At 56.9% G+C, this 93,340-nt stretch carries 91 protein-coding genes, 1 other RNA gene, 1 pseudogene and 1 other annotated feature; of the genes and pseudogenes, 43 read left to right on the forward strand and 50 right to left on the reverse strand.

Annotated features, from left to right (window positions below; genetic code table 11):
* Positions 1-243 precede the first annotated feature (243 nt).
* Both IM265_RS00005 and IM265_RS00010 read left to right on the forward strand, forming a co-directional pair.
* A complete protein-coding gene (locus IM265_RS00005; protein ID WP_047368376.1) occupies positions 244-906 on the forward strand; it encodes a winged helix-turn-helix transcriptional regulator in 663 nt (220 codons plus the stop codon).
* A gap of 87 nt (positions 907-993) precedes the next feature.
* Complete coding sequence (locus IM265_RS00010) at positions 994-1,632, forward strand: helix-turn-helix domain-containing protein (protein WP_080461416.1); 639 nt, start codon at positions 994-996, stop codon at positions 1,630-1,632.
* 15 nt (positions 1,633-1,647) lie between these two features.
* Here the strand turns inward: IM265_RS00010 and IM265_RS00015 are convergent, their stop codons facing one another.
* Genes IM265_RS00015 through IM265_RS00040 form a run of 6 tightly spaced genes read right to left on the reverse strand, consistent with a single transcriptional unit; the run spans position 1,648 to position 7,655 of the window.
* A complete protein-coding gene (locus IM265_RS00015) occupies positions 1,648-2,289 on the reverse strand; it encodes a LuxR C-terminal-related transcriptional regulator (protein ID WP_063942598.1) in 642 nt (213 codons plus the stop codon).
* 41 nt (positions 2,290-2,330) lie between these two features.
* On the reverse strand, positions 2,331-2,843 hold the full coding sequence (locus tag IM265_RS00020; protein ID WP_048960400.1) for a fimbrial protein: 513 nt from the start codon (positions 2,841-2,843) through the stop codon (positions 2,331-2,333).
* Between the two features lie 11 nt (positions 2,844-2,854).
* Positions 2,855-3,802, reverse strand: coding sequence for a fimbrial protein (locus IM265_RS00025; RefSeq protein ID WP_193031210.1), 948 nt, complete (start codon positions 3,800-3,802; stop codon positions 2,855-2,857).
* A gap of 1 nt (position 3,803) precedes the next feature.
* Positions 3,804-6,347, reverse strand: coding sequence for a fimbria/pilus outer membrane usher protein (locus tag IM265_RS00030; protein ID WP_193031208.1), 2,544 nt, complete (start codon positions 6,345-6,347; stop codon positions 3,804-3,806).
* A gap of 42 nt (positions 6,348-6,389) precedes the next feature.
* Positions 6,390-7,067, reverse strand: coding sequence for a molecular chaperone (locus tag IM265_RS00035; protein ID WP_048960405.1), 678 nt, complete (start codon positions 7,065-7,067; stop codon positions 6,390-6,392).
* Between the two features lie 57 nt (positions 7,068-7,124).
* Positions 7,125-7,655: a fimbrial protein gene (locus tag IM265_RS00040; RefSeq protein ID WP_193031207.1), complete on the reverse strand. Its 531-nt coding sequence runs from the start codon at positions 7,653-7,655 to the stop codon at positions 7,125-7,127.
* A 422-nt stretch (positions 7,656-8,077) separates the two neighbouring features.
* On the opposite strand from IM265_RS00040, the gene IM265_RS00045 reads away from it, so the two are divergent.
* Entirely contained in the window at positions 8,078-8,737 is a 660-nt protein-coding gene (locus IM265_RS00045; RefSeq protein ID WP_063942603.1) for a winged helix-turn-helix transcriptional regulator, read from the forward strand.
* A 77-nt stretch (positions 8,738-8,814) separates the two neighbouring features.
* Entirely contained in the window at positions 8,815-9,444 is a 630-nt protein-coding gene (locus IM265_RS00050) for a helix-turn-helix domain-containing protein (protein WP_126300201.1), read from the forward strand.
* Positions 9,445-9,494: 50 nt separating this feature from the next.
* Here the strand turns inward: IM265_RS00050 and IM265_RS00055 are convergent, their stop codons facing one another.
* The 3 genes from IM265_RS00055 to IM265_RS00065 form a co-directional block, all read right to left on the reverse strand.
* A complete protein-coding gene (locus IM265_RS00055; protein ID WP_003857766.1) occupies positions 9,495-9,689 on the reverse strand; it encodes a YdiH family protein in 195 nt (64 codons plus the stop codon).
* Between the two features lie 85 nt (positions 9,690-9,774).
* Positions 9,775-10,185, reverse strand: a complete 411-nt coding sequence (gene menI / locus IM265_RS00060; RefSeq protein WP_028012841.1) for a 1,4-dihydroxy-2-naphthoyl-CoA hydrolase — start codon at positions 10,183-10,185, stop codon at positions 9,775-9,777.
* The gene (locus IM265_RS00065) at positions 10,182-13,238 is read right to left on the reverse strand and encodes an FAD-binding and (Fe-S)-binding domain-containing protein (protein ID WP_126345705.1); all 3,057 of its coding nucleotides are present in this window, start codon (positions 13,236-13,238) and stop codon (positions 10,182-10,184) included. Before IM265_RS00065 ends, menI begins: the two co-directional genes overlap by 4 nt.
* A 198-nt stretch (positions 13,239-13,436) precedes the next feature.
* Between IM265_RS00065 and ydiK the strand changes: the two genes are divergently transcribed.
* Entirely contained in the window at positions 13,437-14,552 is a 1,116-nt protein-coding gene (ydiK, locus tag IM265_RS00070) for an AI-2E family transporter YdiK (protein ID WP_100170429.1), read from the forward strand.
* Positions 14,553-14,761: 209 nt separating this feature from the next.
* Positions 14,762-14,869, forward strand: an RNA gene (rprA, locus tag IM265_RS00075) — antisense sRNA RprA.
* Between the two features lie 5 nt (positions 14,870-14,874).
* On the opposite strand, the gene IM265_RS00080 is transcribed toward rprA, so the two are convergent.
* The 3 genes from IM265_RS00080 to ppsA all read right to left on the reverse strand — a co-directional run bounded on the left by IM265_RS00080 (position 14,875) and on the right by ppsA (position 21,267).
* A complete protein-coding gene (locus tag IM265_RS00080; protein ID WP_193031205.1) occupies positions 14,875-17,250 on the reverse strand; it encodes a glycoside hydrolase family 3 N-terminal domain-containing protein in 2,376 nt (791 codons plus the stop codon).
* A gap of 3 nt (positions 17,251-17,253) precedes the next feature.
* Positions 17,254-18,654: an MFS transporter gene (locus IM265_RS00085; RefSeq protein ID WP_163332439.1), complete on the reverse strand. Its 1,401-nt coding sequence runs from the start codon at positions 18,652-18,654 to the stop codon at positions 17,254-17,256.
* 234 nt (positions 18,655-18,888) lie between these two features.
* A complete protein-coding gene (gene ppsA, locus IM265_RS00090) occupies positions 18,889-21,267 on the reverse strand; it encodes a phosphoenolpyruvate synthase (protein ID WP_028012836.1) in 2,379 nt (792 codons plus the stop codon).
* 335 nt (positions 21,268-21,602) lie between these two features.
* Between ppsA and IM265_RS00095 the strand changes: the two genes are divergently transcribed.
* From IM265_RS00095 to IM265_RS00130, 8 genes are all read left to right on the forward strand, one after another.
* Positions 21,603-22,436 (forward strand): pyruvate, water dikinase regulatory protein, encoded by an 834-nt coding sequence (locus tag IM265_RS00095; protein ID WP_028012835.1) that lies wholly within the window; start codon positions 21,603-21,605, stop codon positions 22,434-22,436.
* 152 nt (positions 22,437-22,588) lie between these two features.
* The gene (aroH, locus tag IM265_RS00100; RefSeq protein ID WP_028012834.1) at positions 22,589-23,635 is read left to right on the forward strand and encodes a 3-deoxy-7-phosphoheptulonate synthase AroH; all 1,047 of its coding nucleotides are present in this window, start codon (positions 22,589-22,591) and stop codon (positions 23,633-23,635) included.
* Between the two features lie 212 nt (positions 23,636-23,847).
* Positions 23,848-24,036, forward strand: a complete 189-nt coding sequence (gene hemP / locus IM265_RS00105; protein ID WP_193031202.1) for a hemin uptake protein HemP — start codon at positions 23,848-23,850, stop codon at positions 24,034-24,036.
* Between the two features lie 72 nt (positions 24,037-24,108).
* Entirely contained in the window at positions 24,109-26,091 is a 1,983-nt protein-coding gene (locus tag IM265_RS00110; RefSeq protein WP_193031200.1) for a TonB-dependent hemoglobin/transferrin/lactoferrin family receptor, read from the forward strand.
* A 35-nt stretch (positions 26,092-26,126) separates the two neighbouring features.
* Entirely contained in the window at positions 26,127-27,155 is a 1,029-nt protein-coding gene (gene chuS / locus IM265_RS00115; protein ID WP_045630149.1) for a hematinate-forming heme oxygenase ChuS, read from the forward strand.
* The gene (locus IM265_RS00120; RefSeq protein ID WP_028012830.1) at positions 27,152-27,973 is read left to right on the forward strand and encodes a hemin ABC transporter substrate-binding protein; all 822 of its coding nucleotides are present in this window, start codon (positions 27,152-27,154) and stop codon (positions 27,971-27,973) included. The genes chuS and IM265_RS00120 overlap by 4 nt, the downstream gene beginning before the upstream one ends.
* The gene (locus IM265_RS00125) at positions 27,973-28,965 is read left to right on the forward strand and encodes an iron ABC transporter permease (RefSeq protein ID WP_045261574.1); all 993 of its coding nucleotides are present in this window, start codon (positions 27,973-27,975) and stop codon (positions 28,963-28,965) included. Before IM265_RS00120 ends, IM265_RS00125 begins: the two co-directional genes overlap by 1 nt.
* The gene (locus IM265_RS00130) at positions 28,958-29,737 is read left to right on the forward strand and encodes a heme ABC transporter ATP-binding protein (protein ID WP_193031198.1); all 780 of its coding nucleotides are present in this window, start codon (positions 28,958-28,960) and stop codon (positions 29,735-29,737) included. The genes IM265_RS00125 and IM265_RS00130 overlap by 8 nt, the downstream gene beginning before the upstream one ends.
* On the opposite strand, the gene IM265_RS00135 is transcribed toward IM265_RS00130, so the two are convergent.
* Positions 29,704-30,627: a LysR family transcriptional regulator gene (locus IM265_RS00135; protein ID WP_032644866.1), complete on the reverse strand. Its 924-nt coding sequence runs from the start codon at positions 30,625-30,627 to the stop codon at positions 29,704-29,706. The two genes, IM265_RS00130 and IM265_RS00135, sit on opposite strands and share 34 nt — an antisense overlap.
* Positions 30,628-30,767: 140 nt before the next feature.
* Between IM265_RS00135 and IM265_RS00140 the strand changes: the two genes are divergently transcribed.
* Genes IM265_RS00140 through IM265_RS00160 form a run of 5 tightly spaced genes read left to right on the forward strand, consistent with a single transcriptional unit; the run spans position 30,768 to position 35,542 of the window.
* On the forward strand, positions 30,768-31,475 hold the full coding sequence (locus IM265_RS00140; protein ID WP_049000745.1) for a CoA transferase subunit A: 708 nt from the start codon (positions 30,768-30,770) through the stop codon (positions 31,473-31,475).
* 2 nt (positions 31,476-31,477) lie between these two features.
* Positions 31,478-32,134: a CoA transferase subunit B gene (locus tag IM265_RS00145; protein WP_041910432.1), complete on the forward strand. Its 657-nt coding sequence runs from the start codon at positions 31,478-31,480 to the stop codon at positions 32,132-32,134.
* 9 nt (positions 32,135-32,143) lie between these two features.
* A complete protein-coding gene (locus IM265_RS00150; protein WP_193031196.1) occupies positions 32,144-33,325 on the forward strand; it encodes an acetyl-CoA C-acetyltransferase in 1,182 nt (393 codons plus the stop codon).
* 41 nt (positions 33,326-33,366) lie between these two features.
* Complete coding sequence (locus IM265_RS00155) at positions 33,367-34,761, forward strand: GntP family permease (protein WP_202815537.1); 1,395 nt, start codon at positions 33,367-33,369, stop codon at positions 34,759-34,761.
* Positions 34,762-34,771: 10 nt separating this feature from the next.
* The gene (locus IM265_RS00160) at positions 34,772-35,542 is read left to right on the forward strand and encodes a 3-hydroxybutyrate dehydrogenase (RefSeq protein ID WP_193031194.1); all 771 of its coding nucleotides are present in this window, start codon (positions 34,772-34,774) and stop codon (positions 35,540-35,542) included.
* A 43-nt stretch (positions 35,543-35,585) separates the two neighbouring features.
* Here the strand turns inward: IM265_RS00160 and selO are convergent, their stop codons facing one another.
* From selO to thrS, 14 genes are all read right to left on the reverse strand, one after another.
* Positions 35,586-37,028, reverse strand: a complete 1,443-nt coding sequence (gene selO / locus IM265_RS00165; protein WP_193031184.1) for a protein adenylyltransferase SelO — start codon at positions 37,026-37,028, stop codon at positions 35,586-35,588.
* 61 nt (positions 37,029-37,089) lie between these two features.
* A complete protein-coding gene (locus IM265_RS00170; protein WP_028012821.1) occupies positions 37,090-37,806 on the reverse strand; it encodes an EAL domain-containing protein in 717 nt (238 codons plus the stop codon).
* 291 nt (positions 37,807-38,097) lie between these two features.
* Positions 38,098-38,562: a C40 family peptidase gene (locus tag IM265_RS00175; protein ID WP_028012820.1), complete on the reverse strand. Its 465-nt coding sequence runs from the start codon at positions 38,560-38,562 to the stop codon at positions 38,098-38,100.
* A gap of 74 nt (positions 38,563-38,636) precedes the next feature.
* Positions 38,637-39,392, reverse strand: coding sequence for a vitamin B12 ABC transporter ATP-binding protein BtuD (btuD, locus tag IM265_RS00180; RefSeq protein ID WP_047368358.1), 756 nt, complete (start codon positions 39,390-39,392; stop codon positions 38,637-38,639).
* Positions 39,392-39,943: a glutathione peroxidase gene (locus IM265_RS00185; RefSeq protein ID WP_041910445.1), complete on the reverse strand. Its 552-nt coding sequence runs from the start codon at positions 39,941-39,943 to the stop codon at positions 39,392-39,394. Before IM265_RS00185 ends, btuD begins: the two co-directional genes overlap by 1 nt.
* Before the next feature lie 22 nt (positions 39,944-39,965).
* The gene (btuC, locus tag IM265_RS00190) at positions 39,966-40,946 is read right to left on the reverse strand and encodes a vitamin B12 ABC transporter permease BtuC (RefSeq protein WP_193031182.1); all 981 of its coding nucleotides are present in this window, start codon (positions 40,944-40,946) and stop codon (positions 39,966-39,968) included.
* A gap of 102 nt (positions 40,947-41,048) precedes the next feature.
* Positions 41,049-41,348, reverse strand: a complete 300-nt coding sequence (gene ihfA, locus IM265_RS00195) for an integration host factor subunit alpha (protein WP_003857805.1) — start codon at positions 41,346-41,348, stop codon at positions 41,049-41,051.
* A 4-nt stretch (positions 41,349-41,352) separates the two neighbouring features.
* Positions 41,353-43,740 carry a phenylalanine--tRNA ligase subunit beta gene (gene pheT, locus IM265_RS00200; protein WP_059356917.1) on the reverse strand — a complete coding sequence of 796 codons (2,388 nt, stop codon included), beginning with the start codon at positions 43,738-43,740 and terminating at the stop codon, positions 41,353-41,355.
* 15 nt (positions 43,741-43,755) lie between these two features.
* Positions 43,756-44,739 (reverse strand): phenylalanine--tRNA ligase subunit alpha, encoded by a 984-nt coding sequence (gene pheS, locus IM265_RS00205; RefSeq protein ID WP_010426091.1) that lies wholly within the window; start codon positions 44,737-44,739, stop codon positions 43,756-43,758.
* Positions 44,740-44,801: 62 nt separating this feature from the next.
* Positions 44,802-44,926: a sequence feature (Phe leader region), on the reverse strand.
* Positions 44,877-44,921 carry a pheST operon leader peptide PheM gene (gene pheM, locus IM265_RS00210; RefSeq protein WP_001386830.1) on the reverse strand — a complete coding sequence of 15 codons (45 nt, stop codon included), beginning with the start codon at positions 44,919-44,921 and terminating at the stop codon, positions 44,877-44,879. Its footprint overlaps the feature before it by 45 nt.
* Positions 44,927-45,043: 117 nt before the next feature.
* Positions 45,044-45,400, reverse strand: a complete 357-nt coding sequence (gene rplT / locus IM265_RS00215) for a 50S ribosomal protein L20 (RefSeq protein WP_000124850.1) — start codon at positions 45,398-45,400, stop codon at positions 45,044-45,046.
* 50 nt (positions 45,401-45,450) lie between these two features.
* Positions 45,451-45,648, reverse strand: a complete 198-nt coding sequence (gene rpmI / locus IM265_RS00220; RefSeq protein WP_003030583.1) for a 50S ribosomal protein L35 — start codon at positions 45,646-45,648, stop codon at positions 45,451-45,453.
* A 97-nt stretch (positions 45,649-45,745) separates the two neighbouring features.
* Entirely contained in the window at positions 45,746-46,288 is a 543-nt protein-coding gene (gene infC / locus IM265_RS00225) for a translation initiation factor IF-3 (protein ID WP_023616141.1), read from the reverse strand.
* A gap of 3 nt (positions 46,289-46,291) precedes the next feature.
* A complete protein-coding gene (gene thrS, locus IM265_RS00230; RefSeq protein ID WP_028012814.1) occupies positions 46,292-48,220 on the reverse strand; it encodes a threonine--tRNA ligase in 1,929 nt (642 codons plus the stop codon).
* Between the two features lie 322 nt (positions 48,221-48,542).
* Between thrS and yncL the strand changes: the two genes are divergently transcribed.
* Positions 48,543-48,635, forward strand: a complete 93-nt coding sequence (gene yncL, locus IM265_RS00235) for a stress response membrane protein YncL (RefSeq protein ID WP_071787459.1) — start codon at positions 48,543-48,545, stop codon at positions 48,633-48,635.
* A gap of 97 nt (positions 48,636-48,732) precedes the next feature.
* Positions 48,733-48,840: a small membrane protein YniD gene (gene yniD, locus IM265_RS00240; protein WP_088205299.1), complete on the forward strand. Its 108-nt coding sequence runs from the start codon at positions 48,733-48,735 to the stop codon at positions 48,838-48,840.
* A 101-nt stretch (positions 48,841-48,941) separates the two neighbouring features.
* Here the strand turns inward: yniD and IM265_RS00245 are convergent, their stop codons facing one another.
* Entirely contained in the window at positions 48,942-49,700 is a 759-nt protein-coding gene (locus IM265_RS00245; protein WP_028012813.1) for a YdiY family protein, read from the reverse strand.
* A 296-nt stretch (positions 49,701-49,996) separates the two neighbouring features.
* Between IM265_RS00245 and pfkB the strand changes: the two genes are divergently transcribed.
* From pfkB to IM265_RS00260, 3 genes are all read left to right on the forward strand, one after another.
* Positions 49,997-50,929 carry a 6-phosphofructokinase II gene (gene pfkB, locus IM265_RS00250; protein WP_041910452.1) on the forward strand — a complete coding sequence of 311 codons (933 nt, stop codon included), beginning with the start codon at positions 49,997-49,999 and terminating at the stop codon, positions 50,927-50,929.
* A 103-nt stretch (positions 50,930-51,032) separates the two neighbouring features.
* Complete coding sequence (gene ghoS / locus IM265_RS00255) at positions 51,033-51,323, forward strand: type V toxin-antitoxin system endoribonuclease antitoxin GhoS (protein ID WP_028012811.1); 291 nt, start codon at positions 51,033-51,035, stop codon at positions 51,321-51,323.
* A gap of 105 nt (positions 51,324-51,428) precedes the next feature.
* Entirely contained in the window at positions 51,429-52,289 is an 861-nt protein-coding gene (locus IM265_RS00260; RefSeq protein ID WP_041910453.1) for a fructosamine kinase family protein, read from the forward strand.
* Positions 52,290-52,325: 36 nt separating this feature from the next.
* Here IM265_RS00260 and IM265_RS00265 read toward each other — a convergent pair whose 3' ends face one another.
* Positions 52,326-52,862: a YniB family protein gene (locus IM265_RS00265; RefSeq protein WP_045261585.1), complete on the reverse strand. Its 537-nt coding sequence runs from the start codon at positions 52,860-52,862 to the stop codon at positions 52,326-52,328.
* Positions 52,863-53,009: 147 nt separating this feature from the next.
* Between IM265_RS00265 and hxpB the strand changes: the two genes are divergently transcribed.
* The 4 genes from hxpB to IM265_RS00285 all read left to right on the forward strand — a co-directional run bounded on the left by hxpB (position 53,010) and on the right by IM265_RS00285 (position 56,776).
* Positions 53,010-53,681, forward strand: coding sequence for a hexitol phosphatase HxpB (gene hxpB / locus IM265_RS00270; protein WP_193031180.1), 672 nt, complete (start codon positions 53,010-53,012; stop codon positions 53,679-53,681).
* A 127-nt stretch (positions 53,682-53,808) separates the two neighbouring features.
* Entirely contained in the window at positions 53,809-54,570 is a 762-nt protein-coding gene (kduD, locus tag IM265_RS00275; RefSeq protein WP_041910455.1) for a 2-dehydro-3-deoxy-D-gluconate 5-dehydrogenase KduD, read from the forward strand.
* Positions 54,571-54,664: 94 nt separating this feature from the next.
* A complete protein-coding gene (locus tag IM265_RS00280; protein ID WP_032644865.1) occupies positions 54,665-55,255 on the forward strand; it encodes a metal-dependent hydrolase in 591 nt (196 codons plus the stop codon).
* 129 nt (positions 55,256-55,384) lie between these two features.
* Positions 55,385-56,776 carry an L-cystine transporter gene (locus IM265_RS00285; protein WP_049000720.1) on the forward strand — a complete coding sequence of 464 codons (1,392 nt, stop codon included), beginning with the start codon at positions 55,385-55,387 and terminating at the stop codon, positions 56,774-56,776.
* A gap of 48 nt (positions 56,777-56,824) precedes the next feature.
* Here the strand turns inward: IM265_RS00285 and cedA are convergent, their stop codons facing one another.
* Positions 56,825-57,100 (reverse strand): cell division activator CedA, encoded by a 276-nt coding sequence (cedA, locus tag IM265_RS00290; protein ID WP_223239595.1) that lies wholly within the window; start codon positions 57,098-57,100, stop codon positions 56,825-56,827.
* Between the two features lie 168 nt (positions 57,101-57,268).
* Between cedA and katE the strand changes: the two genes are divergently transcribed.
* The gene (gene katE / locus IM265_RS00295) at positions 57,269-59,518 is read left to right on the forward strand and encodes a catalase HPII (RefSeq protein ID WP_069732413.1); all 2,250 of its coding nucleotides are present in this window, start codon (positions 57,269-57,271) and stop codon (positions 59,516-59,518) included.
* A 123-nt stretch (positions 59,519-59,641) separates the two neighbouring features.
* Here the strand turns inward: katE and chbG are convergent, their stop codons facing one another.
* From chbG to osmE, 7 genes are all read right to left on the reverse strand, one after another.
* Entirely contained in the window at positions 59,642-60,391 is a 750-nt protein-coding gene (gene chbG, locus IM265_RS00300) for a chitin disaccharide deacetylase (protein ID WP_193031178.1), read from the reverse strand.
* Between the two features lie 11 nt (positions 60,392-60,402).
* The gene (locus IM265_RS00305; protein WP_193031176.1) at positions 60,403-61,758 is read right to left on the reverse strand and encodes a 6-phospho-beta-glucosidase; all 1,356 of its coding nucleotides are present in this window, start codon (positions 61,756-61,758) and stop codon (positions 60,403-60,405) included.
* Between the two features lie 109 nt (positions 61,759-61,867).
* Positions 61,868-62,710 carry a transcriptional regulator ChbR gene (chbR, locus tag IM265_RS00310; RefSeq protein WP_028012801.1) on the reverse strand — a complete coding sequence of 281 codons (843 nt, stop codon included), beginning with the start codon at positions 62,708-62,710 and terminating at the stop codon, positions 61,868-61,870.
* A 5-nt stretch (positions 62,711-62,715) separates the two neighbouring features.
* Positions 62,716-63,063: a PTS N,N'-diacetylchitobiose transporter subunit IIA gene (gene chbA, locus IM265_RS00315; protein ID WP_028012800.1), complete on the reverse strand. Its 348-nt coding sequence runs from the start codon at positions 63,061-63,063 to the stop codon at positions 62,716-62,718.
* A 47-nt stretch (positions 63,064-63,110) separates the two neighbouring features.
* Complete coding sequence (gene chbC / locus IM265_RS00320; RefSeq protein ID WP_028012799.1) at positions 63,111-64,469, reverse strand: PTS N,N'-diacetylchitobiose transporter subunit IIC; 1,359 nt, start codon at positions 64,467-64,469, stop codon at positions 63,111-63,113.
* Between the two features lie 80 nt (positions 64,470-64,549).
* Entirely contained in the window at positions 64,550-64,867 is a 318-nt protein-coding gene (gene chbB, locus IM265_RS00325; RefSeq protein ID WP_014883474.1) for a PTS N,N'-diacetylchitobiose transporter subunit IIB, read from the reverse strand.
* 281 nt (positions 64,868-65,148) lie between these two features.
* Positions 65,149-65,493, reverse strand: coding sequence for an osmotically-inducible lipoprotein OsmE (osmE, locus tag IM265_RS00330; protein ID WP_003857836.1), 345 nt, complete (start codon positions 65,491-65,493; stop codon positions 65,149-65,151).
* A gap of 232 nt (positions 65,494-65,725) precedes the next feature.
* Between osmE and nadE the strand changes: the two genes are divergently transcribed.
* Positions 65,726-66,550, forward strand: coding sequence for an ammonia-dependent NAD(+) synthetase (nadE, locus tag IM265_RS00335; protein ID WP_028012798.1), 825 nt, complete (start codon positions 65,726-65,728; stop codon positions 66,548-66,550).
* Positions 66,551-66,730: 180 nt separating this feature from the next.
* Positions 66,731-67,609, forward strand: coding sequence for an excinuclease Cho (gene cho, locus IM265_RS00340; RefSeq protein ID WP_088205593.1), 879 nt, complete (start codon positions 66,731-66,733; stop codon positions 67,607-67,609).
* Here cho and ves read toward each other — a convergent pair.
* From ves to IM265_RS00375, 7 genes are all read right to left on the reverse strand, one after another.
* The gene (gene ves, locus IM265_RS00345) at positions 67,587-68,144 is read right to left on the reverse strand and encodes an environmental stress-induced protein Ves (RefSeq protein WP_045261590.1); all 558 of its coding nucleotides are present in this window, start codon (positions 68,142-68,144) and stop codon (positions 67,587-67,589) included. The genes cho and ves overlap by 23 nt on opposite strands.
* Positions 68,145-68,441: 297 nt before the next feature.
* A complete protein-coding gene (gene spy / locus IM265_RS00350) occupies positions 68,442-68,936 on the reverse strand; it encodes an ATP-independent periplasmic protein-refolding chaperone Spy (RefSeq protein WP_028012795.1) in 495 nt (164 codons plus the stop codon).
* A 337-nt stretch (positions 68,937-69,273) separates the two neighbouring features.
* Positions 69,274-70,239 (reverse strand): succinylglutamate desuccinylase, encoded by a 966-nt coding sequence (astE, locus tag IM265_RS00355; RefSeq protein ID WP_126345718.1) that lies wholly within the window; start codon positions 70,237-70,239, stop codon positions 69,274-69,276.
* A gap of 10 nt (positions 70,240-70,249) precedes the next feature.
* The gene (astB, locus tag IM265_RS00360) at positions 70,250-71,575 is read right to left on the reverse strand and encodes an N-succinylarginine dihydrolase (RefSeq protein ID WP_045630133.1); all 1,326 of its coding nucleotides are present in this window, start codon (positions 71,573-71,575) and stop codon (positions 70,250-70,252) included.
* Positions 71,562-73,049 (reverse strand): succinylglutamate-semialdehyde dehydrogenase, encoded by a 1,488-nt coding sequence (astD, locus tag IM265_RS00365; RefSeq protein WP_193031172.1) that lies wholly within the window; start codon positions 73,047-73,049, stop codon positions 71,562-71,564. The genes astB and astD overlap by 14 nt, the downstream gene beginning before the upstream one ends.
* Positions 73,046-74,080: an arginine N-succinyltransferase gene (astA, locus tag IM265_RS00370; protein WP_193031170.1), complete on the reverse strand. Its 1,035-nt coding sequence runs from the start codon at positions 74,078-74,080 to the stop codon at positions 73,046-73,048. The genes astD and astA overlap by 4 nt, the downstream gene beginning before the upstream one ends.
* Entirely contained in the window at positions 74,077-75,297 is a 1,221-nt protein-coding gene (locus tag IM265_RS00375) for an aspartate aminotransferase family protein (protein WP_028012790.1), read from the reverse strand. Before IM265_RS00375 ends, astA begins: the two co-directional genes overlap by 4 nt.
* A 433-nt stretch (positions 75,298-75,730) precedes the next feature.
* Here IM265_RS00375 and xthA point away from each other — a divergent pair, with 433 nt between their 5' ends.
* The 6 genes from xthA (at position 75,731) to IM265_RS00405 (ending at position 81,906) form a co-directional block, all read left to right on the forward strand.
* Positions 75,731-76,537 carry an exodeoxyribonuclease III gene (xthA, locus tag IM265_RS00380; RefSeq protein WP_032644863.1) on the forward strand — a complete coding sequence of 269 codons (807 nt, stop codon included), beginning with the start codon at positions 75,731-75,733 and terminating at the stop codon, positions 76,535-76,537.
* A gap of 6 nt (positions 76,538-76,543) precedes the next feature.
* Positions 76,544-77,227, forward strand: a complete 684-nt coding sequence (locus IM265_RS00385) for a TVP38/TMEM64 family protein (protein ID WP_193031168.1) — start codon at positions 76,544-76,546, stop codon at positions 77,225-77,227.
* Positions 77,228-77,242: 15 nt separating this feature from the next.
* Positions 77,243-78,403, forward strand: coding sequence for an ABC transporter substrate-binding protein (locus IM265_RS00390; protein WP_370551782.1), 1,161 nt, complete (start codon positions 77,243-77,245; stop codon positions 78,401-78,403).
* Positions 78,376-79,905 carry a thiamine ABC transporter permease gene (locus IM265_RS00395; RefSeq protein WP_045261597.1) on the forward strand — a complete coding sequence of 510 codons (1,530 nt, stop codon included), beginning with the start codon at positions 78,376-78,378 and terminating at the stop codon, positions 79,903-79,905. Before IM265_RS00390 ends, IM265_RS00395 begins: the two co-directional genes overlap by 28 nt.
* Positions 79,905-80,525 (forward strand): ATP-binding cassette domain-containing protein, encoded by a 621-nt coding sequence (locus IM265_RS00400; protein WP_193031164.1) that lies wholly within the window; start codon positions 79,905-79,907, stop codon positions 80,523-80,525. The genes IM265_RS00395 and IM265_RS00400 overlap by 1 nt, the downstream gene beginning before the upstream one ends.
* A gap of 73 nt (positions 80,526-80,598) precedes the next feature.
* Complete coding sequence (locus tag IM265_RS00405) at positions 80,599-81,906, forward strand: sulfurtransferase (protein WP_193031162.1); 1,308 nt, start codon at positions 80,599-80,601, stop codon at positions 81,904-81,906.
* On the opposite strand, the gene IM265_RS00410 is transcribed toward IM265_RS00405, so the two are convergent.
* Positions 81,903-82,520, reverse strand: coding sequence for a CDP-alcohol phosphatidyltransferase family protein (locus IM265_RS00410; RefSeq protein WP_193031160.1), 618 nt, complete (start codon positions 82,518-82,520; stop codon positions 81,903-81,905). The two genes, IM265_RS00405 and IM265_RS00410, sit on opposite strands and share 4 nt — an antisense overlap.
* Entirely contained in the window at positions 82,513-83,082 is a 570-nt protein-coding gene (locus IM265_RS00415; RefSeq protein WP_193031158.1) for a carboxymuconolactone decarboxylase family protein, read from the reverse strand. Before IM265_RS00415 ends, IM265_RS00410 begins: the two co-directional genes overlap by 8 nt.
* Positions 83,083-83,157: 75 nt before the next feature.
* Here IM265_RS00415 and IM265_RS00420 point away from each other — a divergent pair, with 75 nt between their 5' ends.
* On the forward strand, positions 83,158-83,574 hold the full coding sequence (locus IM265_RS00420) for a pyrimidine (deoxy)nucleoside triphosphate diphosphatase (protein ID WP_193031157.1): 417 nt from the start codon (positions 83,158-83,160) through the stop codon (positions 83,572-83,574).
* Here the strand turns inward: IM265_RS00420 and IM265_RS00425 are convergent.
* Positions 83,534-83,806: a YnjH family protein gene (locus IM265_RS00425; RefSeq protein ID WP_028012780.1), complete on the reverse strand. Its 273-nt coding sequence runs from the start codon at positions 83,804-83,806 to the stop codon at positions 83,534-83,536. The genes IM265_RS00420 and IM265_RS00425 overlap by 41 nt on opposite strands.
* Before the next feature lie 227 nt (positions 83,807-84,033).
* Here IM265_RS00425 and gdhA point away from each other — a divergent pair, with 227 nt between their 5' ends.
* Complete coding sequence (gene gdhA / locus IM265_RS00430) at positions 84,034-85,377, forward strand: NADP-specific glutamate dehydrogenase (RefSeq protein WP_028012779.1); 1,344 nt, start codon at positions 84,034-84,036, stop codon at positions 85,375-85,377.
* Positions 85,378-85,436: 59 nt separating this feature from the next.
* Here the strand turns inward: gdhA and IM265_RS00435 are convergent, their stop codons facing one another.
* The 3 genes from IM265_RS00435 to IM265_RS00445 form a co-directional block, all read right to left on the reverse strand.
* The gene (locus tag IM265_RS00435) at positions 85,437-87,344 is read right to left on the reverse strand and encodes a DNA topoisomerase III (RefSeq protein WP_045261603.1); all 1,908 of its coding nucleotides are present in this window, start codon (positions 87,342-87,344) and stop codon (positions 85,437-85,439) included.
* 4 nt (positions 87,345-87,348) lie between these two features.
* Positions 87,349-88,392, reverse strand: a complete 1,044-nt coding sequence (gene selD / locus IM265_RS00440) for a selenide, water dikinase SelD (RefSeq protein ID WP_193031155.1) — start codon at positions 88,390-88,392, stop codon at positions 87,349-87,351.
* A gap of 116 nt (positions 88,393-88,508) precedes the next feature.
* Positions 88,509-89,060: an NAD(P)H nitroreductase gene (locus tag IM265_RS00445; RefSeq protein WP_045261605.1), complete on the reverse strand. Its 552-nt coding sequence runs from the start codon at positions 89,058-89,060 to the stop codon at positions 88,509-88,511.
* A gap of 167 nt (positions 89,061-89,227) precedes the next feature.
* On the opposite strand from IM265_RS00445, the gene sppA reads away from it, so the two are divergent.
* From sppA to IM265_RS00465, 4 genes and pseudogenes are all read left to right on the forward strand, one after another.
* The gene (gene sppA / locus IM265_RS00450) at positions 89,228-91,084 is read left to right on the forward strand and encodes a signal peptide peptidase SppA (protein WP_063153844.1); all 1,857 of its coding nucleotides are present in this window, start codon (positions 89,228-89,230) and stop codon (positions 91,082-91,084) included.
* Positions 91,085-91,147: 63 nt separating this feature from the next.
* Positions 91,148-92,164: an asparaginase gene (gene ansA / locus IM265_RS00455; RefSeq protein WP_028012774.1), complete on the forward strand. Its 1,017-nt coding sequence runs from the start codon at positions 91,148-91,150 to the stop codon at positions 92,162-92,164.
* 9 nt (positions 92,165-92,173) lie between these two features.
* Entirely contained in the window at positions 92,174-92,815 is a 642-nt protein-coding gene (pncA, locus tag IM265_RS00460) for a bifunctional nicotinamidase/pyrazinamidase (RefSeq protein WP_045630119.1), read from the forward strand.
* A 172-nt stretch (positions 92,816-92,987) separates the two neighbouring features.
* A pseudogene (locus tag IM265_RS00465) lies at positions 92,988-93,340 on the forward strand (chitinase); the annotation flags it as partial.

Here is a 93,340-nt window from a genome sequence, read left to right on the forward strand (position 1 = left end):
CTGAAGCGAAATTTACAGAAGATTAATTTTTTCGACAATTGGTTTTTAGCCCAACAGTAGACTTTAATCTTAACTATTCTTTAACACGTAAAACTTGTTTAATTGGTCTATTTCAAATTATTAAATATTTGTTAATGGTCGAGTCCATTATGAAATCAACCTATTATTTATTTATACTCCCCTCGGATAGATAATCTCTGACGCATCTTTTGACAAACATAAAGAGCGTCTGGAGGGATTAATATGAATACTAAAATGTCAACGGGAGAAATCACTGAGGTTACTCCTGCACATGCATTTAAGCCCGTTGATGATATCAATAAAATTATTGAACAAATCGCTCCCTTTGCCACGCGTTTTAATGCGAATAAAGGCGAAGTCCTGCGCTATCATTCCGGTAAAAAAAGAACCTGTTACATACTTCATCAAGGTGGTGTCACGCTGAACCGACGAGGGGATGGTATGGTGCTTAACTCTGAACAAGCGACTTTCATTATGGGTATCAGTAATCAGTTCTCACAGACCGAAAACCTGTACGTCAGAGTGAATGAAAATGCTGTGATGAGCCGCCTTTCTCTGGAACGTTTCAATCTGCTGATCGAGAGTTTTGGACTGTGGGAGAGTTTGTGCAAGTTAGTGATTTACACCGCTTCTCGCGTTTACGAGCACTGCACATTGATATCACAGATGTCCTCATATGAGATAATACGGTTCCAGCTGCTTGAACTGATGAACGAATCGGAGCGTATTCGCAGCAATATTACCGCAGCAAATTACATCCAAAGCAGAACGTATCTTTCTCGTAGCGGCATAATGCGGATCCTTGCAGAACTTCGGGATACCGGATGCGTTGAACTTAAACGCGGTATTTTGATTTCTATCAATCACTTACCTTTGAAATACTGAACAAAACGGGCGCTTAGGGAGACTCGGCAGGATCCACGCTATACTGAATCCCATGACTACTGGAAGGTTTGACGGACAGGCGCGCGTATGCTCGATGACTTCTCCACAAAATGGGTATGTGATCCTTCATCAGCGACAACATTGCTGATCGATTATCTTCAACACGGTTCAGATTTGAAAAAAGTGCTTCCACGCCGTCGATTAAATTTTGTGGTTGGCAATGATCGTCTCTGTTATGTATTGCTCAAAGGACGTGTCATGATACACCGTAGCAACCACGATTTAGCGATGGCTACGGTTCAAGGGCCCGCGGTGATCGGCCTCAGCAATTTGTATCAGACCCAGATGCGCGGCTATATCAAGACATTCAATAACTGTGACATCGTCATCCTTAAAATGGATTTTGTTAATGAGACGGTTAAGCGTCATAACCTTTGGGAGCCCCTTGCATATCATCTGATGAGCCTGGCAGGTAAGCTCTTTCACAGTTATGAAGATTTAACGGGCCCTTCCGCTTATGATATTGTCATCGCCCAACTTTATGCGCTCTCAAACGAAGAACCCTCGTTCAGGCTCAGTGTTACTGCTGAAAGTTATATTAGAGATAAAACCCACCTGTCCCGGAGTGGCGTGATGCGTATACTGTCGGCATTAAAAGAAGGGGGCTATATCGACATGCAAAGAGGTGTGTTACTTAATATTATTAAGCTGCCTGAAAAATTTTGATAGAGCATTGCCAGGTTATACATAATCGTTTTCCAGGAAATCGCGAAGCTGGTTGGGTTGGCTCTTTTTCTCCATCAACCTTCTCAGCAATGCGATCAGCTCGTAATCGCTGCGCAGATTAAATTTTTGCATCATCATATATTTATGGGTAAAGACCGTTTTCTCGCTCATCTCCAGCGCGTGCGCGATCTGCACAACCGACAGCCCTCTGTAAAAATTCACCATAATGCGAATTTGTTGCCGGGATAAACCTTTATGCTGGCAGTCGAAACAGTTCCTTTTAGTCCACTTGTAACCCGGTAGTTGCGTCCTGAACCACGCGATAAACAGTTCACCACTGATACGATCAAGCGATGCACGGCGAGAGAGAAAAATGATGTCCTGAAAGCAGGAGGGCGACGCTGAAAATCGCAGCTCATCGTCGACGAAGCCTATCACAATCCCTTTTTTCCGGGCCAGTAACTCGGGAAAACAGGTCAGTGTTTCACCCTGACACAATGACAGAACAATAATATCAGCCTGACTGACGTTTTCATGGGTCAGGTCAAGATTAAAGGTGATGGCGCGATTAAAGTTTTGCTTAAAAAAATTCTCTAAAAAGTTCTGTAGCCCAGCCTGAAAAAACAGATCCGTTTCCTGAATCAGAATATTTAACATAGTTCATACCAACGTCTTTAAGAGATACGTATCACTGTCATTTAGTTGTACTGCATGGTCATCACAACAACGGCACTGATACTTCCGGGCGTAACACCGCCTGGAGCGGATTTGACCCAGGCCTGCATGGGCATCGTGGCAGTGCTGTCTGCCGCAATAGCCTTTGTGATACTGGAGCCCGTCCCTTTAAGCGAGCCGGTCGCGGCGTCACTCATCGCGACGGCAACGCCAGTGGCCGTTCCGCTGTTCATGTAGTAGTCCGCGCCTGCTGCGGGATCCGGGTTACCTGCGAACGTCACCGTGACGCTGCGGGTTCCCAGCGGACAGCTTGTAAAGAGCAGATTGAACGCAACCGGATCGGACGTGGATCCTGGCGTCGCCATATTGGAAGCCTGAATATTGCCGAGGTTAATATCCAGATTCGTATTCCCGCCATTAAATATGCAGGGCGATGCCACGATATTCCCCGTTACGCCGATATTGACCGCATCGCCGGAAAACACCTTCCAGCTCAACAGGGCAAGCAGGAGCGTTTTTTTGTGCGCTATTTTCATCTTCTCACCTGCTACTGGTAGGTTATATTAAGCGTGGCCGAGGCGTTGGCCGTTCCCGACTGAACGGTCCCCAGCGTTTGATAATAACGGGCCGTTAACGGGAGCGTTTCGACTCCACCCGCGGACTGTTTTAATAGCAGGCGACTGTTCATGGCCAGCGGCGTACCGTTATAGATGAGTTGAACGCCCACCCCTTTTGCCGTTCCTGGATTACCCTGCCCCGTCAGGGTCATCACGCTGGTATTGCCGCTATCCGGATTTTGAATGCCGCTCAACGTGACGTTTATATTGGTCCCGGCGCTGCAGTTTAATCCGAGGTTCTGCGTATTTTGCGCGCCTGCCGGCGACGTTCCCACACCGCCAATAAAGGAAGAGGCGGGTATATTTCCAATGGCGAAGGTTAATTGTGGCGTATTAATCGTACACGCCAGGGCATTGATCGTGCCGCTGGTCAACTGCGTTGTCAGGCCATCGCGATAAATAGCGTCGCTGCCCTGAAGGGTTACCACGCCGATGACGCCGGGCGTGAGCGCCCCGGATGAAACCGGCCCGGTCACCACCAGTTCAATTTTTCCGCCATACCAGTCGACGTAGGAGGTTTGCGCGTTGTATGAGAAGGTATTGCTCGGGTTATCAAAATAGTTGTTCGATGAAAATCGAATCCCAATCCCGCTGACGTTGGTATTGTAAACATGATTCCCATAGGTGCTGAGCGTGGCGCCGTTATACCGCATGCTAAAACCCAGCATTAATGGATTGCTGCAGCCGGTCAGATAGGACCCCGTATTTGACGCCGCACCGGAGAATATCACCGTTCCCACAGGCGCATCGCGCTGCACGTTGAGGGTGCCCACCGACAGCGAAGACGTTTGCGGCACGATCGTCGTGCACGTCCCGGCCCAGGCACCATTCCAGCCCGCCAATAAACAGAGCAACAGCAAAAATTTCATCGTTTTCATCTTAATGTTCCCGACGACAAAGGGCGTTAACGAGGGTGACGCCACCATAGGTGGCCTGTTTCGGCAGCGTGAAATCCGCGCGACACTGCTGGCCGGACTGATTTCCCCACGCCACGATCAGCGTCCCCTGCTCGCTCATGCCGGTTAAATAGACTTGTCCGCGATCGCCGACGATAAAACTACTGTGACCGTCTCCGGCGAGCGTCACCATCGCCCCAAATGGAACGAATCGACCGTCGTCCATCAGGGTCATCAGCACCTTGCGCCCCACTTTAGAGAGATAATCTGCCCTGACCACCGCGCCTCGCGTTGGCGTGACCGTGCGCGTATTGATCTCCAGTTCCACGTCGTCAGGCATATTTTCCGGATCGAGCGTAAGGTCGTTTTTGCGGTACACGGAGAGGTTGCTCACCACCGTATAGCCCCGGTGGTCCGTTCGCATACCGGACTGGTTTCGAATATCCACCCCGTGGGCGCCAGGTGCCTTAATCAGGGCATTGGTTTCCCCCAGCGGCTGGGAAAAGGTGATGCCGTCCGCGTGGACCAGGATGCCCCCCTGCAGGCCGTAGTTCAGACGCTCGCTGTTCCTGTCGTAGCCATAGCCCGCCGTCACTTCGCCGTAGGTCCCTTTGTAATCCCCGTTCATGTTGCCGGTATATCCCACGCCGTCCGTGCCGTAGCCCTGCTGCACGTTCCAGTTAAGGGCGTTGTTTTCCAGGGCCACGCCGTTCATGCCCAGGCTGTGCGTAGTGCCGTTATTCTTGCTGGCGTTCATGCCATAGTTCGCCCACGTCTGCGGGAGGAATTTCTCCAGCGGCACGCTGACGTTAAACGCCAGAAGCTGGTCGTGGTCGTACGTTTTACTGCTCCCGGTGCCATAAGAGGCTGCGCTGGCGTTTTTGCTGTATGTCCAGGTCACGCCATAGCTGATGTTATGCCAGTAGTTGTTATACCCGACGCTCCAGGACGCCATTGATTTGCCCGAATTCCAGTAGTCTTCCCGCGCGGCGCTGAGGGTCAGGGACCCCAAATCCCCGCCCAGCGTCTGGCTCATGGTCAATTCGGCGCGGTTACGCCGCCTGTCCTGCAGCGCGGTACTGTCTCCCCAGGAGTCCAGCACTTCCTGCATTCCGTAGTAGCCGCTGGTCGAATAGCGATACCCCGCAATCGAAAAGTTTGTTCCGGTATCAATAAAGTTCTTGCTGTACCGCGCGCGCCAGGACTGGCCGCTGGTTTTGGCCGTGTTATCCGGCGTAGACCAGGCCTGGGTTACGTCGGTGGAGATCGCACCAAAATCCCCCATGTTTTTACCCACACCAACGGCGAGCGACCGGTACTTGCCCGATCCCTGCACGCCGCCGTATAACGTCAGACCCTGCAGGAGACCATAAATCCCGGTCAGTTGCCCGAAAGGCGTCTTTTCCACGCTGCTGTTATAGGCGCGATACTGGCCGCCCGTGATGGCATATTTCAGACGCCCTTCGCGTTGCAGCACCGGCAGAGAGGCGTAAGGCAGGGTGAAATGCTGTTCGCTCCCATCCGCTTCTTTGATTGTCACATCCAGATCCCCGGCACCGCCCGTCGGGTACATGTCTGTTATCTCGAACGCCCCAGGGGCGACGTAGCTCTGGTAGATCTGATAGCCATTCTGGCGCACCACCACTTGCGCATTCGTGCGCGCAATACCGCGAACCACGGGCGCGTAGCCTTTCAGGGAATCCGGCAGCATGTCATCGTCGGACGCCAGCTGGCCGCCGCGAAAAGGGATACTGTCAAATACGTCAGCCGGGGAAGAGCTGTCGCCGAGCGTCAGCTGCGCTTTCAGGGGAATAACGGCCCGCTGCGCATAGGTGTAAACGGTGTCCCATTTATCCTGACCCGACGCATCCCGGGACCAGGTGGTGTAGTTGCGCAGGCGCCAGGGCCCAATGTTGATCCCCGGACGCAGGTTGGCATACTGGCTGTCCGTTCTGCTAGCCCCTCCGGTCTTCGCCCAGGAGTTGGCCCCGCTCAGGCTGTAATTGAGCATGGCGGCATTGATGCCCTCGTCCCACATTTCTGGTGGCCCATAGCCACGCGCCGGTATATCAATAGCCGCCTGCGGAATACTGATAACCAGACGCTGCGCGTTGAACTGGAAATCCGTCGAGGCCAGTGGAATAGCCTTAAGATCGGCACAGTCGCTTTTCTCTGAGACTAGCTTTGGAAAGAGCGCTGTCTTAACGCCCCACTGTTTTAATTGTTCAATGCTCAGGCATGGCTGTAATACGTTATTTCCATCAGGCGTTTTTGCTGCGGCGAAGGTAATATCCCGGGTCTCCATGAGCTGATCGTCAAGAATAATATCAACATGGTACGTCCCCGGTGCCTGAGAGCCTGATTCAAATGCGGATAAATCGGCTTTCCCCATCCCTGGGTTGTCCAGCTCGACCAGTTCGGTATTAAACGTTTCGCTGGCATAAAGCGTGGGAGAAGACCCCGTCATTGCCAGGGCGATGAGTGTCGCCAGGCGTCGAGGACGTACTTTATATTGCTGTATTTTCATTGCTGATAACCTGAGTAATGCGGGTATTACCGTTTGTCAAAATCACAAACTGGCTTGATGCAACGCGCCGGGGCTTCCATAATCGTTGATAACTTTAAACGTCAACGTATTTCCGCTGGTTCCATGAGATAATGGGAACCGGGCCGACGCGCCAGGTAATACATACGAAACATCATCCAGCCTTTTTCCGCCCACAGATATTTCATTAAAATTGATGACATAAGGTGTCGGATTCGTAACCTGAATTTCATTCCCGTTGCGTTGCCACGTTAATTTTCCGGCCTGATCTTCAGGCGTTGACGCGTGAAGATTAGCCGGGCGATAAATCAACTTGATACGCGTTTTCACCGCAATTTGCAGTGCGTTAGCCTGTTTCGTTGCAGAAGGAATGGCTTTTATATTGAGCCAGAATAAACTTTCTTGTTCCTGAGAGAGTGAACCTGTCATAACAATGCGTTCGATATTTTTCTGGCCGCCATCCAGTCGATAAAGCGGAGGCGTAATGATAAAAGGCGCTTTATCTGTTTTTCCCTCCGGCGCATCAATCCACGACTGAATTAAAAAGGGCGCGCTATCGGCATTGTCTACGCTAATGGTTGCTTCTTTTTTTGCACCGTCGAAAATAACACGGGTGCCGCCAATAATGACCCCGGCATTGGCGATTGAAAATGTCAGCGGTAACGCTGCTGCGGCCAGACCGATTGTTGTGATAAAACGCATTGAATACCTCATAAAACAAAGGGGCCGGGTGGCCCCATACTGATTACTGCAAAAGACTTAGTTATAAATTACAGAGAAGTTAGCAACCGAGTTAGCCGGGCCCGAGGTCACTGATGCCGCAGTCGAAATATACTGGGCATAGAAGTTGAGCGTATTATCAGCGGTGCTGCTCAGCGCATAGGTATAGCTGTTGCTACCATGCAGCGGCAGATCGGCCTTATCCGCCGTCATCAGGTTGATGGCCACGCCCGTTGCTGCTCCCACAACGGAGGAATCAATCGCCAGCAGGCTTGCGTTGGTTAAATCTGGCGTGCCGTCAAAACGCACCTTCGCGGAGGTAACGGTCACCGGGCAGTTTTTCAGTACGATATTGAACTGCGTCGCTGCGGTTCGGGAACCCGTTGTCGGGAATTCCGTTTTGTAATAATCGCCGAGGACCACAACCTGATTCTGGGATGCCACATCCACATCGCAGGCATTATCCAAAATATTACCGTTAAAATTAACCGTACCTGCCGCCGCGAAAGCCTGAGTCATTGTCAATGCAGAGCCAGCCGCAAACATGGCAACAATAATTTTCTTTTTCATAAAGCCATTTCCTGTATTACTTTATTTATTACTGATATTCAGGCAAAACAGACGTTCCTCATTCTGCCATTCTTTTTTAGAGGCCATCAGAAACAAAATATCACTCTCATCGTGTCGAGCGTTTCAGATGGGTGTTTCTGTCGACGAGTCAAAATTTATACAACTCTTTTGTGCGAGACAATCCATTTTCAGGTCTAGCTGTAGACTGGGGTTTAACAAAAAATAAACATTTGAATCGTTCACTTTATCGCCAGTCTACTTTTAGACTTTCACCGTTTAACGATAAAATTCATAGCGTTAAGATGCTCAACCCTTCCGGTCTATTATTAGACTTCCGAGTATTATTCCCTGCTTCGCTGCTTTTTAAGATAATTCTCCACGCTGATTGAAAAACGATCGCATCTGTTGAAGTGAGGTATATTATGAACACGCGAATTGCAGCCGTATTAGACAATGAGAAATCGTCAGTGTTGGGATTAAAACCCCTAAGGCACATTGAGCGTTTAATTGATAATGTCCTTCCTGGCGCAGAGAAAATCATTCTTTCGAAAAGCGAAGTCGTACAATATTACCGAAATGACGAACGCCAATGTTTTATGCTGTTACACGGCAGCGTGGCGCTGCACCGCCGCGGCGACGGCATTGTGTTAAATTCAGAATCAGCGCCTTTTATACTGGGTGTCAGCAGTCAGTTTTCATCGGAACATCTTTACGTCAGGGCCCTGGAGACATCCGAATTAGCAAGCGTACCGCTGGAAACGTTTAACAACGTGGTTGCACAGCACGATCTCTGGGAACACTTTTCTAAATTGCTGATCTACACGGCATCGCGGGTGTACGAGCACTGCGCGCAAATATCACAGATGTCCGCCTACGATATCATCCGCTTTCAGCTGGTTGAATTAATGCAGGAGCCTGAGGCAATTCGACAAAACATCACCGCAGCGGCTTACATTAAAAGCCGTACCTACCTTTCCCGCAGCGGAATTATGCGGATTCTGGCAGAACTGCGTACGGGGAAATACATCACCATGGACCGTGGCGTGCTGATAGAAGTTAACCATTTACCCCGGAAGTACTGAAAGCACAATAATATCTGGAGATAGCGCGAGAGAAGAGCGAAACTATAAGCATAAGATTATCTTCCAGGTTTACGGCTATGTCCTCTACAGATAAATCGTCTCGCGGCTCCCCTTACGCCCAGGAACTGATCGCGCATCTGAAGCCTTATTGCACCGTGCGTCGAACGGGCCGCGGTGAACGACTTAACCTTGAGGTTAACGGTCAGGGGCTCTGTTATTTAATCCTGGAGGGGACGATTGCCATCTACCGCAGCAGCGATAGCATGATGCTTTCTACCGCCCGCAGCCCTGCCCTGTTTGGTCTTGCTAACCTGACGGACATCTATTTCAATGATTACCTCGTCACGGTAAGCCCTTGCCTGATTGGCAGTATCCCTACTGAACAGGTGGCTGACATTATCAAAGAAAAAGGGCTATGGGGGCTGCTCTCGAAACAACTGATGTTTGTCTATAGCCGGCTTTATAACAACGTGATGCCGCAGGGCGCACCGACGGCGTATGAGATGATTCGCCAGCAGCTGATAAAGCTGATGGAGGAAGATGAAAGTTATCGCAGCAGCGTAACGGCGGAAAGGTATATTCGGGAGAAAACCCAGCTCTCCCGCAGCGGCGTAATGCGCATTCTGGCGGATTTAAAAACCGGCGGATTTATCGAAATGGAAGAAGGCAGGCTTATTAAAATCAACAAGCTCCCCGCTAAATACTGAATGTCAGACACAAAAAAGGCCGCACTCGCGGCCTGTTCAACAACACTCACTCAATGGACGTGAACGCCCAACCGCCAGGCAAAGTAGATCTCTTCTTTCAGTTCATTCGAAGAGAGCGCCAGCAGATCCGTGAACTCCAGCTCAAGCTGTTTCAGCTTTTTCAGGTACTGCGCCGGAGACAGGTTGCTCTTATCGCGACGTAAATATTCAATTGCCAGCTGTGTTGGGGTTATTTCAGTATCCATGATGTCCTCGCTTATGTACAAATCCTGACCAGTATATCACAACACACTGGCTAGTTTTTGACCAAAGGCAATTCATCTGAAAACTTTACACGACCGCCGTCGTCAGACGCGACGAGCAGCACAGGCGATCCTGCTCGTCGAGAATATCAATCTGCCACACCTGGTGGCGGCTGCCAGCGTGCAGCGCGCGACAGATACCGCGCACGCGCCCGCTGCGCACCGAGCGAATGTGGTTGGCATTCACCTCAAGCCCGACCACCTTCTGTTCGCCTTCGGTGCAAAGATATCCCGCGACGGAGCCCAGGGTTTCCGCCAGTACGACGGAAGCCCCGCCGTGCAACAGGCCAAACGGCTGATGGGTGCGACTATCGACAGGCATCGTCGCCTCCAGATCGTCTTCCCCAATGCGGGTGAACTGGATATCCAGCAGCCCCACCATATTCCCCTCGCCCATGGCGTTTAGCGCCTGCAGCGTGACGGCACGTTTCCAGATCATCCAATTATCTCCAGTAAAGCCTGTAATGGGTGGCGTACGCCGTTACCCTCAACCCGTTTCACCTGGCTGCGGCAGGAGTAGCCCGTCGCCAGGCAGCGGTTTCTTGGCAATCGCTGCATCGCCTGATGCCACGACAGCTCATAGATGCCGAGCGAGTTGGCGTGGTTTTTCACCTCGTGGCCGTAGGTGCCCGCCATACCGCAGCAGCCCACGCTGACGCTCTCCAGCTTCGCGCCGAAACGCGCAAAAATAGACGCCCATTGCGCCGGGGCGCCGGGCAGCGCCGTCACTTCCGTACAGTGTCCGAACAGATACCACGGTTCACCGCCAGCCTCCTGAATGGCCTTCTCTTCCAGGGCTGCCGGCAGCCACTCGTGCACCAGCATGACGTGGAAATCGCCGCGCTTATCACCCAGCGTCTGCTTGTATTCATCGCGATAGCAAAGCACCAGCGCCGGATCGACGCCGACCATCGGCATCCCAAGTTCGGCGATCCGGTTGAGAAAATCAGCGGTTTTTTGCGCCGTTTTCGCAAAGCGGTTCAGGAAGCCTTTAATGTGCTGCGCCTTGCCGTTTGGCGAGAACGGCAGCACTACAGGCTGATAGCCCAGTTTTTCAACCAGGCGGATGAAGTCAGCGACCACCTGCGCGTCGTAGTAGCTGGTGAACGGATCCTGGACCACCAGCACCACCTTCGCTTTTTGCTCAGGAGTAAGCGCTTCGAGCTGTTCCAGGGTCATGTTCGCCGAGCGGTGGCCGACGAGCTGGCGCTGCAGCGACGGCACCGACAACAACGGCAGATCGACCATGCCGATATGCTTTTCGGAAAGCTTGCGCACCAGCGGCTGATTGATAAAGAAGTTAAAGGTCTTCGGCGCGCGCGCCATCAGTGGCGCGTAGCTTTCCACCGTCGCCACCAGATGATCGCGCACCGGGCGCAGATAGCGGGTGTGGTAGAGCTGCAGGAAGCGCGAGCGGAATTCCGGCACGTCGATTTTAATCGGGCACTGGGTAGAGCAGGCTTTACAGGCCAGACAGCCGGACATCGCCTCTTTCACCTCATGGGAGAAATCATACTCGCCCTTATTGGCATGCCAGCTGTTGCGGGTGCGCTCAATCAGCGAGCGCAGGCTGGCCCGTTTTTCCGGCAGCTCCTGCTCCAGCTTCAGGGGATCGACGCCACGGTCCGCCAGCAGACGCAGCCACTCGCGCACCAGCGTCGCACGCCCTTTCGGCGAGTGAATGCGGTTGCTGGTGATTTTCATTGACGGGCACATCGGGCTTTTCACGTCAAAGTTAAAGCACAGGCCGTTGCCGTTACACTCCATCGCGCCGCGCCAGGACGAGCGCACCGCAATCGGGATCTGTCTGTCATACGTACCGCGCTTAACGGCATCCACCTGGAGCATCGGCGCGTCCACCCCTTCAGGCGGGCAGATTTTCCCCGGATTGAGGCGGTTATCCGGGTCGAACGCCGCTTTGACCTTGCGCAGCTCCGCGTAAAGCTGCTCCCCGAAGAACGCCGGGCTGTATTCCGCGCGGAACCCTTTCCCGTGCTCCCCCCACAGCAGACCGCCGTATTTGGCGGTCAAGGCAACGACGTCGTCGGAGATCTGCTTCATCAGGATCTCCTGCTGCGGGTCGCACATGTCCAGCGCCGGACGCACGTGAAGCACCCCGGCATCCACGTGGCCGAACATGCCATAGCTCAGGCCGTGGCTATCCAGCAGGGCGCGAAACTCCACGATATAATCCGCCAGATGCTCGGGCGGCACGCAGGTGTCTTCGGCAAACGGAATCGGCTTCGCCGCCCCTTTCGCATTGCCAAGCAGGCCCACGGCTTTTTTACGCATGGCGTAAATACGCTCGATACCGGCCAGATCGTGACAAAGCTGCCAGCCAATCACGCCGCCTTCGCCATGAGCAATCAGCTCATCCAGGCGCTGGCAGAGCGTCGTCACCTGGCTTTCAATCAGCTCCGCGTCATCACCGGCAAATTCCACGATGTTGAGGCCAAGCATCTCTTTGTCCGGCACGTCGGTAATCAGCTCGCGCACGGAGTGCCAGACGATATCTTCCCGCGCCAGATTCAGCACCTTAGAGTCGACGGTTTCCACCGACAGCGCCTGCGCTTCCACCATAAACGGCGCATTGCGCAGCGCGGAATCGAAGGAGTCATATTTGACGTTCACCAGGCGACGCACCTTCGGCAGGCGGGTGATATCCAGCCGCGCCTCGGTAATAAACGCCAGCGTTCCTTCGGACCCGGTCAGCACGCGGGTTAAATCAAACTGCGTCAGGTCGTCGTTAAACACGTGGCGCAGGTCGTAGCCCGTTAAGAAGCGGTTCAGTTTGGGGAATTTGTCGAGAATAAGCTGGCGGTTGTCGCGGCAGCGCTCCAGCACGGTGCGGTAGATGCGCCCGCTGGCGGTGTTATCTTTACCCAGCGTTTCCGCCAGTTCGACCGGCATCGGCTGGGTATCAAGGATATCGCCGCCTAACAATACTGCCCGCACGCCCAGCACGTGATCGGAGGTTTTACCGTAGACCAGCGACCCCTGCCCGGAGGCATCGGTGTTGATCATCCCCCCGATGGTTGCTCGGTTGCTGGTGGAGAGTTCAGGGGCAAAAAAGTAGCCGTAAGGCTTGAGGTACTGATTAAGCTGATCTTTGATAACGCCCGCCTCAACCCGCACCCATCCCTCTTCGGGGTTGATCTCAATGATGCGGTTCATATAGCGCGACATATCAATAATGATGCCCTGGTTCAGCGCCTGACCGTTGGTTCCGGTGCCACCGCCGCGCGGCGTGAAGACCAGAGAGGCAAACCGCTCCTGCGTTGCCAGCCGGGCGATAAGCGCCACGTCGGCCGTGGAACGAGGGAAAACGACCGCATCGGGAAGAAGCTGGTAGATACTGTTATCGGTTGCCATCGTCAGCCTGTCGGCATAGTTCGTGGCGGTATCACCTGTAAAACCCTGTTGCTCCAGTGCCTGCAAAAAATTAAGCACCAGCTGAACGACGCCAGGTGCCTGAGAAATCTGTGGGATCATTACTGTCGACCCTAATTAGAGTTGTGGGAATCGTTTGCGTGTATCTTAAAAGTTTTATCACATTTTTTTCTTATAATCTCTGCTGAATTACAGGCAGAATTCGCCTGTCAAAAACCGCTGCGATCGCTAATGATAAGAGAGACGCGGTTTTCCATTCCCGCCAGTGGTACTGGCGTTCTTTTAAGGAAAGTTTCATTTATGGTCAATCTTCGCCAGCCCAGGGATGTTGCGCAAATTCTGCTGTCGGTGCTGTTCCTGGCCCTCATGATTATTGCGTGTCTGTGGATTGTTCAACCCTTTATTCTCGGCTTTGCCTGGGCTGCGACCGTTGTCGTCGCCACGTGGCCTTTGCTGCTGCGCTTGCAGAAACTGCTGTTTGGCCGCCGCGGGCTGGCCGTGCTGGTGATGACGCTGCTGCTGTTCCTGCTGTTTATTATTCCAGTTGCGCTGCTGGTAAACAGCCTTGTCGACTCCAGCGGCCCGGTGATCCGCGCCGTGACAAGCGGCGACCTGACTCTGCCGGACCTCGGCTGGCTGAACAGCATTCCGGTCGTGGGCGCTAAGCTTTACAGCGGCTGGCATAGCCTGCTGGAGATGGGCGGCAGCGCGCTGATGGCGAAAGTGCGTCCGTATATTGGCACCACCACCACCTGGTTTGTCGGTCAGGCCGCACATATCGGCCGCTTTATGATGCACTGTACCCTGATGCTGGTCTTCAGCGCCCTGCTTTACTGGCGCGGTGAGCAGGTGGCTTTAGGCGTTCGTCACTTTGCCACCCGCCTGGCGGGAAAACGGGGTGACGCCGCGGTGCTGCTGGCCGCGCAGGCCGTGCGCGCGGTCGCCCTGGGCGTCGTGGTGACGGCGCTGGTGCAGGCGGTGCTGGGCGGTATCGGCCTGGCGATTTCCGGCGTACCGTACGCCACCGTCTTTACCGTAGTCATGCTGATGACCTGCCTTGCGCAACTGGGGCCGCTGCTGGTGCTGGTTCCGAGCATTATCTGGCTTTACTGGACGGGTGATACCACGTGGGGAACGGTTCTGCTGGTCTGGAGCTGCGTGGTTGGCACCATGGATAACGTGATTCGCCCCATCCTCATCCGCATGGGCGCAGACCTGCCGCTGATCCTGATCCTCTCCGGGGTTATCGGCGGGTTGATTGCTTTCGGGATGATCGGTCTGTTCATTGGCCCGGTGCTGCTCGCCGTTACCTGGCGTCTGTTCTCCGCCTGGGTTCATGAAGTGCCGCCGCCTGGAACCGACCCGGACGTGATTCTGAGCGAGCTGGACGAGCTGGAAGAAAAGAATACCCATTAAGTCTTGTTGCCGGGTGGCGCTTACGCTTACCCGGCCTACATTATCCCGCACAATACTTTAACACTGCTAAAGTATTTATTCGTTGCACACTGGTCAGATCCGCCATTTCAGCACTAAGTCCGCTATTATTCTCAAGAAATCTTTACGTCTCTTTAACTATTGAGACGAATCCGATCGACGCTGAAAGATGACATGCCTACTATTAGCTCAAGGTTATAAATCAACACCTTGATTTATAAGCATGGAAATCCCCTGAGTGAAACAACGAATTGCTGTGTGTAGTCTTTGCCCATCTCCCACGATGGGCTTTTTTTTATCCTGACTACGCGCGCTTAACCTCACAGGTACTGAGCATCCGCCACTCTGCTGGCAGCACCCGCGTTTCCCCCGTCACATTGACCGTCACCGCCTGGCGGATATCCGCCGACGATGCGCCAATCTGCAGTTCAAACTCGCCCGGCTCAACGACGCGCTTGCCGTCACGGCGGGTGAAGTTGAACATCTCAACCGGCAGCGTGAAGGTGAGCGTGGCGGTTTCACCCGGCGAGAGCGTGACGCGCTGGAAGGCCTTAAGCTCCTGTAGCGGGCGCACCTGGGTGGCGACCTTGTCCCGCACGTAGACCTGCACCACCTCGCTGCCGCTGCGCTCGCCGGTATTGGTGATATCCACGCTCAGCGTCACCTCACCGTCGACCGGCACGCTGCTTTCAGCGACGCGGGAAGTGCCCCAGCTAAACTGCGTCCAGCCGAGGCCGAAACCAAACGGGTAACGCGCACCGAAATGGAACGCGAACGGCGTGCCGCCGCTTTTCAGCTTGTGGTTATAGTAGAACGGCATCGCCCCGGCGCTTTTCGGCACGCTGACCACCAGCCGGCCCTGCGGCTCCGCGCGACCGCTTAACACATCGGCAATCGCCCAGCCCCCTTCCTGTCCCGGCGCCCAGGCCATCATCAGCGCGGCAATCTTCTCCTCCAGCCCCTGAAGGTTGTACGGACGCCCGCCGGTCATCACGACGATCACCGGTTTGCCCGTCGCCACCAGCGCCTCCAGCAGCTGTTGTTGCACGCCCGGCAGATTCAGAGAGTCGGTATCGGAGCCTTCCCCTACCGTGCCGCTCTGGAACAGCCCGGCGAGATCGCCCACGCAGGCCACCACCACGTCACTCTCATGTGCGGCGCTGACCGCCTCGGGGATAAGTGCGGTACTTTGCGACACCGGAGACTGCTGCATTTGCTTGCCGCCGCTGTCGCCCGGGAAGACCGGCGCGCCCGCCATCCGTTTTTCGATAATGTGGCACCCTTTCGCGTAGCGCACGTTCGATGCACCCAGGTACTGCTCCAGCGCCGCGCGCGGCGTCGTCACCTGCGAGGTCTCCTCAACCATATCGCTGATGATCAGATGGACCGGGAAGCTATACCCGCTGAGTAACGCCAGCGGATCGTCTGCCGTCGGCCCCACCACCGCCACGCGGGGTTTACCGTTCAGCGGCAGAATGCCGTTGTTTTCCAGCAGCGTGACCGATTTTGCCGCCACCTCCCGCGCCACCTGGCGGGTCATCTCATTTTGCAGATCGATGCCGTTTTCATCGGCATACGGGTTCTCAAACAGGCCGAGACGGAATTTTTCGGTCAGCGTACGCGCCACGATCTCATCGACTTTCGCCATAGAGATCAGCCCGCGCTCTACCGCTTCCGCCAGATGGCGAGCGCAGTCATCTTTCGGCAGCTCGACGTCGAGCCCGGCGTTAAACGCCAGCGCGGCGGACTCCGCTGCGTCGTGGGAAATCCCGTGGTGCTGGTGCAGCAGGCTGACGCCGCCGTAGTCCGCCACAATAATGCCGTCGAAGCCCCACTGTTCGCGCAGGACGGTGGTCAACAGGAAGCTGTCGCTGTGCCCCGGCTGGTTATCAATGTCGTGGTAGGCGGGCATGACCGAACCGGCATTTGCCAGCTTGACCGCCATTTCAAACGGCAGCAGGAAGGTGTCGTTCAGCTCGCTAAAGCCAAGATGCACCGGGGCGTGGTTGCGCGCCCCTTCGCTGAACGAGTGGCCCACGTAATGTTTGAGCGTCGCCAGCAGATCGCGCTTGTCGCCCTGTAACCCTTTCACCCAGGCGGTTGCCATCACGCCCACCAGCCAGGGATCTTCCCCGAAGGTCTCTTCGGTTCGCCCCCAGCGGACGTCGCGGGAAACGTCCAGCACCGGGGCCAGCCCCTGCTGGCAACCGACGGAACGCGCCTCTTTACCGATCTGCTCTGCCGCGCGCTGCACCAGCTCCGGGTCCCAGGTCGAGCCGTAGTTGAGCGAGGACGGGAACAGGGTGGCGTCTTTGCACAGCAGCCCCACCAGGCACTCCTCGTGGAACAACGCCGGAATGCCAAGCCGCGTCTCTTCCATCATCATGCGCTGCAGGCGGTTAGCCGCGCGCACCCCGGTTTTCGCGTCAACGATGTGGGTGCCGAGCGGACGGGTGATCTGCCCGACGCCCAGTTTTAGCCGTTCGCTCAGCGCCGCCTGCTCGCTGACGCCGGCGAATTCGTCGCTCAAATCGCTGCGCTCCCGGTGGTTGCCGTTTTCATCAAGGATCAGCCAGTAGGCGTGCATCTGGGCGAACTTCTCTTCGGGGGTCATGCGCGCCAGTAAATCAGCGACGCGCTCGTGCACGGGACGTCCCGCGTCCTTATAGATAGCAGTCATATTTTACTCCTGTAGTGCGGAAGGGGTTGCCGGGCTGAGCTGCTCCGCGTCGGGTCTTACCTCACGCTTGCTGGCCAGCTCCCGGGCGATGGAATCCACCAGCCTGCTGTTGAGCTTGTAGATGGAAAGCAGCGCCACCATGCAGAGGAACAGCGCGCACGGAATAAGGGTGAACAGCGCGTTGATGGTGGAAAGCACGTGCGGCGCCTGGGCTGCCTGGCCAGGGGCGTAATCCACCATGCCGAGCACCCAGCCGACCACCGCCCCGCCCAGCGCAAGGCCAAACTTGATGGCGAACAGCGCGGTAGAGAAGACCAGCCCGTCCAGACGGCGGCCGCTACGATGCTCTTCGTAGTCGACCACATCAGAGAACATGGTCCACTGGAGCGGCGTGGTGAGGTTTTGAATAAAGCTAAAGACGATGTTAAGGCCAAAGATTAGCCACACCTGCGAAGGCGGCAGGAAGAAAATCAGCGCGCCGAAAATGACGAAGGACATTATCGTCCACTGATAAGCGCGCACGCGGTCAAATTTCCCCAGCAGGCGTTCAGATAATAACGCGCCGCTTAACGAGGCCACCATGCCAGAAACAATAAAGGCAAAAACCAGCTCAGGGCGCAACAGTACATAGTTGACGTAATACATGGTGGCAGAGCCGCGCGTCACCACCGCCGTTAACAGCAAAATATTAAACACAAACACAATGCGCCACTGACTGTTACCGGCCAGCAGTTTTAAATCGGTGAGCATGGAGCCGGAGGTATCATTGCGCGGGGAATAACGCTCACGGGTCATCAGGAAACAGCAAAAGAACAGCACAATTCCCAGCAGCCCCATCAGGCTCATGGCAAAGAAATAGCCTTTCTGCACGTTGCCCTGGCCCAACAATGAGACCAGCGGCAGAGCGATAACCGTTACGATCAACCCGCCAATAAATGACAGGCCAAAGCGCCACGACTGTAGGGAGTGACGCTCGCGCGGATCCAGCGTCAGCGCGCCCGGCATGGCGCAGTAAGGCACGTTAATGGCGGAGTAAATCAGACTTAAAATCGCGTAGGTCGCGCAGGCATAAACAATTTTTGCCGTCGGCCCGACGTCCGGTACGTAGAAGGTAATAAGGCAGCTTACGCCAAAGGGAATAGCAAACCACAGCAGCCAGGGCCGGAAACGGCCGTGACGCGTCTGCGTGCGGTCAACCAGCGCGCCAATACACGGGTCGACAAACGCATCAACCACGCGCACCACTAAAAACATGGTACCCATGATCGCGGCAGGCAAACCAAAAACGTCGGTATAGAAATAAGCAAGAAATAATGTGGCCGTTTGCCAGACCAGCGCGCTGGCCATATCACCTAAGCCATAACCTATTTTATCTTTGGTACGCAATACAGAGGAAAGTGTCATTGTTATTTGCCTTTTTATCAGGTTAAAACGTATTTCAACCAGTTGCGCATCATCTGAAGGGAAATGCGCAGTAAGGCTCAAGTATTAGCAACGCGTTGCGCACTAACAATTGTCTTAATTAACAGACAAATTATGATATTTGGTTTTTTAGATTATTTGTGATGGGGAGCAAATTAGAGGTGAAATAAAAAAGGCGAGGAATAAAATCCTCGCCTTTTTGCGATCGTGTTGCCGTTACTTGTTCAGTTCCGCCAGGCTCAGCCAGGTTTGCACTACCGTGTCCGGGTTCAGGGAGAGGCTGTCAATCCCCTCTTCCATCAGCCAGGCGGCAAAGTCTTCATGGTCGGATGGACCCTGACCGCAAATCCCGACGTATTTACCCTGCTTCTTCGCCGCGCGGATGGACATGGAAAGCAGCGCTTTCACCGCCTCGTTACGCTCGTCGAACAGCTCGGAAACCACGCCGGAGTCGCGGTCCAGGCCCAGCGTCAGCTGAGTCATGTCGTTCGAGCCGATAGAGAAGCCGTCGAAGTGCTCCAGGAACTGCTCGGCCAGCAGGGCGTTGGACGGGATCTCACACATCATGATGATCTTCAGCCCGTTTTCGCCGCGCTTCAGGCCCTGACGCGCCAGCTCGTCCACCACCGCTTTCGCCTGATCCACGGTACGCACGAACGGGATCATGATTTCAACGTTGGTCAGCCCCATGTCGTTGCGCACGCGTTTCACCGCCTCGCACTCCAGCGCGAAGCAGTCGCGGAAGCTATCGGACACGTAGCGTCCGGCCCCGCGGAAGCCCAGCATCGGGTTCTCTTCTTCCGGCTCGTAGCGCTCGCCGCCCACAAGGTTAGCGTATTCGTTAGACTTAAAGTCAGACAGACGCACAATCACGCGTTTCGGGTAGAACGCTGCGCCCAGCGTGGCGATCCCTTCGGTCAGACGGCCGACGTAAAACTCTTTCGGCGAGTCGTAACCTTTCATCATCTCGCGGATTTCGTTCTGCAGCTTCGCGTCCTGGTCGTCAAACTCCAGCAGCGCGCGCGGGTGAACGCCGATCATGCGGTTAATGATGAATTCCAGACGCGCCAGACCCACGCCTTCGTTCGGCAGGCAGGCGAAGTCAAACGCGCGGTCCGGGTTACCGACGTTCATCATGATCTTCAGCGGCAGATCCGGCATGGTATCCACGCTGGAGCTCTTCACGCTGAAGTCAAGGATATCGGCGTAGACGTAGCCGGTGTCGCCTTCGGCACAGGAGACGGTCACGTTCTGCCCGTCCTTCATGCGCTCGGTGGCGTCACCGCAGCCGACAACCGCCGGGATCCCCAGTTCGCGGGCAATGATCGCCGCGTGGCAGGTACGGCCGCCGCGGTTGGTGACGATGGCCGACGCTTTCTTCATGATCGGTTCCCAGTCCGGGTCGGTCATGTCGGTCACCAGCACGTCGCCTGGCTCAATACGGTTCATCTCGCTGATGTCGTGGATCACTTTGACCGGACCGGCACCGATGCGGTGACCGATGGCGCGGCCTTCCGCCACGATTTTACCCTGCGCGTGCAGCGTATAACGCTCCATCACCTGGCCGCGAGAGCGAACGGTTTCCGGGCGCGCCTGAACGATAAACAGCTTGCCGGTGTTCCCGTCTTTCGCCCATTCGATATCCATCGGACGGCCATAGTGTTTCTCAATCTGCACCGCCTGCTTCGCCAGCTCCTGCACTTCGGCGTCGGTCAGGGAGAAGCGGTCGCGCTGCTCCTGCGGCACATCTTCAATCTTAACCTGCTTGCCATGCTCCTGGGTTGGGGCATAAATCATGCGGATTTTTTTCGAGCCCATGGTGCGGCGCACCACCGCCGGACGGCCCGCGGCAAGCGTAGGCTTGTGTACGTAGAATTCGTCAGGGTTCACCGCGCCCTGCACGACCATCTCACCCAGGCCCCACGCGGAGGTGATGAACACCACCTGGTCGAAGCCGGATTCGGTATCAATGGAGAACATCACGCCGGAGGAACCCACGTCCGAGCGCACCATACGCTGCACGCCCGCGGAGAGCGCCACGCCGCGATGGTCATAGCCCTGGTGCACGCGATAGGAGATGGCGCGGTCGTTGAACAGGGAAGCAAATACGTGCTTCACCGCCACCAGCACCGCATCGTAGCCCTGAACGTTCAGGAAGGTTTCCTGCTGTCCGGCAAACGACGCGTCCGGCATGTCTTCTGCGGTCGCGGAAGAACGTACGGCAAAGGAGGCCTGCGCGTCGTCAGCGGAGAGCTGGTTGTACGCGTCATGGATAGCTTTTTCCAGTTCCGGCTGGAAAGGTGTGTCGATGATCCACTGGCGGATCTGCGCCCCGGCTTTGGCAAGCTCGGTGACGTCATCAATATCCGTTTTATCCAGCAGGTCGTAAATGCGCTGGTTTACACCGCTCTGGTCTAAAAACAGGTTAAACGCGTCGGCGGTCGTGGCAAACCCGTTTGGTACGGAGACACCCATACCGGACAGATTTGTAATCATTTCACCCAGGGAGGCATTTTTGCCCCCAACTCTGTCTACATCATTCATGCCGAGTTGGTTATACCAAAGCACCAGCGGTGACGAGCCATTGTTGGACATCGAAACAATCCTTTTGTGATATTTGATCGGAGTAAGTAACACCTGACTACGTATTTATACTGGCATAATTATTTGCGCTAAAAAAACGGTGAATCGTGTAAGCAATTTAAATTTTCAACTTTTCGGATAGTTTCCCACCAGCCAATAAGCTGATGATTCCTCTATATTCAGCCAGAAACCACAAAAATAAAGTCGCTATTTGAAAAATGAAATCCGCTTTTCAGGAAAATCAAAAACATCATTTCATTTTAAATTCAGATAACTTCTTTGCTGTGCAATTAACTTTTTTAATTTATGCTTTCAGACAATTAGGTATGATATTCAGGGTGGGTAAAATGGATAATGCTGTCGATCGTCACGTTTTTTATATTTCTGATGGTACGGCGATCACCGCCGAGGTGCTGGGCCACGCGGTGATGTCGCAATTCCCCGTTTCGATTAACAGCATCACGCTGCCGTTTGTGGAAAATGAGAGCCGTGCCAAAGCGGTGAAAGACCAGATTGACGCCATCTTCCAGCAGACCGGCGTGCGCCCGCTGGTGTTCTACTCCATCGTTATTCCTGAGATTCGCCACATCATTCTGCAAAGTGAAGGCTTTTGCCAGGATATCGTGCAGGCGCTGGTGGCCCCGCTCCAGAGCGAGCTTAAGCTAGACCCGACGCCTATCGCGCACCGCACCCACGGGCTGAACCCCGGCAACCTGACCAAATATGACGCGCGTATTGCCGCCATCGACTACACCCTGGCGCACGACGATGGGATCTCGCTGCGCAACCTCGACCAGGCGCAGGTGATTTTGCTCGGCGTGTCGCGCTGCGGCAAAACGCCGACCAGCCTCTATCTGGCGATGCAGTTCGGCATCCGCGCCGCAAACTACCCCTTTATTGCCGACGATATGGATAACCTGGTGCTGCCCGCTGCGCTCAAGCCGCTGCAGCACAAGCTGTTCGGCCTGACGATTAACCCGGAACGTCTCGCGGCGATCCGCGAAGAGCGCCGCGAGAACAGCCGCTACGCCTCGATGCGTCAGTGCCGCATGGAGGTTTCCGAAGTGGAAGCGCTGTACCGCAAAAACCAGATCCCGTGGCTGAACAGCACGAACTATTCGGTAGAAGAGATCGCCACCAAAATTCTCGACATCATGGGGCTTAATCGCCGCATGTACTAATAAGCTAGTACATTGGCTCGGATTCATGTATCATCCTTTTCAACAGCGGGGCGGTGTCGCCCCGAACTTGAAATCAGCAGGGATTGGTTTAATGTGATGCCCATCACTTCCCGGTAGTCTGCCGATGAAGCAAAAATTTTCTGAGACAAGTCATGAATAAAACCGATGAACTCCGCACGGCGCGCATAGACAGCCTGGTCACCCCGGCTGAACTGGCCGAGCGGCACCCCGTTTCCGCCGCGGTCGCGGAACATGTGACGGCCTCCCGCCGCCGCATTGAAAAAATCCTCAATGGTGAAGACAAGCGTCTTCTGGTGGTGATTGGGCCCTGCTCCATCCACGATCTGGATGCCGCGATGGATTATGCAAAACGACTTCAGGGGCTGCGGGAAAAATACCAGCATCGCCTGGAGATTGTGATGCGCACCTACTTTGAAAAACCGCGTACCGTGGTGGGCTGGAAGGGGCTGATTTCCGACCCTGACCTTAACGGCAGCTATCGCGTAAACCACGGCATCGAGCTGGCGCGCAAGCTGCTGTTGCAGGTCAACGAGCTGGGCGTGCCGACGGCCACCGAGTTTCTCGACATGGTGACCGGGCAGTTTATCGCCGATCTGATCAGCTGGGGCGCGATTGGCGCGCGCACTACCGAAAGCCAAATCCACCGCGAGATGGCCTCAGCCCTCTCCTGTCCGGTCGGCTTCAAAAACGGGACCGACGGCAACACCCGGATTGCGGTCGATGCGATCCGCGCCTCGCGTGCCAGCCATATGTTCCTGTCGCCGGACAAGAACGGCCATATGACCATCTACCAGACCAGCGGTAACCCGTATGGGCATATCATTATGCGTGGCGGGAAGAAGCCTAATTACCATGCACAAGACATCGCTGCCGCCTGTGAAACGCTGGCCGAATTCGACCTGCCGGAACATCTGGTGGTAGATTTCAGCCACGGCAACTGCCAGAAGCAGCATCGCCGCCAGCTTGACGTCTGCGATGAGGTCTGTCAGCAGATCCGCAGCGGCTCGACCGCCGTTGCCGGGATCATGGCCGAAAGCTTTATCAAAGAAGGCACGCAGAAAATCGTTGCCGGACAGCAGATGGTATACGGCCAGTCGATCACCGACCCGTGCCTGAGCTGGGAAGACAGCGAGCTGCTGCTGGAGAAGCTGGCAGCTGCGGTTGATTCTCGCTTCTGATGTTATTGTCGGGTGGCGCTGCGCTTACCCGACCTACGGTTCTCGCCCTTCTTCCTCTCCCCGTGGGAGAGGGTTGGGGTGAGGGCATCAGGCCGCATCGCTTCCCCCTGAATTTGATCCCGTCACACAATTTTCACAAAAACGCTTGCCGTGAATTTGCAGTTTATTGATAATGATTATCATTGTTACATTGATTGTTATTTATAAACATTATGTCACCGACCGATAACAGCGCGGCAACGCCAGTAAAAACACACACAGCGCCATCCCCTGCTTCCACCGATCGTCGCATCGACAGCAAAACGCTGCTGGGTGATGAGGGCCGGGTGATTATCGAGCATGACGGCCAGCAGTATCTGCTGCGCCAGACGAATGCCGGAAAACTGATCCTCACAAAATAAACCAAAACTTTCGCCAGCCACCCAGGTGATCCCCAGGCAGCCAGCGCTTTCGATACTTTATGGAGAGTTGCTATGCTACACCTGCATACCGCACGTTTACGCCCGTCCCTTCTGGCGCTGGCGATTGTCAGCACCCTGCCGGGCGCCGCGTTTGCTGCCGCAGATGAAATAACCGTCACCGCCACAGGCAACGCCCGTAGCGCCTTCGAAGCCCCGATGATGGTGAGCGTGGTTGACGCCACCGCCCCGGAAAAACAGACCGCCAGCTCTGCCGCCGACCTGCTGCGCAACGTGCCCGGTCTGACGCTGGACGGCACCGGCCGCACCAACGGTCAGGACGTTAACCTGCGCGGCTACGACCGCCGCGGCGTTCTGGTGCTGGTCGACGGCGTGCGCCAGGGTACCGACACCGGGCACCTCAACAGCACGTTCCTCGATCCGGCGCTGATTAAACGTATTGAAGTGGTGCGCGGTCCGTCTGCGCTGCTCTACGGCAGCGGCGCGCTGGGTGGCGTCATCTCCTATGACACCGTTGACGCCAAAGATCTGCTGGAACCGGGCAAAAACAGCGGTTATCGCGTGTTTGGTACCGGCGCAACGGGGGACCACAGCCTCGGCCTGGGGGCCAGCGCCTATGGCCGTACCGATACCCTGGACGGCCTGGTATCGTGGTCCAGCCGCGACCGCGGCGATATCCGCCAGAGCGACGGTGCGACGGCGCCGAACGACGAATCCATCAATAACATGCTGGCGAAAGGCAGCTGGAAAATCGACCAGGCCCAGACCCTGAGCGGCGCCCTGCGCTACTACAACAACGCCGCGCAGGAGCCGAAAAACCCGCAAACCTCTGATGCCAATAGCAGCAACCCGATGACCGACCGCTCCACCATCCAGCGCGATGCGCAGGTTGGCTACCACATTGCGCCGGAAGGATACGACTGGCTGAACGCCGATGCGAAGGTTTACTGGTCCGAAGCGCGCATTAATGCCCAGAACATCGACAGCACCGGCGAGTTCCGCAAGCAGACCACCAAAGGCGGCAAGGTGGAAAACCGTACCCGCCTGTTCAGCGACTCTTTTGCCTCTCACCTGCTGACCTACGGCGGAGAATATTATCGTCAGGAGCAGCGTCCGGGCGGGGCCACGACCGGCTTCCCGGAGGCGAAAATCGACTTCAGCTCCGGCTGGCTGCAGGATGAAATCACCCTGCGCGATCTGCCGATCACCTTGCTGGGCGGCACGCGGTATGACAACTACCGCGGCAGCAGCAATGGCTACGATGACGTCAACGCCGATAAATGGTCCTCCCGCGCCGGGTTGACCGTCAGCCCGACCGACTGGCTGATGCTGTTCGGATCTTACGCGCAGGCCTTCCGCGCGCCGACCATGGGTGAGATGTATAATGACGCCAAACACTTCTCCATTGGCCGCTTCTACACCAACTACTGGGTGCCGAACCCGAACCTGCGCCCGGAAACCAACGAAACGCAGGAGTTTGGTTTTGGCCTGCGCTTTGACGATCTGCTGCTTACCAACGACGCGCTGGAGTTTAAGGCCAGCTATTTCGATACCAAAGCCAAAGACTATATCTCCACAACCGTCGATTTTGCCGCCGCGACCACCATGTCGTACAACGTTCCGAACGCCAAAATCTGGGGCTGGGACATGATGGCAAAATACTCGGCCGATCTGTTTAGCCTCGACGTGGCCTATAACCGCACCCGCGGGAAAGATACCGATACCGGGGAATACATCTCCAGCATCAACCCGGATACCGTCACCAGCAAGCTGGACGTTCCGGTGGCGCAAAGCGGTTTCTCCGTGGGCTGGATCGGCACCTTTGCCGATCGCTCAACCCACGTCAGCAGCAGCTACAGCAAGCAGCCGGGCTATGCGGTTAACGATTTCTACGTCAGCTATAAGGGCCAGGAGCAGCTCAAGGGCGTCACCACCACGCTGGTGCTCGGCAACGCCTTCGATAAGGAGTACTGGTCTCCGCAGGGTATTCCGCAGGACGGTCGTAACGGCAAGATTTTCGTAAGCTATCAGTGGTAATTCCCTTCGGGGCCACTCTTCAGAAGGATAAGACAATGCATCACTACGCACGCTGGCTTGAGCTAAAAGAAGAAAATCCGGGTAAGTATGCGCGAGACATCGCAGGGTTAATGAACATCAGCGAAGCGGAGCTGACCTTTTCCCGCGTGGGCCATGACGCCTGGCGATTACGCGGCGAAATCCGCGATATTCTGGGCGCGCTGGAAGCCGTGGGTGAAACCAAGTGCATCTGCCGCAACGAGTATGCCGTTCACGAGCAGGTGGGCAGCTTCACCAACCAACACCTGAACGGCCACGCCGGGCTGGTGCTGAACCCGCGCGCGCTGGATCTGCGCCTGTTCCTCAACCAGTGGGCGAGCGCGTTTCACCTCAGCGAAACCACCGCCCGCGGCGAGCGACAGAGCATTCAGTTCTTCGATCGTCAGGGCGATGCGGTGCTGAAGGTCTACACCACGGACAATACCGACCTCGCCGCCTGGGGAGACGTGCTGACCCGCTTTATCTTTGCCGATAACCCGCCGCTTGAGCTGAGCGCTGGGGATGTCCCGGCTCACGCCGAAAACGCGGATGCCGCGCTCGTGGACAAAGAGTGGCGCGCCATGACCGACGTGCATCAGTTCTTCAGCCTGCTCAAGCGCCACAATCTCAGCCGTCAGCAGGCGTTTCGCCTGGTGGGCGACGACCTGGCCTGTAAGGTGGAGAACAGCGCGCTGGCACAGCTGCTGGAAGCGGCACGCCGGGACGGCAACGAAATCATGGTCTTCGTCGGCAACCGCGGCTGCGTGCAGATCTTCACCGGCGCGGTGGAAAAAGTCGTGCCGATGAAAGGCTGGCTGAACGTCTTTAACCCTGCCTTTACCCTGCATCTGCTGGAGGAGACGATCGCAGAGAGCTGGGTGACGCGCAAGCCCACGGCTGACGGTCACGTCACGAGCCTGGAGCTGTTTGCCGCCGACGGCACGCAAATCGCCCAGCTTTACGGCCAGCGTACCGAAGGTGAGCCGGAGCAGAGCCAGTGGCGCAGCCAGATTGACGCCCTGACGCCAAAAGGGCTGGCCGCATGAAAACATGGTTAGCCCTGCTGAGCGCCCTGCCTCTGGTGGCGTTTGCCGCTGCGCAGGAGAAAATTGTCGCCCTTGGCGGCGACGTGACGGAGATTGTCTACGCGCTTGGCGCGCAGTCTTCGCTGGTCGCGCGCGACAGCACCAGCCAGTGGCCGCAGGCGGCAAATGATCTGCCTGACGTGGGATATTTACGCCAGCTTAACGCCGAAGGCATTTTGTCCATGCGCCCCACGCTGGTGCTGGCCAGCGACCAGGCGCAGCCGTCTCTGGCGTTGAAGCAGGTTGAACAAAGTCACGTCAGGGTAGTAACCGTTCCCGGCCGCAACGACCTGAGCGTCATTGACGAAAAGGTTCGGGTGATTGCCAACGCTACGCACCGTGAAGCCGAGGGGGAAGCCCTGCGCCACACGCTGCGTCAGGCGCTGGCGGCCCTGCCCTCCGCTCCCCTCAACAAGCGGGTGCTGTTTATCCTCAACCACGGGGGAATGACCGCAATGGCCGCCGGGCAGCAGACCGGCGCAGACGCTGCCATCCGTGCCGCCGGGCTGCAGAACGCGATGCAGGGATTCACCCGCTATCAGCCGCTGTCTCAGGAAGGGGTCATTGCCAGCCAGCCCGATCTGGTGGTGATTTCGCAGGACGGCGTGAACGCGCTGGGCGGCGAAGAAAACCTGTGGAAGCTGCCCGGTCTGGCGCAAACCCCGGCGGGACGGAACAGGCAGGTGCTGGCGATTGATGATATGGCGCTGCTGGGCTTCAGCGTGCGAACGCCGGATGCCATCCAGCAGCTGCGCGCCAAAGCGGAGCAACTGCCCTGATGTCCCGGCGGATCGCCTTGTCGTTGTGGATGCTGGCCGCGATCCTGAGCATCATGACGCTCACCGCGACCGGGTTTGGGGCGCTGCACCTGCCGGTCAGCCTGCTGTGGAGCGGCAGCGATGAGGCCATGCGTCAGATCTGGCTTACCATTCGCCTGCCCCGCGTACTGCTGGCGCTGGTGATTGGCGGAGCGCTGGCGCTGGCCGGCTGTGTGATGCAGGGGCTTTTCCGCAACCCGCTGGCAGACCCGGGTCTGCTGGGGATCAGCAGCGGCGCGGCGCTGGCGGTGGCGCTGTGGGTGGTCATTCCCGCCGCGTTACCTGCCCTGCTGATGCTGTATGCCCCGATGCTCGCGGCGTTCCTCGGCGCGCTGGCCGCAACCGTTATTATCTTCCTGCTCAGCCAGCAGCGTCACGGCTCCCTGTCCCGCCTGCTGCTGGTGGGGATCGCCATCAACGCCCTGTGCGGCGCGGCCGTCGGGGTGCTCTCATGGCTCAGCAACGATGCCCAGCTTCGCCAGCTTTCCCTCTGGGGAATGGGCAGCCTCGGGCAGGCGCAGTGGTCCACCCTGCTGGCGGTAACGTCGCTGATGGTGCCCGCGGTGCTGATTATCTGGCGGCTGGCCGCCCCGCTCAATCTGCTGCAGCTGGGCGATGAAGAGGCGCACTATCTCGGGGTGGATGTCGCGATGGTACAGCGGATCCTGCTGCTGTGCAGCGCCCTGCTGGTTGCCGCGGCGGTAGCCGTCAGCGGCGTGATCGGCTTTATTGGCCTTGTGGTGCCGCACCTGATGCGCATGTGGCTGGGGGCCGACCACCGGGCCGTCGTACCCGGCTCGGTGCTGGCCGGTGCGCTGCTGCTGCTGGTTGCCGACACGCTGGCGCGCACCCTGGTCTCTCCGGCGGAGATGCCCGTCGGGTTATTGACCAGCCTTCTCGGCGCGCCGTGGTTCCTGTGGCTTATCTTTCGTCGCGGAGGTACGCATGGCTGAACGCTATTGTGCAGAGAAGATTTTCTTTCACGCCGGGCAGCGGACGCTGATCGACGATGTGTCGCTTACCCTCTCTCAGGGTGAGCTGGTCGCCCTGATTGGCCCCAACGGTGCCGGGAAATCGACGTTATTGCGGCTGCTTACCGGCTATCTCAAGCCCGCAAGCGGACGCTGCACTCTGGCCGGAACGCCGCTTGCGGACTGGCTGCCGGATACCCTCGCGCGCTACCGGGCGGTGATGCGCCAGAATACTCAGCCCGGATTCGACTGGCCGGTGGACGCGGTGGTCGGTATGGGACGCGCACCCTGGACTCGCTCCCCTGAAGCTTCGGTAGTTGAGGAAGTGATGGAGATAACGGGCTGTCTACCGCTGGCGGGCAGACGCTATTCAACGCTCTCCGGCGGCGAGCAGCAGCGGATCCAGCTCGCCCGCGCGCTGGCCCAGCTCTGGTGCGACGGAGCCCCGCGCGGCTGGCTGTTTCTTGATGAGCCCACCTCCGCGCTGGATCTCTACCACCAGCAGCATCTGCTGCGCCTGATGAAATCCCTGACCCGTCGGGGTCATCTCCACGTGTGCGTGGTGCTGCACGATCTCAATCTGGCGGCGCTGTGGGCGGATCGCATTCTGCTGTTGCACAACGGCAGGCTGGTCTCCAGTGGTACACCGGAGGACGTGCTGCAGGCCGGGACGCTGGCGCGCTGGTACGGCGCGCAGGTGCGTGTCGGCAGCCATCCGGATCACCCCGTACCGCAGGTATTTCTCGCCCCGTGAGCGGGCTGGTAAAAATCCTTCAGCGTTTCCAGCAGGGCATGCGCCGCTTTAGAGAGCTGCGTGTGCCCAGGATGGATTGCTCCGATGCACTTTTCAATGGGCGGATTATCCAGCGGTATACAGACCGCGCCCAGCGCAGTCATCTGCGCTTCGCAGAGCGCCGGTACGGCACTGCCGCCCAGCCCGCTGGCGACCATCCGACCTACCGTCACCAGTTGATGACTCTCCAGCGCCACGTCCAGCTTTCTGCCGCTTCGGGCCAGCTCCTCCTCCATCATCAGACGTACCGCCGACGGGCGCTGCAGGGTAATAAAATCCAGCGTCAGTAGCTCTTCCCAGGCCAGCCGCTTTTTGCCCGCCAGCGCGGAGTCCTTCGGCACAATGGCGACAAACCTGTCGAGCCCCAGCGGCGTAAACAGCAGGTTGTGCGTGGGGGCCGGCTCAAAGGCGATCCCCATCTCAACCCGCCCTTCCCGCACCATCTCAATCACCTGCTCGTTAATGACGTCATGCACGGTGACGTTGATCCCGGCGTGGCGATCGCGAAACGCCTTGAGCACCTCCGGTAAAACGTTGGCGGCAAATGACGGCATCGCCGCGACCGAGATTTTGCCGCGCTGCAGGGTAAAGCACTGGTGCATCGCCTCCTCCACATTATCCCAGTCGGCAAGGAGTTGCCGCGCCATCGGCAGAAACGTCTCTCCTTCCTGCGTAAGGGCAACCTTGCGCGTGCTCCGCTGCAGCAGCGGGCCGCCGAGCGCGTCTTCCAGACTTTTAATCGTCAGGCTCAGGGCCGGCTGGGAGAGATTTAAGCGTTCGCTGGCGTGCGCGAAATTGAGAGTGTGAGCTACCGCTAAAAACGCGCGTAACTGTTTGACACTCATTCTCATTTTTCACCCTGTTAACTAATTGAAAGCAATTAGTTAACAGGAAATTAATAAGAAAACCAAATGAGTGGCTCACAAATTCAAAATTAACAAATGAGTCGCCGCCCCTAATGATACCGGCACGGTTAATGGGAGGGATGACTATGGCAGGACTGGATAAGCGCGTCGGCAGCTATGCGCAGGCGCTGGAGGGGCTGACGGACGGAATGACCTTACTGGCGGGCGGCTTCGGCCTGTGCGGCATTCCGGAGAACCTGATTGCGGAGGTCCGGCGCCGTCAGGTGAGAGATTTGACCGTGGTGTCAAACAACTGCGGCGTGGATGGATTCGGCCTGGGGATACTGCTCGAAACGCGGCAGGTTCGCAAAGTGGTGGCCTCTTACGTCGGCGAGAACGCGCTGTTTGAGCAGCAGGTGCTGAGCGGCGAGCTGGAAATTGAGCTTACGCCGCAGGGCACGCTGGCGGAAAAGGTGCGCGCGGGCGGGGCCGGTATTCCGGCGTTTTATACGGCCACCGGCTACGGCACGCCCGTGGCGACCGGCAAGGACGTGCGCCAGTTCGCGGGGAAGCACTACATCCTCGAGGAGGCGATCGTCGGCGATTTCGCGCTGATCAAGGGCTGGAAAGCGGACTGGTACGGCAACGTCATCTATCGCCATACCGCGCAAAACTTTAATCCGCTGATGGCAACGGCGGGCCGGATCACGGTGGTGGAGGTGGAAGAGATTGTTCCGCCGGGTGAACTGCCCCCGTCGGCCATTCACACCCCGGGAATTTACGTCGACAGGCTGATTGTCGGCCAGTTTGAAAAACGCATTGAGCAGCGCACCCTGCGCGCGCAAGGAGTGTGACGATGTTAACCCGTGAACAGATGGCCATGCGCGTCGCCCGCGAGCTGCGCGACGGTTATTACGTCAACCTGGGGATCGGCATCCCTACCCTGGTGGCGAACTACATTCCGGACGGGATGGACGTGATGCTGCAGTCGGAAAACGGCCTGCTGGGGATGGGGGCTTTTCCCGACGAGCAGACCCTTGATCCTGACATGATCAACGCCGGTAAACAGACCGTGACCGCGCGGACCGGCGCGGCCATTTTCGACTCGGCCCAGTCGTTTGCCATGATCCGCGGCGGCCACGTGGACCTGACCGTGCTGGGCGCATTTGAAGTGGACGTGGAGGGCAACATCGCCTCGTGGATGATCCCCGGAAAGATGGTGAAGGGCATGGGCGGCGCGATGGATCTCGTTGCCGGGGCGCAGAACATCATTGTGGTGATGACCCACGCCTCAAAGAGCGGTGAGTCGAAGCTGCTGCCGCGCTGCACGCTGCCGCTCACGGGCGCGGGCTGTATCCGTCGGGTCCTGACCGATCTCGCGCTGCTGGAAATTCAGGACGGCGCGTTCATCCTGCGGGAATACGCCCCGGGCGTCAGTATTGACGAGATCGTGCGTAAAACGGCAGGGAAAATCATTGTGGCGGACGACGTGCGCGAGATGCGCTTCACCTGAGGGGTCAGCATGAAAAAGGTCATGATTGTCGGGGCAACGCGAACCCCCATTGGCAGTTTTCGCGGATCGCTCTCGTCCCTTTCTGCGGTTGAGCTTGGGGCCGTCACGGTACGGCACCTGCTGGAGAACAGTGGTCTCAGCGCCGAACAGGTAGACGAACTGATTTTCGGCCAGGTTCTGACGGCCGGATGCGGGCAAAACCCCGCCCGCCAGACGGCCATCGACGCCGGGTTGCCCGTCAGCACGCCGGCGACCACCGTCAACCTGGTGTGCGGCGCGGGCTTAAAAGCGGTCCAGCTCGCCGCCCAGGCGATCCGCTGCGGCGACGCGGAGGTGGTTATCGCCGGCGGTCAGGAGAGCATGAGCAACGCCCCGTATCTGCTGGACGGCGCACGTGCCGGGCTGCGTTTCGGGCATGCGGGTCTCAAGGACAGCATGATTACCGACGGCCTGTGGGACGCATTCAACGATTACCACATGGGGATCACCGCTGAAAACGTCGCCCGCGAGTATGACATTTCCCGCGAGCAGCAGGACGCCTTCGCCGCCCGCTCGCAGCAAAAAGCGGCGTCCGCCATTGAGTCCGGCCGGCTTGACGCCGAGATAGCGCCGGTGACGGTGAAACAGGGTAAAAAGCCGCCGCTGGTTATTGATCGTGACGAACAGCCCCGACCAGGCACTACCGCAGAGCAGCTTGCGCAGTTGCGTCCCGCCTTTTTGCACGAGGAAGGCACCGTCACGGCGGGGAATGCCTCCACGCTCAACGACGGTGCCGCCGCGGTGCTGCTGATGAGCGAGGAAAAGGCGCGGGAGAGCGGATTGCCTGTCCTTGGCCGCATCGTGAGTTACGCCGTGACGGGCGTTGACCCGTCAGTAATGGGCATGGGCCCGGTCAGCGCCTGCCGGACGGCGCTGGCGCGGGCGGGCTGGACACTCGACGAGGTGGACCTCATTGAAGCCAATGAAGCCTTTGCCGCCCAGGCGCTGGCGGTGGGCCAGCAGCTCGGCTGGGATGAGCACAAGGTCAACGTTAACGGCGGTGCCATCGCCCTGGGCCATCCGATTGGTGCTTCCGGCTGCCGAATCCTCGTGACCCTGCTGTACGAAATGCAGCGCCGTGACGTCAAAAAAGGGCTCGTCACCCTGTGCGTAGGCGGCGGACAAGGCATTGCCCTGACCGTCGAGCGTTAAACCTCTCGTTGGTACCCGAATAATAAGTAAAGTGAGGAGTCATAATGAGTGTGTTAATAGCCCTGGCGGCGCTGGCACTGCTGATGCTGGCGGCCTACCGCGGATACAGCGTTATTTTGTTTGCGCCGATCGCGGCGCTCGGTGCCGTGCTGCTGACCGATCCGGGTGCCGTCGGCCCGACGTTTACCGGCCTGTTTATGGAAAAGATGGTGGGCTTCGTCAAGCTCTACTTCCCGGTGTTCCTGCTGGGTGCAGTGTTTGGCAAGCTGATTGAGCTTTCCGGCTTCTCACGCTCCATCGTCGCCGCCGCAATCCAGATCCTCGGGCGTCGACACGCTATCCCGGTGATTGTCCTGGTGTGCGCGCTGTTAACCTACGGCGGCGTTTCGCTGTTCGTGGTGGCGTTTGCGGTGTACCCGTTTGCCGCCGAGCTGTTTCGCCAGAGCGGTATCCCTAAACGGCTGATCCCGGCCACCGTGGCGCTGGGGGCATTCTCGTTTACCATGGACGCCCTGCCCGGCACGCCGCAGATCCAGAATATCATCCCCACCAGCTTCTTCGGCACGAACGCCTGGGCGGCCCCGTGGCTGGGGCTTATCGGCTCTCTGTTTATTATCGTCTTTGGCCTGCTCTGGCTGGAGCGCCAGCGCCGGAAGGCGCTCAGCAACAACGAGGGTTACGGCACGGATCTGAAAAATGAACCCGAGACGCCGGATAACATTAATCTCCCGCATCCGCTGATTGCTATCTCCCCGCTGCTGGTGGTGGGCATACTGAACCTGCTGTTTACCCGCTGGATCCCCGGCTGGTACGGCGTGAGTCACGAGCTTACCCTGCCCGGCCTGGCGAAACCGATTGTGACCGAGGTGGGCAAGATCACCGCCATCTGGGCCGTGGAGGCGGCGCTGATCGCCGGTATCGTGCTGGTGCTGATTTTTGGCTTTCGCAATATCCGGGGGCGTCTGGCTGAAGGCAGCCGAACGGCGGTGAGCGGAGCCATTCTGGCGGCGATGAATACCGCCTCGGAATACGGTTTCGGCGCGGTTATCGCGGCGCTGCCTGGGTTCCTGGTGTTATCCAAAGCGCTGGCGGCCATTCCGAATCCGCTGCTGAATGAGGCCATCAGCGTGACCGTGCTCGCGGGGATCACCGGTTCGGCGTCCGGCGGTATGAGTATTGCCCTTGCCGCCATGTCCGACTCGTTTGTCGCCGCCGCCCATGCGGCCAATATCCCGCTTGAGGTGCTGCACCGCGTGGCCTCGATGGCGAGCGGCGGGATGGATACCCTTCCCCATAACGGGGCGGTGATTACTCTGCTGGCTATCACCGGCCTGAGCCATCGCCAGGCCTACGGCGGCATTTTCGCTATCACCATCATTAAAAGTCTGGCAGTACTTTTTGTCATTGCCGTGTTCTATCTGACCGGCATTGTGTAAGGAGAGAAAAATGAATCTGAACGGTAAAACCGCCCTGGTCACCGGCTCAACCAGCGGCATTGGTCTGGGGATCGCCTGCGTGCTGGCGAAGGCGGGCGCGCAGCTGATCCTCAACGGCTTCGGCGACAGCGCATCGGCACGGGAAGAGATTGCGCAACTGGGCAAAAAGCCGGGCTATCACGATGCGGATCTGCGGGACGTATTGCAGATTGAGGCCATGATGCGCTACGCCGAATCGCAGTTTGGCGGCGTGGACATTCTTGTGAACAACGCCGGGATCCAGCACGTGGCTCCGGTTGACGCCTTCCCGGTAGAGAAATGGAACGACATTATCGCCATTAATCTTTCCGCGGTGTTTCACACCAGCCGGCTGGCGCTGCCGACCATGCGGGATAAAAACTGGGGGCGCGTCATCAATATCGCCTCCGTTCACGGGCTGGTCGCGTCGAAAGAGAAATCGGCCTACGTTGCGGCCAAGCACGGCGTGGTGGGCTTTACCAAATCCCTGGCGCTGGAAACCGCCCGCACGGGTATTACCGCCAATACGATTTGCCCCGGCTGGGTACTGACCCCGCTGGTGCAGCAGCAAATCGACAAACGTATCGCGGACGGCGTACCGCCGGAGCAGGCTCGCGAACAGCTTCTGGCGGAGAAACAGCCTTCAGGGGAGTTTGTTACCCCGGAACAGCTGGGCGAGCTGGCGCTGTTTTTGTGCAGCGACGGCGCCGTGAACGTTCGCGGCGCTGCGTGGAATATGGATGGCGGCTGGGTTGCTCAGTGATGAACAGGCCGGGTAAGGCAACGTCGCCGCCCGGCTAAAATCGCTAGCTTGAGCAGCTGACCTCCAGCCGCTTGCCCCAGTCGGGCGGGCGGCTGACGTAGTCATCATCCCGGTCGGCAAACGGCGTGCGCAACGCCAGATGCAGCCGGTGTAACTCGTCGTACTCACCCTGCTCTGCCTGCTCAATCGCCCGCTGCGCCAGCCAGTTGCGTAATACCATCGCGGGGTTCGCTGCGTTCATCTGCGCCTGACGGGTAGCGTCGTCTACCTGCTCCTGCTGCAGCCGCGTGCGGTACTGTGCAAACCAGTCGTCAAACGCCTGACGGTCAATAAACTCGTCGCGCAGCGGCGAGGCGGCGCTGTGCTGCTCCGTCTGGCCCAGCATTCGGAAGGTGCGGGTGTAATCGCTTCCCTCACGCGCCATCAGGGCAAACAGGCCGTTGAGGATGTCGTTGTCGCCCTTCTCCTGGGTCATCAGCCCCAGCTTGTTACGCATCAGCGTGCCGTATTCCCGCAGCAAAAGGTCCTGATAGCTGTCGAGCGCATCGTTCAGGGCATCAACGTCGATAAACGGCGATAAGGTTTGTGCAAGCCGCTGGAGGTTCCACAGCCCAACCGCCGGCTGATTATCAAAGCTGTAACGCCCCTGATAGTCGGAATGGTTGCAGATATACCCCGGCTGATAATCGTCCAGGAAACCAAACGGACCGTAATCAAAGGTCAGGCCGAGAATCGACATGTTGTCCGTATTCATGACCCCGTGAGCAAAGCCTACCGTTTGCCAGCGCGCAATCATCGTGGCGGTACGGGCAACCACGTCCCGGAACCAGAGAACGTATTTATCCGCCTCATCCTGCAGATGCGCCCAGTGGTGGCGAATGGCGAAGTCCGCGAGCTGGCGAACCTTGTCCGGCTCGCGGCGATAGTAAAAGTGCTCAAAATGACCAAAGCGGAGATGGCTTTGCGCTATGCGCATCAGCATCGCCCCCTTTTCCACCGTTTCGCGCGTCACCGCCGTGTCGCTGGTGACGATCGACAGCGCGCGGGTGGTGGGAATCCCCAGCGCATGCATCGCTTCGGATGCCAGACTTTCGCGTATCGTTGACCGCAATACCGCGCGCCCGTCGCCCATTCGTGAGTAAGGGGTAAGACCTGCGCCTTTCAGATGCCAGTCAACCGTCTCCCCGTTGGGAAGCCGTTGTTCGCCGAGCAGGATCCCCCTGCCGTCACCCAGCTGCCCCGCCCAGACGCCAAACTGGTGTCCGCTATAGACCTGAGCCAGAGGCTGCATACCGGGGAGAAGCGTTTCACCTCCCCAGACGCCAGCACTGCCTGAACGCTGAAACAGATCGGGCGGAATGGCCAGCTCATCGGCCAGCCGATCGTTATGCCAGATAAGACGTGAATTATGTAACAGTGTTGGTTTGAGTGCGGTGTAAAAGCCAGGCAACTCGTCATGCCAGTGAGCAGTAAAAGACAGGGTCATAAGTCCTCCTGCCTTTAGTGTAGAGGGTTTACCCGGACTTAAACACGGGCGAAAGGCAGGGTTATCGCTGCTGAACGAGCGTCGTGACGTGCTCCGCCGAGACGGCTGGCCAGAGCGCACCCTGCATGGCACCAAAATTGAAGGACAGAACGCGCTGCAGCAAACCGTGGTCGTCAATGCCGGAGACGATCACCGACTGGCAGTGCGGCGTTATTTGCCAGAGGATCGCGCGCATAAAAGGCTCAAAAGAAAGCTCAGAAGCACGCTGCTGGATGAATCCTTTATCAAGAATAACCCGTTTAAATAATCCATCATAGACGGCCTTGAGCGATGCAGCACCAGCACCAAAGTTTGCCAGCACCAGCGGAAAATGGATCGCCATTCTTGCCAGCTGCAGATCGTCCTTTCCGTTATTTAAACCTGGATAGTTCTCATTAACAGTAAACTCAAGAAACGGATAACGCTCAAGAATTGAAACAGCATTCCCATTACTTAATAAAAACTCAACAATTGCTGGTGTAATATTGATCCATGCAATTAACTGATGCTGAATAAAAAACAGTTTACAGGTATCAAGCAATTGCAGTTTTTCGTTAAACAGCGCTAACTCCTCTGCCGCTGAAAGCCGAGGGATAACGAGCTCAGTGGGGATCCTCACATCGGTGCCGACGCCAGTAAAGTTAACCAGTATTTCTAAACCTTTTAGCTCACCTGCGCTATTACGGGCAGGCAGAAGCATCAGTTCAGACTGGTAAGCATTATCTAGCGTAATAATCATTGCACTCGCCCCGCATTAAAGATGAGAGAGGACATCCTGGAGCAATTGCTGACACAATTCCACTGTCTTGATTTTAATAAGTTTAATTTCATTAGTTCCGTATTAATTTTCAGATTTATCCCTGAATCTAAAATAATCTTATCCTGGTTACTGAATAATAGCCAGTTTTAGATAAAACAGACACATAAGGATGTTGCTAATTTAGGTAAATTTAACTTTAATCAGCTTATTTGAGAAAAACGGCATGGTTTAATAGTTACCATGCCGACATAAGAAACGTGTTCGGGCAGTCTAAATACGTCGCGCCTGCCAGAAATTTTTACGCCAGTACACGTTATCGAGAGAAGAGCGCATCACGCCGCGGCTGGTAGAGGCATGAATAAACTGATTGTCTGTATCATATATTCCAACATGCAGGCCGCTTTCTCCCGATCCGGTTTTGAAAAAGACCAGGTCACCGGGAAGGAGATCGTCTTTATCAATTTCAGTGCCTATTTCCGCCTGCTTGCGCGTGTCTCGCGGAAGCTGTAAATCAAACTTGTCACGAAACGTCATCAGGACAAAGCCAGAGCAGTCCACCCCACCGCGGCTCATGCCGCCGTAGCGATAAGGCGTGCCGCGCCAGTTGCTCAGCTGATCGTTAAGGCTGGCAATAACGGTGATAGAATCCGATAGCCGCGGATTAGGCGGCGGTGCACGATGGCTGCTGCATCCCGCAAGAAAGAGTGCCGCCACAAAGAGAAACCAGAATCGCATTTTCAGACGAATCCTCTGCTTTTATTGTTCTTTTGGTAATTTAGCGTGCAATTGTGTTCACAGGCAAGAAACGGTTACTCCTGCCCGGTAGAAATCAGCATCTTATGTCCCTCTATATCCAGCCTGCGGAACGACATGTTGTAGGCGCGGGCAAGATTTGGCGGCGTAAGGACCCTATCCCGCGTACCGCTGGCGATCATCCTGCCGCGCGACAGGAGCCACACGCGATGGGCGTGACGTAACGTATGGTTAAGATCGTGGCTGCTCATCACTACGGCGATACCTTTTCTGCTCAGAGCGCTTAGCAGGCTATCCAGCGCCGCCTGCTGGGCAACATCCAGACCGCTCATCGGTTCATCCAGCAGCAGCATCCTCCCGTGAGGATTGCCCGCGGGATGGATCTGCAGAATGACCGCCGCCAGACGCACCCGCTGCCATTCCCCCCCGGAAAGCTGGCTGGCATGCCGGGACAGTTTATCTTCCAGCCCTAACGCTGCAGCCACTTCCTCCAGCAGTGCCGTATGCTGTTTGTCGTGCAGATGCAGCATCAGATAATGCCAGACCGGCATCGCAAAAGGCGGTACCTGCTGCTGCACCAGGTAGCTGCGCCGGTGGGCCAGCGAGGCGGGTGACCAGTCGACCAAAGCATGTTCCAGCAGCGTAATCTGCCCTGGCCCGGTGGTCAGCCCCGCCATCCGCGCCAGCAGCGTACTTTTACCCGCGCCGTTTGGCCCGACGAGATGCAGGATTTCACCCGAATTGATGTCGCAGGTTACCGGCTCCAGACGCCCCTTCTCGGCGACGTCCGTGAGCTGCATCAGCAGCGACATTATTTCGCCAGCGCCAGCTTAATAGATTCCATGACGATCGGGTCCTCAGGCGTCATATCCGGCGAAAAACGCTGAACGACCTGGCCGTCACGACCAATCAGGAATTTTTCGAAGTTCCACAGAATATCGTCCGGATAGAGCGGCGCGCGGCCTTTGCTGGCCATGCGCTCGTAAAAACCGCTCTCTTCCGGCGCAACGGCCTTCGGCGCGGCGGCAATCAGTTTCGCATACAGCGGATGGCGCTCTTCACCGTTGACGTCAATTTTGCTGAACATCGGGAACGTCACGCCATAAGTGGTGCTGCAGAAGGTTTTGATCTCTTCTTCGCTGCCCGGCTCCTGGCCCAGGAACTGGTTGCACGGGAAGCCCAGCACGGTAAAACCGTCTTTCTCCCAGGCCTTCTGAATATTCTCCAGCTGCTCGTACTGCGGCGTCAGGCCGCATTTCGATGCCACGTTGACGATGAGCAACACCTTGCCTTTGTAGCTTTCCAGCGTGGTGTTATCCCCATCAATGGTGGTCACTTCGGTATTCAGGATATCTGACTGCATAGCATTTCCTCAGGTTGTCGATTTAACGTCCAGCTTTTAATAGTAGCCAGATAAAGACTGGCGCGCCCAGCGTTGCGGTTACCACGCCAACAGGCAATTCTGCGGCCGTCAGGGCGAGACGGGCGATGATGTCGGCCACCAGCAGCGTGGCAGCCCCGGCAACCGCCGAGGCCGGAAGCAAGGTTCGATGATCCGTGAAGCCGCAAAGACGCAGCATGTGCGGAATGACCAGCCCAATAAAGCCAATCGCCCCCGCCAGGGCCACGCTCACGCCTACCAGCCAGCCAATGGCAATGACCAGTACGTTACGCCAGAAACCAATCGGCATGCCGAGCTGGCGGGCAGAGATTTCCCCCAGCGCGAGCCGATTCAGCGGCTGGGCCTGCAGCGCAGCCCCCGCGATGACCGGTACCAGCAGCGCCATTAGCCAGCCCTGGTGCCAGTCAACGCCGCCAAAGCCGCCCATCATCCAGTACATGAGCTGACGCAGGTCAAAGGAGGTCGAGAAGTAGACCGCCCAGGTCATCAGCGCGCTACAGATGATCCCCAGCGCGACGCCGGCAAGCAGCAGCCGGCTGGTCGACAGGTGACGTCTGGCGAAGCGAAGAAGAATGACTGTGATCAGCAGTGCGCCGAGAATGGCGCTCAGGCTAATGCTCCAGCCGGAGAGTCCTCCCCCGCCCAGCATCACCGCCGCAATCAGCCCGACGCCTGCACCGTTCGACACCCCCAGCAGGCCGGGCTCCGCCAGCGGGTTTTCGAACAGCGCCTGCATAATGGTGCCAGACAGCGCCAGCGCGGCGCCGACCAGGATCACCGCGACGGTGCGCGGCAGGCGAATTTGCCAGACGAAGAGCTGCCCGTCAGGCCCCAGCCAGCTTTCAGGCCCGATCCAGCTGTCGCCTGCGCAGAGGCTAATACCCGCGGCAAGAATAAGCAGCAGCACCAGCAGAAGCAGGCGACGCCGATCGGAACGGTGCTGGCGATGAGCATAATCAAGCATGTGTACGGTTTGTTAGCGAGTGATGTAATTGATTTTACGGCGTGTTTGCCGGAGAGCGCAAAGAAAAAAGGCCGCGTGGGCGGCCTTTTTGGTTAGTTCATATTACTCTGCTTTAGGCGTTGCGTTTTCGACGCGGCTCTTTAACTTCTGGCCGGGTCTGAAGGTCACCACGCGGCGGGCTGTAATGGGAATATCTTCCCCCGTCTTCGGGTTACGGCCCGGACGTTGGTTTTTGTCTCGCAAATCAAAATTGCCAAAACCGGAGAGTTTTACCTGCTCACCATTTTCCAGAGCACGACGGATCTCTTCGAAAAACAGCTCTACCAGCTCTTTGGCATCCCGTTTGCTAAGCCCAAGCTTATCAAACAGATATTCTGACATTTCAGCTTTTGTAAGCGCCATAGGTTCAATCCCTCAATGATGCCTGGAATCGCTCTTTTAATGCCTCTACACATTTGGCGACGGTAGCGGCAATCTCCTCTTCTTCGAGTGTACGGCTGGTATCCTGAAGGATAAGGCTGATAGCGAGGCTCTTGAAACCTTCTGCTACGCCCTTGCCGCGGTACACGTCAAATAAGTTTACGCCAACTACCTGATTTACGCCAACTTTCTTACATTCGGCCAAAATATCTGCTGCGGGCACGTTTTCAGCGACCACAACCGCGATATCACGGCGGTTCGCCGGGAAGCGGGAGACGTCCTGCGCCTGAGGAATGACGCGGTCTGCAACCGGGCTCCACTCCAGCTCGAACACGATGGTACGGCCGTTCAGGTCCAGCTTACGCTCCAGCTCCGGGTGGACAACGCCAATGAAACCAACGCGTTTGCCGTCTAAATAAATCGCCGCGCTCTGGCCCGGATGAAGCGCAGGAATCGCTTCCGCGCGGAACTCAATTTCAGATAATTTACCGGTCAGATCCAGAATCGCTTCCAGATCGCCCTTCATATCGTAGAAATCAACCGTACCTTTTGCCAGGTCCCAGTGCTCTTCGTAGCGGTTACCGCTGATGGCACCAGCCAGCATGAGATCCTGACGGATGCCTAAATTTGCCTGATTATCCGGCACAAAGCGCAAACCGCTTTCGAAAATGCGCACGCGGTTTTGCTGGCGGTTCTGGTTGTAAACGATAGTCCCCAGCAGGCCCGTCCACAGGGACAGACGCATCGCGGACATTTCGCTGGAGATTGGGCTTGGCAGGATCAGCGCTTCCTGACCCGGGTGGATCAGCTGCTGCAGCTTAGGATCAACGAAGCTGTAAGTGATCACTTCCTGGTAGCCTTTGTCGTTCAGCATGGTTTTCACACGCTTCAGGGACAGGTCGGCTTCACGGTGGGTGCCCATCACCAGACCCGCCTGCACAGGCTCGTCAGGGATGTTGTTGTAGCCGTAAACACGGGCCACTTCTTCCACCAAATCTTCTTCAATTTCCATGTCGAAACGCCATGACGGCGCAACGGCCTGCCACTCGTCCTGACCTTCGGTCACTTCGCAGCCCAGGCGCGTCAGGATGTCGGTCACCTGCGCGTCGGCAACGTGGTGACCAATCAGGCGATCCAGCTTGCTGCGGCGCAGGGTAATGGTCGCACGCTTCGGCAGAGTCGCTTCGTTGGTGACGTCAATAACCGGGCCCGCTTCGCCGCCGCAGATGTCGATCAGCAGGCGGGTTGCACGCTCCATCGCTTTGTACTGCAGCGCCGGATCAACGCCGCGCTCGTAGCGGTGAGACGCATCGGTGTGCAGGCCGTGACGGCGCGCGCGGCCGGTGATGGAGAGCGGGCTGAAGAACGCACATTCCAGCAGGACGTTTTGCGTTTCGTCGTTGACGCCAGAGTGTTCGCCACCAAAGATACCGCCCATCGCCAGCGCTTTGCTGTGGTCAGCTATCACCAGGGTGTCGGCGTTCAGTTTGGCTTCTGTGCCGTCCAGCAGCACCAGGGTTTCCCCCTCTTTCGCCATGCGCACAACGATGCCGCCGTCGATACGATCTTTATCGAACGCGTGCATCGGCTGGCCCAGCTCCAGCAGAACGTAGTTAGTGACGTCAACCACGGCGTCGATTGAGCGGATACCGCAGCGGCGCAGTTTCTCTTTCATCCAAAGCGGGGTTGGCGCTTTAACGTTAATGCCTTTTACCACGCGACCGAGGTAGCGCGGGCAGGCATCAGCAGCGTCAACCTGAATCGGCAGCACGTCACTGATGGTCGCTTCAACCGGCACAATCTCCGGCGCGTTGAGCTCGGTCTGGTTCAGTACGGCAACGTCGCGCGCCACGCCGATGATACCTAAGCAGTCGGCACGGTTTGGCGTGACGCTGATTTCGATAGTATTGTCATCAAGCTTCAGGTATTCACGGATATCGGTGCCCACTGGCGCATCCAGCGGCAGCTCGATGATGCCGTTGTGGTCGTCGGAAATACCCAGCTCGGAGAAAGAGCACAGCATGCCTTCAGACGGCTCACCGCGCAGCTTGGCCGCTTTGATTTTGAAATCACCCGGCAGTACGGCACCGACGGTCGCCACGGCCACCTTCAGGCCCTGACGGCAGTTTGGCGCACCGCAGACGATGTCCAGCAGACGGTCGCCGCCTACGTTCACTTTTGTCACGCGCAGTTTGTCAGCGTTAGGGTGCTGGCCGCACTCGACTACTTCACCCACCACGACGCCGTTGAAGGCACCGGAAACCGGCTCAACGCCGTCAACTTCCAGGCCCGCCATGGTTATCTGGTTGGAAAGCGCTTCGCTGTCCAGCGTGGTGTTAACCCATTCGCGTAACCACAGTTCACTGAATTTCATTGTTCTGTCCTGCCCTTATTTAAACTGTTTGAGGAAACGCAGATCGTTTTCGAAGAATGCACGTAAGTCGGTCACGCCGTAGCGCAGCATGGTCAAACGCTCCATGCCCATGCCGAAGGCAAAGCCGGAGTATACTTCCGGATCGATACCCACGTTGCGCAGCACGTTTGGATGCACCATGCCGCAGCCCAGCACTTCCAGCCATTTGCCGTTTTTACCCATCACGTCAACTTCCGCAGACGGTTCGGTGAACGGGAAGTAGGACGGACGGAAACGAACCTGCAAATCTTCCTCAAAGAAGTTGTTCAGGAAATCGTGCAGCGTGCCCTTCAGGTTGGTGAAGCTAATGTTTTTATCAACAATCAGACCTTCCATCTGGTGGAACATTGGGGTGTGGGTCTGATCGTAGTCGTTACGATACACGCGGCCCGGCGCGATGATGCGGATTGGTGGTTCCTGATCCTTCATGGTACGGATCTGAACGCCAGAGGTCTGGGTACGCAGCAGACGCGTCGCGTCAAACCAGAAAGTGTCGTGGTCAGCGCGTGCCGGATGATGGCCAGGAATGTTCAGGGCGTCGAAGTTGTGGTAATCATCTTCGATTTCCGGGCCAGTCGCCACGGTAAAGCCGAGCTCACCGAAGAAACTTTCAATACGATCGATAGTACGGGTAACCGGATGCAGACCACCGTTTTCAATACGGCGACCCGGCAGAGAAACGTCGATGGTTTCTGCCGCAAGACGCGCGTTTAGTACCGCGCTCTCCAGCTCGGCCTTACGCGCGTTCAGCGCCTGCTGAACCTGCTCTTTGGCTTCGTTAATCACCGCACCCGCTGCCGGGCGTTCTTCTGGCGGCAGTTCACGCAGGGTTGTCATTTGAAGGGTCAGGTGCCCTTTCTTCCCAAGATATTCGACGCGGACATTGTCTAACGCGGCAACATCTGAGGCCTGATTAATGGCGGCTGTTGCACTGGCAACCAGCTCTGCGAGATGTGACATGATTTTCCTCATTATGTCGGTGCAGACACCGATTTGGTGGAGTTATTCTCTCAAATTCAGGCACAAAAAAAGCCTCCATCGGGAGGCTTATCTGGCGCTGTTTTTCGTTTCATCTTTCACGCGCTAGCCTCCTGGAGTCAGGTGCTAAAGTAAAAGAAGAAGCGGAAAATAGCAGCATTCATGCTTGCGTTACCTTGTTGGGTAAAAACCGGTAAGACCTTATTGAAAAGCCTGCACGGATAAATGTCAATCTTCTGATGGTGTTAAATGAAAAGAGGGAGCCAGGCCCCCTCTCTCAACTGGCTTATGCCAGTGCTGCTTTCGCTTTTTCGACCAGAGCGGTGAACGCTACTTTGTCGAATACTGCGATGTCAGCCAGGATCTTACGGTCGATTTCAACAGAGGCTTTTTTCAGGCCGTTGATGAATTTGCTGTAAGAAATACCGTTCTGACGTGCTGCTGCGTTGATACGCGCAATCCACAGTTGACGGAACTGACGCTTACGCTGACGACGGTCACGGTAAGCGTACTGACCTGCTTTGATAACAGCCTGGAAGGCAACGCGGTATACGCGTGAACGCGCACCGTAGTAGCCTTTAGCTTGTTTCAAAATTTTCTTGTGACGTGCACGTGCAATTACACCACGTTTTACGCGAGCCATATGTGCTCTCCTGTATCTATATTCTTAGTAAAAAATTAAACGTTAACGGCTTATGCGTACGGCAGGCACGCGATAACCAGACCCAGATCGCCTTTAGAAACAAGGCCTTTTGGACGCAGGTGACGTTTACGCTTAGTAGATTTTTTGGTCAGAATATGACGCAGGTTTGCGTGCTTACGCTTAAATCCACCACCACCGGTTTTTTTGAAGCGCTTAGCAGCACCGCGTACGGTCTTAATTTTTGGCATCTTAATAACTTCCACTTCGCATTGTTAAATAAACGAAACATAGGCGAACAAAACCTATGAAACCCGAAGGCTCCACAGATTTTGCTGCTTGAAGGCCTTACTGTTTCTTCTTAGGAGCGAGCACCATGATCATCTGGCGGCCTTCGATCTTCGTAGGGAAGGATTCGACTACTGCCAGTTCACTCAGATCGTCACGGACGCGGTTAAGCACTTCCATACCAATCTGTTGGTGGGCCATCTCACGACCGCGGAAACGCAGCGTGATCTTGGCCTTATCGCCATCTTCCAGAAAGCGAATCAGGCTGCGGAGTTTTACCTGATAATCGCCATCGTCGGTACCAGGACGGAATTTGATTTCCTTAACCTGGATAACTTTTTGCTTCTTCTTCTGTTCCTTAGAAGACTTACTCTTTTCATAAAGGAACTTGCCGTAGTCCATGATACGACAAACTGGCGGTTCGGCGTTAGGGCTGATTTCAACTAAATCTACTCCAGCTTCTTCAGCCTTTTCGATCGCTTCTCTCAGACTCACAATCCCCAGCTGCTCGCCTTCCAGACCTGTTAAGCGAACTTCCTGGGCGCGAATCTCGCCATTGATACGATTCGGACGTGCCGTTTGAACTCGTTTTCCGCCTTTAATACCTTATTCCTCCAGTTGTTGAAGACTGCGGCTGCGAATCTCTTGTTGCAGCTTCTCAATCACTTCACTTACGTCCAGGCTGCCCAGGTCTTTACCACGGCGGGTGCGAACGGCAACTTTGCCTGCTTCCACCTCTTTATCACCACAGACCAACATATACGGGACACGACGTAAAGTGTGCTCGCGGATTTTAAAGCCAATCTTCTCATTTCTCAAGTCTGCTTTTACGCGAATGCCCGCATTTTGTAGTTTCTGCGTCAATTCTTTAACGTAATCTGCCTGAGAATCGGTAATGTTCATCACCACGACCTGCACTGGCGCAAGCCAGGTTGGGAAGAAGCCCGCGAACTCTTCGGTCAGGATGCCGATGAAGCGCTCCAGAGAACCGAGAATAGCACGGTGAATCATGACCGGTACCTGACGCTCGTTGTCTTCGCCAACATAAGAGGCGCTTAAACGCTGCGGCAGGGAGAAGTCCAGCTGTACAGTACCGCACTGCCATGCGCGATCGAGGCAGTCATACAGGGTAAATTCAATTTTCGGACCGTAGAATGCGCCTTCGCCCAGCTGGTATTCGAACGGAATACCGTTCTCTTCCAGCGCTACGGCGAGATCCGCTTCTGCGCGATCCCAGGTCTCATCGCTACCGATACGTTTTTCCGGACGCGTTGAGAGTTTGACCACGATCTTCTCGAAGCCAAAGGTGCTGTACATATCGTAGACCATACGAATACAGGCGTTAACTTCATCACGGACCTGATCTTCAGTACAGAAGATATGCGCATCATCCTGCGTAAAGCCACGCACGCGCATCAGACCGTGCAGCGCACCTGATGGCTCGTTACGGTGGCAGCTACCGAACTCCGCCATACGCAGCGGCAGGTCGCGGTAGGATTTCAGACCCTGGTTGAAGATTTGAACGTGGCCCGGGCAGTTCATTGGCTTGATGCAGTATTCACGGTTCTCGGACGAGGTGGTGAACATCGCATCTTTGTAGTTGTCCCAGTGGCCGGTTTTTTCCCACAGCACACGGTCCATCATGAACGGGCCTTTCACTTCCTGATACTGGTACTCTTTCAGCTTGGAACGTACGAACGTTTCCAGTTCACGGAAGATAGTCCAGCCATCGTTATGCCAGAACACCATACCCGGCGCTTCTTCCTGCATGTGGTACAGGTCAAGCTGCTTACCGATTTTACGGTGGTCACGCTTCGCGGCCTCTTCCAGGCGCTGCAGGTACGCGTTCAGGGCTTTCTTATCCGCCCACGCGGTACCATAGATACGCTGCAACATCTTGTTGTTGCTGTCACCACGCCAGTAGGCGCCGGCGATCTTCATCAGTTTGAAATGATGACAGAAGCGCATGTTCGGCACGTGCGGTCCACGGCACATGTCGACGTATTCTTCGTGATGGTACAAGCCAGGCTTGTCATCATGAGCAATGTTTTCATCGAGAATAGAGACTTTATAGCTCTCGCCACGCTTGACGAAGGTTTCACGCGCTTCGTGCCAGCTGACTTTCTTCTTGATGACGTCATAGTTGGTCTCGGCGAGCTCGTGCATACGTTTTTCGAGCGCGTCGATATCTTCCTGGGTCAGGGTGTGGTCAAGATCAACGTCGTAGTAGAAACCGTTGTCGATAACCGGACCGATCGCCATTTTGGTGTTTGGCCACAGCTGCTTGATAGCATGACCCAACAGGTGTGCGCAGGAGTGACGAATGATCTCCAGACCTTCTTCGTCTTTCGCGGTGATGATTGCAAGCGTCGCATCGTTTTCAATCAGATCGGACGCATCAACCAGCTCACCGTTCACACGGCCGGCGATGGTCGCTTTCGCGAGGCCAGGACCGATGTCCAGGGCGACATCCATAGGGCTAACAGCGTGGTCGAAATGGCGTTGGCTGCCATCAGGAAGAGTAATTACAGGCATTTTATATCCTTATTTGCAGTGATGCCCCACACATAAGAGCATATACAAAGAAAATAATCGTGATTTGACAATAGATTACGACACCATCTGACCAACAATCGTCAAATTGGTTCGTCATCATGCACCTGCCGAATTCAGATTAATGCGGATTTACGGCAAGCGACGTAATGTTAACACTATCAGCAAGGAGATTGCACCCTCTGCAGCCAGAATGATGGGCTGGCACGTAGCGTAAATTTGCAGATTGCATCTCTCCGGCGCTCGCATTTCAGACATGCTGGGCTACTCTTGAACATGCCTTTTATATCAACAGGTGCATACCATGAATGTATCCAGTAGAACGGTTGTGATTTTGAACATCCTTTCCGCAACAGGTTTAGTGTTGATCCTCGCCGAACGATTCCACTGGTTCTGAGCCGACCCCTTGTTGGCATAACTCGATCGCTCCCGGGAAGGCGCATCTTTTGGCCCCGTTTGATAGACTATGCGTATCAACGAACAAGGATTAGGTTATGCCAACAAAACGATTTGCCGTAAAACACTGGAAAATGGTGCTGGTGCTGGTTGCCATCTGCGGTGCAATGCTGTTATTTCGGTGGGCGGCAATGATTTGGGGCTAAGTACAAATAAAAATAAATGCCGTTGCGCGTGATGAGAATTTATTGGCGCGGGTTAACCATAATAATGAAAACGGGCCGACACTTTCATCGGCCCGCTATGATTACATTTTATAGCCCAGCGAAATCGTGGTTCTGCGATCGGTATGATCCGGTGCCGTTTCTGGCGGTGAAGAGTTCCAGGTCACGTTATAGGCCAATTTCAAACCGAAGTGTTCATTGATAGCCACATTCAAAGCGCTTTCGGAGTTCAGCGTCGTATCCTCGGCACCAAACACAGAAACACCCTGCGTAAATTTGGTGTTGTCGGTCATCTGCCAGGCATACGTGCCGGAAGCATAGCCCAGCGGCTGGGTTTCATTTTCGCCATTGGTGTACTCGTCATAGCGGACACCAGGACCGAATTCGAAACGGAGGCTGTGTACCGGACCATTCAGGAACTGACGACCATAACCGGCGGTGAACACATCGCGCTGGCGATAGCCGTTAAAGCGGTCGGTTAACCAACTTGCCTGACCAAAGATGTAGTCATAGTCGGTCATGTTGTAACGGCTACGTCCACCGACCGCGTATTTCTCGGATGAGCGTTCATCGTTAGCGGACGTGTTGCTGGCATTCCCCCACAGCGACCATGCAGTGGTATTGCCGTACCAGGTCAGGGTGCTGTCCGCCGTCAGAGAAGAGCTTTTCGTATTACCCGATTGCGCGAGATACCCGGCGTTCAGGTTACCTTCAAACGGTTTTTTGGCAGTGGAGGGATCGTCCATGACAGTAAAAACGGTGTCATCGGCGGCTGCATTCAGTGATGCAAAAACGCCACCCGCCAGCATCAGTGCTGCGGGTACTGTCTTCAAAAGCTTCATTTTATTTAAGGAGTCCGTACAACAAAAAAAGAGACCACCACGGTCTCGGAAACTTTCTTGAGGATCAATGACAAGGCGTCCAGAGAAAGGTAACAAATTATAAAAAGGCGCAAATAACATAGCAATATTTTCTTATTTCATTTTTTGAATAAGAACGATCTCAAAACGCGTTTTATTTTATATATCCCTCATCGCATTTATGTCAGCATTCATTTTTAAAATCATACTGTTATTTACATTGCCTTCCTGTCGATCGGTGCCAGGCTTAAAAGAACCCATGCTAAAAGGAGGTTATGATGGCTTCTATTTATACGCTGACGCTCTCCCCTTCCCTCGACTCCGCGACCATAACGCCGCAGATTTACCCGGAAGGTAAACTACGCTGTAGCGCACCCGTATTTGAGCCGGGCGGCGGCGGGATTAACGTTGCGCGCGCGATTACCCACCTCGGCGGTAAAGCGACTGCCATCTTTCCGGCCGGTGGTGCCACGGGGGAGCATCTTGTTGCCTTGCTGGCCGATGAACAGGTTGCCGTGGATACCGTTGACGCCAAAGACTGGACCCGGCAGAACCTGCATGTCCACGTTGAGTCCAGCGGGGAGCAGTATCGTTTCGTTATGCCAGGCGCCAGGCTGAGCGACGATGAGTTTCGTCAGCTGGAAGAGAAGGTGCTAACCATTGAAAGCGGCTCGCTGCTGGTCATCAGCGGTAGCCTGCCGCCAGGTGTCAAAACAGAAAAGCTGACAGCACTGGTTGATGCCGTACTTCAGCGCGGCATTCGCTGCATTGTCGACAGTTCAGGCGAAGCCCTGCAGGCGGCATTAGAACCCGGACAGCTTGAGCTCGTTAAGCCTAACCAGAAAGAGCTGAGTGCGCTTGTTAATCGCGAACTTAGCCAGCCGGATGACGTGCGTACTGCCGCAGAAGAACTGGTTCGCAGCGGCAAAGCGCACCGCGTTGTCGTCTCTCTCGGTCCTCAGGGTGCGCTGGCCGTCGACAAGACGGGCTTTGTGCAGGTTGTTCCGCCCCCAATGAAGAGCCAGAGCACCGTCGGCGCAGGCGACAGTATGGTCGGCGCGATGGCGCTGAAGCTGGCGCAGGGCGCATCACTTCTGGAGATGACGCGCTATGGCGTCGCGGCGGGGAGTGCCGCCACCATCAATCAGGGAACGCGCCTGTGTTCGCTTGCCGATACGCAGAAAATCGTCGATTACCTGTCACGAAGCTAACCGATATATCCCCCTCCTGGCGGAGGGGGATATCTGTGGAAGTCGCCAAATATGGCGTATCGACTATGCTAAAAAAACTTTCAGGATAACAACGAGGTGAATTATGAGCAGTGGTGATATCACCCGCTACGTCGTGACCATCAGCCTTCATGAAGCATCGCTGACCGAGCTTAACGAGCTCAACAATGCCTTTACACGGGCGAATTTCCTGCTCACGCTAACGGATGACGAAGGTCATATTCATGATTTAGGCACCCTGGCGTTTGGCCTGATCGCAGCCCTGAGTGAAGAAGAGGTGCATGCGCTGGCCGCCAGCCTGGTGGAAAGCGTGACCGACAAGCCTGCCGACATCACCGTGGAGACGTGGGAACGCTGGCAGAAAAAAGAACAATAAGTGCCCTGCATGAAATTAATCCGCTCAGGTGTGCGTTAGTTCGTATTTTTTTACCGCAGTTATGCGCTAACTTTATGATCTGGCAGACAACATGGGAGAGTCAACATGTGGCAGGCTATCAGTCATCTTTTACATGAGCAATTGGGTGAAGGTGAAATTGAACTGCGTAACGAGCTGCCGGGCGGGGAAATTCACGCCGCGTGGCATTTACGCTACGCAGGACGCGATCTGTTCGTTAAATGCGACGAGCGAGAGCTGCTCCCGATTTTTACCGCTGAAGCCGATCAGCTTGAACTGTTGTCCCGTAGTAAAACGGTGACGGTACCTGAGGTGCTGGCCGTGGGCAGTGACCGGGACTACAGCTTTCTGGTGATGGACTATCTCCCTGCCCGCCCGTTGGACGCCCATAATGCCTTTATTCTCGGGCAACAGTTAGCGCGCCTGCACCAGTGGAGCGACCAGCCCCAGTTTGGTCTCGACTTTGACAACGACCTTTCCACCACGCCGCAGCCCAATGCCTGGCAGCGCCGCTGGTCGACGTTCTTTGCCGAGCAGCGCATCGGATGGCAGCTTGAGCTGGCCGCAGAGAAAGGGCTGGAATTTGGCAACATTGATGCCATCGTCGAGCATGTGCAACAGCGCCTGGCCTCCCACCAGCCTCAGGCGTCTTTGCTGCACGGTGATTTATGGTCCGATAACTGCGCGCTGGGCCCCAACGGCCCGTATATCTTCGACCCGGCCTGCTACTGGGGCGACAGAGAGTGCGATTTGGCCATGTTGCCCCTGCATCCCGAACAACCGCCGCAAATATACGATGGCTATCAGTCTGTCTCCCCCCTGCCGCCGGACTTCCTTGAGCGCCAGCCCGTGTATCAGCTCTATACGCTGATGAACCGAGCCATTCTTTTTGGCGGGCAACATCTGGTCAACGCCCAGCGCGCGCTTGAACGCGTGCTTGCGGCTTAAAGACAAAACGGGTGGTCTTGCCGCCACCCTAATTCGTTACAGAAAACCGAGCAGTGAGAAGAAGAAATATCCCGCCACGATGATGATAACCGGCAGGATATAGAGCGGGAAAATTTGCAGGAAAATGGTGTGACGAGGCACCACAATGCGGGATTCAATCTGCTCCCGGCTCATTCCTTCAGGACCTTTCGCCTTCTCAAGGATAAGCTGATCTTCCACCCCTTCGCGTAAAAAACGGGTCTGGCGACTCATTCGTGCGCCCGATGCCTGCAGCGCCATCGCAATAAAAATCAGCGCATAGATAATCCAGAACCCAACATTCAGCTGCTGGTGAAAGTCCGGCGTTGGCGAGTTGAACCAGAAGACGTTCAGGAACGGGGTATTAAACCGCACCATCTCAATCATGACATGCGCAAAATCAAGCATTACCGCATTAATGCCCGGCTGTTTTTCGCTGTGATCGTACATAAACTTCAGCACGGAGATCAGCGTAGAAATGACGGCGGGAATAAAAATCACCCAGCCTGCAATACGTTTTAAGACAGCAATGCGTCCAGCTTGTTGATACGTCATCAGTTCCTCTTCATAAAGACGCGTGATTTGAGCCTAAGTCTACCTGCTGGACATCAATTTCGCCCGCTCTTTAAAAGCAATATGCTAAATTGCAGACTGTGCTTAGCACTTATCGTCTGTCGAACACCTGGATAAGGAGACGTTGTGATGTCGACACCGCGCCAGATACTTGCCGCTATTTTTGACATGGATGGATTACTGATTGATTCCGAGCCGTTGTGGGATCGCGCCGAGCTGGACGTGATGGCCAGCCTGGGCGTTGATATCAGTCGCCGTAATGAACTTCCCGACACGCTGGGCCTGCGTATTGATATGGTCGTTGACCTGTGGTACGCCCAACAGCCGTGGGTTGGGCCCGATCGCGACGAAGTCACCTCGCGTATTATCAGCCGCGCCATCGCGCTGGTGGAGGAGAACAAGCCGCTTTTACCGGGCGTACATGAGGCTGTCGCGCTGTGCAAATCTCAGGGGCTGAAGGTTGGCCTGGCTTCCGCTTCACCGCTGCATATGCTGGAAAAAGTGCTGATCATGTTTGAGCTGCGCGACAGTTTTGACGCCCTGGCGTCTGCGGAAAAACTGCCCTACAGCAAGCCGCATCCGCAAGTCTATATGGACTGCGCCGCGAAGCTGGGTCTTGATCCGCTTACCTGCGTCGCGCTAGAAGATTCAGTAAACGGCATGGTGGCCTCCAAAGCCGCGCGTATGCGCTCCATTGTGGTGCCCGATGAAGAAAACCGCCACGATCCACGGTATGCTCTTGCCGACGTTAAGCTGAATTCGCTGGCTGAACTGACGCTACAACACTTGCGCGGCGAATAGCGCCCCTCCTACAGGCAGCGTCATGCTGCCTGATAAAAACAAAACACAGTTTCATTTTGTTTGCTTTTCTCATCTCTGCCTCCTATCTTTAACGTCAACACGACGATAACCAGCTTCTGAGGCGCGTATGATACTGGACACCTTTACTCTTTCAGGCAAAGTAGCCCTCATCACCGGGTGCGATACCGGGCTGGGGCAAGGCATGGCTATTGCGCTGGCGCAGGCAGGTTGCGATATCGTTGGGGTAAATCGCAAAGCTCCAGAGAAAACGGCCAGCGCCGTCACCGCCCTGGGAAGACGTTTTGTGGCTATTCGGGCCGATCTGAGCCAGCAGGAAAATCTTCAGTACGTCGTGGACACCGCCGTGGCGGAGATGGGACGAATTGATATTCTGGTGAACAATGCCGGGACGATTCGCCGGGAGGAGGCTCTGACATTCAGCGAAAAAGACTGGGATGACGTTATGAACCTGAATCTCAAGTCGCTCTTTTTCCTCTCTCAGGCGGTCGCTAAGCGATTTATCACCCAGGGCCAGGGCGGCAAAATTATCAATATCGCCTCTATGCTCTCCTTTCAGGGCGGCATTCGCGTGCCGTCGTATACCGCCTCGAAAAGCGGCGTACTGGGGATCACGCGCCTGCTGGCAAATGAGTGGGCGCTACATGGCATCAACGTGAATGCCATCGCGCCGGGCTACATGGCGACGAACAACACGCAGCAGCTGCGCGATAACGAACAGCGTAACGCGGAGATCCTTGACCGCATCCCGGCGGGTCGGTGGGGAGTACCGGATGACCTTCAGGGGCCGGTCGTCTTTTTAGCCTCCCCCGCATCAGATTACGTGAATGGTCACACCTTAGCCGTCGACGGCGGCTGGCTGGCGCGCTGAGGCGCGTTTGTGACAAACAGTTACACCGTCACCTCTTTCGCCCACTGTATAAAAACCCTATACTGTATAAATTGACAGTTTCGTGGGTTTTATCATGACGGCGGAAGGCCACCTGCTTTTTTCAATTGCGTGCGCAGTATTTGCCAAAAACGCAGAACTTACTCCCGTGCTTGCACAGGGAGACTGGTGGCATATTGTCCCTTCCGCCGTTTTAACCTGTCTGCTGCCCGATATTGACCACCCCAAATCCTTCCTCGGACAGCGCCTGAAGTGGGTGTCGAAGCCCATCGCCCGCGCGTTCGGCCACCGCGGGTTTACCCATAGCCTGCTGGCCGTTTTTGGCCTGCTCACGCTTTTCTATTTAAAAGTCCCTGAAAGCTGGATAGTGCCGGGCGATGCCATTCAGGGCATGGTGCTGGGTTATTTAAGCCATATCCTCGCCGATATGCTGACGCCCGCGGGCGTGCCGTTGCTTTGGCCCTGCCGCTGGCGTTTCCGTTTTCCGATCCTTGCGCCGCAGAAAGGGAATCAGCTTGAACGCGTGCTGTGCATGGCGCTGTTCGCCTACGCCGTCTGGATGCCGCAAACCTTGCCCGAAAACAGTGCAGTGCGCTGGTCTTCCCAGATGATCAATTCGCTGCAATTTCAGTTCAATCGTTTTATTCATCACCAGATTGAACAGTAAACCAACAAAATCATTCCATTTGTCATAAACCATTCCATTTGGATATAAGCGCCACATCACACTTCTGCTAACCTTCCGCCAACAGGATCGGGAAAAACCGATCCCACATAATAAATCAGGAGAACGGGGATGAATTTTCCACTCATCGCGAACATAGTCGTGTTCGTCGTATTACTATTGCTTCTCGCGCAGGCGCGCCACAAACAGTGGAGCCTGGCGAAAAAAGTACTGGTCGGTCTGGTCATGGGTGTGGCGTTTGGTCTGGCCTTACACGCCGTCTACGGCTCCGATAGTCCGGTACTGAAAGAGTCCATTCAGTGGTTCAACATTGTCGGTAACGGCTACGTCCAACTGCTGCAGATGATCGTTATGCCGCTGGTGTTCGCCTCTATTCTGAGCGCCGTAGCCCGTCTGCACAACGCCACTCAGCTGGGTAAAATCAGCTTTCTGACCATTGGTACGCTGCTCTTTACCACGCTGATTGCCGCGCTGGTGGGGGTGCTGGTTACCAACCTGTTTGGCCTGACGGCCGAAGGTCTGGTTCAGGGTACCGCTGAAACGGCGCGTCTGACCGCAATTCAAACCAACTACGTGGGTAAAGTGGCTGATCTGACGGTTCCGCAGATGGTCCTCTCCTTCATTCCGAAGAACCCGTTTGCTGACCTGACCGGTGCAAGCCCAACCTCTATCATCAGCGTGGTGATCTTCGCGGCATTCCTGGGCGTGGCTGCGCTTAAGCTGCTGAAAGACGACGCGCCGAAAGGCGAACGCGTACTGACGGCGATTGATACCCTGCAAAGCTGGGTGATGAAGCTGGTCCGTCTGGTCATGCAGCTGACGCCATACGGCGTTCTGGCACTGATGACCAAAGTGGTAGCCGGCTCTAACCTGCAGGACATCATTAAGCTGGGCAGCTTCGTAGTCGCCTCTTATCTGGGCCTGGGCATTATGTTCGTGGTGCACGGTATCCTGCTGGGCGTGAACGGCGTCAGCCCGCTGAAATACTTCCGCAAAGTATGGCCGGTACTGACCTTTGCCTTCACCAGCCGTTCCAGCGCAGCGTCTATTCCGCTGAACGTTGAAGCGCAGACCCGTCGTCTGGGCGTGCCGGAATCTATCGCCAGCTTCTCTGCCTCCTTTGGTGCTACCATCGGTCAGAACGGCTGCGCGGGTCTCTACCCGGCGATGCTGGCGGTGATGGTTGCCCCAACCGTGGGTATCAACCCGCTGGATCCGGTCTGGATCGCCACGCTGGTCGGGATTGTTACCATCAGCTCCGCCGGCGTTGCAGGTGTCGGCGGCGGTGCAACCTTCGCCGCGCTGATTGTGCTGCCCGCGCTGGGCCTGCCCGTCACGCTGGTCGCCCTGCTGATCTCCGTTGAACCGCTGATCGACATGGGCCGTACCGCGCTTAACGTGAGTGGCTCCATGACTGCCGGTACGCTGACCAGCCAGTGGCTGAAGCAGACCGACAAAACCATTCTGGAAAGTGAAGACGACGCCGAGCTGGCGCACCGTTAATCTCGATAGAAATAAAAAAACCGCCTGATGGCGGTTTTTTTATGGCTGTTATTCTTCAACCTCTTCATCCTGGCGGATTTGCGTCGCCCATCGCTGGGCTGACTCCGGCACGGAAAACGCCGGCGACCGGCGGAAATGTTCCCCCATCAGGACAAAAGCCACATATTTACCGCGAAGCAGCCAGACATCACGAAAACCATCCACTTTCAATGCATGGTCAGGCGGCGCGGGCTCAACGCGGGGCACATAGCTAATAACCTGGCGGTTTTGTTGACGAAGAGGTTTCATAAGCGACGGATTCACTAAAGCAAATTCTTGAAGCAGGAAAATTCTATGATAGCCGATCCTGCTGCCTTACGTCGCGCTCCGAGTGGGTGAGATGGCTCCTTTCGTTAATAACGTCATGTGAAAAACGCTTAGTTAGCGAGCTATCTCACGACATTGTTCTATCCTTAATAGGGTTTTTAGCAATGGATAAAGGAGAAGCGTGCAATGTCGAACAAAGATAAATCACATCAATCACCGATTCATGGCACTGAAGAATCTCAACCGGGTATGGACTCTCTCGCCCCTGCTGACGGCTCTCACCGCCCCTCGCCGGGCCCATCAGCCCCTGGCGAACAACCAACCGCGCCGGGAAGCATGAAATCGCCGGACACCGGAAACGAGAAGCTGAAATCGCTTGAGCCACACCGTAAAGGCGGTGAAGGTTTTGCACTCACCACCAATCAGGGCGTGCGCATTGCTGACGATCAAAACTCCCTTCGCGCAGGCACGCGCGGACCGACCCTGCTGGAAGATTTCATCCTGCGGGAAAAAATTACCCATTTTGACCATGAGCGAATTCCGGAACGCATCGTTCACGCGCGCGGTTCTGCGGCGCACGGCTACTTCCAGCCCTATAAAAGCCTGAAAGCGATCACCAAAGCGGATTTCCTCTCCGACCCGGATAAAATCACGCCGGTCTTTGTGCGTTTCTCCACCGTGCAGGGTGGCGCAGGTTCGGCAGACACGGTGCGTGATATCCGCGGCTTTGCCACCAAGTTTTATACCGAAGAGGGTATTTTCGATCTGGTAGGCAATAACACCCCGGTGTTTTTCATTCAGGATGCGCATAAATTTCCTGACTTTGTCCATGCGGTAAAACCGGAGCCCCACTGGGCCATACCCCAGGGACAAAGTGCGCACGATACCTTCTGGGACTATGTCTCCCTGCAGCCTGAAACCTTACACAACGTGATGTGGGCGATGTCCGACCGTGGGATCCCGCGCAGCTATCGCACGATGGAAGGGTTCGGTATTCATACCTTCCGCATGATCAACGCGGAAGGAAAAGCCACGTTTGTGCGCTTCCACTGGAAGCCGGTAGCGGGCAAAGCCTCGCTGGTATGGGACGAGGCGCAGAAGCTCACCGGGCGCGATCCGGACTTCCATCGTCGCGAACTGTGGGAATCCATTGAAGCGGGTGACTTCCCGGAATATGAACTGGGCTTACAGCTGATCCCGGAAGAAGACGAGTTTAAGTTCGATTTCGACCTGCTTGACCCGACAAAACTCATCCCTGAGGAGCTGGTGCCCGTTCAGCTGGTGGGGAAAATGGTGCTTAACCGCAACCCGGATAATTTCTTTGCCGAAAACGAGCAGGCCGCGTTCCACCCGGGCCACATCGTCCCCGGACTGGATTTCACCAACGATCCGCTCTTACAGGGACGTCTGTTCTCGTATACCGATACGCAGATTAGCCGTCTTGGCGGGCCGAACTTCCACGAGATCCCGATTAACCGCCCAACCTGCCCGTACCATAACTTCCAGCGCGACGGGATGCACCGTCAGGATATTGATACCAACCCGGCAAACTATGAGCCGAACTCCATCAACGACAACTGGCCGCGAGAAACCCCGCCGGGGCCGAAACGCGGCGGATTCGAATCGTACCAGGAGCGTATCGACGGCAACAAAATTCGCGAGCGCAGCCCCTCGTTCGGTGAGTATTACGCCCACCCTCGCCTGTTCTGGAACAGCCAGACGCCGATTGAGCAACAGCACATCATCGGCGGCTTTAGCTTCGAACTGAGCAAAGTGGTGCGCACCTACATCCGCGAGCGCGTGGTCGATCAGCTGGCGCACATTGATATTCAGCTTGCCCAGAGCGTGGCGGATAACCTTGGTATCACACTAACGGACGAACAGCGTAACCTTGCGCCACCGAAAGAGGTTAACGGCGTGAAGAAAGATCCATCGCTGAGCCTGTATGCGGTGCCGGGTGGTTCAATTAAGGGCCGCGTAGTCGCCATCCTGCTGAACGACAAAACTCGCGCCAGCGACGTGCTGGGGATTATGCAGGCGCTAAAAACGCAGGGCGTACACGCCAAACTGCTCTATTCCCGCATGGGTGAAGTGACGGCTGATGACGGCTCCGTGCTGCCGGTCGCGGCGACCTTTGCCGGTGCGCCATCGCTGACCGTCGATGCGGTGATCGTGCCGTGCGGGGATATTGCCAGCCTGCTCAACAACGGTGATGCCATCTATTATCTGCTGGAAGCCTATAAGCACCTGAAGCCCATTGCGCTGTCCGGCGACGCACGGCAGTTTAAGGCGCAACTGAAGGTTGCCGAGCAGGGTGAGGACGGCATTGTCGAGGGAGATAGCGTTGACGATGCGTTTATGACGAAGCTGTTTGATTTGCTCGCCGCGCACCGCGTCTGGTCGCGCAGCAGTAAGATCGATCAGATTCCGGCGTAAAAACCATTCCCGGTTGTGCGGCCTGATGCCCTCACCCCGCCCCTCTCCCACGGGAGAGGGAGAAAACAATAAAAACGGTAACCCAGGTTACCGTTTTGCTTTTACCTCGCCACCCGGCACTTCTTACAGATCCCCAAACGTCCCCAACTGATACCCACGCTCGGCAATGGCGTATTTCAGCGACGGCGACGTCAGGACATCCAGCTCCGCCAGGCGCGGCCAGCAGTAGGCGCTCTTACGCACGGTGTTATCGACAAAGGCGGGATGCGCCATGACCTCCAGCGACCGTTCCCCCCGCGCGGCGGAATCATCCAGCACCTTGAGGAACAGCGCTTCGTCGATCTCGTCACCGTAAAAGGCACTGCTGAACCCCTCTGTTGTTGTCACGGCACAGTGCGGCACGCCCTGCACCTCACGATCCACGCGCATCGCCACGCCTTTGCGTTGGGCAAATGCCGCAACAATCGGGAAAATCGCCGGGATCATGTGCACATGATGGTGGCTGTCGATGTGCGACGGCGCCTTGCCAAAAAGATCAACAAAGCGGTTGTACTGGCAGTCCAGCTCACGGGCAATCTCTTCGAGCGGCAGAGCGTCCTGCTCCGCCAGTTCCCAAATCCATTTGCCCAGCAGACCGTCACGCGTCAGGCCCGGCATAGGCGAAAGCGGCATCCCGAGCGTCAGCACAAAATGCATGCCGACACCCAGCTCTGGCACCTCGCGGCTCAGCTGCGCCGCGTGTTCAACCGCTTCACCGTTCACCAGTGCCGTTGTAGAGGTCACTACCCCGCGGCGACAGGCTTCAATAATGCCGTAGTTCTGGCCTTTCGAAAGGCCAAAGTCATCAGCATTAACGATCAGCAGGTTTTCCATTGTGCGTCCTCTCAGTGTTGTTTGAACTTCAGCTTCTCAATCGTGGCGGCAAAGTTCGGCAACCATTTTTCATGCGCCAGGATCATCTCGCTGGCCAACTGCTCCGCATCGCGGTCGGAATGCACCAGCGGGCTGAGGTTCAGCGCCAGAAGCACGTCATTGAGTTCACCGCTTAGCGCCGCGTTGCTCGCTGCCACTTCAAAGCCTTTGATGGTGTGGATCAGGCCCATAACTTTGTCGTCGAAGTGGGTGATACGTGGATGCGGTTTAGCCCCCTCGCGCCCCAGAATGCAGGTCATCTCGACGGCCCAGTCCGCCGGGATATTGTCGATATGGCCGTGATGCGGCACGTTAACATAGTGCTCCGCCTGCTTGTCGTTGTAGATGGCGTTGATCACTTCACACGCTGCATCGGAGTAATAGGCCCCACCGCGCTGCTCAAGCGCTTTCGGTTTGACGTTCAGGTTCGGATCTTTATATAAATCGAACAGCTGCTTCTCAACTTTCTGAACGATTTGCGCACGCGCGCCGCCCTTATAGTACTCGCCCATTTCGATAGCCAGCATCTCTTTCTGCTTGAAGTAGTAAAGCAGGTATGAGCACGGCAGCAGATTCAGCGAGCGGATCAGCCCTTCGCTGAACGGCAGGTCAAAGATGTTTTTCACGGAGGCCGCGGTCAGGCGACCGGAAGCCACGCCGTCGAGCAGTTCGGCAAAGCGCGATTTACCGTTCACGATGACGTCTTTAATGAACACCATGTGGTTCAGGCCGAACAGATCGATTGAGAGATCGTCACTGTCGGTCAGCTCCAGCACGTCGCGGATAAACATCTTCATGCCGATCGGGATATTACAGACGCCGATAAAGCGTTTGAAATTGGTATGACGATAAACCGCCTCGGTCACCATTCCGGCCGGGTTAGTGAAGTTAATCACCCACGCGTTCGGGCAGATCTCTTGCACATCTTTGACGATGTCGAAAATCACCGGAATGGTACGCAGGCCTTTGAACAGGCCGCCCGCGCCGTTGGTCTCCTGCCCCAGGTAGCCGTGGCTCAGCGGAATACGCTCGTCCAGCTCGCGCGCTTTTAGCTGGCCGACGCGCAGCTGAGTGGTAACGAAATCCGCATCTTTCAGCGCCAGGCGACGATCGAGGGATTTATGCACGGTCATCGGCACGCCCGCTTTCTCAACCATGCGCTTGCACAGGTCGAAAATAATATCCAGCTTCTCCTGACCTCCCTCAACGTCCACCAGCCATAATTCGCTGACCGGTAATTCATGATAACGTTTCAGAAAACCTTCGAGTAATTCCGGGGTATAGCTGCTGCCGCCACCAATGGTTACGACTTTTAATTTCTTTTGCATAATATCTCCCTTAGCGTATCAGGTTAATCGCCTGCAAGGTATAGCGTACTCTTCCCGCTATTTGGGCAAGCCATTAAAGCAATATTTATGGCGGGTAATCCGCCGAAAGTTAATTAATTACCGTTAAATTCTTCCGGTAGCTGTTCGGTGTGAATGAGGTCAACTTCTTAAAAGTTTTAATAAACAGGCTGGGACTGCTATATCCTGACTCATAGGCAATATCGGTGACAGAATAGTTGGTAATCTCCAGCTGTTTTTTGGCAAAATTAATGCGGATTTCATTAATTATTTGCACCGGCGTTTTACGATAATAACGCTGCGTCGCGCGGGTCAGATATTCCTGGGATTTCCCCGAGAGGGATACCATATTTTCCAGCGCATTTTCGCTGAACTGGCCTTTATCGTGCATCAGTTCCACGGTGCTGCGCAGCCACTGTGGAACATCATCCGTCACCTGCTGCTCTTCACGGTGATGCCGCAACCGGTTCATCACGTAGAAGGTCACCGTTTCAATAAATTCATCAAACTCATTGTCGCGGAAGTTAAGCGAGGCGATGACCGTTTCAATCCAGGTCATGAACTCGTTTTTCACACGATATACCTGGGACGCCACAAAGCAGAACGGCACCAGCGGCAGATAGTGCTTCTCAAAGAAGCGTCTGCTGACGCCCACGTTCAGAATGCGGGTCGCGCCAAATTCGTAAAAGCTCTGGTGATAGGAACCCATCGGCAGGAAGACAAAATCCCCTCGCTCCAGCAGGACGCGCTTACCGTTGATCTCCTGGTAGTAGCGGCCGGTCAGAACAATCGTGAACTCATAGTAGTCATGCTGGTGCAGACCGCTGGCGCTCTCCGTCTTGTTGTAGATAACCACGTGAAAATTTTTGCCATTAAACAGTTGCTGTTCAAATGCGGTTTTGATTTCCATCGTGCTGACCTCCTGCTGCTCAATCCGACCTAGTGCATTTTCTCGTGAAGCTCAATCAACTCCGCCACCAGCTCACGCGCCAGCATGGACGTCATCAGGTGATCCTGAGCGTGTACCAGCACCAGGCTGACCTTCATCTTCCCTTCGCCCTGGTCGCTTTCAATCAGCTTTGTCTGCACCAGGTGCGCTTCGTTCAGTGCCGTGCGGGACTGCTCCATCATGGTTTTCGCGGCGGCGAAATCGCCCTGCTTGGCCTGCTTCAGTGCGGCATACGCCAGGCTGCGCGCCTGCCCGGAGTTGATAATGAGGCCCATCACCACTTCTTCGAGATCGTTCTCTGCGGCTTCGTCTGCGACGATACTATCCAAATCTAACATGTTTTAGCTCCTTGTGGCTGGCGCGGGCTTCCCCGCGCCGGTCAATCTTAGAATTTCAGTGAGAGGGCAATTTCCTCTTCGCTCTCTTCTTCATCAATGATGGTGGCAGCTTTGTTCGCAATCGCCACGAACGGCATGTACAGCAGGGTGGCAATCCCGAGGTTGAATATCGCCAGCAGGAAGGCCGCGACGCTACCGTTGGTGTTAAAGAAGGCACCCAGACCTGCCGGCATGGTCCACGGAGCAATGTTGGTGATCGGTGGAATAATACCCATGTAGTAAGCCGTCAGGGTGATCGCTGCCAGCAGCGGCTGCACCAGGATGAACGGGATAAACATTACCGGGTTCATGATAATTGGCAGACCGAACAGAATCGGCTCGTTAATCTGGAAGATGCCTGATGGCAGGGCCAGTTTCGCCACCTGACGATAGTCAGCGCGACGAGAGACAATAAAGACCGCGATGATCAGACCCAGGGTCGCCCCGGTACCACCCAGGAAGATATAGGAGTCAAGCATCGGCTTCGCCCACACATGGAAGGTTTTACCTGCCGCCAGCGCCGCGTCAACGGAGCCGTACTGCTGGTAAAGCGCAACGTTTTCCAGTGCCCATGGGGTCATAATTCCGCTGTCCAGCGCGGCCAGTGCCAGTGAACCATGCACGCCGAAGAACCACAGCAGAGAGGTGAAAATCACATACGCCCAACCGACCACACCACCCATCGACGCCAGCGGCGTAGAGATAGAGTCCATGATGATCTGGTGGAAGTTCGTGCCCCAGTGAGAGAGCGCCCAGGCGATAATCCCCATGATGGAGAGGATAATGAAGCCTGGGATCAACGCGGAAAATGAACGAGAAACGGAGGCCGGCACGCTATCCGGCAGGCGGATAACCCAGTTGCGACGGATAATAAAGGTGAACATTTCTGCCACCACCAGGCCGATAACAATACCGGAGATGATGTTGGCTCCGCCCAGCCAGTTTGCGCCAACGGCGTAGGCTTCACCCACGCTGTAAGGCGTGACGGTCATAAACGCGGCAACGGATAATAATCCGGCGGCCAGCGGATCCACTTTCCGCTCTTCAGCCAGCGCCATCCCAATAAAGAAAGGCGCCATCAGCGACATAATACCCAACGTACCGTTATATACGTTGCCGCCGATGGCTTTAAAACCATTAAGGGTTTCAATAGTGGAAGCGTCTAACCGAATTCCTAATGAATAAAAGAAGGAACCTTCACCAAAGCTCAGAAAAACGTTGTTAATTAAAACGAACATGGCCCCGGCCAGCGTTAACGGCATTAATTTAATAAAACCGTTTTTGATGGCATTAACGTGAGGCTGCTTTCCTATTTTAACAGCAAAAGGAAGGAGTACCTTTTCAAGTGAAGCGATGACTTTACTCATAGGAAAATACCCTTAAATGCCGTAACGCATGTTACGGCGTAATTGTGTGTGAAATAACTCTTTGACGGGAAAAATAAAAATTAATTAGCAGCTTTTTTAATGGCTGCCACAGCAGCTTTAAGTACACCTAAACCATCGATCTTGCCGTACAGCCCCGAGTCGATCACCTCGACCGGTTTATTCGGTAGCAGTCGTTGAATTTCGGGCAACATATAGGCAATTTGCGGCCCCAGTAACACCACATCGGCTTTCTGGCCTTTTTCGCCCGCCAGCGTTTCCGGAAACGCTTCAATCACCACAGGAACTTCATACTTTTCAGCCTGCGCGCGCATCTTTGACACCAGAAGCGAGGTTGACATGCCCGCTGAGCAGAACAGGTAGATATGTTTCTTTTCCATCATAATTTCCCTCTTGTATGACTACCTGCCGTCGCGCTATCACTCGACTCGCTGTCCCGGCAGACAGGTAGCTTGCGTACTGTTGTTTATCGTTGAAGTGAGTATACGCAATGGTACAGAGGGGAGATAATTCTGGATAGGCCTAAATTGTCTCTCATTGACCTGGCTTGTTGACTACCTTCACATTTCAGGCAAATAATTCGCGCAAAGAAATAAGATTAACGTATGAATAAAAAAACCGGCCCAGAGGCCGGTTTGTTAACATCTTCAGGCAAGCAGGGTTACTGCGCCTTAGGTGCCTGCGGATCGGTGTCGTATTCAGCACAGGTCTGATAGCCGGAGTTAATCACATGTCCGGTATCATCCAGCGCGACGAAGTAGGTTTCTGCCTTACCATCACGTTGACCCAGGATATAAGTCTGACACGTACCGCGCGCGTGAATCATGGTCACTTCAGAAGAAGGCTTGCCGGCGATCGCAGCCACCTGCGAACGTGTCATCCCTTTTTTAACGTCTTTAACCACGGGCTGGGTAAACTGATCCTTGGTGCGATCGTAAGCCGTACACCCTGCCAGCATCGTCAGTACCGCCGCTGCGCTAAGAATTCCTGCTACGTTCTTGTTCATATTCCGTCCTCTTGTTTATCAGCGTGTTATCTAAGCATGGGATAAAAAGTACTATTGTTCAACTTTGTGATTTACGCCAGACGAATTTCGGAAAATTCTAATAAAACAACGATAAGCTGCTAAATCGCCGCAAATTAACGCACTCGAAACTGTGATCCTTGTCGTTTTCCGCCCAAAGGGTTAGTTTTAACAGTTAACACATTCTGTTTATGTTCTGCATACGGAGGGCATGATGGCTCTGCAACAAGAGATTATTCAGGCGCTGGGCGCTAAGCCTGCGATAGATGCACAGGAAGAGATCCGCCGCAGCGTGGATTTTTTAAAGTCGTACTTAAAAAAGAACGCTTTCCTGAAATCCCTGGTGCTGGGCATCAGCGGCGGGCAGGACTCTACCCTGACGGGTAAACTCTGCCAGATGGCGATTTCAGAGCTTCGTGAAGAGACGGGCGACGAAGCGCTGCAGTTTATCGCCGTGCGTCTGCCTTACGGGGTTCAGGCGGACGAACAGGATTGCCAGGACGCCATCGCGTTCATCCAGCCCGATCGCGTGCTTACCGTCAATATCAAAGCCTCAGTGCTGGCAAGCGAGCAGGCGCTGCGCGAAGCGGGCATTGAATTGAGTGATTTTGTGCGCGGCAACGAGAAAGCGCGCGAGCGCATGAAAGCGCAGTACAGCATCGCCGGGATGACCAAAGGCGTTGTGGTAGGCACCGACCATGCGGCAGAAGCGATCACCGGTTTCTTCACCAAATACGGCGATGGCGGCACCGACATCAACCCGATTTTCCGTCTCAACAAGCGTCAGGGCAAGCAGCTGCTCGCCGCGCTGGGCTGCCCTGAGCACCTGTACAAGAAAGCGCCAACCGCGGATCTGGAAGACGATCGCCCTTCCCTGCCGGATGAAGCGGCCCTTGGCGTCACCTATGACAACATTGATGATTATCTGGAAGGCAAAACGCTGGATGAAGGTACCGCGAAAATTATCGAGGGCTGGTACCTGAAAACCGAGCACAAGCGCCACACGCCAATTACGGTGTTTGACGATTTCTGGAAATAAAAGCAAAACGGTAACCCAGGTTACCGTTTTTTGTGTTTGCGCCCTCTCCCGTGGGAGAGGGTTGGGGTGAGGGCATCAGGCCGCACGTCATGGCCGGGTGAGGCGTAGCCGCTACCCGGCTCTTTTTTAACCACAGCACACCTGCTACACTGTATACCTGAACAGTATATGGAGCAGTATGTGAGCAGGCGTCAATCAGCCCCGCGTCTTGAGTTTGAAGCGGCGGCTATCTATGAATATCCCGAACATCTTCGCCCCTGGCTTGAGGCGCTGCCCAAACAGCCGGGCGTGTACATCTTTCACGGTGAAAGCGAGACCCTGCCGCTCTACATCGGCAAAAGCGTTAACATTCGCAGCCGGGTGTTATCCCACCTGCGCACCCCGGACGAGGCCGCCATGCTGCGCCAGTCGCGACGCATTACCTGGTTCCAGACGGCGGGAGAAATGGGCGCGCTGTTGCTGGAAGCCCGGCTGATAAAAGAGCAGCAGCCGCTCTTCAATAAGCGCCTGCGCCGCAACCGCCAGCTCTGCTCCCTGCAGATCGCCGACGGCAAGCCGCAGGTCGTCTACGCCCGCGAGGTCGATTTCTCCCACGCCCCGAATCTCTTCGGGCTGTTCGCAAACAAGCGTGCCGCCCTGCAGTCTCTGCAGGCGCTCGCGGACGAGCTGCAGCTTTGCTATAGCCTTTTAGGGCTAGAGGGCACCACGCGGGGCCGCGCCTGTTTCCGCTCCGCTCTGAAGCGCTGCGCGGGTGCCTGCTGCGGAAAAGAGAGCGTTGAGGCGCATCACGCCCGGCTCCTCGCGGGACTGGCCGGGATCAGCGTCAACTGCTGGCCGTGGGACGGCGCCGTTGCGCTAAAAGAAGTGGGTGAAACCATGACGCAGTATCACATCGTCAATAACTGGCTCTGGCTGGGGGCGGTCGATGATTTAAGCGACGCGGCAACCCTGCTGCGCACCCCCGCGGGATTCGACCACGACGGCTACAAAATCCTCTGCAAGCCCGTATTAGCGGGCAAGTTCGAGATCATCGCACTCAGTGACCCGGCAGCCAATTAATTTCACTGAACAGCAGGGTGCCCTGAGACTCCAGCAGACGCAGAGTATGGGTCCCCTCCTGCCAGCTGGCGCCCTGATCGGCCGTCAGCAATTTATCACCCAGCTGCCACGCACCGCTTAATACAAACACCACGCCCCCGCGCGAGCCAAAGGTGGTAAAAGTACGATCGGCAACCCGCACCTTCGCCTGACAGCAATCGCGCCGGGTCATGATGTTGAAATCCATCGCCATCCTGCCATCGGAAAGCAGCGCCTTCACCGGCAAATCGCCAGCAAAACTGTAAGGCTGATGCTGTTTAAGGGTATGGCAGAACGCCTGACCGGCATCCAGCGTCACCTCCCCGCCTTCCAGCAGGGTAATGACCCGGTCGACACCGGGAAACGAGGAGAATTCGCCGTTGCTGGCGATGGTCGCGATACTGGCACGCCAGAAAAAATCGCGCGTCGCGGGAGGGATACAGCAAATTTCTCGCGTTTCGCCGGCACCATTGCGCCAGAGGCTGACCGGCATCTTACGAATATCAAAGAACTCCATCACCACTCCTGAATGGCACAACCCGTGCCAGGGCAAGGATATCGCTACCCCTGCAGTCTTGTTTGTTATCGTTAGGTATTCACAGACACAGTATCGGCAGCAGAGCGGGCAGGCCTTAGCGGAACGTTAATAAAAATGCTAACGCCATGACTCTACAGACATTCTCTGAAGCGACTACAGGAGAATACCGCGCTGGCGGCGGCAGGCAAGAGGGCAGAATAGAAAAACCGCCGGTCCTGTCCACAGCGATTTCGCTTTTGTGGACAGGATCCCGGCGGTCTTAAGAGAGTGAACCGATTATTCGGTTGGTGCTGGCATTTTACCTTCCATCGCCGGACGTTCTGTCAGACGCTTCTCAAAATTAGCATTAAACTGTTTTTTCTGTTCAGGGGTCAGAATGTTGTAGATCTTGTTCTGGGTTTCCATGTGCGCCAGCATGCGGGCTTTGTGCTGCTCGGCCATTTTGTCGATCTGCGCTTCGGCTTTCGCCTTATCGAAGCTGTCGCTGGCAATAATGTCATGCATTGCGCGGCGCTCTTCCAGCGGAGGACGCTTCATCTGGTCACGCTGGCTTTTCATGATGTCGCGGATCTGCTGCTTCTGCGCGTCCGTCAGGTTCAAATCTTTGAACATCATCATCTCGTGGTGCATACCCGGCTTGCCTTTATGATGCATCATCATTTTGCCTTCAGCTGGCGCGGCGGTGGTGGTTGCGGTATCTGCGGCGAACGCCATGCTGGTAGCGCCCAGAGCCAGGGTAGAAGCAACAAACAGTGCAGTAAACTTACGCATAATTTATTTCCTTTCTTTCAGTTATTCTTCGGCGCTATGCCGTGTTGACGAGGTTAACTTTACGGGGTTTATCGTCAATTAATCAGAGCAACGGTAAAACAATGAAAGTGTAAAAAACATTTTTTCGCCAAATGTGGAGGAAATAAGGATAAAGCGTGGAGAGTTGCAACAAGAAATATTCAATATAATGATTTTAAAGCTATTTAGCAGAAGTATAACGAAGTGACGGTGAATAATAAAGCAATTCGCCAGGAATATTCCGTAAAAGAAATCAGAGCGCTTTAATCGCTAAGAAAACATTTTTACTTCCCCTCCCGGATGGTGAGAGGGGAAAGGTTCAGGTGAGTTTTTCCAGCATCAGACCGGCCCGCAGGCCAAACGCTACGGAGGGGTTGGGGAACAGCACATATTCGGTGGTTTTCTGCACCTCGTAACGCTCTTCGCCATCTTCCGCCAGCAGAGCCCCTTTGCGAAACGGCGTGAAGTTCAGGGTGTGCGCGGCCATGTGAAGCTTGAAAGCCTCGCTGCGGCGGGTGATCTGCTGTACGACCCGGTACCGCTCAACGGGCTGATGTGCGTGCTCGGTAGCCGTCCCACCGAGCAGCGCCCGAAGCGCGAGCTCCGTTGGCGCAAAGCGCGTGAGATCGTTCTGTCCGAACGGTAGCGCTTTTCCCAGCTCCAGCGTACAGGACAGCGCGCCAAACCGTTCGCAAGTGAAGTGAGTAAAGGTCCCGCCCGGCGACTGATGAAACACCAGCGCCTCCAGCCCGGCATCCCCCAGCCAGCTCAGAAACGCTTCATCCCACGGCTGATTGCGCTGCGGCAGAACGCCGAATCTGACATGGTAAGAGGCGCGGATCGCCGTATGCAGATCCAGATGCCAGCGCGCCGGTCCCGCCGCGGCAAAAAACGTCGTCACGACGTTCTCCAGCCACTGCGCACGCGCCGTTTCGTCACTCTGCGGAAACTGCGACCAGCGCCCGCCGAACATGCGGTTAATGTCGCTGACCAGATACCGTTTGTTTTGCGCCAGCGCAGGCGGATTGCCAAGCACCACCAGCACGCGGCACGCAAGGGATATCTCGCCGCGATACAGCGCGCGCAGCAGCCCATCGACGATCTCAACGGGTGCAGTTTCATTCCCGTGGATCCCCGTGGAAAGCAGCAGCGATAACACGCTGCTGGCCTTCGGCGTCAGCTCAAGCACCCCGCGCCCCAGCCACCGCCAGCGGAATGAGGGGCCCTCCCCCTCACTCTGGTCCGGCGATTCATCGGCCAGGGTCAGCGCCAGTAAATTCTCCATATCCTCTCCTTTAGCGCTGGAACGGGTAAACCGAGCCCAGCTGCAGGATTGACGATAATGCGTCCAGCGCCTCGCGCCCTTCGCGCAGCAGCTGCGGGTCAACCAGATCGGCCTGCGTTAACCGGTCGCGATAGTAGCGGTCCACCCAGTCGTTCAGGGTGTTAAAGAGCGTCTCATTCATCATGACTGCCGGGTTAACGGCCTGTATTTCATTTGGCGTTAACACGACCCGCAGGCGCAGACAGGCGGGACCACCGCCGTTAGCCATGCTTTCGCGCAGGTCAAACACGCGCAGCTCGTCAATCGGGTTATCGGCCTTCACCAGTTCGGTGAGGTAGCGCCACACGCCCCGATGATCCCGGGACTCCTGCGGCAGCACCAGCATCATGCTGCCGTCATCGCGGCTCAGCAGCTGGCTGTTGAACAGATAGGTTTCGACCGCGTCCTGCACGCTGACCGCCTGCGTTGGCACCTGGATCGGCATAAAGCCCGGCACGCGTTCGCGCAGCGTGGCGAGCAGCTTATCCTGATGGGCAAAGGCCTGCTCATGGCAGAACAGCACCTGGCGGTTGGACACGGCAATCACGTCGTTATGGAACACGCCCTGGTCGATCACGTGCGGGTTCTGCTGGGCAAAAATTACCTGGGAAGGATTGACCTGGTTCAGGCGCGCAACCGCCTGGCTGGCCGCAAGCGTCTGACGCGCTGGATAACGGGTTGGCGCGGCGTGGCCGCCCTCTTCCCGCCCGTAGATAAACAGCTGCACGGCGGGATCGCCGTAATCGCCACCCAGCCGGTTATGGTTGGCCGCGCCTTCGTCGCCAAACATCGCCACCTGCGGCAGGGCCTGATGGATCTCAAAATGGGCGTCATGCTTGAAAATAGCGCGCAGCACGCGCTCGGTGGTGTCCGCTTCGGTGGCGCGATGAAACTTATTATTCAGGTTCGCCACCGTCAGGTGGACTTTACCATCCAGCGTATCGGCTGACGGCGCGACGGTGGCCGCGTTTGCCACCCACATTGAAGAGGCAGAGCTTGCCGCAGAGAGCAAATGCGGCGTCTGCGTACCCGCTTTTTCGACGACCTGCTCGTCCGTACCGCTAAATCCTAGCTGGCGCAGCACCGCCACGTTAGGGCGTTCCTGCGGCGGGATCACCGCCTGCGGGAAGCCGGCATCCGCCAGCGCCTTCATTTTTAGCAGCCCCTGCTTCGCCGCCAGCTTCGGGTTGGAGACCTGAAAGCGGTGCTTCGTCGAGGCTTCATTACCAAAGGAGAGACCGGCATAGTGGTGCGTCAGCCCCACCAGCCCGTCAAAGTTGACTTCACGCGCTTTCATGGCCTTCTCCCTTCGTAAAATCGAGCCCCGAATTAAGCGTCGCCGGCAGCGTCAGAGCCGGGGTTTCCAGACTCGCCATCGGCCACGCGCAGTAATCGGCGGCATACCAGGCGCTGGCGCGATGGTTGCCCGAGGCGCCCACGCCGCCGAACGGCGCGGTGCTCGCCGCCCCGGTCAGCGGTTTATTCCAGTTCACGATCCCGGCACGCGCTTCCAGCAGCAGTTGTTCAAACTTCTCGCGATGCGGCGATATCAGCCCGCTCGACAGGCCGTAGCGGGTGTTATTCGCCATCGCAATGGCCGCATCAAAATCGTCGTAACGCCAGACGCACAGCAGCGGGCCAAACACCTCTTCATCCGGCACGCTGCTCGCACCGCTCATCTCAACGATGCCCGGCGTCAGCAGCGAGGTACCCGGCTGAACCTGCTTCGGCTCCAGCAGGGTTTTCGCCCCGCGTGCAACGTGGTCCTGCCAGGCGTTGAGCACGTTCAGCGCGGCCTGTTCGGAGATCAGCCCGCCGATAAACGGCTGCGGGTCGGCATCCCACGTGGCTGGCACCAGCCGCGCGCTCACCTCTACCAGACGTTTCAGGAAGGTATCTCCCTGCTCGCCCCGCTTCACCAGCAGGCGGCGGGCGCAGGTGCAGCGCTGTCCGGCGGTAATAAAGGCGGACTGGATCGTCAGGTGTACCGCAGCGTCGATATCATCAGGATCTTCGACAATCAGCGGGTTGTTGCCGCCCATCTCCAGCGCCAGAATTTTCTCCGGCTGCCCCGCCAGCTGGCGGTGCAGCTGATAGCCCGTTCCGGCGCTGCCGGTAAACAGCAGGCCGTCGATATCGCTCAGCGCGCTCAGCGCCTGGCCGGTTTCCCTCCCGCCCTGCACGAGGTTCAGCACGCCCGGCGGCAGCCCGGCCTGCTCCCATAGCTTCACCACCGCCTCGCCGGTTAACGGCGTAAGCTCGCTCGGTTTGAAGATGACGGTATTGCCCGCCAGCAGCGCGGGCACAATGTGACCATTCGGCAGATGCCCAGGGAAGTTATACGGGCCAAACACCGCCAGCACGCCGTGCGGACGGTGGCGCAGCGTGGCCGCGCCGTCCGGCATCTCGGTATGCTGCTCGCCGGTGCGGGTGTGGTACGCCTTAATCGAAATAGCGATTTTATTGATCATCGCCGTCACTTCGGTCGCCGCTTCCCATCGCGGTTTGCTGGTTTCGGACGCGATGATGCGCGTCAGCTCGGCCTTGTTGGCCTCCAGCAGTCCGGCAAATTTTTCAATAAGCGCCTGGCGCTCGGCGAATGGCCGTTTTGCCCACGCGGGAAACGCGTGTCGTGCGGAACGGCAGGCCTGCTCGACCTGCGCGGCGCTGGCGTCATTTCCCTTCCACAGCACCTCTTTTCCAACTGGATTGGTTTTTACGCGCTGTTCGCCTTCGCCCGTTACCCAGTCACCGTTAATCCATAATGTCATGCTGTTTTCTCCTCAGGGCAGAGACGCACCAGGCGAACCGTATCGCCGGCGTTACATTTCAGGGCATCCAGCTCTGCAGCTGTCAGCACCAGACGTTCACATTTCGGGTTGCTCCACACCAGCATGGCGCGGAAGTTGGCATAATTTTCGTTCGCCACCAGGCATGCCGGCCAGTCACCCGGCGCGGGCTGGCCTTCGGATACCTCAACCAGGCGGCTTTTACGGATGGCGCGCACGCGGTCGATATCGCACTCAAGCGTTGGCCCGCCGTCAAAGATGTCGACATAGTTACGGTAGCGGAAGCCCTCTTTCTCCAGCACCGCGCGGGCAGGCGCGGTTTGCGGATGCACTTCGCCAATTACCGCCTGCGCTTCCGGCGTTAAGAAATGGGTATAGATAGGATGTTTAGGCATCAGCTCCGCGATAAACGCTTTCTGGCCGGTGCCGCAGAGATAGTCCGCCCGGCTGAACTCCATCGAGAAGAAGCGCTCGCCCAGGCTCTCCCAGAAGGGCGAGTAGCCTTTGTCGTCGATCACGCCGCGCATCTCTGCCACCACTTTTTCGTTAAAGCGATCGCGGAAAGCGGCCATAAACATAAAGCGCGATTTGGAGAGCAGATAGCCGTTGCCCTCTTTGCGCCACGCCGGGTCGAGGAACAGCGTACAGAGCTCGCTGGCGCCCGTGTGGTCATTGCAGAGAAACAGCGTGGGCAGCGCGTTATAGACGTTCAGCTCTTTCGAGGCGTGAACCATCGTGCCGACGCGGTAGTTGTACCACGGGTCGTTAAGCCCGACGGCCACTTCAATGGCGCAGATCCCGGCCACGCTCCCCGTTTCGGTGTCTTCCAGCACGAACACGTAACCCTGTTCGCTTTTTGGCAACGTCCCCTGCCAGGTTTGCAGGGCGCGCTCAATGCGCGCCGACAGCGTTTTTTCATCGGCAGGAAGCGAGGTCAGCCCACCTCCCGTCTTACCGGCAAGCTGCATGAGCCCGGCAATATCGCCGCGCTCAACGGGACGGATGACCATCATGATGACACCCCGGATTTCACCTTCTCACACGCCAGCGCAAAACGGTCCAGACCGGTTTGCACCTCTTCCTCGCTGACGATCAGCGCAGGGGCAAAACGCACCACGTTGGCACCGGCAATCAGCACCATCACGCCCGCTTTTGCCGCTTCCTGTGAAATAAGCTTCGCTTTTCCGGCAAACTCAGCCGTGAGCTCGCAGCCGATCAACAGCCCCAGGCCGCGAATTTCTTTAAACAGGCCAAGCTTGCCGTTAATGGCGTTCAGGCGCTCAACGAACCACTCGTGACGCTGCTTAACGCCCTTCAGCACCTCAGGGGTGTTAATGATGTCGAGAACCTGTCCGGCGACGGCGGTCGCCAGCGGGTTGCCGCCGTAGGTAGTGCCGTGGGTGCCCACGGTCATCACGCTGGCGAATTTATCGGTGGTCAGCGTCGCGCCAATCGGGAAGCCGCCGCCCAGCGCTTTGGCGGTAGAGAGAACGTCCGGCGTCACGCCGTAGTGCATATAGGCATACAGCTCGCCGGTGCGGCCCACGCCGGTCTGCACTTCGTCGAAAATCAGGACCGCGTCGTGACGGTCGCACAGCTCGCGCAGCCCCTGCAGGAATGCCTTTTGCGCCGGAAGCACGCCGCCCTCGCCCTGCATTGGTTCGACAATCACCGCGCAGGTGGTGTCGTTAATCAGCTCGCTGGCGGACTGAAGATCGTTATAAATGCCGTGGCGAATATCTGGCGGCAGCGGAGCGAAATCCTGCGAATACGAAGGCTGGCCGCCCGCGCTCACGGTAAAGAGCGTGCGCCCGTGGAAAGCATTTTTAAACGCCACAATCCCGCTCTTGTGCGTCCCAAACTTGTCGTGGGCATATTTGCGCGCCAGCTTCAGCGCCGCTTCGTTGGCCTCCGCGCCGGAGTTACAGAAAAAGACTTTTTCAGCGAAGGTCGCGTCAATCAGCTTTTTCGCCAGGCGCAGTGCGGGCTCGTTGGTAAAGCCGTTGCCGGTATGCCAGAACTTCGCCGCCTGGTCATTCAGCGCCTGACGCAGCGCCGGGTGGGCATGACCCAGCGCATTCACCGCAATCCCCCCGGCAAAGTCGATATACTCTTTACCCTGCTGATCCCACAGGCGTGAGCCTTCCCCGCGAACCGGAATAAAAGCCGCCGGAGCGTAAACCGGCATCATCCATTCATCGAAATTTTCACGCGTAATTGACAGAGACATAGCGACCTCATCCGGTAAATAAAAAGTTATTTGAATGTTAAATAATTGAGTGTTTGCACTGTGAATGTAGATTGCAGCCTTCGTGCCAGCCAGCGATAAAAATGCATAAACGGGGTGAGGTAACAGAATATCAATAGGTTACAATATGGAGTTATTCACTGTTAGTGCATAAAAAGTGAATATTTTTACGACAAGCGGCGCTTTGCCGCATGAAAATCAGAAAGAGTATGCACAGGCCAAATATAATTCTGGAATTGTGATCGCTCGCGAAATTTATCGGCCCTTTACGCCCTGTTTGAGGGCGAAGCGCGTCAGAATGGTGCAAATATTGCACCACCGGCAATATCTGTCGCAGTTATTGGTCGAACCCGGTAACAGTTGACGCAAATTCTGCTACCATCCATGCACTATTCACCTTGCACTGGCAGCGACTATGAAATTTGTCTCTTTTAATATCAACGGCCTGCGCGCCCGCCCTCATCAGCTAGAAGCCATTGTTGAGCAACATCAGCCAGATGTGATCGGCCTGCAGGAGACCAAGGTTCACGACGACATGTTCCCCCTCGAAGAGGTGGCGAAACTCGGCTACAACGTCTTTTACCACGGTCAGAAAGGTCACTATGGCGTCGCGCTGCTCACCAAAGACACGCCGGTTTCCGTGCGCCGCGGCTTCCCCGGCGACGGTGAAGAAGCCCAGCGCCGCATCATCATGGCGGAAGTGCCCTCCGCGCTCGGGAATATTACGGTCATTAACGGCTATTTCCCGCAGGGTGAGAGCCGCGATCACGAGACAAAATTCCCGGCCAAAGCGAAGTTTTATCAGGATCTGCAGAACTATCTGACGACCGAACTGAAAAAAGAGAATCCGGTGCTGATCATGGGCGACATGAACATCAGCCCGACGGATCTGGATATCGGCATCGGCGAAGAGAACCGCAAGCGCTGGCTGCGCACCGGCAAATGTTCTTTCCTGCCGGAAGAGCGTGAGTGGATGGAGCGCCTGCTGGGCTGGGGCCTGGTGGATACCTTCCGCAATGCCAACCCGGAAACGCAGGACCGCTTCTCGTGGTTTGACTACCGCTCGAAGGGCTTTGACGACAACCGCGGCCTGCGTATCGATCTGCTGCTGGCGAGTACACCGCTGGCGGAGCGCTGCATCGAAACCGGGATCGACTACGACATCCGCAGCATGGAAAAACCGTCGGACCACGCGCCGGTATGGGCTAAATTCAAGCTGTAATCGCGCGTGAACATACGAAAAACACTTTTCCTGTGCGCCCTTCTGGGCGCATTTCTTATGACATTTGTCATTCTGCCGCCTGACACGCTCTCTCTGGCAGGAATTAAAACCCACCAGCAGACGCTACTCTCCCATGTCGACCACGCGCCGCTGCGTAGCGCGCTGATCTTCTTTGCGCTTTACGTGGCGGTTTCCGCTCTCTCGATACCCGGCGCGGCGGTTCTGACTCTGCTGGGCGGGGCGTTATTTACGCTGTGGGAAAGCACCGTGCTGGTTTCGTTTGCCTCCACGCTCGGGGCCACGCTGGCGATGCTCGCCAGCCGTTACCTGCTGCGCGACTGGGTGCAGCGGCGGTTTGCCCGACAGATGGCAACGGTAAATGCGGGCATGGCGCGCGACGGCGCGGGCTATCTTTTTGCCCTGCGCCTGATGCCGCTGTTCCCGTTTTTCCTGGTGAATTTACTGATGGGGCTGACCCGCATCACGGTCCGGCGCTACTGGTGGGTCAGCCAGCTCGCCATGCTGCCCGCGACGGTTATCTTTCTGAACGCCGGGCGGGAGCTGGGAAAAGTGGCATCGCTGCGCGATATTTTGTCGCCGGGCGTGATATTCGCCTTTACACTACTGGGGTTATTACCGCTGGTTACGCGCCGGCTGTTTTCCCGCTATCTCCCTGCTGATAAAAAGTGAGGCATTATGCGCCGTGTGCGTTTTTGCACGTTTCTGACCGGTCTGCTGCTGGCAGCCCCCCTCTATGCCGCCGACGGCTGGCAAGCTATTCAACAGCAGGCCAAAGGCCAGACCGTCTGGTTTAACGCCTGGGGCGGCGATCCGGCGGTTAACCGCTACCTTGAGTGGGTCAGCGGTGAGATGCAAACGCACTATGCCATCACCCTAAAAATCGTCCCGCTGGCGGATGCCGCCGATGCGGTCAAACGTATTCAGACAGAAGCCGCCGCAGGGCGTAAGACCAACGGCTCGGTCGACCTCCTGTGGGTGAACGGCGAGAACTTCCGCACGCTAAAAGAGGCGAACCTGCTGCAAACCGGGTGGGCGCAGAGTCTGCCCAACTGGCGCTATGTCGATACCCGTAAACCCGTTACGGAAGATTTTGCGATTCCAACCGACGGGGCGGAATCGCCGTGGGGCGGCGCGCAGCTGACTTTTATTGCCCGCAAAGCCAGCATGCCAATGCCGCCGGAGGATCCGCAGGCGCTGCTGGCGTACGCGCAGCAGCACCCGGGCAAGGTGAGCTATCCTCGCACACCGGATTTTACCGGCACGGCCTTTCTTGAGCAGCTGCTGCTGACGCTTACGGCGCATCCCGAGGCGTTACAAAAAGCGCCTGATGATACGTTTGCCCAGGTTACGGCGCCGCTCTGGGCCTACCTCGATAAACTGCACCCGCTGCTGTGGCGTGAAGGAAAAGACTTCCCTCCCTCACCCGCCCGGATGGATGCCCTGCTTGCCAGCGGAAGTCTGAACCTGTCGCTGACCTTTAACCCGGCGCATGCGCAGCAAAAAGTGGCGAGCGGCGAACTGCCTGCCGACAGCTACAGCTTTGGTTTTCAGGACGGGATGCTCGGCAACGTGCATTTTGTCGCTATTCCGGCTAATGCCAGCGCGAGCGCGGGGGCGAAAATGGTCGCCAATTTCCTGCTGTCGCCGCAGGCGCAGATCCGCAAGGCCGACCCGGCCATTTGGGGGGATCCGAGCGTGCTGGATGCGAAAACGCTGCCCGAAGGTGAAGCGAAACAGCTGCAGGCCCACACGCCTCAGGGGCTGCCGAAGGTGCTCCCGGAGCCGCAGTCCGCGTGGGTGAACGCGCTGGAGCAGGAATGGCTGCGTCGTTACGGCACCCGTTAGGCTGGCTTGTCTGGCTGGCGATGACGGTGATTTATCTGCCGATCCTGCCCGCTGGCACCGTGCTGTTCGCGCCGGCCTTTTCCGTGACGAACTGGCAGCGGCTGCTAAACGATCCTCAGCTGCCGCAGGCAGCCGTTGCTACGCTGGTCTCAACGCTTATCGCTACGCTGGGGGCGTTGTTTATCGCCCTTTCCCTCGTGGCTCTTTTCTGGCCCGGCACCCGCTGGCGGCGCCTCAGCACGCGCCTGCCGTGGCTGCTGGCGATCCCCCACGTGGCCTTCGCCACCAGCGCGCTACTGCTGTTTGCCGAGGGCGGACTGTTTTATCAGGTTTGTACCGTCTGTTCGCCGCCGTTTGACCGCTACGGCGTAGGGCTGGGCCTGACGCTCGCGGTCAAAGAGAGCGCATTCGTGCTGTGGGCCATTTACGCCGTGCTGCCGGAAAAAGGGCTCGCGCAGCAGAAGATCGTCCTGCAAACCTTTGGCTACGGGCGTTTTCAGACGCTCAGCTGGCTGATCCTTCCGGCGATCGCGCCCGTCCTCGGGGCGGTGATGCTGGCGGTGCTGGCGTGGTCGCTGTCGGTTGTGGACGTAGCGATCGTTCTCGGGCCCGGCAACCCGCCCACGCTGGCCGTGCTGGCCTGGCAGTGGCTGAGCCAGGGCGACGCGCAGCAGCAGGTGAAAGGAACGCTGCTGTGCCTGGTGCTCCTTCTTTTGCTGGCCGCGCTTGCCGCGCTGGGGTACGGCCTGTGGAAGGTCTGGCGTCGCGCGATTCCGGACCTGAGCGGGACGCGCCGCAGGTTGCATCTCGTCCTGCCTGAACGCGCATTCAGCGGCTTTTTGCCCGCATGCGGCCTCCTTTGCGCCGCCGTGCTGTTGATGCTGGCGCAGCGGGACGACGTAGGTCCAGTGGGAACCAGCCTCTCTTTCGGTCTGCTTTCGAGCCTTATCGCCCTGATCGTCATTTTTCTCTGGCTGGAATGGGGGCCGCAGCGCGGCGCGGCGTGGGTGTGGCTACCGCTCGCCCTTCCGGCACTGCCGCTCGTCACCGGGCAATACGCGATTGCTTTGCATCTGGGTCTCGACGGAGGCTTTATCGCCGTCCTCTGGAGCCATCTGCTGTGGGTGCTACCGTGGATGCTGCTGGTGCTGCAGCCCGCCTGGCGGCGGATCGATCCCCGGCTTATCCTTACCGCCAGAACGCTCGGCTGGCGGCGGGCAAAAATTTTCTGCCTGCTGAAATGTCCCCTGCTGGTGCGTCCTGCGCTGCTGGCCTTTGCCACCGGCTTTTCCGTCAGCATGGCCCAATATATGCCGACCCTGTGGCTGGGCGCGGGGCGTTTCGCCACGCTGACCACCGAGACCGTCGCGCTCAGCAGCGGAGGCAGCATCCCGGTTCTCGCTAACCGTGCCCTGGGATTACTGCTGGTCACGGGCGTCGTATTCGGTCTTGCTGCGCTGTTATCCCGGCTCGCGGGCCGCTACCGTCAAGGATTACGTTAATGCTCAAGGTCAACGATCTCACCATCGAACCGCTTTTCCGCGAGGTCAATTTTTGCGTACCCCGCGGGGAGATTGTCACCCTGATGGGGCCGTCCGGCAGCGGCAAATCGACCCTCTTTGCCTGGATGGTCGGCGCGCTGTCAGAGGATTTTCAGGCGCGGGGCGAACTGTGGATCGGCGAACGCCGCTGCGACGGTTTGCCCGTCGAATCCCGCGGTCTGGGGATTCTTTTTCAGGACGCGCTGCTGTTCGACCCTTTCAGCGTTGGGCAAAACTTGCTGCTGGCCTTGCCTGAGCGGATCGCGGGACGCGCACGGCGGGAAGTGGTCGAACAGGCGCTGGATTCCGCCGGGCTTGGCGGTCATTACGCCAGCGATCCGGCCACCCTTTCCGGCGGAGAGCGCGCCCGGGTGAGCCTGCTGCGCGCCCTGCTCGCAGAGCCGCAGGCGCTGCTGCTGGACGAACCGTTCAGCCGCCTTGATAAAGCGTTACGCACGACGTTCCGGGCATGGGTATTTGACGCCGTCCGCGCGCGCAATATTCCGGTGGTGCTGGTCACCCATGACGAGGACGATATTCCGCCCGACGGCGAGGTGATGGAGATTTCTCGCTGGCAATAATGTGCTAACGCAATGTTTTCCGTTTCGGGAGAGACGACAATGCCCCCCTCTTTTACTGACGTCAGGTTATTCGATGAAACGTGTTTCTCAACTGACCGCGCTGGCCCTGATCTGCGGCCTCGCCTCTTTTTCCTCTCAGGCTGCTGATATGGCCAACGCAATGACGCTGTCTCAGCTTCAGGCGCAGCACGGCGCGGCAATCGACACCCGCCCCAGCGCCTTCTATAACGGCTGGCCGCAGACCCTCAGCGGTCCTTCCGGGCACGAACCCGCTGCGCTCAACCTGGCAGCCGCCTGGCTTAGCGCCATGAGCGACGAGCAGATTGCACTTTGGGCAAAACAGCATCAGCTTACCCCTGCGACGTCCATCGCGCTGTATGGCGACGAGAACGATAACCAGGCGGTGAAAGCCCGTCTGGAGAAAGCTGGTTACCGCCACGTTTCGCTTCTCAGCGATGCTCTGCAGACGCCCGACCGCCTGCAGCGCCTGCCCCACTTTGAACAGCTGGTTTACCCGCAGTGGATCCACCGGCTTCAGCAGGGCAAACCGGTGACCGCCGCGCCGGCGGGCGAATGGAAAGTCATAGAGGCGGCCTGGGGCGCACCGAAGTTTTACCTGCTTAACCACATTCCCGGCGCGGGCTACATTGACACCAACGAGGTGGAAAGCGAGCCGCTGTGGAACAAAGTCTCCGACGACAGGCTGAAAGCAATGCTGGCAAAGCACGGGATCCGTCACGATACCACCGTCATTCTGTACGGGCGCGACGTTTACGCCGCCGCGCGCGTGGCGCAGATCATGCTCTACGCGGGCGTGAAGGATGTGCGCCTTCTCGATGGCGGCTGGAAGGTGTGGTCAGATGCCGGTCTGCCGGTTGAGCGCGGTACGCCCGGCAAAGTGGCTCCTGCCCCTGATTTTGGCGCGCCGATCCCCGGCCAGCCTCAGCTGATGGTGGATATGGAACAGGCGCGCGGCATGCTGCACCGTCAGGATGCCTCCCTGGTCAGCATTCGTTCGTGGCCGGAGTTTATCGGCGAAACCAGCGGCTACAGCTACATCAAGCCAAAAGGTGAAATTGCCGGTGCCCGCTGGGGTCACGCGGGCAGCGATGCCACCCACATGGAGGATTTCCATAACCCGGATGGCACCATGCGCAGCGCTGACGACATCGCCGCCCAGTGGAAGCGCTGGAATATTCTGCCGGAACAGCAGGTCGCGTTTTACTGCGGCACCGGCTGGCGGGCGTCCGAAACCTTTATGTACGCCCGGGCGATGGGCTGGAAAAATATCGCCGTCTATGACGGCGGCTGGTACGAATGGAGCAGCCACCCGCAGAACCCGGTCACCGCCGGAGAGCGCGGACCAGAGAGTGCTCTCTAACGGGTGAGTGACTTCAGCGTCACGTAGCCGCTCCAGATGCGCGTTGTGGTGGTCAACCAGCACAGCGCGCCGATTATCCACGCGAACAGCGTAAACTGTGCCGGAAACAGGCAGCACAGCACGAACAGCGCGATGGTCTCCGTCCCTTCCGTTAACCCGCCGATATAGTAAAACGACTTATGCGCATAGCCGGGGTTGTCGATCTCGTGCTTCGCCGCCAGCGCGGCAAAGGCGAGAAAACTGCTGCCGGTGCCGATAAACGCAAACAACAGCCAGGCCGCCGCCAGCGCATTCTCTACGGGTGCAGCCAGCGCAAAGCCAAACGGCACCAGCGCATAGAACAGAAAATCGAGGGCGATATCGAGAAACCCTCCCGCATCCGTCAGCCCTCTCCGACGCGCCAGCGCGCCGTCCAGACCATCCAGCAGGCGGTTCAGGACGATGGCGGCCAGCGCCGCCGAATACCAGCCGAGGGCCAGAAACGGCAACGCCAGCAGGCCGATGGCAAACCCGGCAAGCGTTAATCCGTCGGGCGTAACGCCCGGCTTATCCAGCACGGATACCAGACGGTCCAGAGCGGGCTTTACCCGCGGGTGCAGGTGACGGTCAAGCATCAGGCTTCCCTTTAAACGTGGCGCACAGCCCCTGTGCCGGTATATCCAGCGCGGCATTAAACCGGGCCGAGAGATTCTGAAAGGCAATGAGCGCCGTCATTTCAGTGATGGCATCATCCGTAAAGTGGCGTTGCATCGCCGTTTTGATTGCTTCATCCACCCGGGGCGGCGTGGCGGTCACCGCCTCCGCATAGGCCAGCGCCGCGCGTTCCTGTTCACTGAACACGTCAGAATCAGCCCAGCCGCTTACGGCCTGGACTTTATCCAGCGCGCCGCAGCGCTCGGCCAGACGCAGGCTGTTGGCGTCAATACAGAACGCACAGTGGCACAGCTGCGATACGCGCGTCATAAGCAGCGAGCGCAGCACTGGCGTCAGGCGCGCTTTTCTGCGCTCCAGAAACCCCACAAACAAAGCGACCAGCCAGAACAGACGCGGCATGCGTCCCCACCAGCGCGTGGGGTTCAGCACGGCGCCGAAGTGTTTTTGCTGCATGGCGGCAATGGGTTTTACGCTCGCCGGAAGGGTTGGGATGGGCTCTACCCAGGTGGACGTCTCTTTCACCTGATTCTCCTGATGGCTGGACTCTTTGAAAGGGCACGATAATATGGCGTTTTTCGCTATCAAGTATTGACGACCATGCTAAAAACAGTCGATGTCGTTGCGGCCATCATCGAAAAAGACGACAAAATTTTACTGGCACAGCGCCCTGCTCACGCCGACCAGCCGGGAATGTGGGAGTTCGCTGGCGGCAAAGTGGAGGCCGGAGAAACCCAGCCTGAGGCGCTTATCCGCGAGCTGCGTGAAGAGCTGGGTATCGAGGCACAGCCTGAGCAGTACGTGGCGAGCCATCAGCGCGAGGTATCACAGCGCTTAATCAACCTGCACGCCTGGCACGTAACCCGCTTCAGCGGAGAGTTAACGGCGCACTACCACAGCGCGTTGGCGTGGTGTACGCCGGAAGAGGCTTTCAGTTATGAGTTAGCTCCGGCGGATATTCCGCTGCTGGAGGCGTTTATTCTTTTACGCGACGCCAGACCAGCGGATTCGTGCTGATGGTACGTTCATCGCGCTGGCACTGCAGCAGCACGCCATCCGCCTTCACGACGGCCCCTTCAGAATAGTTTTGATCCTGGTAGATACAGCACTGGTTACACGGCTGCGCGCGCTGGCCACTGGAGCTAAACACCTCCGGCGGCACGTTCACTTCTACATCCGGGCGAATGCGGTCAGCCTGCGCGCCTGCGGTCAACATCAATGATAACGCGGCCATCACGTAACGGTTCATAGACTTCTCTTCCTGTTGTGTCCTGATAATGACTATAACGGTAAATCGGGCAGAATCTTTAATTTAGCGCGCCATCGCTTTTTGTTATGACGCGGCCCGGGTCATTAATTTCCCTTTCGGTCCACATTTCTGCTTGCTTCACAAAGCGGTACGGGTGGTATAGTCAAAAAAACAACACAAATCGCATAAGCAACATACATTAATGACTATAAGAGGCTCTTATACATATGGATCAGACACGCTCTCTGGAAAGTTTCCTTGCCTATGTTCAGCAGCGCGACCCGCACCAAAGCGAATTTGCTCAGGCCGTTCGTGAAGTAATGACTACCCTCTGGCCGTTCCTTGAAGAAAACCCGCGCTATCGTCAACTGTCGCTGCTGGAACGTCTGGTTGAACCAGAGCGTGTGATCCAGTTCCGCGTGACCTGGGTGGATGACCGCAACCAGGTACAGGTCAACCGCGCCTGGCGCGTGCAGTTTAACTCCGCCATCGGTCCGTTTAAGGGCGGCATGCGCTTCCACCCTTCCGTGAACCTGTCGATTCTGAAATTCCTTGGCTTTGAGCAGACGTTTAAAAACGCACTCACCACCCTGCCAATGGGCGGAGGTAAAGGCGGGAGCGATTTCGACCCGAAAGGCAAAAGCGAAGGCGAAGTGATGCGTTTCTGTCAGGCGCTAATGACCGAGCTCTACCGCCACCTCGGCCCGGACACCGACGTACCGGCGGGGGATATCGGCGTGGGGGCCCGCGAAGTGGGCTTTATGGCCGGGATGATGAAAAAACTCTCCAACAACAGCGCCTGCGTCTTTACCGGCAAAGGGTTATCGTTTGGCGGCAGCCTGATCCGCCCGGAGGCGACCGGCTACGGCCTGGTTTACTTCACCGAGGCAATGCTCAAGCGTCACGGCTTAGGTTTCGAGGGGATGCGCGTGGCGGTCTCCGGCTCCGGTAACGTGGCGCAGTACGCTATCGAAAAAGCGATGCAGTTTGGTGCCCGCGTGGTGACGGCCTCCGACTCTAAAGGCACGGTAGTGGACGAAGCGGGCTTTACGGCGGAGAAACTGGCGCGCCTGTGCGAAATCAAAGCCAGCCGCGATGGCCGGCTTGCCGATTATGCCGCGGAGTTTGGCCTGACGTATCTGGAAGGCAAACAGCCGTGGGGCGTACCGGTGGATATCGCCCTGCCGTGCGCCACGCAAAACGAACTGGACGCGGACGCCGCGCGCACGCTAATTAGCAACGGCGTGAAGGCGGTAGCGGAAGGGGCGAATATGCCGACCACTATCGAGGCAACGGATCTGTTCCTGGAGGCGGGCGTGCTGTTTGCGCCAGGCAAGGCGGCGAACGCGGGCGGCGTGGCGACCTCTGGCCTGGAGATGGCGCAAAACGCGGCGCGGCTCGGCTGGAAGGCGGAGAAAGTGGATGCCCGTTTGCACCACATCATGCTGGATATTCACCATGCCTGCGTCGAGTACGGCGGCGAGGCATCGCAAACCAACTACGTGCGCGGGGCGAATATCGCCGGGTTCGTGAAGGTGGCGGATGCGATGATTGGGCAGGGTGTGATTTAAGGTTTATATCATGCGGCCGGGTGCCCTCTCCCACGGGGAGAGGGAGAAAACCGGGCGTATCAGGCCGCGCTCTTTTTCTTTTTGAACGGTTTCTTCGCGCCACCACCGGGTGCAACCATGCCTCTGAACCGCTTCACCGGCGTGCTGCGCGCCTGATCGATCAGCTGGTAAAGCGTCCCCACCAGCGGCTGCATAAAGTCCTGATAGCGGCACTGCTTTTCGCTGATTTGCGTCAGTACGGATTCCCAGTGCGCGGTCATGTCCGGCCTTGCGGCCAGCTCCGGCAGGGAGTGTATGAGCGCCCGGCCCGGTTCCGTTGAGTGGATGTAGCGCCCCTTTTTCTCAAGAAAACCTCGCTTAAAGAGCAGCTCGATGATCCCCGCGCGGGTTGCTTCCGTACCCAGTCCATCGGTGGCGCGCAGGATCTTCTTCAGATCTTTATCCTGCACAAAGCGGGCGATCCCGGTCATGGCCGACAGCAGCGTTGCATCGGTGAAGTGGCGCGGCGGCTGGGTCTGACGTTCAACCACTTCACCCTTCTCGCACAGCAGTTCGTCATCTTTAGCGACCACCGGCAGCGGCGTGCCGTCGTTCTCCTCATCGCGCTCTTTGTTGCCGAGGAGCGTGCGCCAGCCCGCTTCCGCGAGGAAACGCGCTTTAGCGATAAACTTGCCTTTGGCAATTTCCAGCTCGATGACGCACTTGCGGAACACCGCGTCCGGGCAGAACTGCATCAGGTACTGACGGGCGATCAGGTTATAGACCTTCGCTTCGTTGTCGGTCAGATTGACGCTGCTGGCGCGCGCCGTCGGGATAATCGCGTGGTGGGCATCGACCTTTTTGTCGTCCCAGCAGCGGTTATGGGTGTCCGGGTTAACGACGGACTGCGGGAGCAGATCCGGCGCGTGGACGCCGATGGCATTCATCACAGAATGGCGTCCGGCAAAGTGCTCTTCCGGCAGATAGCGGCTGTCCGAACGTGGATAGGTGATGAGCTTATGGGTTTCGTAGAGTTTCTGGCAGATATCCAGCACGTTCTGCGCGCTGAGGCCAAAGCGCTTCGCGGCCTCAATCTGCAGAGCAGAAAGGGAGAACGGCAGCGGCGCGGGTTCTGATTCCCGTTTATCGTTATAGCTGGTAACGATGGCCGGCTGGCCGGTAATACGGTTAACCACATGCTCCGCCAGCGGACGATGCAGCAAACGCCCCTCTTCATCCTGGTACGACTCGCAAGCGTCGCTCGGCTGCCAGACGGCGGTAAAGCGCTCGTCTTTAGGCGTGACGATATGCGCTTTCACTTCAAAGAAATCTTTGGCGACGAAGTTCTCGATCTCTTCGTCGCGACGCACCACCAGCCCCAGCACTGGCGTCTGCACGCGGCCCACGGAGAGTACGCCCTGATAGCCCGCGTTGCGCCCGAGGATGGTGTAGGCGCGGGTCATGTTGATGCCGTACAGCCAGTCCGCTCGGGCGCGCGCTAAAGCAGAGACGCACAGCGGAATAAACTCGCTGTTGGAACGCAGGCGCGAGATCGCCCGCTCAACGGCCTGCGGGTTGAGATCGTTGATCAGGCAGCGCTGCACCTGCTGGCGCTTTTCCGGCGCCAGCTCAAGATAGTCCAGCACTTCGTCCACCAGCAACTGCCCTTCTCTGTCCGGGTCACCTGCGTGGACCACTTCCGTCGCCTCATGCAGGAAGCGCTTAATAACGTTGAGCTGTTTGGTGACGGACGGACGAGGCTGAAGACGCCACTTTTCCGGCACGATGGGCAGATCGTTGAGGTTCCAGCGGGCGTAGCGGCTGTCGTAGACGTCCGGCTGCGCCTGTTCAAGCAGGTGGCCGATACACCAGGTGACCACCTGCCCGTTACCGCATTCGATAAAGCCGTCGCCTTTGCGATGCGGTTTAGGCAGCACGTCGGCGATGGCACGGGCCAGGCTCGGCTTTTCGGCAATAAACAACCGCATCGAATTAACGGATCTCAATCATCGGTCGGCCGCCGCGGGCGGTCACCAGTTCGCCGATCGCCGTCAGGGTGATGCCAAACTCGGCGGCGGTTGCCTGAACCTCGGCTTCGGATTCCGGCGTCACCGCCAGCAGCAGGCCGCCGGAGGTTTGCGGATCGCACAGCAGGTTGCGCCACGCCTCAGGCATTTCGCCCATCAGGTGACCGTAGCTGGCGAAGTTGCGCTGGGTACCGCCCGGAACCGCGCCCTGGGCAATGTACTCTTCCACGCCAGGCAGCTTCGGCACGTACTGATACCAGACCTGCGCCTGCACGCCCGCCCCCTGACAGACTTCAGAGAGGTGCCCCAGCAGGCCAAAACCGGTGACGTCGGTCATCGCCTTTACGCCGTCGATATTGGCGAACGCCGCGCCGGCGAGGTTCATCTGGCACATGACTTCCGTCGCCAGACCTTTGTGCTCCGGTTTGAGCAGGGATTTTTTCTCAGCGGTGGTGAGCACACCAATGCCCAGCGGCTTAGTGAGGAACAGCTTGCAGCCCGCCTGCGCGGTGCTGTTGCGCTTCACGCGCTCGGTCGGCACCACGCCGGTAACGGCCAGGCCGAAGATCGGCTCTGGCGCATCAATCGAGTGGCCGCCGGCCAGCGCAATCCCCGCCTGCTGGCAGGCGAAACGCCCGCCATCAATCACCTCGCGGGCGATTTCCGGTGGAATGGTGTTGATCGGCCAGCCCAGAATGGCGATGGCCATGATCGGCTTACCGCCCATGGCGAAGATATCGCTGATGGCATTGGTGGCCGCGATGCGCCCGAAGTCGAACGGGTTATCAACAATCGGCATAAAGAAGTCAGTGGTGCTGATAATGCTGGTGCCGTTACCTAAGTCATAAACCGCCGCATCGTCACGCGTTTCGTTGCCGACAAGCAGGTTCGGGTCGACAAACTTCGCCTGTTCACTGTGCAGAATGGTCTCCAGCACTTTCGGGGAAATTTTACAACCGCAACCGGCTCCGTGGCTGTACTGCGTTAAACGAATGGTTTGCTCGCTCATGGACGTCTCCTGTCATCTCAATCGCGCTATGGTAGCGCTCATTCCATAAAGAGGTAAGTATGACTGTCTGAATTCTGCGGCGGATGCTCAGAATCCAGACAGTTTAGCGCGTGTAATTAAAAACGGCTGACGAAAGGCGTGGTGTCCGGCACGCTAATGGTGCTGGAGGCTTTAAGCTGCGGGGTGCCGAGGTAAAGGAAACCGACAATTTTGTCGTGCTCACCGCAGGAGAATCCTGCCCGCACTGCGGCGCTCTCGGTCAGCGGCCCGGTGCGCCAGATACCGTTAAAGCCCTGCGCAACGGCGGCCATCTGCATCGCCATCACCGCACAGCCGGCAGACATTTCCTGCTCCCAGACCGGCACCTTATGGTCGGCCTGGCATTTCGCCACGACAGCGATAATCATCGGGGCGCGGAACGGCGCGTTACGCGCCTTATCGATACCTTTCTCATCCTGCCCGGCGGCAACTGCCCCCTGCTCCAGCAGCTGACTGAAGCGATCGCGGCCTTCGCCTTCAATCACAAAGAAGTGCCACGGCTGCAGCGTGCCATGATCCGGCGCACGCATACCGGCACGCAGAATGTTTTCCAGCTGCTCGCCCGCAGGGGCGGGTTCGGCCAGACGTGACGCGCTACGACGGTTAACAAGCAGTTCGAGTGCATCCATTGGTTAACTCCTTTCTTGAAATTTACTCACAAAATTAACACGACGGCAGATTTTGTTACAGCCTGGCAGGCGATTCCTGCTGACAAGTGGCGGTTGGGTCATTACGATAACCCAACATTACCGTCCAGTGGCGACGGAAACAGTCATTTTCTGGTTAGGGAGAATACATGCGAACCCTTTGGCGAATCTTTGCCGGTTTCTTTAAATGGACGTGGCGACTGCTCAACTTCGTCCGCAACCTGGTGATGAACATCTTCTTCATCCTTCTGGTTCTGGTTTGCGCGGGCATCTGGATGCATATCAGCAACGCGAATCAGGCGCAGCATTCGACTCGTGGGGCCCTGTTACTCGATATCACCGGCGTGATCGTTGATAAACCGTCCACCAGCAACCGTCTGGGGGTGATCGGCCGCCAGCTGTTTGGCGCGACGTCAGACCGCCTGCAGGAGAACTCCCTGTTCGATATCGTCGATACTATCCGTCAGGCCAAAGACGACCGAAACATCACCGGGATCGTGCTGGATCTGAAAGATTTTGCCGGCGGCGACCAGCCTTCTATGCAGTACATCGGTAAAGCGCTGCGCGAGTTCCGCGACAGCGGCAAGCCGGTGATTGCCGTGGGCGACAGCTACAGCCAGGGGCAATATTATCTGGCAAGCTTCGCCAATAAGATCTGGCTTTCGCCGCAGGGTACGGTCGATCTGCACGGTTTTGCCACCAACGGCCTGTACTACAAATCGCTGCTCGACAAGCTGAAGGTCACCACCCACGTCTTCCGCGTCGGCACCTATAAATCTGCCGTGGAGCCGTTTATCCGCGACGATATGTCCCCTGCCGCCCGTGAAGCGGACAGCCGCTGGATTGGCGAGCTGTGGCAGAACTATCTGGGTACCGTTGCCGCTAACCGTCAAATTACCGCTGAGCAGGTGTTCCCTGGCGCTCGCGGCGTGCTGGATGGACTGCGCAAGGTCGACGGTGATACCGCGAAATATGCCCTCGACAACAAGCTGGTTGACGCGCTGGGCACCAGTGCAGATATCGAAAAAGCCCTGACCAAACAGTTTGGCTGGAGCAAAGAGGACAAAAACTACAGCGCCATCAGCATGTATGACTATGCTGCGAAAAAGCCGGACGACAGCGGCGACAGCGTAGCCGTGGTGTTTGCTAACGGCGCTATCATGGACGGTCAGGAAACCCCTGGGAACGTCGGCGGTGATACTACCGCGTCGCAAATCCGCGATGCACGCCTTGACCCGAAAGTGAAAGCGATTGTCCTGCGGGTGAACAGCCCTGGCGGCAGCGTTAGCGCTTCCGAAGTGATCCGCGCCGAGCTGGCCGCAGCGCGTGCCGCTGGCAAGCCGGTCGTCGTATCCATGGGCGGCATGGCCGCGTCTGGCGGGTACTGGATCTCCACGCCTGCCAACTATATTGTGGCGAACCCAAGCACGCTGACCGGCTCGATTGGCATCTTCGGGGTGATTAACACCGTGGAAAACAGCCTGGATTATCTGGGTGTGCATACCGATGGCGTTTCCACGTCGCCGCTGGCGGATGTGTCGATGACCAAATCTCTGCCGCCGGAAGTTTCAGAGATGATGCAGCTGAGCATTGAGAACGGCTATAAGCGCTTTATCACGCTGGTTGCCGACTCGCGTAAGAAGACGCCGGAACAGATCGACCAGATTGCTCAGGGCCACGTCTGGACCGGACAGGATGCGAAGAGTAACGGTCTGGTCGACAGCCTGGGCGACTTCGACGACGCGGTGAAGAAAGCCGCCGAACTGGCGAAGCTCAAGCAGTGGCACGTTGAGTATTATCAGGACGAACCGTCGTTCTTCGATATGGTGATGGACAGCATGTCCGTCTCCGTACGCGCCATGCTGCCGGAGGCGCTGCAGGCGTACCTGCCGGCCCCGGTGACCACGGCTGCGAAAGCGATGAAGGCGGAAAGCGATAAGCTCGCGGCCTTTAACGATCCACAAAGTCGTTACGCGTTTTGCCTGACCTGCGCGAACGTCCGTTAAAAACCGTCCCCTCTTCCCGTGAAGAGGGGATTTTTTTCTTTTGAAGAACAAGAACTCACTACCATGCAGAAGAAATCGATTTATGTAGCCTACACTGGCGGTACCATCGGTATGCAGCGCTCTGAAAATGGCTATATCCCCGTCTCCGGCCATCTGCAGCGTCAGCTTGCGCTGATGCCTGAATTCCACCGTCCGGAAATGCCTGACTTCACCATCCACGAATACGAGCCGCTGATGGACTCCTCCGACATGACGCCGGAAGACTGGCAGCACATCGCGGATGACATCAAAGCCCATTACGACCAGTACGACGGCTTCGTGATCCTGCACGGCACCGACACCATGGCGTTCACCGCTTCGGCGCTCTCCTTCATGCTGGAGAACCTGAGCAAGCCGGTGATCGTCACCGGGTCGCAAATACCGCTGGCGGAGCTGCGCTCGGACGGGCAGATCAACCTGCTGAACTCCCTGTACGTGGCGGCGAATTACCCGATCAACGAAGTGTCGCTGTTCTTTAACAATCGCCTGTATCGCGGCAACCGCACCACCAAAGCCCATGCCGACGGTTTTGACGCCTTTGCCTCCCCTAACCTGCAGCCGCTGCTGGAAGCGGGTATTCATATCCGTCGTCTGGGAACGCCTCCGGCACCGAACACCGCCGGCGAGCTGATTGTGCATCCGATTACCCCGCAGCCGATTGGCGTGGTCACCATTTATCCGGGCATTTCCGCGGACGTGGTGCGCAACTTCCTTCGCCAGCCGGTGAAAGCGCTGATCCTCCGTTCCTATGGCGTCGGCAACGCTCCGCAGAACGGCGAATTTCTGAAGGAGCTTCAGGAAGCCAGCGAGCGCGGAATTGTGGTGGTAAACCTGACTCAGTGCATGTCTGGCAAGGTCAATATGGGCGGTTATGCCACTGGCAACGCGCTGGCGCACGCGGGGGTGATCAGCGGCTTCGATATGACCGTTGAGGCGACACTGACTAAACTTCACTATTTACTGAGTCAGGATCTGGACATTCAGTCCATTCGCCGCGCAATGATGCAAAACCTGCGTGGCGAGCTGACCCCGGACGAATAAGGAGCTCTCATGAAGCAACGCGCCCTGCTACTGGTCGATTTGCAAAATGATTTCTGCGCGGGCGGCGCGCTGGCCGTCGCCGAAGGTGACAGCACCGTTGACGTGGCAAATACCCTGATTGACTGGTGCAAAGCCCGCGGTGAAGCGGTTGTCGCCAGCCAGGACTGGCACCCGGCGAACCACGGCAGCTTTGCCAGCCAGCACAACGTTGAGCCTTTCACCCAGGGTGAACTCGACGGTCTGGCGCAAACCTTCTGGCCGGATCACTGCGTACAGCAGACCGAAGGAGCGGAGCTGCACCCGCTCCTGAATCAGAAGGCCATCGACGCGGTGTTCCATAAAGGTGAAAACCCGGTTATCGACAGCTACAGCGCGTTTTTCGATAACGGGCATCGCCAGAAGACGGCGCTGGACGCGTGGTTACGTCACCATGAAATCACGGAGCTGATCGTGCTGGGTCTGGCGACGGATTACTGCGTGAAGTTTACCGTGCTGGACGCGCTCCAGCTGGGTTATACCGTTAGCGTCATCACCGACGGCTGTCGTGGGGTGAACATCCAACCACAGGACAGCGCCCAGGCGTTTATGGATATGGCCGCCGAAGGTGCAACTCTGTATACGCTGGCAGACTGGCAGGAAACGCAGGCGTAGCCTTTTAAGCCGGGTGGCGCTGACGCTTACCCGGCAAAACCCCTCCCCAATCCCCATAAAGTGAACTCCCTCGCATCCTCAGCGAAGCGACAATGCTATTCTCTTCAGGCTGTTTTTTCGCCACGCCTTTTCTGTGGCGTGGTTATTTTTATTAAGTCAAAGAGGAACTTGTATGAAACGTTTGCCCCTGCTGGCAGCATTACCCTTGCTTTGCGCGTCGCTTGCTTCCGCCGCACCTCTGATGTCCGTGGGCTACTTTAACGGGGGTGGCGACGTCACCGCCGGACCGGGTGGCGATATCAATAAACTGGACGTTCGCCAGATCACCCACCTGAACTACTCGTTTGGGCTTGTTTATAACAACGAGAAAGATGAGACCAACCCTGCGCTGAAAGATCCGGCGAAGCTGCATCAAATCTGGCTGTCGCCAAAAGTAGCGTCCGATCTGGCCCTTATCCCGACCCTGCGTAAACAAAACCCGAACCTGAAAGTCCTGCTCTCCGTTGTGTACGGTCCGGGGACATA

The sequence above is a fragment of the Enterobacter cloacae complex sp. P17RS genome, from assembly GCF_014895885.1.
Classification (GTDB): Bacteria; Pseudomonadota; Gammaproteobacteria; order Enterobacterales; family Enterobacteriaceae; genus Enterobacter; species Enterobacter bugandensis.

Coding starts and splice junctions, on each gene's coding strand:
- IM265_RS00005 (WP_047368376.1), top strand. CDS start 244: ATGAATACTAAAATGTCAACGGGAGAAATCACTGAGGTTACTCCTGCA.
- IM265_RS00010 (WP_080461416.1), top strand. CDS start 994: ATGCTCGATGACTTCTCCACAAAATGGGTATGTGATCCTTCATCAGCG.
- IM265_RS00015 (WP_063942598.1), bottom strand. CDS start 2,289: ATGTTAAATATTCTGATTCAGGAAACGGATCTGTTTTTTCAGGCTGGG.
- IM265_RS00020 (WP_048960400.1), bottom strand. CDS start 2,843: ATGAAAATAGCGCACAAAAAAACGCTCCTGCTTGCCCTGTTGAGCTGG.
- IM265_RS00025 (WP_193031210.1), bottom strand. CDS start 3,802: ATGAAAACGATGAAATTTTTGCTGTTGCTCTGTTTATTGGCGGGCTGG.
- IM265_RS00030 (WP_193031208.1), bottom strand. CDS start 6,347: ATGAAAATACAGCAATATAAAGTACGTCCTCGACGCCTGGCGACACTC.
- IM265_RS00035 (WP_048960405.1), bottom strand. CDS start 7,067: ATGCGTTTTATCACAACAATCGGTCTGGCCGCAGCAGCGTTACCGCTG.
- IM265_RS00040 (WP_193031207.1), bottom strand. CDS start 7,655: ATGAAAAAGAAAATTATTGTTGCCATGTTTGCGGCTGGCTCTGCATTG.
- IM265_RS00045 (WP_063942603.1), top strand. CDS start 8,078: ATGAACACGCGAATTGCAGCCGTATTAGACAATGAGAAATCGTCAGTG.
- IM265_RS00050 (WP_126300201.1), top strand. CDS start 8,815: ATGTCCTCTACAGATAAATCGTCTCGCGGCTCCCCTTACGCCCAGGAA.
- IM265_RS00055 (WP_003857766.1), bottom strand. CDS start 9,689: ATGGATACTGAAATAACCCCAACACAGCTGGCAATTGAATATTTACGT.
- menI (WP_028012841.1), bottom strand. CDS start 10,185: ATGATCTGGAAACGTGCCGTCACGCTGCAGGCGCTAAACGCCATGGGC.
- IM265_RS00065 (WP_126345705.1), bottom strand. CDS start 13,238: ATGATCCCACAGATTTCTCAGGCACCTGGCGTCGTTCAGCTGGTGCTT.
- ydiK (WP_100170429.1), top strand. CDS start 13,437: ATGGTCAATCTTCGCCAGCCCAGGGATGTTGCGCAAATTCTGCTGTCG.
- IM265_RS00080 (WP_193031205.1), bottom strand. CDS start 17,250: ATGACTGCTATCTATAAGGACGCGGGACGTCCCGTGCACGAGCGCGTC.
- IM265_RS00085 (WP_163332439.1), bottom strand. CDS start 18,654: ATGACACTTTCCTCTGTATTGCGTACCAAAGATAAAATAGGTTATGGC.
- ppsA (WP_028012836.1), bottom strand. CDS start 21,267: ATGTCCAACAATGGCTCGTCACCGCTGGTGCTTTGGTATAACCAACTC.
- IM265_RS00095 (WP_028012835.1), top strand. CDS start 21,603: ATGGATAATGCTGTCGATCGTCACGTTTTTTATATTTCTGATGGTACG.
- aroH (WP_028012834.1), top strand. CDS start 22,589: ATGAATAAAACCGATGAACTCCGCACGGCGCGCATAGACAGCCTGGTC.
- hemP (WP_193031202.1), top strand. CDS start 23,848: ATGTCACCGACCGATAACAGCGCGGCAACGCCAGTAAAAACACACACA.
- IM265_RS00110 (WP_193031200.1), top strand. CDS start 24,109: ATGCTACACCTGCATACCGCACGTTTACGCCCGTCCCTTCTGGCGCTG.
- chuS (WP_045630149.1), top strand. CDS start 26,127: ATGCATCACTACGCACGCTGGCTTGAGCTAAAAGAAGAAAATCCGGGT.
- IM265_RS00120 (WP_028012830.1), top strand. CDS start 27,152: ATGAAAACATGGTTAGCCCTGCTGAGCGCCCTGCCTCTGGTGGCGTTT.
- IM265_RS00125 (WP_045261574.1), top strand. CDS start 27,973: ATGTCCCGGCGGATCGCCTTGTCGTTGTGGATGCTGGCCGCGATCCTG.
- IM265_RS00130 (WP_193031198.1), top strand. CDS start 28,958: ATGGCTGAACGCTATTGTGCAGAGAAGATTTTCTTTCACGCCGGGCAG.
- IM265_RS00135 (WP_032644866.1), bottom strand. CDS start 30,627: ATGAGAATGAGTGTCAAACAGTTACGCGCGTTTTTAGCGGTAGCTCAC.
- IM265_RS00140 (WP_049000745.1), top strand. CDS start 30,768: ATGGCAGGACTGGATAAGCGCGTCGGCAGCTATGCGCAGGCGCTGGAG.
- IM265_RS00145 (WP_041910432.1), top strand. CDS start 31,478: ATGTTAACCCGTGAACAGATGGCCATGCGCGTCGCCCGCGAGCTGCGC.
- IM265_RS00150 (WP_193031196.1), top strand. CDS start 32,144: ATGAAAAAGGTCATGATTGTCGGGGCAACGCGAACCCCCATTGGCAGT.
- IM265_RS00160 (WP_193031194.1), top strand. CDS start 34,772: ATGAATCTGAACGGTAAAACCGCCCTGGTCACCGGCTCAACCAGCGGC.
- selO (WP_193031184.1), bottom strand. CDS start 37,028: ATGACCCTGTCTTTTACTGCTCACTGGCATGACGAGTTGCCTGGCTTT.
- IM265_RS00170 (WP_028012821.1), bottom strand. CDS start 37,806: ATGATTATTACGCTAGATAATGCTTACCAGTCTGAACTGATGCTTCTG.
- IM265_RS00175 (WP_028012820.1), bottom strand. CDS start 38,562: ATGCGATTCTGGTTTCTCTTTGTGGCGGCACTCTTTCTTGCGGGATGC.
- btuD (WP_047368358.1), bottom strand. CDS start 39,392: ATGTCGCTGCTGATGCAGCTCACGGACGTCGCCGAGAAGGGGCGTCTG.
- IM265_RS00185 (WP_041910445.1), bottom strand. CDS start 39,943: ATGCAGTCAGATATCCTGAATACCGAAGTGACCACCATTGATGGGGAT.
- btuC (WP_193031182.1), bottom strand. CDS start 40,946: ATGCTTGATTATGCTCATCGCCAGCACCGTTCCGATCGGCGTCGCCTG.
- ihfA (WP_003857805.1), bottom strand. CDS start 41,348: ATGGCGCTTACAAAAGCTGAAATGTCAGAATATCTGTTTGATAAGCTT.
- pheT (WP_059356917.1), bottom strand. CDS start 43,740: ATGAAATTCAGTGAACTGTGGTTACGCGAATGGGTTAACACCACGCTG.
- pheS (WP_010426091.1), bottom strand. CDS start 44,739: ATGTCACATCTCGCAGAGCTGGTTGCCAGTGCAACAGCCGCCATTAAT.
- rplT (WP_000124850.1), bottom strand. CDS start 45,400: ATGGCTCGCGTAAAACGTGGTGTAATTGCACGTGCACGTCACAAGAAA.
- rpmI (WP_003030583.1), bottom strand. CDS start 45,648: ATGCCAAAAATTAAGACCGTACGCGGTGCTGCTAAGCGCTTCAAAAAA.
- thrS (WP_028012814.1), bottom strand. CDS start 48,220: ATGCCTGTAATTACTCTTCCTGATGGCAGCCAACGCCATTTCGACCAC.
- yncL (WP_071787459.1), top strand. CDS start 48,543: ATGAATGTATCCAGTAGAACGGTTGTGATTTTGAACATCCTTTCCGCA.
- yniD (WP_088205299.1), top strand. CDS start 48,733: ATGCCAACAAAACGATTTGCCGTAAAACACTGGAAAATGGTGCTGGTG.
- IM265_RS00245 (WP_028012813.1), bottom strand. CDS start 49,700: ATGAAGCTTTTGAAGACAGTACCCGCAGCACTGATGCTGGCGGGTGGC.
- pfkB (WP_041910452.1), top strand. CDS start 49,997: ATGGCTTCTATTTATACGCTGACGCTCTCCCCTTCCCTCGACTCCGCG.
- ghoS (WP_028012811.1), top strand. CDS start 51,033: ATGAGCAGTGGTGATATCACCCGCTACGTCGTGACCATCAGCCTTCAT.
- IM265_RS00260 (WP_041910453.1), top strand. CDS start 51,429: ATGTGGCAGGCTATCAGTCATCTTTTACATGAGCAATTGGGTGAAGGT.
- IM265_RS00265 (WP_045261585.1), bottom strand. CDS start 52,862: ATGACGTATCAACAAGCTGGACGCATTGCTGTCTTAAAACGTATTGCA.
- hxpB (WP_193031180.1), top strand. CDS start 53,010: ATGTCGACACCGCGCCAGATACTTGCCGCTATTTTTGACATGGATGGA.
- kduD (WP_041910455.1), top strand. CDS start 53,809: ATGATACTGGACACCTTTACTCTTTCAGGCAAAGTAGCCCTCATCACC.
- IM265_RS00280 (WP_032644865.1), top strand. CDS start 54,665: ATGACGGCGGAAGGCCACCTGCTTTTTTCAATTGCGTGCGCAGTATTT.
- IM265_RS00285 (WP_049000720.1), top strand. CDS start 55,385: ATGAATTTTCCACTCATCGCGAACATAGTCGTGTTCGTCGTATTACTA.
- katE (WP_069732413.1), top strand. CDS start 57,269: ATGTCGAACAAAGATAAATCACATCAATCACCGATTCATGGCACTGAA.
- chbG (WP_193031178.1), bottom strand. CDS start 60,391: ATGGAAAACCTGCTGATCGTTAATGCTGATGACTTTGGCCTTTCGAAA.
- IM265_RS00305 (WP_193031176.1), bottom strand. CDS start 61,758: ATGCAAAAGAAATTAAAAGTCGTAACCATTGGTGGCGGCAGCAGCTAT.
- chbA (WP_028012800.1), bottom strand. CDS start 63,063: ATGTTAGATTTGGATAGTATCGTCGCAGACGAAGCCGCAGAGAACGAT.
- chbC (WP_028012799.1), bottom strand. CDS start 64,469: ATGAGTAAAGTCATCGCTTCACTTGAAAAGGTACTCCTTCCTTTTGCT.
- chbB (WP_014883474.1), bottom strand. CDS start 64,867: ATGGAAAAGAAACATATCTACCTGTTCTGCTCAGCGGGCATGTCAACC.
- osmE (WP_003857836.1), bottom strand. CDS start 65,493: ATGAACAAGAACGTAGCAGGAATTCTTAGCGCAGCGGCGGTACTGACG.
- nadE (WP_028012798.1), top strand. CDS start 65,726: ATGGCTCTGCAACAAGAGATTATTCAGGCGCTGGGCGCTAAGCCTGCG.
- ves (WP_045261590.1), bottom strand. CDS start 68,144: ATGGAGTTCTTTGATATTCGTAAGATGCCGGTCAGCCTCTGGCGCAAT.
- spy (WP_028012795.1), bottom strand. CDS start 68,936: ATGCGTAAGTTTACTGCACTGTTTGTTGCTTCTACCCTGGCTCTGGGC.
- astE (WP_126345718.1), bottom strand. CDS start 70,239: ATGGAGAATTTACTGGCGCTGACCCTGGCCGATGAATCGCCGGACCAG.
- astB (WP_045630133.1), bottom strand. CDS start 71,575: ATGAAAGCGCGTGAAGTCAACTTTGACGGGCTGGTGGGGCTGACGCAC.
- astD (WP_193031172.1), bottom strand. CDS start 73,049: ATGACATTATGGATTAACGGTGACTGGGTAACGGGCGAAGGCGAACAG.
- astA (WP_193031170.1), bottom strand. CDS start 74,080: ATGATGGTCATCCGTCCCGTTGAGCGCGGCGATATTGCCGGGCTCATG.
- IM265_RS00375 (WP_028012790.1), bottom strand. CDS start 75,297: ATGTCTCTGTCAATTACGCGTGAAAATTTCGATGAATGGATGATGCCG.
- xthA (WP_032644863.1), top strand. CDS start 75,731: ATGAAATTTGTCTCTTTTAATATCAACGGCCTGCGCGCCCGCCCTCAT.
- IM265_RS00395 (WP_045261597.1), top strand. CDS start 78,376: ATGGCTGCGTCGTTACGGCACCCGTTAGGCTGGCTTGTCTGGCTGGCG.
- IM265_RS00400 (WP_193031164.1), top strand. CDS start 79,905: ATGCTCAAGGTCAACGATCTCACCATCGAACCGCTTTTCCGCGAGGTC.
- IM265_RS00405 (WP_193031162.1), top strand. CDS start 80,599: ATGAAACGTGTTTCTCAACTGACCGCGCTGGCCCTGATCTGCGGCCTC.
- IM265_RS00410 (WP_193031160.1), bottom strand. CDS start 82,520: ATGCTTGACCGTCACCTGCACCCGCGGGTAAAGCCCGCTCTGGACCGT.
- IM265_RS00420 (WP_193031157.1), top strand. CDS start 83,158: ATGCTAAAAACAGTCGATGTCGTTGCGGCCATCATCGAAAAAGACGAC.
- IM265_RS00425 (WP_028012780.1), bottom strand. CDS start 83,806: ATGAACCGTTACGTGATGGCCGCGTTATCATTGATGTTGACCGCAGGC.
- gdhA (WP_028012779.1), top strand. CDS start 84,034: ATGGATCAGACACGCTCTCTGGAAAGTTTCCTTGCCTATGTTCAGCAG.
- IM265_RS00435 (WP_045261603.1), bottom strand. CDS start 87,344: ATGCGGTTGTTTATTGCCGAAAAGCCGAGCCTGGCCCGTGCCATCGCC.
- selD (WP_193031155.1), bottom strand. CDS start 88,392: ATGAGCGAGCAAACCATTCGTTTAACGCAGTACAGCCACGGAGCCGGT.
- IM265_RS00445 (WP_045261605.1), bottom strand. CDS start 89,060: ATGGATGCACTCGAACTGCTTGTTAACCGTCGTAGCGCGTCACGTCTG.
- sppA (WP_063153844.1), top strand. CDS start 89,228: ATGCGAACCCTTTGGCGAATCTTTGCCGGTTTCTTTAAATGGACGTGG.
- ansA (WP_028012774.1), top strand. CDS start 91,148: ATGCAGAAGAAATCGATTTATGTAGCCTACACTGGCGGTACCATCGGT.
- pncA (WP_045630119.1), top strand. CDS start 92,174: ATGAAGCAACGCGCCCTGCTACTGGTCGATTTGCAAAATGATTTCTGC.